The following is a 112,187-nucleotide window of genomic DNA, read 5'->3' as shown; positions in this document are numbered from 1 at the left end:
AGAAGTACGCTTCGTCGACGCTGACGGTGACCCCCTTCGGCGACCAGCCGAACACCAAGTACTTCGGCCGGGTCTCCGGTGGCGTCATGAACTTCACCAACAGCTCCGGAGCGGTCGTCACCAGCTTCCAGAAGCCCGACTCGGACAGCGTCTTCGGCTGCTACAAGCGGCTCGACGCGCCCAACGACCTGGTGCGCGGGCCGATTTCACGCACCCTGTGCGCGGGGTTCAACCGCACGACTCTGCTGACCAACCCCCAGCAGCCCGACACCTCGTCCGCGAACTTCTACACGGACGCGGTGACCAACCAGTACGCCCGCGCCATCCACGCGCAGATGGCCGACGGCAGGGCCTACGCGTTCGCGTTCGACGACGTCGGCAACCACGAGTCCCTCGTCAACGACGGCAATCCGCAGCAGGCGTACGTCACGCTGGACCCGTTCAGCTGACCGAAGCCGGGGCGCGCGAGCGGGGGCGGGTCCCGGACGGGAACCGTCCCCGTGCCCGTGCCCCTGCCCGTGTCCGTCCCCGCGCCGTCGCCCGTGCCCGCACCTCGTCGCCGCGGCCGCCGTGGTGCGGTCGGCGCCGGAGGCCTCATCGGTCGTCGTCGCCGGGATCCAGGCAGTGCACGGGGACCTGTTGGACGAGGTTGTTCACGAAGCCGCCGCGGTTCCACGGCTGGTCGAGCGGCTGGGTGTGGCCCTCGGCGTCGGTCGCCCGGGCGCTGAGGAGATGACGGCCGGGGGTCGCCGTCCAGGTGAACCGCCACGCGCGCCAGGCCCATGGGTGGGCGTTCGGCGGGTCGAGCCGGGCCGGGTGCCAGGAGTGCCCCGCGTCCGTGCTGACCTCGACGCCGGTCACGGGTGCGCGGCCCGACCAGGCCCGTCCGGTCAGGGTGACGGCGCCCGGCGGGACCACCCGCGTCCGCGACATGAAGTCGGGGAAGCCCGGCGGGGCCAGCAGGGCGCGGGGCGCGATGCGGGTGACCGGCTCGCCCTCGTCGGCGGCCTCCTGCCGCAGCCGGTAGGCCACGGTCTGCTGGAATCCCCGGAACGGCGCGTCGGCCACCGTGATGTCCCGGAGCCACTTCACGTGCGCCATGCCGTACCAGCCCGGCACCACGAGCCGTACGGGATGTCCGTGCTGCGGCGGCAGCGGGGCGCCGTTCATCGCGTAGGCCACCAGGACCTCGGGCTCCTCGCCCCGCGCCACGTCCAGCGGAAGGGCGCGCTGGTAGTCCTGCTCGACCCCGCGTTCCACTCCGTGATCGGCGCCGGTGAACACCACGTCCACCGCGTCCGGTTCGGCCCCGGCCTCGGCGAGGAGGAGGCGCAGCGGCACTCCCGTCCACTCGGCGGTGCCGACCGCCTCCACGAGCCACGGCTGGCTCACCGGCCGGGGTGTCAGCAGTGCCCGGCCGTTGCCCGCGCACTCCATGGTCACCCGCCGGGTGACCGACGGGTACGCCTTGAGGTCGTCGACGCCGAGCAGCAGCGGGCGCCGCACCCGGCCGCCGAGGGCGAGGCGCCAGGAGTCCTCTTCCGCGTAGGGGATGTCGTAGTGGGTCAGTACGTAGTGCAGTCCCGCAGGGGTGACCTCGTAGCGCAGGGCTTCCAGGGGAAGTCCGTGGTTCCGCGTCGCGAGGGCCAGTTCCTGGGCGCTGATGCCCTCGTCCGGGCCGGCGATCCGGGCGGGTGCGCTCACGTCTTCGAGGCGTTGTCCCATGGGATCCATGGTCCGCCTGCCGGGGGCGGGAGCGCCAGACGGCCCCGGTCGTCCGGGGACGGGACCTCAGGCCGGGCGCGGGCCGACGCTGCGGTCCACCAGATCGCGCCAGCCGGCCTCCAGCCGCTCCTGCGGCATGCCGCGCTGGCGGGTCAGATGGCCGATCAGCGCGGGGTCGAGGTAGCCCATCAGCGTCTGGGCGACCAGTTCGACGTCCGTCTCCGGTCCCGGGCTCGCCTGGCGCAGCAGCATGCACACGTGCATGAAGCGGACCCGGTAGGGCGCCGAGGTGAAGCGGCGGGTGACCTCGGGTTCGGCGGCGAGGTACAGGTCGAGCTGCTCGGAGGTCTGGCGCAGGGCGTGGCATCCGAAGGCGTGCAGGCGCTCCACCGGGGAGGCGCCGGGACCGAGCGGGGCCGGGCCGCTGATGAAGGCGGTCTGGAAGCGCTGCTCGGTGTGGTCGAGCAGGGCCATGAGCAGGCCGGTGCGGTCGCCGAAGCGCCGGAAGACGGTCCCCTTGCCCACCGCCGCCGCGCAGGCGACGCCCTCCATCGTGAGCTTGGCCACGCCCTGCTCCTCGACCAGCCGGGCCGCGGCCTCCAGCAGACGGGCGCGATTGCGGGCCGCGTCGGCGCGCAGCGGGGCGGCCTCGGGCGCGCTGAGCTGCATGAGGACGGGCTCGTCGGACGTTTCCGGTCGCTTCGGGAACGGCGGAAGTGGCTGGGACATGAAGCCAGCGTAACGGCATCCGGGGCCAACTGGACTGCGGTCCGCTTCAGTGGTAGACCTTAAGCGGACTTCGGTCCGTTTTATTGCGGCAATGTTTCAGCGTTTCCATCCCCCCTGGAGATATCCATGTCCGTTCGCATCCTCGCCCTCGTCGGCAGCCTGCGCGCCGGTTCCCACAACCGCCAGCTCGCCGAGGCGGCCGTCAAGCTCGCTCCGGAGGGTGCCGAGGTCGAGCTCTTCGAGGGCCTGGCCGAGATCCCCTTCTACAACGAGGACGTCGACGTCGAGGGCGGCGTGCCCGCCGCCGCCGCGCGCCTGCGCGCCGCGGCCGGCGAGGCCGACGCCTTCCTGCTGTTCTCGCCGGAGTACAACGGCACCATCCCCGCGGTCCTCAAGAACGCCATCGACTGGCTGTCCCGTCCGTACGGCGCGGGCGCCTTCACCGGCAAGCCGGTCGTCGTGGTCGGCACCGCGTACGGCCAGTTCGGCGGCGTCTGGGCGCAGGACGAGGCCCGCAAGGCCGTGGGCATCGCCGGCGGCACCGTGCTGGAGGACGTCAAGCTCTCCGTCCCCGGCTCCGTGGTCCGCTTCGCCGAGACGCACCCCGCCGACGACGCCGAGGTCGCGGCGCAGCTCTCCGAGGTCCTGGACCGTCTGCACGGCCACGTCTCGGCGCCCACCGCTGCCTGACAACTCACCTGTGGGCCGGTCCGGTTGACCCGGGCCGGCCCTCGTCATGTCGTGACTCGGTCACCGTTCGTCCCAAGATCGCCACGACCCTGGCGGAGCCCCACCCTCCGCGACAGGATGCCCGCATGAAGAGCGATCTCTTTTCCAGTGACCACATGGTGCAGCCGGCCGTCGCGGCGGGCATGACCGTCCAGAACGCCAAGTCCATCAAGTACGCCGTCCAGGGCGAGATGTTCGCCCGTCAGGGCGCGATGGTCGCCTACCGGGGCAGCCTCCAGTTCGAGCGCAAGGGCCAGGGCGTGGGCGGGATGCTCAAGCGAGCGGTCACCGGTGAGGGACTTCCGCTCATGACCGTCCGCGGGCAGGGCGAGGCCTGGTTCGCGCACGAGGCGCAGAACTGTTTCATCGTGGGCATCGAGCCCGGCGACGTCTTCACGGTCAACGGCCGCAACGTCCTGTGCTTCGACGCGTCGCTGTCGTACGAGATCAAGACCGTCAAGGGCGCGGGCATCACCGGCGGCGGTCTGTTCAACAGCGTCTTCACCGGGCACGGCAGCCTGGGGCTGATCTGCGAGGGCAACCCGCTCGTCATACCCGTCTCCCAGCAGCAGCCGGTGTTCGTCGACACGGACGCGGTCGTCGGCTGGACCGCGCACCTGCGGACCTCGCTGCACCGCTCGCAGTCGATCGGTTCGATGATCCGGGGCGGTTCGGGCGAGGCGGTGCAGCTCAAGCTGGAGGGCGAGGGCTACGTCGTCGTACGTCCCAGTGAGGCCACCCCGCAGAAGACGCAGCAGCACTGAGCAGGCGCCGCACGGCAGGAGGGGCCCCGCCGGCCGGTCGGCGGGGCCCCTCGGTTCGTCTGCCGGAGCCGGTCGTCAGTGCCGGGCGGCCGGGGTGTTGGCGGCCGTGACGTTGACGGCGGCCCAGGCCTTGCCCACCGCCTTGTACTCGGCGCTGTTCGCGCCGTACATGTCGGCGGCGGCCTTCAGCGTGGCCTTGCGCGCGTCGTGGAAGTCGGTCGTGGAGACCATGTACCGGGTGAGAGCGCGGTAGAAGACGGCGGTGGCCTTGGTGCGGCCGATCCCGGTCACCCGGGAACCGTCGTACGTCGGCGAGTCGTACGTCACGCCGTTGATCGTCTTGCGGCCGCTGCCCTCGGCGAGCAGGTAGAACGCGTGCGAGGAGACGCCGGAGCCGGCGTGCACCTCGGTGTCGTACACGGCGGGCGACCAGTAGTCGATCGACTCCTCGAGGACGTCGAGGGACGGGTGGTCGAGGCGGCGCAGGAACTTCTGGGCGAGTCCCAGCTTCTCCCCCATCAGGTAGTTCGGGGGGTTCTTCGGGTTGTTCGCCGAGAACTCGACGTTCGTGCCGAAGATGTCGGCGAGCGACTCGTTGAGGGCGCCCGCCTCGCCGTACTGGTTGCCGTCGTCGTCGACCCGGGTGGGTTCGAGGGCGGCGGTCGCGTCGACGACTCCGTGGCTCAGCTCGTGGCCGGTCACGTCGAGGACGACGAGCGGCTTCTTGAACACGCGGCCGTCGCCGTCGCCGTACGCCATGCAGCCGCAGTACGAGTCCCAGAAGGCGTTGCCGAGCTTGTTGCCGTAGTGGACCATTCCCCGGGCGCCGGCGCTGTTGTTCTTGATGCCCTTGCGGCCGAAGGTCTTCTTGTAGAAGTCCAGGGTCTGGGTGATGCCGTACTGGGCGTCGACGGCGACGGTGGTCCGGGCCGAGGTGGTGCCGTCGCCCCACTTGTTGTCGCCGTCGGTGAACGCCTTGCCCCGCGCGAAGGACTCCAGTTCCTGGCCCCTGGCGTCCCGGGTCTCGGTGTTCCACCGGGTCGGGTCCTTCAGGACGTAGCTGGTCCGCGCGGTGCGGGTGGTGGTCAGGGAGACCTTGCCCGCGAACAGGGAGGAACCGCTCCCCGTGGCCGTGGCCGGGTAGTGGCCCGCCGCGGCGATGCCCGTGAGGCCGGACAGCCCGGCGGTGGCACCCGCCGCGACACCGGTCTGCGGGCTCGCGCTCTCGCCGCGCTCGCGCAGCGTGGCCGCCAGGGAGGGCGAGATGAACTCGTCCGTGTTCGGGGTGTTGCTGCGGATCTCGCCGGTACGGGCGTCCACGACGACCGTGCTCGATCCGCCGGTCTGCGTCGTGTCGCTGTCCGAGACGATCACCTGGTAGGCGAGGGCGGCGGCGCCGTCGCGGGCGTCCACGACGAGATGGGCGGTGTCCGCGTCGCCCTTCGCGACGGCCTCGGCCTTCCGTGCCGCCTGCTCGGGCGTCAGTTCCGCCTCGACGGTGGACGGCTTCACCACGTGGTCGGCGGCCCGGGTCACGCCCAGGTACTCGCCCCGCGCGCCGAGGTGGACGACCAGGTCGCCGCCGAGCAGCGGAAGGCCCTGGTGGGTGCGGACGAAGCGGACGTGCCGCTTTCCGTCCGGGTCGGTCATCACGTCCTTGGCCTGAAGGGTGTCGCCGCGGGTGACACCGGTGGCCGAGGCGTGCGCGAACGCGGCCGCCCTGGCGGTGGCCACGGGCGACGAGGCCGAAGCCGCCGCGACGGCGGGCCCGTTCGGCGCGGCGGCGAAGGCGGGACCGGGGAGCGTGGCGGCCGTCGTCACGGCGACGGCGATCGCCACGCGGCGTATGTGGGGTCTACGCACTGAGTTCCTTCGTACAGGGGCGGCCGAACACCAACCGCCCTACGGCGCGGCGCCGTTGCGCGCCGCGGGGGCTGCCCGCTCCCGACCGGACAGATGTGCGGGGGAATGCGGGGGTTGCCCGCGCGGGCCGATCAACGTCCGCATGTGACCGATGTCGCACGCGTCCTGGCCCGGAGCGGACGGAACGGGCGTGCGGACGGGAGGGCCGAATCCCGGCCGGGGGCCGGGCGGTGAGACCCAGGCTCGGGCGGGACCGGGATCCGAGGTCGGACCGATGCCCTGGGCGGAACCGCAGCCCGAGGGCGGACCAGTGGGCCGGGTGGAAGCGAGGGCGGAGCTGAACCGACGGCCGGGTGGACCAGTGGCCGGGCAGAACCGACGGCCCGGTGGCGCCGACGGCCCGGTGGGATCGGCGGCCCGGTGGCACCGAGGGATGGGCGGAGCACTGGGCCGGGCAGAACCGAGGGCCCGGTGGCACCGACGGCCCGGTGGGAGCGACGGGCCAGGCGGATCCGGCGGTCGGGACAGGGGCGGCGGTCGGGACGGGGGCGGCGGTCGGGACGGGGGCGGGGCCGGCGACGGCTCAGACCCTGCGGTCGGCGAGCGCGGACAGCAGGGTGCGGAGTTCCGCCGCGGGCCCCTGGGCGAGCGGCAGTCCGGCGAGGAGCGCGTCCGCCGCGGCGAGCCGGCGGCGCGCCGCGCGCACCGCGGCCGCGCGGCCCCCGGCCCGCTCGACGAGGGCCGTCGCACGGCGGACTCCGGACGCGTCCAGGGAGTCCGGGGCCGAGAGGAGGTCGTCGAGTTCGCCGTACCCGGCTCCGCCGAGCGCCGCGAGCACGGGCAGCGTCTTCTTCCCCTGCCGCAGATCGCTGTGCACCGGCTTGCCGGTGACCGAGGGATCACCCCAGATGCCGAGGACGTCGTCGGCGATCTGGAACGCGACGCCGAGATGGCGTCCGGCGCGGTCCAGGACGGTCACGGTCCCGTCCGGTGCTCCGGCCAGCCGGGCGCCGAGCGCCAGGGCGCAGCCGAGCAGGGCACCGGTCTTGCGCTCCGCCATCACCTCGTACTCCCCCACCCCGACCGCCCCGGGTCCGGTCCAGGGCCGGTCGGCGAACAGCAGGTCGTCGGCCTGGCCACGCACCAGGTCGCCGAGCGCGGTGGTCAACTGCCTTACGGCGGAACCGGCTTGGGGAGTGAGAGCCATGGTCTCGACGGCCAGGGCGAACAGCGCGTCACCCGCGAGGACGGCGGGGCCGGTGCCGTACGCCTTCCACACCGCCGGGCGGCCACGGCGCAGCGCGTCACCGTCCATGATGTCGTCGTGGAGCAGCGAGAAGACGTGCACGAGCTCCACCGCGACGGCCGCAGGCACACCGGCGCCGGCCGGTCCGGAGACGGTTTCCGCCCCGAGGACAGCCAGCGCCTGTCGTACCCCTTTGCCCTGGTCATGGTCGGCGGGGGCGCCGCCGACCTCGCAGCGGCCCAGCGCGTACCGGGCCATCTCCGCCACCCAGGGGTGCAAGGTGCCGATCGCCTCCCCCAGCGCGGGGGCGACGAGTTCACGGCAGCGGCTCAGCACCTGAGCGGCGGCGGGCGGCGACGAGGGGTGCGGGGCCGCCGGGGCGGGCGCGCCGGCCGGCGCAGGGGCGGGCACCAGGTGGAGGGCCGGGGTCGTCATCACGCGGCCTCCGTCTCGCCGGTCCCGGCCGTCAATCCGAGCTCTGTCCGGGCTTGTTCGACCATCCGATGGGCGTGCCGCAGCCCGATGCCCTCCAGGGTCACGGCCAACTCGTCGAGTTCGGCGGCGGTTTCGGCCCGGTCGCGGCCGAGACGGGCGAGGGACTTGACCAGCCCGAGGCGGGACAGGGCGGTGCCGCGCGGCTCGCCCATCGTCTCGAACTCCGCGAGCGCGCCCGCGTACACGTCGCGGGCCTGCTCGTAACGCCCGGCCCGGTAGAGGACGTTGCCGCGCATCTTGTGGTTGTAGGCGAGCGCACCGGACAGCTTCATCGCACGGCAGGAGACCTCGGCCTCGCCGAGCAGACCGAGCGCGCGGTCGGTCTCCCCGTCCCGCACGGAGACGATGTCCGCGAGTCCCCGCAGCGCCCAGGCGTGGCCCCGCCGGTCCTCGGCTCCGGCGGCTATCGCGGCCGCCTCCTCGAACATCGCGTAAGCGGTGTCGTACGAGCCGGTGTTGCGGTGGATCTGGGCGATGCCCTCCAGGGCCCACACGGTGTGCCGGGCCTCGCCGCGCTTGCGGGCCTCGGCCAGCAACTGCTCGTGCAGCTCGGTCACGGCCGCGTAGTCGCCCTGGATGCGGCCGGTCTCCGCCATTCCGGCCAGCGAGTAGCCGCGCACCACGACATCCCCCGCCCGGCCGCCGAGTTCCGCGGCCAGCCGCAGCAGCCGCCACGCGAGCGGGAACGCCCCGCGCTGGCGGGCCAGGGTGCCACCGCTCCACAGCGCCCACGCCATCGCAGCGCCGTCCCCGGCCTCCCGCGCGGTGCGGTAACTCGCCTTCCACGCCCGCTCGGCGTCCGCCACCTGCCCGAGCCGGCGGTGCGCCTCGGCGACCGCGAGGCCCGACCGGGCGGCCTCCGCGCGAGCGCCGGCCCGTTCGGCGGCGCGCAGTTGCTCGGTGCCCGCCGCGAGGACGTCGGTCAGCGAGGAGTTCACCGACAGGGTGGTCAGGGCGCCCTGGTACTCCGGGGCGAAGGCTTTGCCGTACATGAGTGCCTTTCCGTCCGCCACCGTCCGTCCCGTCTCGGGCCCGGCCCGATGGCGCTGCTGTTGTCGACTCGTTCAAGGCGGTGACGTGCGGCGATCCAGCTATACACGTGGCGTATACACGGCATGTATACGCAAGGGGTATAGTGCGCCCGGTTTCCGCCCGTGAAGTGACCTTCAGGAGGGACCGCTTGCCACGCGCCCGTTGCCGATCAAGACGGCGATCGCGTCGGGAAGGTTGCCTGGCGGCGTCAAAACGCGTTGCACGGCGGTCCGGATGGCTCACAGGATGGCGACGAGCAGCGCTTCTCCGAGGAAAGCAGGCCCCTTTTGCCCACAGCGCCGATGCACGCCGACGAGACCCGGATCGGTGCCGCGCTCGTACGGCGTCTGCTGGCCGGACAGTTCCCGCGGTGGGCCCGACTGCCCCTGAAACCCGTGCGGTCGGCCGGCACCGTCAACGCCCTCTACCGTCTCGGCGACGACATGGCCGTGCGCCTCCCGCGCGTGCCGGGCGGCGCCGACGACGCCGTCAAGGAGCACGCCTGGCTCCCGCGGCTCGCGCCGATGCTCCCGTTCCCGGTCCCCGAGATCCTCGGCCTCGGCACCCCGACCGCCGACTACCCGTGGCACTGGTCCGTGCTGCGCTGGCTCGACGGCGACACCCCGGCACCCGACGCCCTGACCGACCCGCATCAACTGGGCGTCGATCTGGGGGCGTTCGTCACCGCTCTGCGCGGGATCGAGCTGCCCGGCGGGCCGGGCGCCTACCGGGGCACCCCGCTGACGGCGGTGGACGCCGAGACACGCTCGGCGATCGACGACCTCCACGGCCACATCGATACCGGGGCCGCGACGGCGGCGTGGGAGGAGGCGCTGGCGGCACCCGCCTGGACGGGCCCGCCGCGCTGGCTGCACTCGGACCTGATGCCGATGAACCTCCTGGTCCGCGGGGGCCGCCTCGCCGCCGTCCTCGACTTCGGCACCTTCGGCACCGGTGATCCGGCCTGCGACTTCATCCCGGCCTGGAACCTCCTGCCCGCCGCGGCGCGGCCCGCCTTCCGGGACGCGGCCGGCGCCGACGACCCCGGCTGGGCGCGCGGCCGTGGCTGGGCCCTGTCCATGGCACTCGTCCAACTCCCGTACTACCGCCACACGAACCCGGTGATCGCGGGCAACGCCGCGCACGTGATCCGCGAAGTACTGGCCGAGCACCGGGGGTCGTAGCCACGGGGCATCGGCGGATCACTCGACGAGGGCCTGCGTCCCGAGAACGCCGAGGAGGGCGACACGTTCGGCGTCCTCCGTCCCGGGCTCGGCGGTGTAGACCATGATCCTCAGGTCGCTGCCCGCGACGCTCAGCACATCGCAGTCCAGCGTCACGGCGCCGACCTGGGGGTGGTCGACGGTCTTGCGGGACGCGTCGTGGCGGGCGACGGCCCCGGACTCCCACAGTTCCGCGAAGCGCACGCTGTTCTCGCACAGTTCCTCGATCAACTGCCCCAGACGCCGGTCCGTCGGGTACCGGCTCGCCGTGGCGCGCAGGTCGGCGACGAGCGTCGCCTCGAAGGCGCGCCGCTCGCGCGGGGTGTGCCGCACCCGGCTGCCCGGCCCGACGAAGTTGCGCCACACACCGTTGCGTTCATTGCCGCTCCACCCGGAGGGGTCACCGAGGAGGGCCGCGTACAGCGGGTTGGCCAGCAGCAGGGTCCAGGCCGCGTCGTACACCGCCACGGGCGTCCCGCTCAGCCGGTCGAGCATCCGGTGGACGCCCGGGGTGATGTGGGCAGGCACCATGCCTCGTCCCGGCGGCACCAGTCCGGCCACCTGGAAGAGGTGCTCGCGTTCGGCCCCGGACAGGCGCAGCGCCCGGCCCAGCGCCTCGACGACCTGCTCCGAGGGATGAGCCGCCCGCCCCTGCTCGAGACGCGTGACGTAGTCGACCGAGATGCCGGCGAGCAGGGCCAGCTCCTCGCGACGCAGGCCGGCCGCGCGCCGGTTGCCGCCTCCGGGCAGGCCGACGGCCTCCGGCGTGACGCGGTCACGCCAGCGTCGTACCGTACGCCCGAACTCCGTGTTCGCCATGCCACCCACTGTGCACCCACCCGGCCGAACGCGCCTGGTACCGCCGGTCCCAGGAAGACCGGACTCCTGGCTGTCGGCCCCGATCCGCCGGAGGGTGGACGCATGACCACAACACTCATCACCGGAGCGAACAAGGGCCTCGGCTACGAGACGGCCCGCCGGCTCGTCGCGGAGGGCCACACCGTCTACCTGGGCAGCCGGGACCCGGAACGCGGACGGCGCGCGGCCGCCGAGCTCGGGGCGCGCCCGGTCGTCATCGACGTCACCGACGACGCGTCCGTGGCGGCCGCCGCCAAGACCGTCGAGGCCGAGGGCGGGCTGGACGTCCTGATCAACAACGCGGGCATCGAGGGGCGCGGCGCGGGGAACAGCGTGATCGGCGCGGCGGAGGTGACCGCCGACATGATGCGCGAGCTGTTCGAGACGAACGTCTTCGGTGTCGTCCGGGTCCTCCACGCCTTCCTGCCCCTGCTCGGGCGTTCGGCCTCCCCGGTCGTCGTCAATCTCAGCAGCGGCCTGGCCTCGCTGGCCCGGATCACCGACCCCGGCGGCCCGGCCCACGCCTACCCCGGTGTCGCCTATCCCGCGTCCAAGACCGCCGTCAACACCATCACCGTGCAGTACGCGAAGGCGTTCCCCGGGATCCGCGTCAACGCCGTGGAGCCGGGCTTCACCGCGACCGACCTCAACGGCAACACGGGGTTCCAGACCGTGGAGGAGGGCGCCGAGATCATCGTGCGCATGGCGCTGATCGGCCCGGACGGACCGACCGGCGGCTTCTTCGACGCGTCGGGCCCCGTCCCCTGGTGACCACGGACACCCAGCCGGACAATGGAACATCCATTCGATTACGGAGTACGCTGGCCTCATGGCCACGCATCTCCAGGGCTCGCTCTTCGACCAGACCGACAAACTCCGCCTCGGCCCGCTGGACGGGCTGCGGCGCACCACGCTGGGCGCGGGGGCCTGGATCGACCTGCTGCCCGGCTGGCTGAGCGGGGCCGACGAGCTCTTCGGCCACCTCGCCGCCGAGGTCTCCTGGCGGGCCGAACGGCGCCAGATGTACGAGCAGGTGGTGGACGTGCCCCGGCTGCTCGCGTACTTCCGCGCGGACGATCCGCTGCCGCACCCGGTCCTGGACGAGGCCCGGGACGCGCTCTCGGCGCACTACGCCGGGGAACTGGGCGAGGCGTTCACCACGGCGGGCCTCTGCTACTACCGGGACGGCCGGGACAGCGTGGCCTGGCACGGGGACAGGATCGGGCGGGGCGCCCGCGAGGACACGATGGTCGCCATCGTGTCCGTGGGCGCCCCGCGGGATCTCCTGCTGCGGCCGCGGGGCGGCGGGGAGACGGTCCGGCGCCCGCTCGGCCACGGCGACCTCATCGTGATGGGCGGCTCCTGCCAGCGCACCTGGGAGCACGCGATCCCCAAGACGGCGCGCGCAGCGGGGCCCCGGATCAGCGTGCAGTTCCGCCCGGACGGGGTGAACTGAGCGGCGCGGCCGCCGCCACGCCCCGCGGGTGAACCGGGCCGGGCGGCCCTTCCCGCAGTCCCACCGGACGCGCCGGAATCACCGGACCAGCCAAACCTGCCAGACCCGCCGAACTCACCAGACCGCCGGAGCCGCCGGAGCCCACCGAACCTGCCGGACCCGGACCCACCGAACTCACCGAACCGCCGGACTCACCAGACCAGCCGGACCCGCCGGACTCCCGCCGGACCCGCCGGCTCACGGCGCGAGCTGTGCCTGCACGGCGGGCGCGTACCGGTCGACGATGGCGTCGACCGAGGTGGCGCGCAGGTGCGAGCCCCGCGCGATCCCGTACATCACCCCGAGGCCGAGCAGTGTGCTCACGGCGAGCTCGGCGCGCAGGCCCGCGTCCCGCCCGCTCAGCCGCCCGGCGAGGCGTTCGCTGACCTGGGCGCGGAAGTTGGCCCGGAGTATCTCGCCCTGCTCCCCCTGGAGCGGGGCGAAGACGATCCGCAGGACGGGGTCGGCGCCGCGCTGGGTCTGGCCTTCCAGCACATGGCGGACCATGTGCCGGCCCAGCTCCTCCAGCGGGGCGTCCAGCAGGGCGTCGGCGTCGGACTCGAAGGACATGACCCGGGCGAACAGCGCGTCCTTGTTGCCGAAGTACTTGAGGATCAGCGGCGCGCTCACCCCGGCCCGGTCGGCGACCGCCTTGAGCGTGATGTCCGCGTGCGCGTGGCGCGCCAGCAGATACCGGGCCGCCCGCAGGATCGCCGCCTTGCTGGCCTCGGCGTCACGGCGGGGAGCGGGGGCGTCCGGCCGCTCCCCGGGCTCGGGGGCGGACGGGGACGCCGTGAGACCGGAGTGCGGGGTGGTCACGGTGCTCAGGCTCCTTCGAGTGCCTCGTCGCGGGACGCGCCGGTACGGCGGCCGGTTCGCGGGGTCTCGCGGGAGGCGGGGTCGGTGGGTATCGACAGCGCGGCGGCACAGGCCACCAGTGCGACGGTACCCGCCATGGCGAAGGCCAGCAGATAGCCGTGCAGGGTCGGCACCGGGGCGCCCGCGACGAGACTCGTGTGGTGGACGAGCACGGCGGCCACGGCGGCACTGCACACGGCCTGCCCGATGGTGCGCATCAGGACGTTGACGCCGTTGGCGGACGCGGTCTGCCCGGCGGGCACGGCGCGCAGGATCAGGGTGGGCAGGGCGGAGTAGGCGAAGGTCGTGCCGATCGAGCAGACCGTGGCACCCAGGATGATCGCCCACAGGTCGCGGCTGTCGGCGATCCGCAGGACGTAGCCGGAGGCGATGATCGCCGTGCCGAGGGCCAGGGTGATCCGGGGACCGCGGGCCGCCGATATGCGCGCCGAGACGGGCGACAGGAACAGCATCGTCACGCCGCCGGGCAGCAGACACAGACCGGTCGCCACGATCGAGAGGCCGAGTCCGTAACCGGTGGCCGTGGGCGCCTGCACGAGCTGCGCCGTGACCAGCGAGTTGCCGTAGAAGGAGAAGCCGGTCAGCAGGGCCGCGATGTGCGGCAGCGCGACGCGCGGCCGGGCGGCCAGTTTCAGGTCGACGAGGGGGCGTTCGGCGCGGAGCTGCTGGCGCCACCACAGCGCGAGGATCGCCGCGCAGCCGGCGAACAGGGCGAGGATCCTGGGGCTGGTCCAGCCCCAGGTGCCGCCCTGGGACACGGCGAGCAGCAGACACACCAGCCCGGCGGCCAGGCCCAAGGCGCCCACGGTGTCGAAGCGGCCCGGCTCGCGCACGGGCGACTCGCGCACCGCCCACCAGGCCAGTGCCGTCCCGAAGGCGCCGAGCGCGGTCGTCGCCCAGAACATGACGTGCCAGTTGGCGTACTGCACCACGAGAGCGGCCAGCGGCAGGCCGAGGGCGGCGCCGATGCCGACGGTGGAGCTCATCAGCGCGACGGCGGAGCCCGTGCGCTCCGGCGGCAGTTCGTCGCGCAGGATGCTGATCGACAGCGGCACGACGGCGGCGGCCGCGCCCTGCAGCGCCCGCGCCACGATCAGGACACCGATGTCCGAGGTGAGCGCGCACATCAGCGAGCCGACCGTCATCATCCCGAGGGCCATGAGCAGCACGCGCCGCTTGCCGTACATGTCGCCCGCGCGGCCGAGGACCGGGGTCAGCACCGCTCCGGCGAGCAGGGTCGCGGTCACCATCCAGGAGACCGCTCCCGCCGAGGCGCCGGTCAGCCGGGGCAGGTCGGGCAGCAGCGGGACGACGACCGTCTGCATGACGGCCATGAGGATCCCGCCGAACGCCAGGACAGGGATCGCGAGCCGCTCGCGCAGGGCCGCCATCGGCACTCCAGAAGTAGGCATGGAAAAGCGAGGTGAATGACAATTCACCTTACCGGTGAATTGTCATTCACCCCAAGTGGGATCCCCTTCTGGACGACAGGCCCTAGCGCTGCGCGCGGGCCTGCACGCCGCGGGCGACCCGGGGTCCGAGCCAGCGCTTGAAGCGGCGCAGCGCCTCCAGGCGGCCGGCCGCGCGGTCGATCCGGTAGTAGAGCTGGGGCGGGACGTACGGGAGCAGCGGCGAGTGCCGCTGCCCGAGCAGGGCGAACATCTGCGCCGGGGGAAGGCCGATGTAGCGCGGCAGGTTTTCGTACCACTGTGCGCTGTGGCGGGCCGCGCTCTGCACGGACAGGAGTTCGGACCTGCGCTCGCGTCCGTAGCGGGTGAGGGCGGTCTCGAGGTCCGCGTGCTCGCGCAGCGCTCGGGCCAGGGAGATGGCGTCCTCCAGGGCGAGGGTGGTGCCGGCGCCGATCGAGTAGTGCGTGGTGTGGGCGGCGTCGCCGAGGAGGACGAGATTGCCCCGGTGCCAGGTCCGGTTGGTCAGGGTGCGGAAGGTGAGCCACCGGGCCGCGCCGTCGGACCGCTCGCGGCCCATCAGCCGGTGCCCGTCCAGCAGGTCCGCGAAGAGCTTCTCCAGCAGCGCGAGACCCTCGGCCTCGCCGGCGCCGTCGAGCCCGAGGCCGGTCCAGGTCTCCGGGGAGCACTCGATGACCAGGGTGCTCCGGTCGTCGCCGAAGCGGTACGCGTAGCACCAGATCCAGCCGTGGTCACTCTCCACGAAGGAGAAGGTGAAGGCGTCGAAGACCTTCGTCGTGCCGAGCCAGATGTAGTGGTTGCGCCCGTGGCTGATCTCGCTGCCGAAGTGGCCGGCGTGACGCTCGCGCAGCGCGCTGTTGACCCCGTCCCCGGCGACGACGAGATCGGCTTCGGGCAGTTCGTCGGGCGCGATCTCGCTCTCGTACTCGACGCGGACCCCCAGGGAGCGGGCCCGCTCCGCGAGCAGGTCGAGCATCCGGCGGCGGCCGATGCCGAATCCCTCGTCCCCCGGAGCCACGGTCGTGCGGGCGCCGACATGGGCGACGCCGTCGCTCCAGCTCACCGAGTTCTCGCTGACGGCGAGCGCGGACGCCGGGTCGCCCTCGCGCAGTTTGTCGAGCAGACCCGCCCAGTAGGTCACACCCCAGCCGTACGTCGATCCGGCCGGGTTCTTCTCGTGGACGGTGATGTCATGGGACGGGTCCTGGAGCTTCATCAGGATCGAGAAGTACAGGCTTGCGGGTCCGCCACCGACGCACGCGATCTTCACGCGCACTCCCCTATGTTGCACAATGCGGTCGATTGGTCACGAAGCGTAGCAGGGGCATGACGCCCGCACTTCGCGCCAGATCGCGGGCGTGAGCCGCGCCACGGACGGACGGCCGCGACCGCAAGATCATCGACGCGAGCCCCTTCCGCCGGAGGATTTCCGTCGGCGGGTATGCCGCGGGCACTCCGGACAGCAAGATCATCTTTGTTCAACTCTGTATGACATATCCATGATTGTCCGGATCGCAGCCAACCGACATTCGGCGATTTCTCCCGTTGTTTGACGACCCGATAGGCATATCGGGTCATCGACACCGCAGATCACAGGAGGTCTCCGCATGCCGGAGCTCACTCGCCGCCGCGCCCTCGGCGCCGCCGCCGCACTCGCCGCGGGCGCGGGCGCCCAGGCCCTCGCCGCACCCTCGGCGTCCGCCTCACCGAAAGGCCCCGCCGCCGCACGGGAGTCCATGGGCGAGCACCACCACGGCGGCCCGGAACCCTTCGACGAGGTCTTCCGCGGACGCCGCATACAGGGCCGCCCGGTCACCGGGGGCGGACACCATCACGGCGGCGGCTTCGGCGTGTTCATCGACGGCGTGGAACTGCACGTGATGAGCAACGCCGACGGGAGCTGGATCAGCGTCGTCAGCCACTACGACCCCGTACCCACCCCGCGCGACGCGGCCCGCGCCGCCGTCGTGGAGCTGCAGGGCGCCCCGCTCGTGCCCTTCGCCGCCAACTGAACCACCCCGCAAGCAGATCGTGGAGTCCCGCACATGACCGTACGAAAGAACCAGGCGAGCCTGACCGCCGACGAGAAGCGGCGATTCGTCGACGCGCTGCTGCAGCTCAAGCGCAGCGGCACGTACGACACCTTCGTCACGACGCACAACGCCTTCATCCTCGGTGACACCGACAACGGCGAGCGGACGGGCCACCGTTCACCGTCGTTCCTGCCATGGCACCGCAGATTCCTGCTGGAGTTCGAGCGGGCCCTGCAGGCCGTCGACCCCTCGGTGGCGCTGCCCTACTGGGACTGGAGCACCGACCGCACCACGCGGGCCTCCCTGTGGGCCCCGGACTTCCTCGGCGGCACCGGGCGCAGCCTGGACGGCCGGGTGATGGACGGCCCGTTCGCCGCCTCCGCGGGCAACTGGCCGATCAACGTCCGTGTCGACACCCGCACCTACCTGCGCAGGTCGCTGGGCGCCGGGGTGCGGGAACTGCCCACCCGCGCCGAGGTGGACTCCGTGCTCGCGATGACGACGTACGACATGGCCCCCTGGAACAGCGCCTCGGACGGCTTCCGCAACCACCTCGAAGGCTGGCGGGGCGTCAACCTCCACAACCGGGTGCACGTGTGGGTGGGCGGCCAGATGGGCACCGGCGTATCGCCCAACGATCCGGTGTTCTGGCTCCATCACGCCTTCATAGACAGGCTGTGGGCCCAGTGGCAGCGCCGGCACCCGGGCTCCGGCTATCTCCCGCTCAAGGACACCCCGAACGTCGTCGACCTCGGCGAGACCATGAAGCCGTGGAACGACACCCGGCCGGCCGACCTGCTCGACCACTCCGCGTTCTACACGTTCGACACCGTCTGATCCCGGCCGCGCCCGTGACCGCCGGACCTCCTGGAGGGCCGGCTCGCACGGGCGCGCCCGTTGCCGCCGCTCGGCGCGGGGCACCGATCAGTAGGGTCGGGACATGACCCATACAACCTCCGCTTCCCACGCTCCTGTCGACCCCGCGGGACTCGCCCGCGATCCGTACACCGTGTACGCACGGCTCCGCCAGGCCGGGCCCGTTCACCGGATCACCGGGACGGACGCGCTGCCTGCCTGGCTGGTGACCCGCTATGACGACGTACGCGAGGCTCTCGCCGACCCGCGGCTGTCCTTGGACAAGCACAACGCCGCGCCCGGCGGCTACCGGGGCATGGCCTTACCCCCGGCGCTGGACGCGAACCTGCTCAACATGGACCCACCGGACCACACCCGCATCAGGCGCCTGGTGACCCGGGCCTTCACCCCGCGTCGGATCGAGCGGCTGCGCGAGCCGATCCGGCGCACCGCCGACCAGTTGCTGGACGCGGTCGCCACGGCGGAACGCGTGGACCTGATCGCCTCGTACGCCGCGCCGCTGCCGATCACCGTGATCTGCGACCTGCTCGGCATCGGCCCGGCCGACCGGCTCGACTTCCGTTCATGGACCGACACGCTCGTCGCTCCCGATCCCACACGGCCGTCCCTCGCCAAGGAAGCGGTCGGCAGCATGCTGTCGTTCCTCACCCGGCTCATCGCCGACAAGCGAGCCGCTCCGACCGACGACCTGCTCTCCGCGCTGATCGCCGTACACGACGAGGAGGACCGGCTGAGCGAGGACGAGTTGATGTCCTTGGCCTTCCTCATCCTGTTCGCCGGGTACGAGAACACCGTTCATCTCATCGGGAACGCGGTCCTGACCCTGCTCCGCCACCCCGACCAGCTCGCCGAGCTACGGGCCGATCCCACGCGCATCGGCGCGGCGGTGGAGGAACTGGCCCGGTACGACGGCCCGATGCCTCTGGCCATCCGCCGGTTCCCGACCGAGGACGTCACCATCGGCGGCGTGACCGTTCCCGCGGGCGAGACCATCCTGCTGTCCCTCGCCGCCGCTCATCGGGACCCGCACCGCTTCACCGACCCCGACCGCTTCGACATCGGCCGCGACGCCACCGGTCACCTCGCCCTCGGCCACGGCATCCACTACTGCCTCGGCGCTCCGCTGGCCCGCATGGAAACCGACATCGCGCTGTCCGCGCTCCTCGACCGCTTCCCCGACCTGGCGCTCGACGTGCCGCCGGGCGAACTGCGGTGGAGGCCCTCGATGCGATCCCGCGGCCTGCTCGGCCTTCCGGTCCGCACCGGCGCGATCAAGGATGCCACCGCGGCTCGATGACCGGGTGTGCGGCCTCGTCCTTCGAGCACAACGGCATCAGCGACAGCGGTGACGACGCGTGATGGCGTTCGGCCATGGAGTACGGTCGCGGCGCGGGCGCCTGGACGCGTTCGCGGCGCGGGAAACGGTGCCGGGTCAGGCTCCGCCCTGCGCCTCGCTCCGGCACTCCGGGTGACCCCAGCCCTGCGCGTTCTTGGCGATGGGCTCGCCCGCCGCGTAGGAACGGCCGCACACGCAACGGCCGTTGAACTTGGCCTTGATCGTGCGGCTCGACGTGGCCGGCCGGGACGCCTTGGCCGCGGGGCGGCGGCGGGCGGCGCCCGAGGCGGCCGGGGTGTCGGGGGAGGCGGGCGGCTCCGGGGACCCGAGGTCGCTGCCCGCGGGCTGCTGCACCACCGCGGCCTGGCTGGCGGCCCGGTCGGCGAAGTCGTTCAGGCGGTCGCCGTCGACCTGGTGGGCGGGAACGTAACGGAACTCCACCGAGCGGCCGGTGAGCAGTTCGTCGATCCGGGCGACGAGTTCCTGGTTGGCGACGGGCTTGCCCGCGGCCGTCTTCCAGCCCTTGCGCTTCCAGCCCGGCAGCCAGGTCGTGACGGCCTTCATCGCGTACTGGGAGTCCATCCGGATCTCCAGCGGCACATCGGCGGCCACGGCCGTCAACAGGCGTTCCAGCGCGGTCAGTTCGGCGACGTTGTTGGTCGCCGTGCCCAGCGGTCCCGCCTCCCAGCGGGCCGGGGTCTCGTCCCCGTCGGCGACGACCCAGGCCCATCCGGCGGGTCCCGGGTTTCCCTTCGAAGCCCCGTCACAGGCGGCAACAACGCGTTCAGGCATGACCCCGATCATGCCACGCCCGGGCGAGCACCCCGCGCACGGAGTGGCGCGCAGAACGACCACCCCGCCGGTCACCGGCGGGGTGGGGGCCACGGACGAGCGTCAGGACACGTCCGTCATCCCGGGCATCTCGCCCTGGGCCGCCTTCATGTCGATGACGGAGAACGAGGCGCCCTGGGGGTCGCTCAGCGCGGCGAACCGGCCGAAGGGGCTGTCCATCGGCCCGAAGCGCAGGACCGCACCGCGCGCGGTCGCCTTGGACACCGCCTCGTCGCAGTTCTCGACGGCGAAGTAGACGTTGACGTACGACGGGACCTCGGGCGGGAAGTCGTCCGTCATCCTCATCCGGCCCAGCACCGGCTTCCCGTCGACGTTGAAGACGCGGAAGTCGACGGCGTCGTCCTGAACCTGCTGGGCAGTGAAGGGGAAGACGGCCGGGAAGAACGTGTCGGACTTCTCCGGCTCACGGGTGAAGACCTCGGCCCAGGCGTACGAGCCGGGCTCGCCGATCGACTCGAAGCCCTCGTGGACGCCCGCCTGCCAGACGCCGAACACGGCCCCGCCGGGGTCCCGGGCCAGCGCCATCGTGCCGAACTCGCCGACCTGCATCGGCTCCATCAGCACCTCGCCGCCCTCGCTCCTGATCTTCTCGGCGGTCGCCGCGGCGTCGGGCGAGGCGAAGTACAGACACCAGGCGGACTGGCCCTCCTGCCCCGGCATCGGCGGCACGACGGCGGCCACCGCCTTGCCGCCGGAGTACGCCTGCGTGTAGTTCCCGTACTCGGAGGACGACTCGCCGAACGTCCAGCCGAGCACGTCCCCGTAGAAGCTCTTGGCCCCTTCGACATCGCTGAACATCGCGTCCGCCCAGCAGGGCGTTCCTTCAGGCTGTACGGCCATGACCCGACCTTCTCCTGTTCGGTGAACGATTGCGCTGTTCACGCTAGCCAGCCTTCACCGGGGCCGCGCGCCGAAGCACGGGCCCTGCACGACACTGGAGGCGGGCCGGTCCGGCCGCCGACAGGACGGGGCACGGGATGATGCGGGCGTGGGAAGTGGTCCGGCCGGGGCCGGTCGAGGGGGAGCCGCTGCGCCTGGCCGAGCGACCGGTGCCGGTGCCCGGCCCCGACGAGCTCCTGGTCCACGTGCGCGCCTGCGGGGTGTGCCGCACCGACCTGCACGTCACCGAGGGCGACCTGCCCGTGCACCGCCCCGGGGTGACACCGGGCCACGAGGTCGTCGGCGTGGTGGCGGCGACCGGCGGCGCGGTGAGCGGCTTCGACCCGGGCGACCGGGTCGGGGTCGCCTGGCTGCGCCGTACGGACGGCACCTGCGGGTACTGCCTGCGCGGGTCCGAGAACCTCTGCCCGGCGTCCGAGTACACCGGTTGGGACGCCGACGGCGGTTACGCGGAGTACACGACCGTGCCGGCCGCCTTCGCCTACCGGCTGCCCGACGGCGTGGACGACGTCGCCCTGGCCCCGCTGCTGTGCGCGGGCATCATCGGCTACCGGGCCCTGCGCCGGGCCGCGCTGCCGCCGGGCGGGCGGCTCGGCCTGTACGGCTTCGGCGGCAGCGCCCACCTCTGCGCGCAGCTCGCGCTCGCCGAGGGCGCCACCGTGCACGTACTGACCCGCGATCCGGCCGCCCGACGGCTCGCGCTCGACCTCGGGGCCGCGTCGGCCGGCGGGGCGTACGACGAGCCGCCCGAGCCCCTGGACGGCGCGATCCTCTTCGCACCGGCCGGTGAGCTGGTGCCGGTCGCCCTGCGGGCACTCGACCGGGGCGGCGTCCTGTCCGTCGCCGGCATCCATCTGAGCGACATCCCGCCGCTGCGCTACGAGAGCGACCTGTTCCAGGAGAAGGAACTGCGCAGCGTCACCGCCAACACGCGGGAGGACGGCAGGGAGTTCCTGGCACTCGCGGCCCGCCACGGCATCCGCGCGACGACGCACGCCTATCCCCTGGCGGAAGCGCCGCGGGCGCTGCGGGACCTCAAGGCGGGCCGTTTCGACGGCGCGGCGGTGCTGGTGAACGACAGCCCGCCGCGCGACTGAGCGTGCGGGCGCGACGACCGCGTGCGTGGATGGAAGCAGGGGGTGCTGCGGTGGAGGTGCGATGGCGGGCCGGGGCGATGGCGGGACGGCGGGTGCGGGGGCGCCGTCCGACGCCTCGGAGGACGCCGTCGAGTCGATCGGCACGACGCTCGACGAAGGCATGACCTGCGAGGAACTCGCCGCGTTCATGTGCCGGCACTTCTGCGAGACCGCGGCGGTGGACCTGCTGCCCAAGGACGTGGCGGCCGGCCGCCGCACCGCGGACCCGGAGCTCACCCGGGTGGCCGAGGCCGGCCGCACCCGGCTGCTCACCCCGTCGGAGGGTCCGCGCCCGCTGTCTGTCCGGGCGCTCGACGAGGGCCGTCCGATCGCCGCCTCGATCGACCTGTCCGGCCGGACGCCCCGCCAGGTCATGGCCGTCCCCCTCCTCGCGCACGGACGTCTGTACGGGGTGCTGCTCGCCGTCCGGCAGGGCGCGCCCTTCACCGGTGCCGACATCTCGGGGGCCCACCACGCGGCGCGGCTCGCGGCCGTGCACCTCGGCCACTCCCGCGAGCACGCGTCCCTGCGCGGCACGGTCCTGGACCTCCAGCGGGCGCTGCTCGCCGCACCGGGCCGGCCGCACCCGAACCTCGATCTCGCCACCCGCTATCTCCCCGCGGGCGGCGGTTCCCTGGTCGGCGGGGACTGGTTCGAGACCGTACGGCTGCACTTCGGGCGCACCCTGCTGGTCGTCGGCGACGTGATGGGGCACGGCTTGGACGCCGCGGTGGACATGAACGCGTACCGCGCGATGCTGCGCTACGTCGCCTCAACGGACCTTCCGCCCCACCGGGTGCTGCGCCGGCTGGACACCGCGGTCGCCGAGGACGGCAGCCGGCGCCCGGCCACCTGTCTGCTCGTACGGGTCGATCCCGCGCGCGGGATCGCGGTGATCGCGGGTGCCGGGCATCTGCCCCCGGTGGTGTTCGCCGGTGACGGCTCGGGCGAACTGCTGCCGCTGCCCGTGGGGCCGCCGCTGGGCACGGGGGTGGGTGGCTACCAGCAGGTGGTCCGCAGGCTGGCCCCGGACGACACCCTGGTGATGTTCACCGACGGGCTCGTCGAGCGCCGCGACGAGGACATCGACGCGTCACTGGCACGGCTGGCCGCGCTGCGGCTGCCACCGGGCGCCGGCGTCGACGACCTGCTCGACGAGGTGCTGGTCGCGCTCGACGCCCGGCACGCGGAGGACGACGTGGCGGTGCTGGCGGCCCGGATCCATCCGCGCGGCCATCCGGGCTGAGACACCCCGGCCGCCTGCACGGGTCGTCCGCCCGGCCTGACGCCTCCGGTCGGCCGGGACAGGCTCCCTGTCCCGGCCGGAGGACGGCAACGGCAGCGGCAACGGCAACGGCAGCGGCAACGGCAGCGGCAGCGGCAGCTGCAGCTGCAGCGGCCCAGGGTGCCGGTCGTGTCACTCCCCCGCGTGCGCCCGTTCCAGGGCCGCCATGTCCAGCTTGGTCATCTTGTACATCGCCTGGGCCGTACGGGCGGCCTTCTCCGTGTCCGCGTCGCCGAGCAGCTCGATCAGGCCGTCCGGGACGATCTGCCAGGACAGTCCGTACTTGTCCTTCAGCCAGCCGCAGGGACCCGGCTCGCCGCCGTCCTCGACGAACTTGTTCCAGTAGTGGTCCACCTCCTCCTGGCCGTAGCAGTGGACCTGGAACGAGATCGCCTCGTCGAACGTGAACTGCGGGCCTCCGTTGACCGCGACGAACTTCTGGCCGTTGGCCACGAACTCGACGGCCAGCACGGAACCGGGCGTCCCGGGCCCGGCCTCGGTGTAGCGGCCGACCCTGCCGAGCCGGGAGTGCTTGAACGTCGAGACGTAGTAGTGCGCGGCCTCCTCGGCCTGGCCGTCGAACCACAGACAGGTGGTGAAACCGTCGGCGGGCATGTGTACCTCCTCGGGCGGGAAATCGTCGTCACCTCTGTCGACCGATCCTCGTCCGAAAACTCATCGGCCGCGCGCGCACGACCCCACCCCCGGCCGGCCGGAGCCGCCCCTGCCCCGCGGAAAACCCGTGCCCGGCGTGCCCGGCACGGAGTTAGCATCCGCGGACATGAATCCCACCGAATCCCCCGGCGTCCATCCGTTCCGTGTCGACTTCCCGCAGCGCGACCTGGACGACCTGCACCGTCGCCTCGACGCCACCCGCTGGCCCGACGAACTGCCCGGAGTGGGCTGGGCCTACGGAGTCCCGAAGGCCTACCTCCAGGATCTCGTCCACCACTGGCGGCACGCCTACGACTGGCGTGCGGCCGAGAAGCGCCTCAACACATGGCCGCAGTTCACCACCGAGATCGACGGCGCACGCGTGCACTTCGCGCACATCCGCTCGCCGGAGCCCGGGGCGACCCCGTTGATCATGACGCACGGCTGGCCCGGGTCCATCGTCGAATTCACCGATGTCGTGGGGCCGCTGACCGATCCCCGCGCGCACGGCGGCGATCCGGCGGACGCCTTTCACCTGGTCGTGCCGAGCATCCCGGGCTTCGGGCTCTCGGGACCGACACGGGACACCGGCTGGGAGTTCACCCGGGTGGCCGCCGCGTTCGCCACGCTGATGGACCGCCTCGGCTACCGGCGCTACGGCGCGCAGGGCGGCGACTGGGGCGGGGCCGTCTCGCGCGAGCTCGGGCGGGCCCACCCCGACCGGGTGACCGGCGTCCATCTCAACCTGCTGCCCGGATCGTCCGCCGTCACCGAGCCGACCGCCGGGGAACTGGCCGCGCTGAGCCCGTACGAGCGCGAGCGCACCCTCCGCTCCTGGCGCCGCGGCCAGGAGTGGAACCGCGAGGAAGCGGGGTACGCGGCGATCCAGGCCACCCGGCCGCAGACGCTCGCGTACGCCCTCACGGACTCACCGGTCGGTCAACTCGCCTGGATCGCCGAGAAGTTCATGCGGTGGACGGACTCGCGGGAGTGCCCGGAGGACGCCGTCGACCGGGACCTCCTGCTGACCAACGTGATGCTGTACTGGCTGACCGGCACGGCGGGTTCCTCCGCCCGGATCTACTACGAGCGCGCGCACGCCGCTTATTGGGGCTCACCGCCCGAGCCGTCGACCGCACCGACGGCGCTCGCCGTCTTCCCCGAGGAGAACTTCGTCGCGCTGCGCCATGTCGCGGAGCGCGCCGACACCGTCGTCCGCTGGACCGAGTTCGACCGGGGCGGCCACTTCGCCGCGATGGAGGAGCCGGACCTGCTGGTCGGGGACATCCGGGCGTTCTTCCGCCAACTCCGCGCCGCCGGCTGAGGAGCGGCACGGGGGCGCGGCTCTGCCGACGGCGAATCTGCCACGGGCCGAGAAATCCGTTCCGGCGGTGGGACCGGGCAGAGAGTGGAGTGAGCGGCGACGCCCGCCGCGTCACGACCAGGAGGAACGAGGAACCATGACTCCGCTCATCACCGGCCGGCATCCGGCCCGCACCCAGTGGGCCGAGGAGGGCGACACCCCGGCGACCCGCTATGACGACCATCTGGCCGCGCAGTTGCTCGCCCAGCGGATCATCTTCCTGGGCACCCAGGTCGACGAGGTCTCCGCGAACCGGGTGTGCGCCCAACTGCTCCTGCTGTCCGCCGAGGACGCGCGCACCGACATCAGCCTCTACATCAACAGCCCCGGTGGTTCGGTGACCGCCGGACTCGCCATCTACGACACCATGCGGCTGATCCCCAACGACGTCTCCACGCTCGCGATGGGGTTCGCCGCGAGCATGGGGCAGTTCCTGCTCAGTGTGGGCACCCGCGGCAAGCGCTTCGCGCTGCCGAACGCGCGGATCATGATGCACCAGCCGTCCGCGGGCATCGGCGGCACCACCGCCGACATCGAGATCCAGGCGCAGAACCACGAGTTCACCAAACGGGCCATCGAACGGATCACCGCGGAGCACACCGGCCAGAACGAGGAGACGATCTCCAGGGACGGTGACCGGGACCGCTGGTTCACGGCGGAACAGGCCAGGGAGTACGGCATGGTGGACCGGGTCGTGGAGTCGCTCGACGACGTCCGCCCGGCCGCGTCACGGCGACGGATGGGGCTCTGACATGGGTACGTACACGATCCCGAACGTCGTCGAGCGGACCCCGCAGGGCGAGCGGTCGTACGACGTCTTCAGCCGGCTGCTCTCCGAGCGGATCATCTTCCTCGGCACGGAGATCGACGACGGCGTCGCCAACGTCGTCATCGCGCAACTCCTCCATCTGGAGTCGTCGAGCCCGGAGAGCGAGATCGCGATCTACATCAACTCACCCGGGGGATCGTTCACTTCGCTGATGGCCATCTACGACACGATGACCTTCGTCCAGGCGCCGATCTCGACGTTCTGCGTCGGGCAGGCGGCCTCCACGGCGGCGGTGCTGCTCGCCGGGGGCGATCCCGGGCGGCGGTTCGTGCTGGAACACGCGCGCGTGCTGCTCGGCCAGCCGGCCAGCGGCGGCCGTCAGGGCACGGTGTCGGACCTCAGTCTCCAGGCCAAGGAGATGCTGCGGATCCGCTCGCAGGTCGAGGAGGTGCTGTCCCGGCACACCCACCACGACGTCGCCACGCTGCGCGCGGACATGGATCGCGACAAGATCTTCACCGCGCGGGAAGCGGTGGAGTACGGCCTCGCGGACGAGATCCTGAGCCGCCGGCTCGCCCTGATCTGACCCCGACCCGCCCGGAACCCGGCCCTTGCCGGGCAGCAGGGCCCCGGGGGCCCGCGCCCGGGGAGGGCGCGGTGCGCGGGCCGGCGTCAGGCGGCGAGGCACATGCCGTCGTAGCGCGAGCCCGAGGACCGCGAGCCCGAGGACGGGGCCGACGCCGGGCGGCCGCGGACGGACTCGGCCCGGGTGTGCCGGGTCAGTTCCCGCTGGGCCAGCGACAGCAGCTCGGTCAGGCCGAGACCGAGGGCGCGCGCGGCCGCGGCGAGGACCTCGGAGGAGGCCTCCTTGCGGCCGCGCTCCACCTCGGAGAGGTACGGCATGGAGATCCTGGCGGCCTCGGCGACGTCCTTGAGCGTGCGTTCCTGGGCCAGTCGCTCGCGCCGCAGGACGTCACCGACGAGGTCACGCCACAACGGCTCCCTGGCCGAGGGAGCGGGAGCCGCCGGTGGCCGGCGCGGCACGAGGACCGGTGGCCGGTGCGCCCGGGCCGGGGCATCGGCCCCGGCCGGTGGCCGGGAGGGCTCCGCCGCCGCCGGACGCAGAGGGATGACGCGGGCTTCGTTCGTCACGTGGTCGCTCACCCCTTCAGCCTAGAAGCGCGGGGCCGTACGGGAAGGGAGCGGCGTTCCGCTCTCGGTGAAGCGGCCACGCGCCGAAGGGTCCACGCCGCTCCCGCTCGAAGCTCCCGGCACGGTGACGGCTTCGAGGGTCAGGAGGATCCCGCGGAGGCGTCCGCCGACTGCGACGTCAGGTCGGCGGAGGCCGAACCAGAATCCGGGGGCGGTGCCTGCGACTCGGACGCCGGAGGCTCGCTGGACGGGGGCGGTTCCTCCGAGGACGGCGCGGAGGAGGACGGTTCGGAGGAGGCCGAGGACGGGGCGGAACTCTCGGACGACGGTGAGGTCGAGGTCGACGGGGACTTGGAGCCCGAGTCACTGACCGACGGCGAGGGGCTCACCGGCGGGTGCGTCTTCTTGTCCTTCTTCACGTCGTCCCCCCGGTGCCGCTTGATCCACTCGTTGCTCTCGGGGTCGTAGATGACGAACACGTCGATGACCGTCTTCGACGGCACGACGGCCACGCTGTTCTGCGGACGGTACGACGGCCACGGGTCGCCGGTCGTCTTGATGGTGCCCTTCTGCGGTACCGGTTCGAGCAGCGGGTTGCCGCACGCGCAGCGCACCCTGGGCACACCCCGGGAGTCCACGAGGACGGCGGTGCCTGCCTGGAGGACCGCCTGATAGCTGGTGGGGGCGCCGTTGCGGTAGCCGTGGTTGGTGACACGGGTGTCCAGGCGCAGTTGTACGGGGGTCAGGGAACGCAGATAGGCGGGGACCGCGTTCGGTTGGATGCCCTCGACCGAGGCGAAGGCCTTGTTCTTCGCGGGGTCCGCCTTCAGCGCGGTGATCTGCTTCTCGACGTCGCAGCTCGACACGTTGCGGGTGCCGCCGTAGAGACCCGGCGCGCTGCCGCTGTAAGTGCCGCCCTGGGTGGCCGGTGCCGACGAGGCCGCGGCGGAGGGCGTCGCCGACTCGATGGAACTGTCGTTGGCGGTCGACTCGGTGAACGAATCGGGCCCCGACTTGCTCGCGGGCTGCGCGAACACCTCGCTGCTGGCGTTCTTGGCCCCGCCGCCGTTGTTGGTGAAGACCAGTCCGAGGATCACCGCCGCCGCCACGACACCGGTGATCAGCGCGACCCGCGGCGCCGACCGCCACCACGGCCGCTCGGGTCCTCCGCCCGGCCCACCGGGTCCGCCGGCGCCACCGCCGGGCCCCTCGGGACCCGAGCCTCCGCCGCCCCCTCCCGAACCGCCGCCCCCCGGCCCTCCGGGGCCGCCTCCCTCGCCGGACGCACCGCTCGGCGGTCCGGCGGGCGGGACGTTGACGGGCTGGGTCGGGCTCGGCTGCGCCGGGCCCGACAGCGGGCCCGAAGGCGGGCCGGTGGGGCGGCCGGAGGACGGCTGTTCGACGCTCACGAGCTCTTCTCCCGTTGGAGGGATGCAGGGACGTCAGAGGGGCATATGTACTGCTTTCCTGCACAACGAACCCATTGTGTGCCCCGGTCCGCCGGTGCCCGCAAGCCGACGCGGGCGGCTCTCCCCGAGGGGCGGACGGTGTCGGTGCTGCTTAGCGTGGCAGCGTGAGCCCCCCGACACCGTCCGCCCAGCCGACCCCCAGCAGCGGTGCGCGTCCGGCCGCCCGTCACGGCTGGCTCCAGGCCCTCCTGGCCGTTCTGGCCGGTCTGGTCCTCATGGTCGTGGTCGCCGCTCTCGGCCTGTGGGCCTCCGGCGCCAACGACCTCCCCGACAACGCCTTCCCCCGGGTGGTCGCGGCCACCCTGGTCACCGCGGTCGGCGGGACCGTCGAGTTCACCGGCGACGCGGGAGCCATCGCGGAGACGAAGGCAGGTCTCACGGTGACTCCCCTGTCCGTGACGCTGACCGGAGCGCTGGTGCTGGGGGCGGGCTTCCTGTGGCCGCTGCGCCATCGCGCCGTCGCCGGGGCGAAGGAGCTGGCCGGGTGGGCCGGACGGCTCGCCGTCCTGTGGCTGCTCGTGCTGATCGGGCTGGCGCTCGCGGCCCGCCAGAACTTCACCATCGACCTGGGGAACGGCACGATCGGCGCCATCGGCGACCTGTTCGGCGCAACGCCCGAGGTGGGTTTCAAGGCGTCCATGGCTCCGACCCTGGTCTTCGGGGTGCTGTGGCTCGCGGGCGTGTTCGTGATCGCGCTGCTGGTCTCGCGCGGCGCGCCACTCCCCGCCCGGCTGCTGCGCTTCCAGGAGTCGGTGCGGCCGGCCGCGTACGCGATGGTGGTCCTGCTGCTCGTGTGCGTCGGCCTCGGCGTGGTCATCGGACTGGTGGTGGCGGCGACCCGCGGGCATCCCGCCGAGACCTTCGCCGTGATGCTCCTGGGCCTTCCCAACGTCGTCTGGCTCGCGTTCACGATCGGCCTCGGCGCCACCTGGAACGGACGGGTGGACGGCCCCTTCGGGCTGCCCATGCCCCATGTGCTCGACGAGGTGCTGCGCACTCCGGACGTGTCCGAGCTGAACCTCGGCTCGCTCGCGGACTACGACGGCAGGATCTGGTGGCTGGTGGTCGTCGACGCCGTCCTGCTGCTCGGGGCCGCGTTCCTGATGGCGGCCCGTTCACCGGCCCGGACGCGGGCCTGGCAGCACGCCGTCCGCATGGCGGTCGCGCTGGCGCTGACCGTGCTCATGATCTGCCTGCTCGGCCGGGTCTCGGCGAACTACGGCCTGTCGATCCTCGGTCTGGGCGACATCGGCGGCGGCCTCAAGGGAGAACTCTTCCTGAAGCCCCAGGTGTGGGGTGCCCTCGGTCTGGCCCTGCTGTGGGGGCTGGTCACCGGGTTCCTGGGCGCCCTGATGGCGAAGGGCGTCCGGCGCAGGGGCGAGGTCGGCCCGGCCGGCTGACGCACACGGCCGAGCGTCGGTCGGCGACTCAGCGGCGGAACACCGGGCGGGCCCAGACCGGCGGTTGCGGCACGGGTCCCGGCCCGCCGGGCACGGCCTCGGCGTCCGTGGCCGAGGCGGTGCCGCTCCCGGTCGCGACGCCGCGCGCGGCGACCCGCAGCGCGCTGACGAAGGCCAGGCACGAGTCGTACCGGTCGTCGGGGCTCTTGGAGAGCGCCTTCGCGAGGACCGCGTCGACGGCCTCCGGGATGTCGGGGCGCACGGAGGTCAGGGCCGGCGGCTGGTCGTACTGGTGGGCCCACAGCAGCGCCATGTCGTCGTCGCGCTGGAAGGGCGGACGGCCGGCCATCGTCTCGTAGACGACACAGCCGAGGCTGTAGACGTCGCAGCGGCCGTCCACCGGTTTGCCGGAGATCTGTTCGGGCGCCACGTAGTCGAGGGTGCCGACGAACTGTCCGACGCTCGTGAACCCGGTCAGGGACAGGGACTTCTTCGTCAGTCCGAAGTCGGTGAGATAGACGTGCTCGGGGTGGTCGCTGTCGGTGCCCTGGGCGACCAGGATGTTGCCGGGCTTCACGTCCCGGTGCACCAGGCCGTGGTCGTGGGCCGCATCGAGCGCGGAGGCGACCTGGATGCCGATCCGGCCGGCCACGGTGACCGTCAGCGGGCCCTCCCGGTCGAGGAGATGACGCAGGTCGCGCCCGGCCACGTACCGCATGGCGATGTAGAGGACGCCGTCCGTCTCGCCCGCCTCGAAGACGGGCACGATGTGCGGGTGGTCGATCGCGGCGGCGACCCGTGACTCGTGGGTGAAGCGGCCGCGGAAGGTGTCGTTGCGGGCGAGTTCCGGGGCGAGCAGTTTGAGGGCGACCGTGCGGTCCAGCCGCAGGTCCTTGGCCTGGTAGACGACGGCCATCCCGCCGCGGCCGATCTCCCGCTCGATCCGGTAGCCCGCGATCTGCCGTCCGATCAGCTCGGAGGGCCGCCCCGAGAACGGACTGGTGCCCGGCCCGGACGTCTCGTCCATCAGCGGTCACCCCGCTCGTGCCGCGCGCCCCGCATCAGTCCTCGCCCTTGTCGTCGCTGTCGAAGGTGACCAGGCGGGTGGGCTCGTGTCCGCCGGGGGGTACGCCCGGTGGCCCTCCGGGAGGTCCGCCGGGGGCGGATTCCCGCACGATCCGCGTCGGCTCCGCCTGGCGCTCCCTCGCCCGGTCCGGCCGCTGCGCCCGGTCCGGCTCCTGGGCCCGGTCCGATTCCTGCGCCCGGTCCGGCACCTTCGTGTCGCCCGGCCCACCGGACGGGTCCGGTCCCCGCGCGCCATCCCGCACCTTGGTCCGGTCCGGAACGCGCGACTCGTCCTGCTCCCGCCCCCGGTCCTCCACGTCCTCCACCCGGTCCCGCTCCGGCGTCCGGTCCTGTTCCCGGGGCGGTTCCTGTTCCCGGGGCTCGTACGTCGTCTCGCGTCGCGTGCTCGACGGGGTGCGCTCGGCCGCGAACGTGCTCAGCCGGGTTCCGTCGCAGTACACCCAGCGCTCGTGCTCGCCGTCGTACAGCCACATCGACTCGCCGTCGACGATCACACCGATCCGGTTGCCCTGCGTCCGGGCGCGGAAGCTCTCGGCCTCCAGCCGCCCGGACGCCAGTTCCTCCGCCGCCCGCCGGTACTCGGTGAGCGCCTGGTCGACGCGGGCCAGCAGCGGGCGCGGATCGGCCGTGCGGGCGAGCGGGCGGGTCGCCGCCGGCGGTACCTGCGGTACGGCGATGAGCAGACGCCCGTCCACCCATGCCGACCAGCCGTTGGCGCACACGACCCGCCCCCAGTCACCGAGCCGGTCGACGAGTTCGACCGGCAGCAGCGCGTCCAGGGGCACGGTGGGCCGCGACGGGTCCGGCGACTCCCACGCGGGCAGCCCGTCCTGCGGAACGACGTGCGTCGGGCGGAATCCGGGGCTCGTCATCGGCGGCTACTTCCGCATGACCGCGGGCTCGTGCCGTCGCAGCAGCCGGGCGACCAGCCAGCCGAAGACGACGGAGAGCACGATCAGCATGCCCATGTTGAGGAGCCAGGCGCTGGTCGTGTGCCGGAACATCGGGTCGCCGGTCAGTTCGCCGGGCACGATCCGGGCGAGGCCGATGGTCCCGGCCATCGCGCCCAGGGCCCAGCGGGAGGGCACGAGCCAGGAGAGCTGTTCGAGGCCGGGCACGCCGTGCAGCTTCAGCAGGGCGCCGCAGAACACCACCTGGACGATGGCCAGCAGCACCAGCAGCGGCATCGTCACCTCCTCCTTGCGCACGACGGCGGAGACGAGGAGGCCGAGCATCATCGCGGTGAAGGACAGCAGAGCCACGGCCAGCGTGATCTCCAGCAGGGGTGGCATCAGGACGCCTTCGCCGCCCGGGGCGTTGAGATCGACGCCGAACAGGCCCACGAGGGTGAGCACGACGGCCTGGAGCACGGTGATGGTGCCGAGGACCACGACCTTGGACATCAGGTACGCCGATCTGGACAGACCGACGGCCCGTTCTCGCTGGTAGATCGTCCGTTCCTTGACGAGTTCGCGCACCGCGTTGGCCGCGCCGGTCAGGACGCCGCCGACGCACAGGATGAGCAGCGCGTTCATCGCCGTCTCCTGGGTCAGCTTGCCGCCGGCCAGCGCCCGCGCCATCGCGCCCATCACGAACGGCAGGGCGATCATGATGGCGAGGAAGGTCCGGTCGGCCCCGAGCGCGGCCGCGTAACGGCGGACCAGGGTGCGGAGCTGGGAGCCCCAGCTCTGGGCCTTCGGGGGCGGTCCGACGAGCGCTCCGGTGGCCGCGTCCGGCATCCTCGGCTGCGAGGTCGATTTGTCGATGTACTGATGATGGAACGGCGAGTCCTGGTACTCCCCCGCCCAGTCACGGTCCGTGTCGCGCTCGAAGGCCTCGAACGCCTCGGGCCACTGCCGGTAGCCGAAGAAGGCCAGGGTGTCGTCGGGCGGTCCGTAGTAGGCGACCTTGCCGCCGGGCGCCAGGACCAGGAGCCGGTCGCAGACGTCCAGGCTGAGCACGCTGTGGGTGACCACGATGACGGTACGGCCGTCGTCGGCGAGGCCGCGCAGCATGTGCATCACCGAGCGGTCCATGCCCGGGTCGAGCCCGGAGGTCGGTTCGTCCAGGAAGAGCAGGGACGGCTTGGTGAGCAGTTCCAGGGCCACACTGACGCGCTTGCGCTGGCCGCCCGACAGACTGTGGATGGGCTGGTCGACGCGCTGCTCCAGGCCCAGCTCGCCGATCACCTCGTCCACCCGCGCCAGCCGCTCGGCCTTCGCGGTGTCCTGCGGGAAGCGCAGTTCGGCGGCGTAGGTCAGGGCCCGGCGCACGGTGAGCTGGGCGTGCAGGATGTCGTCCTGCGGGACGAGGCCGATGCGCTGGCGCAGTTCGGCGTAGTCGCGGTACAGGTCACGGCCGTCGTAGAGCACCGTGCCGTGGTCGGCGGGGCGCTGCCCGGTGAGCGCGTTCAGGAGCGTGGACTTGCCCGCGCCGCTCGGACCGACGACGGCGAGCAGACATTTCTCGCCGACGGGAAAGGACACCTGGTCCAGGAGCGTCTTGCGGCCCCGGTCGACCTCGACGACGAGGTCCTGCACGTCGAGGGAGACCTCGCCGCTGTCGACGTACTCCTGGAGCTGGTCCCCGACGAGGCAGAACGCGCTGTGTCCGATGCCGACGATGTCACCCGGCGTGACCAGGGCCTGTGCGACGGGCTGTCCGTTGAGGAACGTGCCGTTGTGGCTGCCCAGGTCGACGATCTCGTACGTGCCGTCGGGCCGGGCCCGCAGTTCGGCGTGGTTCCGGGAGACGATCAGGTCGTCGATGACGAGGTCGTTGTCGGGGCCGCGGCCGATGCGCACGGTGCGGGAGGGCAGCGGCCGTACGGTGGTCGGCTGTTTGAACGTGCTGGTGGCGGCCGGCATGGAGACGGCCGAGGGGCGCTCCGCGACGGGGGGCGGGCGGCTGACGAGGACGGCGCGCGGGCCGTCGGCGGGACTTCCGAAGCGGATCACGCTGCCGGGTCCGACGCCCCATTCGTGGACGCGGCGGCCGTCGGCGTACGTGCCGTTCGTGCTGTTCTCGTCCTCGAGCGTCCAGTGATCGGCGTGGGGCCGCAGCACGGCGTGGTGCCACGAGACCCGGACGTCGTCGATCACGACGTCGCACAGCGGATCGCGCCCGACGTGGTAATCGTGGTTCGGACTCATCACCGTCGAGCCCGTCTCGGTTTCGAGGACGAGCTCGGGTGCGGTTGCCGCGACAGGCCTCTCTGCCATGCCAGAATTCTAACGATTCGCCCCCTTGTGCGCCTGATCTGCGCTCGGCGGCCGGGGCGCCCGGAGGCTCAGGCGGCGGAGATCCCCAGCACCGCGGCGGTGCGGTGCATGCGCAGCGCGTCCACCGATTCCGCGAGCAGTTCGTACTCGGTGGTGTCGTCGCTGGTGGAGACGCGGACGAGTTTGCCCGCGGCCAACTCCTCGGCGACGAGCTCCTGTTGCTCGGAGTCACCGCACCATGCCCGCAGCATCGTGGGGACGTCGGGGACGCCGTCCCCCACCGGCGCGATCGAGTTGGGCGGAAAGGCGGGGTCCTCGGGCTGCGGATCGAGCCTTTCGGCCATCCAGGCCGCACGGTCCCGCATCCACCACAGGGCCAGCGCCAGGGTCGGCGCTCGATAGGTGCCGAGGGGTACGCCGACTCGCTGACCGCCGCACATGCCGTACGCGGTGACATGGCACAGGAATTCGTCGTGCACGATCTCCCCCATTGGCGTCGCTCGTCGCCGGTCCGGCCTCACTTTCCCTGCGGCTCTTGGGCGTTGCTCCGTGCAATTGCACGGGCTTGGTTGAATTGCCCTACTGATTGAGTATCGCCACTACTGACACACTGTCACCATGTGAATCCAGCCAGTCTCTTGGCATATTCACCGCGATGGTTGGCCGAAACGGCATCGACAGCTTTCCCGGCCCCGGAACGCGCCCGGTCTCCGGCATGACCCGCGAGGTAATCGACCCCTCGGGCGGCGCCCGTCAGGGTGGGCGTAACGCGTCCCGGCGGCGGAACACCCGCCCGGGACACGGACCTTGACCATGAATACGTTCCCCGCTGGAGGCTGGTTCACCATGTCCGCGAACACCGAGCGCCACGAGACCGCCGTCACCCGCTACTTCGAGGCCTGGAACGCGAGCGGGCCGGACACCTCCGCGAAGGCGGTGGCCGCCGCCTGGGCACCGGACGGCACCTACACCGACCCGCTCGCCGACGTCCGCGGGCACGAGGAGATCGCGGCCATGATCGCCGCGGCGCACGAGCGGTTTCCCGGTTTCGTCTTCCGCCCGCTGGGCGCGGTCGACGGCCACCACGACATCGCCCGCTTCGGCTGGGAACTGGTCGCCGAGACGGACGGCTCGGCGCCCGTCGCGGGCTTCGACGTGATCGTCCTGGACGGCGAGGGCCGGATCCGGAGCGTGCACGGATTCCTGGACCGCATCCCGTCCTGACACGCGGCGAGGTCCCCGACGCGGCCGTGCGTCGGGGACCTCGAAATGCCGCCGGGGCCGCGCCCGGCCTCGTACGTCCTACGCCTTGATCACCGCGTCGATCCGGGCGAGTTCGTCGTCGGTGAAGTCCAGGTTTGCGATGGTGGCGACGCTGTCCTCGAGCTGGCGCGGGCTGCTGGCGCCGACCAGGGCCGAGGTGACCCGGCCGCCGCGCAGCACCCAGGCCAGCGCGAGCTGGGCCAGCGACTGGCCGCGCGACTTGGCGATCTCGTCGAGGGTGCGCAGGCGGCCCACGAGATCCTCGGTGACCGTGTCCGTGCTCAGGAACGGGCTGTCGCTCGCGGCCCGCGAGTCCTCCGGGATGCCGTTCAGGTACCGGCCGGTGAGCAGGCCCTGCTCCAGCGGCGAGTACGCGATGGAGCCCACCTGGAGCTCGTCGAGCGTGTCCAGCAGGCCCTCGTCCTCAGGCCGACGGTCGAGCATCGAGTAGCGGGGCTGGTGGATGAGAAGCGGGGTGCCCAGCTCGGCGAGGATCCTCGCGGCCTCACGGGTCTGCTCCGCCGAGTAGTTCGAGACGCCGACGTACAGCGCCTTGCCCTGCTGGACCGCCGAGTGCAGGGCGCCCATCGTCTCCTCGAGCGGGGTCTCCGGGTCGGGACGGTGCGAGTAGAAGATGTCGACGTGGTCCAGACCCATCCGGCCCAGGCTCTGGTCGAGCGAGGACAGCAGGTACTTGCGCGAGCCCCACTCGCCGTAGGGGCCCGGCCACATCAGATAGCCGGCCTTGGTGGAGACGACCAGCTCGTCGCGATGGTGCGCGAAGTCCGCCTTGAGGGCGTCGCCGAGGGCGGACTCGGCGGCGCCGGGCGGCGGGCCGTAGTTGTTCGCCAGGTCGAAGTGGGTGACGCCGAGGTCGAAGGCGCGGCGCAGGATCGCGCGCTGGACGTCCACGGGCCGGTCCGGGCCGAAGTTGTGCCACAGGCCGAGCGACAGCGCGGGGAGCTTCAGGCCGCTGCGGCCGGTCCGCCGGTAGGGCATGTCCGCGTAACGATCGGGGTGCGGGGTGTACAACGCGTACTCCTGTGAGGCCGGGGAAACAGGCTTCCACTCTCGCGCGCCCGGTGGGCACCGGTCCAACGGGAGGATCGGATGGCATTGAGCGATCCGGCTTCTCAATCGGTCCAGGCACCCTCCGATCGCGCCTACCCTTGCCTCTCATGGAACTGCGTCATCTTCAGCACTTCGTCGCCGTCGCCGAGGACCGGCACTTCACCCGGGCGGCGGAGCGGCTGATGGTGTCGCAGTCGGGCCTCTCCTCGTCGATCAGGGCGCTGGAGCGGGAGCTCCAGGCGCCGCTCTTCGTCCGTACGACCCGCCGTGTCACCCTCACGGAGGCCGGTCGCGCCCTGTTCGTCGAGGCGGAGCGGATCCTCGCGCAGGTGCGTTCTGCGCACGACGCCGTGGCCGCCGTGCAGGGGGTGCTGCGCGGCACGTTGTCCCTCGGCACCGAACAGTGCATCGCGGGCGTGCACTGCGCCAGGCTCCTCGCGGCGTTCCGGCGGCGCCACCCGGACGTGGAGATCCGGTTGCGCCAGGCGGGTTCCGAGGCGCTGGCGGAGGAGGTCGCAGCGGGCCGTCTCGACCTGGCCTTCGCGGTGCGGACCCGGGCCGACTCCGAGCATCTGCGGTCGGTGCCGCTGGCCAGTGAGCCGATGACGGTCCTCTGCCACCCGGAGCACCCGCTCGCCACGGCGGCCGTGGTGACGCCCGAGGAACTGGGCGAAGAGGCCTTCGTCGACTTCCACCCCGACTGGGGCCCGCGGCGCACCACCGACGCGGCGTTCGCGGAGGCGGGGGTGCAGCGGACGGTGGCCCTGGAGGTCAACGACGTCCACAGCCTCCTGGAGCTCGTCCACGAGGGCCTTGGGGTCGCCGTCGTACCGCGCCACTTCGGTCACAAGCCGGAGGCCCGCGATCTGACCGCGCTGCCCTTCAAGGGCGCTTCGGAGGGGTCGTACGAGACGGTCGCGATGCTGCCGCCGGAGGAGGCCACGAGCCCGGCCGCACGGGCCCTGATGACGCTGCTCGACGCCTCGGGGGACGGGGCCTGAGCCGGCGCCGGTCCGGTTCCCGGGAGCGGAGGCCGGGAAGGGCGGTTCCGGACGCAGGGACGGGCGCGATGCGCGATGGTGGTTCCATGCTTGCCAAGGACATCCTCATCGACGGCTTCAGCCGCATCCGGGAAGAAGTCCACGCCGCTGTCGGCGACCTCGCGCCGGAGGCCCTCAACGCCCGCCCCGCCGAGACGGCGAACTCGATCTCCTGGCTGGTCTGGCACCTCACCCGGGTCCAGGACGACCACGTCGCCGACGCTGCCGGGACGGAACAGGTGTGGCTCACCGACGACTGGGCGAAGCGCTTCGGGCTCGACCTGCCGCGGGGCGACACCGGGTACGGCCACACGTCCGCGAAGGTCGCCCGGGTCCGGGTGGAGTCGGGCGACCTGCTGCTCGGCTACTACGACGCGGTCCACGAGCGGACCCTCGACTACATCGGCGGTCTGGCCGCCCACGACTTCGAGCGCGTCGTGGACGAACGCTGGGACCCGCCGGTCACGCTCGGCGTCCGTCTGGTCAGCGTCCTGTCCGACGATCTCCAGCACGTCGGACAGGCCGCCTACGTACGCGGGCTGGTTCAGACGTCGTAACCGGGAAGGACGACGTCCTCGATCAGGGCCTTGCGCTCGTCGAAGGGGATGAACGCGCTCTTGAGGGCGTTCACCGTGACCGTGCGCAGGTCCTCCACGCCCCAGCCCGCCTCGTCGACGAGCAGCGCCATCTCCCGGGTCATCGTCGTGCCCGACACCAGGCGGTTGTCGGTGTTGAGGGTGACGCGGAAGCCCAGGTCGCGCAGGGCGGTGATGGGGTGCTCGGCGATGGACTTGGCCGCGCCGGTCTGGAGGTTGGAGGTCGGGCACATCTCCAGGGCGATGCGGCGGTCGCGCACCCAGCCGGCGAGACGGCCGAGCTTGCCGTCCACGATGTCCTCGGTGATGCGGACGCCGTGGCCGATGCGCTGGGCGCCGCAGACCTGGAGCGCCTGGTGGATGCTGGGCAGGCCGTGGGCCTCGCCGGCGTGGATGGTGAACGGGACGCTCTCGCGGCGCAGGTGCTCGAAGGCGTCGAGGTGGTCGGCCGGCGGGAAGCCGTCCTCGGCGCCCGCGATGTCGAAGCCGACGACGCCGGCGTCACGGAACGCCACCGCGAGGTCGGCGGTCTCGCGGGTCCGGTCGAACATCCGCATGCCGCACAGCAGGGTGCCGACGCGCACCGGGGTGCCCGCCGCGGCGGCCTTGGCCATGCCGGCCGCGAGGCCTTCCTGCACCGCCTCGACGACCTCGGGCAGGGTCAGGCCGCCGTTGACCATGAGCTCGGGCGCGTAGCGCACCTCGCCGTAGACGACGCCGTCCTCGGCGAGGTCGAGGACGTACTCCTCGGCCGTGCGCAGCAGGCCCTCGCGGGACTGCATGACGGCGAGGGTGTGCTCGAAGGTGGCTATGTAGCGGACGAGGTCGCCGGAGTTGGCGGCCTCGACGTACCAGGCGGCCAGTTCCTGCGGGTCCGTCGTGGGCAGGGTGTGGCCGACGGTCTCGGCGAGCTCGACCAGGGTGGCCGGGCGGAGGCCGCCGTCGAGGTGGTCGTGCAGGACCGCCTTCGGCAGGCGGCGGATGGTGTCGATGTCGATGCGGGGCGCGGTCATGAGCGGTGTTCCTCGGGAGGTCGTTCGGAGCGGGAGGGAGCGGAAGAGCGTGGGGGCGGCAGCCCGCGTGACGTGCGGGAAGCCGGGTCAGTCCGTGGGCTGGAGCAGGTCCCAGCGGTTGCCGTACAGGTCCTGGAAGACGACGACCGAGCCGTACGGCTCGTGGCGCGGCTCCTCCAGGAAGGTCACGCCGGCGGCGCGCATCCTGGCGTGGTCGCGGGCGAAGTCGTCGGTGTGGAGGAAGAAGCCGACCCGTCCGCCGGTCTGGTCGCCGATGCGGCCGCGCTGGGCCTCGTCCTTGGCCCGGGCGAGCAGCAGCCCGGTCCCGCCGCCGTCCGCGCCCGGCTCGACCACGACCCAGCGGGAGCCGTCGGGGCGCGGGGTGTCCTCGACGAGGCGGAATCCGAGGGCTTCGGTGTAGTGGCGGATGGCCTCGTCGTAGTCGTCGACGACGAGGGTGACCAGGGCGACGCGTCTCATCTGTCTCCTCGGAGCTCTCCAGGGTTATACGTAACACGTAGGGTACGACATTCGCGGTCGGGCGCCAGGCAGGGCCCGCCGCCGGGCGGTGCGGCGCCCGGCGGCGCAGGCTGAAAGGGTGCTGATCTTCGCGAGGTGATCCGCGTCGGGTGATCCGAGTCGAGTGATCCGACCGGGGTGATCCGAGCGTGGTGATCCAACCGAGGCAATCCGACCGGGGTGACCCGGGAACGATCCCGGCCGTCGTTCGTCTACAGTTATGTAGACGTAGTCAGCGAGGGAGACGGGTGCGGGGCGGGCTGTCCTGCCGTGCGCGTGCCCGCCGAGGAAAGGGGCCACGCCCATGTCCGCCGCCAGGGCCGCCGCACCCGCGCGCGAGGCCGACGCCGTTCCGGCCAAGCCGTGAAGCGCGAGGGTGTCCGTGCCGTCGCCGCGTCGGCCGCGATGGGGAGTCTGGCCGCGTTCGTGCTGCTGACGCTGGTCGTCACCACGCACGAGGGTGCTCCCCTGTTCGGCGACAGCGGGCTCGCCTCGTGGTCGCTCGAGCACCGTCCGGACGTGGCGCTCGCCATGGCACGCGGGGTGACGTACACGGGCACGGGCGCCGTCCCGTACGCGCTGGTCGTCCTGGCCGGCCTCGTCCTCGGGCGGGCCGGGCGTACGACGCGCCAACGGGTCGCGGTCGTCGCGGCGTGCGTGGGCGCCCTGGCCGCCGCGCAGGCCGTGCGGTTCGCGGTGATGTCGCTGATAGCCCGGCCCCGGCCCCCTCTGGCGAACTGGGCCACCCACGCCTCTGGCTGGTCGTTCCCGTCCGGCCACACCACGACCTCGGCCGTCGCGGGCGGCATCCTCATCCTCGCGGTGCTGGCCCGCGCCCCACAGTCCAGGAGAACGCTGGTCCCGCTCATCGGCTGCTGGGCCGTGCTGGTCGGCCTGTCCCGCGTCTACCTGGGCGTCCACTGGTTCTCCGACGTCCTGGGCGGCTGGCTGTTCGCCGTCTGCTGGCTGAGCGCGCTGGTGTACGGCGTGACGCGGTTCCTCCCCGAAACGTATGCCGCGCTGACGGCGCCCCGGGTCCGCGAGGACGCGCCGGCCTCATGAGGTCCCGCGCAGCACGGCCGGTAGGCTGCGCCCGCGCCGAGACCACTTGAGGAAGGCCATGGAGCGATCACTCTCTGCCGGTAACCGCCTGGCGAACAGCAGCCTCGGGGGCCTTCCGGGAGTCGTCGGGGTCGCGTACGTCGTGCAGGCCGAGGGTGGGGTGCCGCGGGGTCTCGCCGTGCTGGGTGTGCTCGGGTTTTCCGTGCTGGCCGTCCGTGGATACCGGCTCGGCGTGACGTATGACCACGCACGGATCACCGTTCGGGGCTACCTGCGCACACGGGTCGTCGACCGGGGAGACATCACCGGGATCACGGACTTCCCAGCCGTGAGGTGGACATCCCGCGATGGGCGCACACGGTGGACTCCGTTGACGGCCTTCGTCACGGGCGCCGGCGAAACCTCGGCGTCCCGCGTGAGGAAGGAACACGCCGTCAGGAAGCTGCGGCAGTGGGCAGTGCGAGGAGGGGGCTGAACCGTGCGTGCGAAGACCGGCGTGAAGGGCATGAACGGCGTGCGCGGCAGAACCGGCGTGGAGGGTGATCGCCACGTGACCGTGCGGCCGTGGCATGCGTTCGCGGTCGGGTCCGTGCTGGGGGTGGCCGCTCTCTTCGAGCGGGTCCGAGGCTTCGGATCAGGTCGGCAGTACGTCCTGTGCCACGCTTCGTCGGCGGTGGATCACCTCACGATCGTGGCGCTCGCCCTGGCCGGCGGGGCGCTCGTGGCAGGGGTGGTCGGCGGGGTGACGGCGATCATGATCGATGCTTCGCGGCCCAACCCGGTGTTCCTCATCGCCTGCATGGCGGCCGCGCTCGCCTGTGTCGTGGCCGCGGACACAGTGGACGCCGCGGGCGAACGGCGGGCGGCGCGTCTCGCGGCCCAGGGTTTCCATGAGGGGCAGTGCGACTACACGCCGCAGGTCTACTCGGCGACTCCCGGTTGGTTCACCTGGTGATCCGCCGCCGGTCAGCCGACGTCACTGCCGCGCTCACGGCCGACGAGCGCCCCGGCGCTCAGTCGAAGGCGATCAGCAGGCCTCCCCCGCCGCCCCTCCAGCCGATGCTCAGCGCGCCGTCGGCGATGTCGAGGATGTCGAGCTCCTCGTCGTCGTCAGAGGCGTCCGGCGCCTTCATGGACGGCAGCTTCAGGGTGTGGAGCGGACGGCCGGTGTCCGCGTCGAGGACGAGCAGCTCGGCGTGGATCCGGCGGCCCTTGTCGGCCTCCGTGAGGAACGGCCGGCGTACGACGTACACCCGGCCGTCGGCGATCTCGGGGGCCCCGTACTCCTGGCCGGCGGGCGCCCGCACCTGCCAGGCGCGGTGGCCGTCCCGGGTGTCGTAGGCCGCCAGCAGGGTGCCGCGATCCCCGGGGCGGTCCTTCGCGTCGGTGCCGACCAGTACCGTGCCGTCGTCGGCGGCCACCTCGTCCCAGCTCACGAAGGGCAGAGTGCCGCGGCGGGAGACACCTTGCCGGTCCACGTCCGACACCTGGACGTTCCGCTCGAGCTCCGGGTCCTCGGTGACGCGGGTGTGCCCGCTCCAGGCCTCCTCGACGGATTCCTCGGTGCGCTGTCGCCAAAGGACCCGGCCCGTGCGATGGTCGACGCCGAGCAGAAGGTCGTACGTGTCCCAGTCGGGTTTCACCACGTTGCACATCACCTGGACGGCGCTCAGACCCTCCGGCAGGGCGTGCACGTGAACGACGAGCACCTGGGGACACGACGTGGGCGTCCTCACCGTCCACAGGCTCCGGCCGTCGCGCTCGTCGAAGGCTCGCACGGCGCCGGGTGCCCCGGTGACGACCTGGCCACCGGCGAGCACCACGCGCCGCCAGCCTTCTTCCAGGACGTCCACGCGCCACAGCAGCTTGCCCGTACGCACATCGATGCCGACGAGCCTGCCGTCACTCTCGCCGACGACCACGGTCCGTTCCGACACCGATACGGCATTCACGAGGCCCTCCGGATCCCGGCGCTCGTAGTGCCAGTACTCCTCACCGGTCCGCAGGTTCACCGCCCTGACACCGGAATCCGTTTCCTGGACGGACAGCCCGTGCACGAGCGCCTGTTGGACCGTGGTCCCGCGTACGACGTGGGCGGGCGCGACCGGGGCACCCGAGGCGAACGCTGCCGGAAAGGGGCCACGGGCTTCGGTGAAAACGTCCCCCCACTGGTGCCCGTGCTTCAGCGGCACGACCACGACGAAGAAGACCAGTACCATGACCTCGACCAGCAACCGCACGCGAGCCCCGCGCACGTCCACGCGCCTCAGGGCGGTTCCACCCGGACCCCTCGTCAGTCCCACCCCTGGTTCTCCGAGCAAGTTCATACGTCGTCGCGCCACGACCGCCCCCACCCCCGCGGACCCTGCCGCCTGTCACGGTGACGCGGCGGCGGCTCAGGGATCTTCGCGCCCGGTCGACGGGCCGGGCAAGTGGAAGCGCCGACAAAGCCTGTTGAGACCTTGCGATCGCGCGGACGCGTGACCTGCCACGTCGCCGTCAGTCGCGGAAGCAGCCGAAGTCCTCGTCGTTCCGGTTCTCGTACGACCTGCGCGACTCCTCCTGGCCCTCGCTGAAGACGACGCGGCCCGTGGCCAGTTGGCGCGGCTCGAAGGTGAGGAAGCCCGAGACGAGATCGTCCGACGTCATGTTGGCGCGCAGCGCGTAGGTGACCGTGGGGTCCAGCTCGACGGTCAGGGGGAGCTGTGTGGTGAAGCCTTGGGGGGCGGTCCCGAGCTGGACGCGGTGCAGCGGGGTCCCGGCGGAAGCCTTGATGTGCCAGAGCAGTCGGCCCGGATCGTCGACGGTCCCGTCGCGATCCCAGCGGTACAGGGCGACCTCGGTGATGCCGTCGGGCCCGGCTCCCGGGCAATCACGCCAGCCGATCACCGGACCGGAACTCCCGCTCTCGACGAACAACGGATCGAACTCCGCGCCACAAGCACTCAACAGAAGCGCGAGAACGATGACACCGCTTGAACGCCGCCATTTCACCTTCCGGAGTGTACGAGCGAGGGGGCGTGGCGCCACCCCGGCGAACGTCTCGACCTGATACCGCCGGGCAGCGGCCCGCGTTGTCGGCTCACGGCCGCCCCCTCGCCCGCCTCCCAAGTCCGGCCGGCCCGGCACCTAAGCTTCCTTCCATGGCATACGAGCTGAACTCCCTGCTCGGTCGTCTCGTCGGCTTCCGGCTGTACTCGGTGCAGTTCGTGATGGACTACGTCCAACTGCATTTTGACGGACCGACCGACGACGCGCCTTTGCTCACCTGCGACGTGCTGCCCGCCGTCACCCTGTCCGGGCGGCGGTTCTCCCCGACGGAGACCGGCTGGGCCGACGCGCTGCTCGGACTGATCGCCCAGGACGTGACCGGCACCCACGAGTGCACGGGAATCGGGATCAAGGTCGACTTCGCGACCGGCTCCCTCCAACTGCACCCGGCCGAGAGCGAACTCGTCGGTCCGGAGATCGCCATGCTCAGCGGCTTCGCCGATCAGCGCTGGATGGTCTGGCGGCCGGGCGAGGAAGCCTTCGAAGACCTGTAGCCGTAGTGCGAATAGCCGTAGTGCGAAAGGACGCGTCCGGTGCTCCTGGCCGGGTGCGGGGCGGTCGCTATCATCACCCCATGACGTCACATGAGGCCCATGCCGCGTAGGGCCCCGGGTCGGCTTCGCGGTGGGGGGTCCGCGCGGGGTGGCCGTGCCGGGGTGAGTTCCCTGGTGGTCGGTACGTGTCCGGGGGCGCCGGTGTGTGCCGATGTGCACACGTATCTCTTTGTCGACGGGCTCGACCTGGTGACGCGGAGCTACGGGGGCGCGCTGGGCCTGCACCCCCGGCGGCTCCTTCGCCCCGGCGGGCCTCTCTACCCCTCGGACACGCCGCGCGTCGTGAAGGTGGCCGACCATGGACACGCCGACGCCGACCCCGGCGGACTCACCATCACCGTGCGGCTCCAGGGTGAGACGGTCGTCTGGTCCGAGCTGATGTACCCGGACCTCGAACTCGGGGTCGTCGAGGAGGTCCGCTTCCATCTGGCGCAGTATCTCGGTGAGATCGAGCGGGTCCACGGAGCCTGGCGATGAACATCCCGCGGGACGAGGAGCCCACTCTGGACGCCATCGATGCCGTCGACTGGTCGGCGCTGCCCAATCCGACGGGGGACCACTGGGACGATCCGCGGGGCGTCGCCGACGCGCTGCGACGGCTGGCGGTGTCCACGACGGCCAACGAGACGGGGGACGCCGCGGCGAGCCTCGCCGGCCGCGGCTTCGTCTGGGGCCACGCCGCCATGGTGTTCCCCGCGGCCCACGCGGCCACCCCGATCCTGCTGGACCTCGTCGCGAGCGGCCGGCGGCCGCGCATCAAGGACGTGGCGGTCGGGCTGCTGTCCGACGCGCTGGGCTGCGATCCACAGGCCGGCCACAGCCGCGTGGACACCGACTACGGCGCCGGCATCCCTCTCTGCTGTGCCATCGCGCAACGCATCCGCGACCGCCGCGACGTCCTGCTCGCCCACGGGCGCGGCGGCAAGCGGCTCCTTGGTGAGACGGAGCCGCACTGGCGACTGACCGTCGAGGAGGCGGAGTGCCGGCCCGACGGCGGCCGGACCGCCCTCGCCCTCCTCGACGGCGCGCCCTTCGCCACACCGGCCGAGGCCGAAGTGCACACACCGGAAGGGGGGTTGTCCGACGCGAACGTGTGGGTCGACGCCCTGACCGTGGACACTTCGGGCGCCGCCGCGGTTCAGCTGAGGGCGACACCCGCCGAGCTCCCTCCGGGCTCCGTTCTCTACCCTGCCGAATGCGGCCTGCGCGAGCACTGAACGGCACGGGTCAGGGCCGCAGGCGGGCGCGTCGACGTCATGCGGCGTCCGGGGGCAGACCGTGGATGCCGTCCTCCACCGGTGCCCCGTCCGGGATCTCCAGAGGCAGGATGCCCCAGTTCCGGGCGATGGCCATGACGTGCTGCTCGTCGGGCATGCCGGCGTGCCAGTCGTCCCAGTCGGCGTCGCTCCAGTCCTCCCGGACCTCCTCCAGCCCCCTCTGTCCGACGCCGAGTCGGCGCTCGATCTCGGTGGGCTCGCCGAACCGCAGGGGCACGTCGCCGGTGCAGCCGTCGTAGCAGTAGGCCCGGACCACTCGGCCGGCCTCCACTCTCGCCCAGGCGTGATCCTCGCCGATGCGATCCGTCCGGAAGTACTGGAAGTCGCCCAGGCTCCGGCCGAGCGACCCGAGCCAGTCCAGGATGGCGGGGCCGTCGGTGCCGCGCCGGTGGTCGAGGTGGATCCGGCCGTGGGCGAGCGTCCAGCCGTCCACGGGGGACGCCACGAACACGCCCCGCCTGTACGCCGCTTCGGTCCCCGTCTCCCAGTCCATCGCCACGCGCCCGACCAGTCCGAGCGCGTCGGCGACCGCTCCGGTGTCGGTGCCGGGCACGGCGAGCCAGGACGTCTTGTAACCCATGCCCATGGCGATCCCCTCTCACGTCTGGGGGTGGATCCTGCCGCACGGCACTGACATCCCCGTCGGACGGCGCCCCTCCCCCGGCCCCGTCGCGCCCCGCGCCCCGCGAGCCCCGCCTCGGCAACTCCCCCTCGGGCGAGGCCTCCACGCGGCTCGCGGGGCGCGGGCGCGCGTCCGGCTACGGATACACGTACGTGTTCAGCGTGTTCACCGCCGAGGCCGGGTCGCCCAGGTCGTAGCGGTCGACGGCGAGGTAGTTGGGCTTCTTGCGGGCGGCCGGCTCGCAGAAGCGGCGCGCCCGGTCGGCGAGTTTGGTGTTGTCCGTGCCGGCGGTCCCCGAGAGGGTGACGTCACGGAAGTGGTTCATGACGAAGAGCGGACGGAACCCCGACTCGGTGCGGGTGAGCGGTACGTTCGTGTCCGCGCCGTACCAGCGGCTGTAGCAGGACCAGTCGGAGGAACCGAGGCCCGAACCCATGGACCAGTAGTTCTCGACGGTCCATTCACGCTGGTACATGACACCGAAGCTGTCCCGGGTCAGTCCGGCCGACTCGTCGGAGGCACGGCTGTGGTCGGTGAAGACCAGCAGGCGCTGCCCGGCGGCGGTCAGGTCGGCGAGCCTGGGCCAGCCGTGCTCGCGCACCCCCGTCCGATCCGGCCGGTAGAGCACGTCGGACAGGCCGTTCACCCGCGCGAGTTCGGCGCGCAGGACGCCCGGGTCGACGTAGTCCTCGAGGAACACGGTGACGAACTGATCGGGGTGCTGCTTGAGGAAGTCGACCATGCGCTGGAGGTCGACCCAGAGCGCGACGGGCCTGCTGACCAGGGTGCAACTGTTGTGGCAGAGGATGGCCCCGTCGGGGGTCTGGTGCAGGTCGAGCATGAAACCACGCACACCGTCGGCGAGTTGCTGATCGATGCCGCGCTTCTGGTTCGGTACGAGGTTCACGAAGGGCGGGGCGAAGCCGCCGTCCACCCCGTTCGCGTAGGCGTTGTGGGCGGTGAGGAACGTGACCTGGTCGAGGGTGCGTTGGTCCTGGGGCGGCATCGGCCGGGTCGTGGGCGCGACCGGGGTGAGGTACCAGGACGCGAGGGCGCCCGGTGCGCCGATCGCCAGCTGGGCCGGGTAGTTGGCGCCCGCGGACTTGTCGGTCACGGTCAAGTAGCCGTTCGTCCCGGGGGCTTTGAGGGCGTACTGGTCGGTGCCGCTCGGTGTCACCTCCCAGGCGGCATCCGCGCTCGTACACGCGACGGTCCGGGCCTGGCCGCCCGAGCGGCCCAGGCAACTGCCCGCCGCGTCGGCGCTTTCGAGCACGAAGGAGGAGCCGTTCTGGCGCAGCGTCCACTGCTGGTGGTCCTCGTTGCCCTTGGGGTTGTGCTGGACGACCGCGCCCGCGCTGTCGGCGGCGTTCAGTCCGGTGACGGCACTCTGTACGTAGAAGGCGCCCGATGTGGGCACTTCGGCGGCTCCCGCGGGCGCGGGGGCGGCGACAACGGATCCCAGTACGACGGTGGCGGCGAGCAGGGAGCGTCGGCTCGGTCTCATGGCACGTGATCCCTTCCTGTGGGGAGCATGAGCATGCCATGCAAAGACCTGTCGGCGGGGTGACGACGGTACGGATCACGTCAGGGAGCGCGGCCCGGACCGGACGGGTTCCCTCGCGGCACCCGGCGAGTCCCGCGCACCCGCAGGGTGCGGTCAGCCGCCGCCGGTTCGGGTGCCGGGGTGCTCGATCCGCGAGACGAAGGCGGTGAGGTCGGCGACCACGCGCTCGGGCTGTTCCCAGTGCACGGAGTGCCCGGTCTCCGGGTAGGCGAGGAAGTCGGCGCCGTGGACGGCGTCCAGGATGGTCTGCTGGTCCTCGCGCGGCAGGAATTCGTCCTGTTCACCCCAGATGACGAGTGTGGGCACGAGGATGCCGCCGAGGGTCGCGCGGAGATCGGCGTCGAGGAGCCCGCGGGCGGTGTCCTTCCAGACGTGCGCGGGAAGCTTCAGGTTCTCCTCGACCATGGTCTCGACGAACCCCCGGGCGATCGGTCGGGCCACCGTGTCGGCCAGGAAGTCCTCGACGAAGGCGCGGGGCACCGGATCGGCCAGGTCCTCCATGGCCGCCACCAGGCCGGTCACCGCCGGCTTGTCCGCGAGGGTGCCGGGGACACCGAGCAGCACCAGACCCGCGATGCGGTCGGGGTGGCTGCCGGCGACGATCCGGGCCGGTACACCGCCGCTGGACGCCCCGACCAGGACGGCCCGGGGGATGTCGACCGCGTCCAGGAAGGCCACCAGGTCCGCGGCGAAGTCGTCGGGGGTGTAGCCCTCCGGTGGCCGGCCGGCGTCGCCGTGCCCGCGCTGTGTGGGCGCGTATCCGTGCAGGGACGCCGGAAGGCGCCTGAGGAGGGGTTCGAAGGACCACCAGGAGTCGGCCAGACCGTGCACGAACACGACCGGCGTACCACTGGGGTAGCCGGCCTCGGCGTACGGGAGGACGAGACCTTCCCGCACCTGCGCGGACTTCAGGGAGATCACGGTCACGGCACCCTGCCTCCTTCGGCCCTGCCACCGGGGCCCGGAACCCGGGAGCGCAGAGCGAGCGGCGATCACTTCCGACACTACCGAGGGGCGGCACGCGCCGCGCTGTGAACGGGCCCGCCCGCGCCGTTCGAATGAACCGGAGCACGCGCGGGCGTACGCCGGTCCGGGCGAGTGAGGACCCCCTGCCGCCGCGTCGCGGGGAACGGTTAGGGTGTCCGTCGTACCGGACACGGGGTGCCCCGTCCGAGGGCTGAGATCACACCCGTCGAACCTGAACCAGTTCATACTGGCGGAGGGATGTCTTCATGCCATTGGCGCATGTTCCCGGCGGGCTGCCCGCCGACAGCCGGCCTGCCGTCTTCGACGGACGGATGCCGGCCGCACCCGGCGACCTCCGCGTGGAGGGCCACGGCATCGAACCGGTCCCCGAGAGCAACCGGTACGGCGGGGCGGGACGCCTCTTCACCGTCTGGTTCGCGCCGAACCTGACGATGACGGGCGTGTTCACCGGCACGATCGGGATCGCGCTCGGCCTCGACTTCACCACCGCGCTCGCCGCGGTCGTCCTCGGGACCGTGCTCGGCGCGCTGCCCACCGCCTACCTCAGCACCTGGGGCGGCCTCACGGGTACGGGCCAACTCCCCCTCGCACGGCTGGCGTTCGGCCCGTCCGTGGTGCTTCCCGGCACGCTCCAGTGGCTGTCCTCGGTCGCCTGGGACGCGCTGATCGGCCTGTTCGGCGGGGACGCGCTGGCACGGCTGTGCGGCTGGCCGTTCTGGCTCGGCGTCCTGGTCATGATGGCCGCGCAGGGGGCGCTCGGTGTCCTCGGCTACGAGGCGATCCACCGCCTCCAGATCGTCATGACGTTCGTGCTCGCCGTGGCCTTCGCGGTGATCGCCTGGCGGATGCTCGACGGGGTCCACCCCGCGACGACCGGGTCCGCCACCGGCGCCGACCGTGCCGGCGCGTTCGTCCTCACCAGCACCATCGCGCTGAGCCTGTCGCTGTCCTGGGCGCCGTACGCCGGTGACTTCAGCCGCTATCTGCCGCGGACGACGTCCCGCCCGCGCATGTTCTGGTGCACCCTGCTCGGACTCGTCGCCTCCTTCGTCGCCGTGCAGGTCCTCGGACTGTGGGGTGCCTCGGTGCTGACCGACCAGACGGCGGCGGGCGTGGACGTGCTGCTGGGCGGCGGTGCCGCGGGCGCGTTCGGGCTGCTGGCCGTGGCGCTGGCCGCCGTGTGCAGCAACGCGATGAACGACTACAGCGGTTCGCTGGCCCTCCAGACCCTGGGGGTGCGGATCCCGCGACCGGTCGCGGCGGCCCTGGCCGCGGCGCTCGGCTTCCCGCTGGTGCTGTGGATGCACGCCGCCGACACGACGGCGCGTTTCCAGAACGTGCTGCTGTTCGTGGGCTGTTGGATTCCCGGGTTCGTCGCGATCGTCGTCGTCGACTGGATCGCCCGGAAGCGGGAGCGCGGAGGCGCCCCGGTGGACGTCGCCGCCGAGCTCTCCCGTCCGCGCCCGGCGTGGCCCTCGCTGGTGGCCTTCGTCGCGGCGTTCGGCGCGGCCGTGCCGTTCATGGACACGAGCCTGTACGTCGGTCCGGTGGCCGACGCACTGCACGGCGCCGATCTCTCCTACTACGTGGCGTTCCTCGTCGCCCTCGCCCTCTACGCCCCGCTGCGGCTGCGCCGCCGCGTCTGAGGGCCGCCCGTCGCTCAGCCGGTCAGGGCCCCCGTGCCCGAAGCCGTTTCCGAGAGGAACACCCCATGACCACCCCTCCCCGCGTCCTGACGATCGCCGGATCCGACTCCGGCGGAGGCGCCGGAATCCAGGCCGACCTCAAGACCATGCTCGCGCTGGGCGCCCACGGGATGAGCGTGCTCACCGCGGTGACCGCGCAGAACTCCGTGGGCGTGCAGGGGGCCTGGGAACTGTCCGAGGAAGCGGTACGGGCCCAGTACCGCAGCGTCGTCGACGACATCGGCGTCCAGGCGGTGAAGACGGGGATGCTCTCCTCGCCCGAACTCGTCACCACCGTCGCCGAGTTGCTGACCGACGTGGGCGCCCCGGTCGTCGTGGACCCGGTGAGCGTCTCCAAGCACGGTGACCGGCTGCTGGCCGACGACGCCCTGGACGCCGTACGGACCCGGCTGCTGCCGCGCGCGACCGTGGCCACCCCGAATCTCGACGAGGTCGCCCAGCTCACCGGCGTGAAGGTGGACGGCGAGCCGGACATGCGCCGGGCCGCCGACCTGCTGCTCGCGTTCGGTCCCCGCTGGGTGCTGGTGAAGGGCGGTCATCTGCCGGGCCAGGCCGTCGACCTGCTCACCGACGGAACCGCCGAGCACTGGCTGCGCGCGCCCCGCCACGACAACCGGCACACGCACGGCACGGGCTGCACGCTCGCCTCGGCCGTCGCGGTGGGACTGGCCGAGGGCCTCGACGTGCCGGAGGCGGTACGGCGGGCCAAGGCCTACGTGACCGCCGCGATCGAGGCCGGTTTCGCGCTCGGCGCCGGCATCGGACCGGTGGACCACGGATGGCGGCTGCGCCGGGACGGCTGACCTCGGCGCGCCCCGGCGCCCGGCGGCCGGCACCCGTTCCGCCGTCCCCCCACAGCTCCTGTGCCGAAAGGTGAACACCTGGGCTCCTGGCGGCGTACTGATCGGCACAGCGACAGTCGTCTGCTCGCCCGTCAGGTACGCGGACAGGCAGATCCGGATCCAAGGAGCACACCATGAAGGCGACCGCACAGATCGGCGTCACAGGGCTCGCCGTGATGGGCCGCAATCTGGCCCGCAACTTCGCCCGGAACGGCTACACCGTCGCCGTCCACAACCGCACACCCGCGCGCACCAAGGCACTGGTCGAGGAGTTCGGACACGAGGGCGCCTTCGTCGCGGCCGAGTCGGCCGAGGACTTCGTGGCGGCGCTGGAGCGCCCGCGCCGCCTCATGATCATGGTGCAGGCGGGTGCGGCCACCGACGCCGTCATCGAGGAGTTCGCGCCGCTGCTCGAGACCGGCGACATGATCATCGACGGGGGCAACGCCCACTTCTCCGACACCCGCCGGCGTGAGCAGTCGCTGCGCGAGCGCGGCATCCACTTCGTCGGCGCGGGCGTGTCCGGCGGCGAGGAGGGCGCCCTCAACGGGCCGAGCATCATGCCCGGCGGCTCCCCCGAGTCGTACGCCTCGCTGGGCCCGATGTTCGAGTCGATCAGCGCCAAGGTGGACGGCGAGCCCTGTGCCACGCACATCGGCACCGACGGCGCCGGTCACTTCGTCAAGATGGTGCACAACGGCATCGAGTACGCCGACATGCAGTTGATCGGCGAGGCCTACGACCTGCTCCGCCGCGTCGGGGGCTACACGCCGCCGCAGATAGCGGAGATCTTCCGGCGCTGGAACAAGGGCCGCCTCGACTCGTACCTCATCGAGATCACCGCCGAGGTGCTCGCGCACACGGACGCCGCCACCGGGGAGCCCTTCGTCGACATCGTGGTGGACGCCGCGGGGCAGAAGGGCACCGGCCGCTGGACCGTGCAGACCGCCCTGGACCTCGGCTCCCCGGTCACCGCCATCGCGCAGGCCACCTTCGCCCGCGCCGCCTCCAGCCAGGACGCGCTGCGCTCCGCCTACCGCGGTCTGCCCGGCGGCACCCACTGGGACCTGTCCGGGACCGAGGCCGAGCGCTTCACCAGCCAGGTCGAACACGCCCTGTACGCCTCGAAGCTGATCGCCTACGACCAGGGCTGGAAGATGATCCTGGACGCCGCCGCCGAGTACGGCTGGGACATCGACCTCGGTGAGGTGGCGAAGATCTGGCGCGGCGGCTGCATCATCCGCGCGGCGTTCCTCGACCGCATCCGCGCCGCGTACGCCGTCGACCCGGGCCTGGTGAGCCTGCTGTCCGACGCGGGGTTCGCCACCGAGATCAAGGACGCCCAGGTCCCGTGGCGCGAGGTCGTCTCCATCGCCACCCGCAGGGGCGTCCCGGTGCCCGCGTTCTCGGCGGCGCTGTCCTACTACGACACGCTGCGCGCCGACCGCCTGCCGGCCGCCCTCACCCAGGGCCAGCGCGACTTCTTCGGTGCCCACACCTACCGGCGCACCGACCGTCAGGGCAGCTTCCACACGCTGTGGGGCGAGGCGTCCCGCGGCGAGACCGAGATGCTGTGAATCCGGTCGGGAGATGACTGAGCGCGGGGCGGGCCGTGCATCCGTTGCGACGGACGCACGGCCCGCCCGGTCGTGACGGATGGACCGCCCCGCCCCGTCGTGACGGAGGTCCGGCCCCGCCCGTCATGACCGCCGGACGTCTCGACCGGCGCTCGCGCGGGTCTCGTCGGCCGCGGTCACGAGTCGCGCCATCACGGCGGGCGGCAGGGACGGGTTGGCTGCCGCCGCTTCCGCCACCTGCCGGTCGGGGTCGGCGAGCAGGTCCACGATCACCGCCGGCGGCAGGGCCGGGTGCGCGGCGGCCACGGGCCTCGCCCGGTCGTCCGCGAGGCAGGAGAGCAGGGCTTCGACCGGCGCGTTCGGGTGCCGGGCGACCTCCCGGAGGGCCTTCGGCACCGGTGGCGCCTGACGGGTCAGGTGTTCCAACAGACCCGGACTCGCACCGGGGTTGGCCGCCACCCTGGCGAGCACCCGGACTCCGTGCCGGTCGGCCATCGCCCTCAACTGTCCTTCGGAGAGGCCGGGGTGTGGCGCGACGGCCTTGACCACCTTCGCGTCGGCGTCACTTGCCAGCGCGTCGCGTATCCCGGGCGGCAGGTCACGGTGTTGGGCCGCGAGCATGCGGGCCGCCGGGTCCGGCGACCGGGCCAGGTCCGCGAGCTCGGCGGGCGTCGCGGCGGCGACACGGGGAGCGAGCGTGGCCCCGACCTTGGCGGTCCGGGCCAGTTCGGTGAGCACGTCGAACGGGACGCGGGGATGCCGCGCGAGGCCCCGGCGTACCGATACGTCGCCGTCCCGCGCCAGTACGCGGATGACGTCCTCGCCGATCGCGGGGTTCTCGGCGAGGTCACCACGGACGCCGGGCACGGGGTCCGTGGCGAGCCGGGCGCACACCTGCGGGGGCAGGTCCTCGCGGGCGGCGAGCGTCAGGCGCAGCAGCACCGAAGGGTGGTCCGCGAAGCCGGCGGCCGCTTCCGTGGGCGTGGCCGGATTGCCGAGCGCCGCGATCCGCATCCCGTGGACGGCCGACTCGTGGGAACCGTCGCAGGAGTCACCCGGACCCAGGTCGCAGTCCGTCCGGGGGCATTCCGGATCGTGGGTGAAGGGGGTCGCCTCGCGGTCGCAGACGCGGCAGTGCCGCGCGGGCGGCAGTCCTTCTCCGGTGAGGAGCGCGGCCAGTACGTCCGGGGGTGTCGCCTCGTTGCACACCACCGCGCGGCGGACCAGGGCGTGCGGATGCTCCGCGAGCCGCGCGGCCGTCTCCGGTGTGGTCCACAGCGCGAGTTCCGCGACGACGCCGGGATCCGGGTCCGCGGCGAGCCTGTCCACCACGTCGGCCGGAAGGCCCGGACAGGCCGCCAGCTTCTCCCGGCGCTCCGACATCGGGTCGCCCGCGAAAAGGCGCGCCCAGTCGGGGTTGCCGGACCCCTCGTCGAGCAGGGCGAGGGCGGTGTCCGGCCGGGTGACCGGATCGACGTCGGCGGCCGTCAGCCTCCCGGCGTGGGCGAGCGGCACGCCGCAGTCCGGGTCGCGCGCGAAGAGGGCGACCGCCTGTGCGTGGCTGAGGTCCTCCCGGCCGGCGAGGTCTCGGGCGAGGTCCCCGTCCGCGACCGCGATCAGCCGGTCGACCAGTTCGGAGGGCAGGGCCGGGTTGGCGGCGAGACCGCTCAGGACGTGGTTCACAGGGGCATCCTGCCCCGGGTCGCGGTGGATCGGCCCGGGATTTTCCCCGCGCGGAGGTCAGTGCGCGGTCAGTCCTTGGGACCTGAACTGGCCCCGGACGCGTTCGGTCAGGTCGGGTCCGGGCACGGGGATGTCCCGCAGCGGGAAGGGGATGCCCAGGGCTTCGTACTTGGCGGCGCCCAGCTTGTGGAAGGGGAGGACGTCCACGCGGTCGACGTTGCCGAGCCCGGAGAGGAACCAGGCGAGTCCCTCGATGGGCTCGGGCGCGTCGGTGTGGCCGGGGACGAGGACGTAGCGGATCCACACCGGGACGCCGAGGCGATCGAGTCGTGTGGCGAAGTCGAGTGTGGGGGCGAGTGCGCCGCCGGTGAGCTTGCGGTAGGCGTCGGCGTCGAAGGACTTGATGTCGAGGAGCACCAGATCGGTGTCCGCGAGGAGCCGGTCGGTGGCGCGGGCGCCGAGGAACCCGGAGGTGTCCAGGGCCGTGTGCAGTCCGGCCTCCCTGCAGCGGCGCAGCACCGCCGCGGTGAAGGCGGGCTGGAGGAGGGGCTCGCCGCCCGTCACGGTCACCCCTCCCCCGGCGGCGGTGACGAACGGCCGGTACTTCTCGATCTCGGCCATCACCTCGTCGACGGTGGCCTCCCGGCCGTCGCGCATGTGCCAGGTGTCGGGGTTCGCGCAGTAGAGACAGCGCAGCGGGCAGCCGCTGACGAAGAGGACGAACCGGGTCCCGGGACCGTCCACGCCGGTGGACAGGTCCCAGGAGTGGATCCGGCCCGTCGTGGCCGTCCTCACAGCGTTCCGTGGAAGGTGCGGCTGATGACGTCGAGCTGCTGTTCACGGGTCAGGCGGACGAAGTTGACGGCGTACCCGGAGACCCGGATGGTCAGCTCCGGGTACTTGTCCGGGTGCTCCATCGCGTCCTCCAGGGTCGCCCGGTCCAGGACGTTGACGTTCATGTGGAAGCCGCCGGAGGCCATGTAGCCGTCCAGAATGCCGACCAGATGGCCGGGGCGCTCGGCGGGCACGTGTCCCAGGCCCTCCGGGGTGATCGTCGTCGTCAGCGAGATGCCGTCGCGGGCGTGCTCGTAGGGCAGCTTGGCGACGGAGAGGGCGGAGGCGGCCACCCCGTGCCGGTCGCGGCCGTTCATCGGGTTCGCGCCGGGCGCGAAGGGCGCTCCCGCGCGACGGCCGTCCGGCGTGTTGCCGGTGTGCTTGCCGTAGACGACGTTCGAGGTGATCGTCAGCACGGACTGCGTGTGTTCGGCGTCCCGGTAGGTGGGGTGTTCGCGCACCTTCGTCATGAAGGAGTCCACGAGGCCGACGGCGATGGCGTCGGCGCGGTCGTCGTTGTTGCCGTACGCCGGGTACGCGCCCTCGGTCTCGTAGTCGACGGCCAGACCGCTCCCGTCGCGGATCACCCTGACCCGGGCGTACTTGACGGCGGAGAGGCTGTCGACGGCCACGGACAGTCCGGCGATGCCGCAGGCCATGAAGCGGTGCACGGGATGGTCGTGGAGCGCCATCTCGACGCGTTCGTAGGCGTACCTGTCGTGCATGTAGTGAATGACGTTGAGGGCGTTGACATAGGTCTCCGCCAGCCAGTCCAGCATGACGTCGTACGCCCGGGTCAGCTCCTCGTAGTCCAGGTACTCCCCCGACAGGGGCGGGGTCTCGGGGGCGATTCGCTCGCCGGTGATCTCGTCCCGGCCGCCGTTGACGGCGTACAGCAGCGCCTTGGCGAGGTTGACGCGGGCGCCGAAGAACTGCATCTGCCGGCCGACCGCCATCGCGGAGACGCAGCAGGCGATCGCGGTGTCGTCGCCGGTGCGGGGCCGCATCAGGTCGTCGGACTCGTACTGGACGGCACTGGTGTCGATGGAGGCCCTGGCGCAGAACTCCTTGAAGCCGGAGGGGAGTCGGGGCGACCAGAGGACGGTGAGGTTGGGCTCGGGGGCCGGTCCCAGGTTGTACAGGGTCTGCAGGAAGCGGAACGAGGTGCGGGTGACGAGCGTGCGGCCGTCCTCGCCGATGCCGCCGATGGACTCCGTGACCCAGGTCGGGTCTCCGGAGAACAGCGCGTCGTACTCGGGTGTGCGCAGGAACCGTACGATGCGCAGCTTGATCACGAAGTCGTCGATCAGTTCCTGGGCACGGGTCTCGTCTAGGACTCCGGCGTCCAGGTCGCGTTGGAGGTAGACGTCCAGGAACGTGGAGGTGCGGCCCAGGGACATCGCCGCGCCGTTCTGTTCCTTCACGGCGGCGAGATAGCCGAGGTAGAGCCACTGCACGGCCTCGTGGGCGGTGGCCGCGGGTCGTGCGACGTCGCAGCCGTACGTGGCGGCCATCCGGGTCAGTTCGCCCAGCGCCTTGATCTGCTCGGCGAGTTCCTCGCGGTCGCGGATGATGTGCTCGGTGGACGGCGCGGCGTCCAGACCGGCGCGTTCGGCGCGCTTCGCGGCGATGAGCCGGTCCGTGCCGTACAGCGCCACGCGCCGGTAGTCGCCGATGATGCGGCCCCGGCCGTACGCGTCGGGCAGGCCGGTGATGATGCCGGCCTTGCGGGCGGCGCGCATCGCGGGGGTGTACGCGTCGAAGACGCCGTCGTTGTGGGTCTTGCGGTAGGTCCCGAAGACCTTGGTGACGAACGGGTCCGGTTCGTAGCCGTACGCCTTCAGTCCGTTCTCGACCATGCGCAGACCGCCGTTGGGCATGATGGCGCGCTTCAGCGGCGCGTCGGTCTGGAGGCCGACGATCAGCTCCCGCTCGCGGTCGATGTATCCGGGGGCGTGTGAGGTGATCGTGGACGGGGTCGCGGTGTCGACGTCGAGGATTCCCCTCGCGCGCTCCTCGGGGAAGAGCGCGCCGACCGTGCCCCAGACGGCCCGGGTGCGGTCCGTCGGTCCCGTCAGGAAGGACGCGTCTCCTTCGTACGGCGTGTAGTTGGCCTGGATGAAGTCGCGCACGTCGATCCGCTCGCGCCACGACGTTCCCGCGAAGCCCTGCCATGCAGGGGCCGTCCGGCCCTCGGCCGTCATCGTTGTCGTCATCGCCGGTCTCCCTCGCACGTCGGACGGTCGGCGCCTTCCGCGCTCTCCGCACCTTCGATGGTTGTCCTCCGCGGTGGTCCCGACGAGGGCCGGAGGGTACCGGCGCGGTCGCCGAAGGGCCTTGCGACCGGGCCGTTCGGCCCCGGGGGTCAGGTGGGCAGATCGACCCCGTACAGCGTGCGCCCTCCCACGAGCTCGCGTCCGGTGACCAGTTCGGACGTGATCCGGATGAAGACGTCGTGGGGCGAGGCCACCCAGGAGTGGGGTCCGGTCCGGGTGAGGCGGTCGTGTTCGGCGGGGTCGCTCACCACCTGGGCGCGGCCCGTGACGACCACGCTCCAGCCGGAGTGCGCGGCCGCGTCCACCGCGTCGGCCTCGAACGCCACCACCACGCCGTCGATGGAGCGGGCCAGTTCCGAGTCGGCCGACGTCCGCAGCACGACGGCGGACCCCGGGTCGAGACTGAAATTGACCGGCAGGACGGCGGGCAGGGCGTCCCGCGTGTGGACCACCCTGCCGATCGGCGCGCGGCCGAGCCGGTCCAGGCACTCCTGCCGGCCGAGTTCACGGAAACCGTCTTCGGGATGCATCAGCGGAGCCACCTCTCATGCGTCGGGGCCCGCGTCAGTGGACGACGATCCGGCGGCCCGAGATCCTGTCCTCGTCGACGCGCACCCACAGGTCGCGTTCCGCGCCGCCCGCCCAGGGACGGCTGTGGGCGAGGGCGTCGAACCGCCGGACCACGTCGGCGCCGGTCACGGCACGGGCGCGTCCCTGGACGAGCACGCTCCAGCCCTGGCTGAGGGCCTCGTCGATGTGATCCACCTCGAAGGCGACGTGCGCCCCGACCGCCGCGGCGAGCACCGAACCGGGCGCCGTCCTGAAGGCGACCGCCCCGTCGACGACGCTGTAGTTGACCGGAAGGACGACCAGTCCGTCGGTCGTGTGGGCGGCGATCCTTCCGACGCCGTGCGTCGACAGCCGTGCCCGGCACTCCGCGGGGTCGAGTTCGATCAGCTCGGAGTGAGCGGCGGCCCGGCCGGGGCCCGGCGGCCGGCCGGTCCCGGCGCCGTGCAGAGCCGCGACGCTGGTGTCGAGGGCGTCCGCGATCCGGATCAGGGCGCTCGTCCCGGGGGTCGCGTTGGGCTGCTGCTCCAGATACCGGAGGTAACCCGCCGCGACCCCCGCGCGCACGGCCGTGTCCTGCCGGGTCAGGCCGAGTTCCTCCCGCCGCGCGGCGATGCGCCGCCCGACGTCTCCCGCTCCGGTCGCCGGTCGCGTGTCATCCATCATGACGCTTCGTGTCTGCTCGGACATCACCATCACTACCCTTCCGGCGGGGCCTCCCCGGCGGTAAAGGGCTCCACGAGCGCGGGTGGAGGCCTCCACGAACGGAGTGTCCCGACGAGTGGAACGTCCCGGCGGCCAGGACGGGCATCGCCTCGCCAACGGCTCGTCCAGAACGCGAATCGGGCTCGTACATCCACCCTGACCGGGGAAGATGCCGCGCGCATGGGCCGATCGGGCCCCATCTCGGGACCGGAAGACCTCTGCCACCGCTCGCGCGCACAGCGATCCCCTTGCACTGTTGGGGTGTAACGAGGAGGTGCGGTGCCATGCGCGGAGCACAGAGTGCGAGGCAGTGGTGCTGGCGCTGGCGGAGGAATCCGCTGCGTCGCCGTGACGACGTCTTCGAGGCGTGGATCGTGCTGATCGTCTGGACGGTGATGGTGCTGGGCGGCATCCTCGCCGGACTGGTGACGGCCCACGCCGCCGACGAATCCTTCACGCGGCTGCGCCACGACCGGCACGCCGTCCCGGCCGTCCTGGTCGCCGGTACGGGATCGGCGGTTCCCGCCGGGGAGAGCGCGGTCTACGACCATGTCCGGGCGACGGTCAGATGGACCGCCGCGAACGGGGCGCCGCGCGTCGGCAGTGCCCTGGTGGAATCCGGGCACAAGGCCGGATCGCACGTGGTGATCTGGCTGGACGAGCGGGGCCGGCCCACCACGGCACCGCCCACCACGAGCGCCGCGGCCACCGAGTCCACCCTGCTGGGCATCGGCGCCGCCGTGGCCCTGTGCGGTCTGGTCTTCGGCGCCGGCGGACTCGCCCGGTGGCGGCTCGACCAGGGGCGCTACAACCGCTGGGAGCGCGAGTGGGAACGGCTCGGCCCGCAGTGGGGGCACAAGACGCCCTGACGCCAGGTGTCCCGCGGTCCGTACCGCGGGACACCGAGCCGTCCGCCGTTCCGGGCCGTCAGTCGTGCGGGACGACCGCCACCGGTGCCGTGGAGTGGTGCAGCACCGCCTGGGTCACCGGACCGATGTGACCGCCCACCGGGGACTGCCGGTTCCGGCGGCCGACCACGACCAGCGCGGCGTCGCGCGAGGCCTCCACGAGATGCGGCCCCGCGCCGCCGATCACGGCCTGCCGGCGCACCTCGACCGCCGGGAACTTCTCCCGCCAGGGGGCCAGTGTCTCGGCGAGCCGGCGCTGCGCCTCGGTGAGCAGGTCCGCGTTGACGTCCGCGTCGAAGGCGCCGCCGTAGCCGTAGTACGGCGGCGGGCTCCAGCCGTGGATGACGTGCAGGCCGGTCGCCCTGTGGGCCGCCGCCCGGAAGGCGAACCCGATCACGGCGGCGTCCGGGTGCTCCAGGTCGAGGCCGAGCACGACCTCCTCGCGCCCGGGGGCGTCCTCGGCGGCCGGCGGCCCGTCGGCTCGTACGAGAACGACCGGTGTCCGGCTCCGGGCCACCACGGCCTGTGCCACGGACCCGGTCAGGAAGCCGGCGACGCCGCCGAGGCCCCGGGACCCGAGCACCAGCAGCTCGGCGCCCTCGGCGGCGGCCAGGAGCGCGGCGACCGGCTGCTCGGCGACGCGCTCCGCGGTGACGGACAGACCGGGGTGGTCCGCGGCGAGCTTGACCGCGGTCTCGTGCGGGAGACGCTCCGCCCACTCCCGCTGCGGGTCCTCCGACGGCGGCGGAACCGCGACGCCCGCCGGGAGGCCGTACACGTAGGGATGCCACAGCCAGGCGTGCACGAGGTGCAGCCGGGCGTCCGTGCGCCGGGCTTCACCGGCCGCCCACTCGGTTGCGGCGAGGCTTTCGGGCGAGCCGTCGAGACCGACGACGATGGTGCGGGACATCTGGGGACCTCCTTGGGGATGCAGGACGAGTCTCGCGTCGCGCGCGGGCCCGGAGGAGGGGCCGCTGGTCCTCGGCGGGGGCCAACCGGCCCATGTGAGAAGGGACTTCATGCTCCCGGGCAGGGACTTCATGTCCCCCGTGCGACGACGCGTCCGACCGCGGCGCCCTCATGTCGTCGCGAGGGCGCCGCGGGGGTGCCGCGGGGGTGCCGCGGGGGTGCGGTCGCGGTCACCGCAGCCAGGGGCTCCGGCTCACCACGGGAAGCCGCTCCCACAGGCGGCCCAGACCCCAGGTGGCGCCGGCGCCCGCGACGGCGAGCGCCACGAGGACGACCGCGTAGATCACGTGGTAGTCGACGAAGGGGTTGGGCGACATGCTCGGCGAGCCGTCGGACAGATGGCGGGCCGGCGGCCATTCGGCGAGCCACATGAACGCCATCATCACCGCGCCGGCGACCGCGGCGAGCCGCAGGGCGACACCGGCGACGAGGGCGACGCCGATGCCGAGCAGGCCCGCCATGAACAGCCAGTCCACCCAGGCGGCACCGGCCCAGGAGTGGAACGTCGACTCCATCGGTCCGGCGGCCACTCCGCCGAGGAATCCCCTGGTGGGTGAGCCGCCGTCGATCCAGCCCTTGCCGGACGGGGTGGCGTAGCCGAACCCGAAGGCCTTGTCGAGGAAGGCCCACAGGAAGACGAAGCCCGTCAGGAGGCGCAGACCCGCGAAGGCGTACGAACGGATCGTCGTGGCCGAGGTGTTCGCGGCCTCTCCCGACGCCTGTGCCGACCGGATCCCGCGCGGGAGAAGGTGGAACCCTGTGTGCCGGTGAGGTTGCTCGTGGACTGCCATGATGCTGATCCCTCCCAGGGGTGTTCGACGTGGGGCCCGGTCTCGGGCTCCGCTGTGATCGCCTCCGTTGCGCCTTCAATGTCCCGCGGCCGCAAGGGAGTTCGGAGGGGCCGCGAGTCCCTGACGACGGGCCGAAGGTCCCTGCCGCGCCGCACGCCCGACACGGGACCAGGTGACCGGCTCCGCCCACGGTCCGCGCCCGTGCCATGCGGTCCGCCATCGGGGCCGGACGGCCCATGGCGGCGGACGGACTGCGGGCGGAGATTCGAGAGGGAAGGGTCACGCGCCAGGAAGAGGCAGGATCATGAGCACTTCCACCACGTCCACCATGCTGCGGGCGCTGCCCGCCGATCACCGGGAGCGCCTCCTGGGGCTGGCCCGCGAGGTGTCGTTCCCCGAGGGCACCCGGCTCTTCGAAGAGGGCCGCAACGCGGACCGGTTCTGGATCGTCCGGACCGGCACGGTGGCCCTCGACCTGCGGGTCCCGGGCCGCCGCGCGGCCGTCATCGAGATGCTCGGGCACAACGAACTCGTCGGCTGGTCCTGGCTGTTCGCCCCGCACGTCTGGCATCTGGGCGCCGAGACGACGAGTCCCGTGCGCGCCTACGAGTTCGACGCCGAGGACGTCCGGGCGCTGTGCCGCGAGGATTCCGAACTGGGGATGGCCGTGACCGCGTGGGTCGGAGGGATCGTCGCCCACCGGCTCCAGTCGGCCCGGACCCGGCTGCTCGACCTGTACGCCCCCTACGGAAGCGGCAGCGCACGCTGAGAACGGGCGGCGGGCTCCGGACCTGTCCGCGACGCGGAGCGCGAGCGGACGCGGATAGGGCCGGTCGGCCCTAGTGCGGCCGGGCCGGAAGCGTGATGATCGACGTGAGGGGACTCGCGATCCGGGGTCCGTCACTGAACGAGGGGTCGTCATGGCCGAGGTGCGTACGTTCTCCGAGCGCGACCCGATCAGGGTCTTCCTGCTCGACGACCACGAGGTGGTGCGCCGTGGTCTGACCGACCTCCTGGACGCCGAGCCGGACATCTCGGTGGTCGGCGACGCGGACAGCGTGGAGCACGCCCTCGTGCGCGGCCCCGCGCTGCGCCCCGACGTGGCCGTCCTCGACGTACGCCTGCCGGACGGCGACGGGATCAGTGTCTGCCGCGAGCTGCGCAGCCAGATGCCCGAGCTGTCCTGTCTGATGCTGACGTCGTTCGACGACGAGGAGGCGCTGCTCGACGCGATCATGGCCGGGGCGTCGGGCTACGTGCTGAAGCAGATCAAGGGGTCCGACCTGATCTCGGCGGTCCGTACCGTCGCGTCCGGCCAGTCGATGCTGGACCCCACGACGACCGCCCGGCTGATGCGCAAGCTGCGGGCGGACCCGGCCGAGGAGCCGCCCGTCGCGCAGGAGCTCGCCGGCCTCTCCCCGCGCGAGCGGGACATCCTGGCGCTGATCGGGGACGGGCTCACGAACCGGGAGATCGGCAAGGAGCTCTATCTGTCGGAGAAGACGGTGAAGAACCACATCTCCCGGCTGCTGGCCAAGCTCGGCGTCCAGCGCCGCGTCCAGGCCGCGGTCCTCGCCAACCAGCTCGAACACCCGGAAGCGGCCGGCCACCACTCCGGGCGCTGAGTCCCGCCCCCGCTCACCCCCGCGCGTGCCCGGCGCCGGTCACGGTCGCCGGTCGGGCAGGGTGAGCATGCAGGACTCCCCCGGTGCCACCGTGACCGTGCGGTCCGCCAGGGTGATGTCGATCGGCGGCTCGTCCGACGCGGGCACGCTGACGTTCAGCCGCCCCGCGCTCAGGCGCAGGTGGACTCCACGGTGACCGCGGTAGCGGATCGACAGACCGTACTCGGACAGCTCGGCCAGCGGCACCGGGTCGAACCGCAGCGCCCCGCCGCGGGTCTCCAGGCCGGTCAGCCCGCGCTGGACGAGGTCGAGGGTGCCCGCCATCGCGCCCAGATGGATGCCCTCCGCCGTGGTGCCGCCCTGGAGGTCGGCGATGTCGCCCTGGAGCGCCTCGTGGATGTAGGTCCATGCCTCGACGCGCCGGGCCCGGCCCAGCACCCAGCCGTGCACCAGGCTGCTCAGCGTCGAGCCGTGGCTCGTACGCCTCAGGTAGTGGTCGACGGTGCGCCGCCAGAGGGCGTCGTCGACCTCGTGGCCGAGCCTTCGGAACAGGGCGCCCAGTTCGGCGGGCGAGAAGAGATAGCCCAGCATCAGCACGTCCGCCTGCTTCGAGGCCTGGTACCGGTTGACGCTGTCGCCCTCGGCCTCCAGGATCCGGTCGAGCCGCCGGATGTCGCCGTACCGCTTCCGGTAGCCCTCCCAGTCGAGCTCCGCGAGGTCCCCGTACCCCTCGAACTGACTGATGACCCCGGCGTGGAAGGGCACGTGCAGTCCGTTCGCCACCTCGTGCCACAGGTCGAGTTCGGCGGGGTCGAGGCCGGTCCGCTCGACCAGGTCCCGGCGCAGCAGCTCGGGCAGCTCGCCCAGCACGTCGAGCGTGCGGCAGAGCACCCAGGCGGCGGTGACGTTGGTGTACGCGTTGTCGTCGAGCCCGGGCCGGGCGGCGTCCGGGTAGGCGTCGTGGTACTCGTCGGGGCCCACTACGCCGCGGATCCGGTACCGCCCGAGGGCGCCGTCGTACTCGGCGAAGCCGGCCCAGAAGCGGGAGATCTGCACGAGCATCTCGATGCCCTTGGTGTGCAGGAACTCGGCGTCGCCGCTGGCCTCGCAGTACTGCCACACGTTGTAGGCGATCGCCGATCCGACGTGGTGCTGGAGGTGCGAGTGGTCGGGCAGCCAGCGCCCGGAACGCGGGTTCAGATGGAGTCGCTGGGTCTCCTCCCGTCCGTCGCTGCCGCTCTGCCACGGGTACATCGCGCCGGTGCGGCCGGCGTCCTGGGCCGCGCGGCAGGCCCGCTCCAGGCGGCGGTGGCGGTAGGTGAGCAGGGCGCGGGAGACCTCGGGGAAGTGGAGGTTCAGATACGGCAGCACGAACAGTTCGTCCCAGAAGACGTGCCCGCGGTAGGCCTCGCCGTGCAGGCCGCGCGCCGGGACGCCGACGTCGAGCTCGCCGGTGTGCGGGGAGAGCGTCTGGAGCAGGTGGAACTGGTGCAGGCGCAGGATCGAGCCCACGCTGTCGCGTACGTCGAGTTCGGCGGTGCGCCACAGTTGCTGCCAGGCGGTGCGGTGGGTGTCCAGGAGCGTCTCGAAGTCCGGGGCGTGCCCGACGCGGTCCACGGCCGCGTTCAGCGGGTCCTTGATCGCCAGGTCGTGGGAGGTGTGGAGGGCCACGGTCTTGTCCACGGTCACGGTCCGGCCGTCGGTGAGCGTGATCCTGAGCGACTGGGCGGCGCGTCCCGGGGTGTGCGCGTCCGTGGTGTCGGCGGGCGCGTCGGTGACGGTCCTGGCGGCCAGCCCGATGCCGGTCTCCGAGGCGGTGGTGCGGCAGCGCAGCCAGACCGTGTCCGGCTTCCCGGTCCCGGTGCCGACGTCCGTCAGGTGGCGGGAGGCGAGGGAGCGATAGCGCTCGACCCCGCTGTTGGTGACGGTCCCGTCGAGGGCCGACTCGATCTCGACGGGACCGGACCAGCCCTCGGCCGTCAGCTCCGTGCGCAGCAGGGCGAGGTGGGGATCGCCCATGTGGACCAGGCGGAGCTGGCGCACGGCGAGGTGCCGGCCCTCCTCGTCCTCGTAGCGCGAGACACGCTCCAGGGTGCCCGCGACCAGGTCGAGGCGCAGCCGGTGGTCGAGCAGGCGGTGGGTGTCGGGGGTGAGCCAGGTCCCGGTGGCGGTCCGTACGCGCAGGGGAAGCCAGTTGGGGAGGTTGACCATGTCCTCGTTCTCGACCTGCTGCCCGGCCACCTGTGAGGTCAGCCGGTTGTAGCAGCCCGCCGCGTACGTGCCCGGGTAGTGGACGGAGTCGGCCGCGCACTCGGGGGCCGCTCCCCGGGTCGCGAAGTACCCGTTGCCGAGGGTGCACAGCGATTCGCGCAGGCGTTCCTGCGCCGGGTGGTAGCCCTCGTAGTCCCAGGTGAGGTCGTCCATGCCCCCATCCTCCGGTACGGGCGGCCCGCCGTCCTCGCGGCACGCGCGCGGCGACGGCGGGCCGCTGCCGTGCCCGTCGGCCGCCGCCGCGTACCCACGGGCGGCGGCACGCTGCTCCTGGCGCGGGCCCGGCCCCCTCAGCCGGTCCAGGCCCAGTCGGCGACCTCGGGAAGATCGGTGCCGTGCTCGCGGATCCAGATGTCGTGGCGGGAGCGGGCGTCGGCCATCCTCTGGCGCAGGGCGGCGGCGCGCACGCCGAGGCCGGGGACGCGGTCGATGACGTCCATGACGAGCCGGTAGCGGTCCATGTCGTTGCGGACGACCATGTCGAAGGGGGTCGTGGTGGTGCCCATCTCCTTGTAGCCGCGCACGTGGAGGTTCGCGTGGCCGGTGCGGCGGTAGGCGAGCCGGTGGATGAGCCAGGGGTAGCCGTGGTACGCGAAGATCACCGGCTTGTCGGTGGTGAACAGTCCGTCGTACTCGAAGTCGCTCATGCCGTGCGGGTGTTCCTCGCGCGGCAGCAGCCGGGTCATGTCGACGACGTTGACGACCCGGACGGCGAGCTCGGGCAGATGGCGGCGCAGCAGGTCGGCGGCGGCCAGGATCTCCTGGGTGGGGACGTCGCCCGCGCAGGCGAGGACGACGTCGGGCTCCCGGTCGCCGTCGGCCGTTCCCGCCCAGTCCCAGATGCCGGCGCCGCGGGCGCAGTGGGCGCGGGCCTGGTCCATGGACAGCCAGTCGAAGCAGGGCTGTTTGCCGGCGACGACGACGTTCACGTAGTCGCGGCTGCGCAGGGCGTGGTCCATCACGGACAGCAGGGTGTTGGCGTCCGGCGGGAGGTACACGCGCACGACCTCGGGGCTCTTGTTGAGGACGTGGTCGACGAAGCCGGGGTCCTGGTGCGAGAAGCCGTTGTGGTCCTGGCGCCAGACGTGCGAGGTGAGCAGGTAGTTGAGGGAGGCGATCGGGGCGCGCCAGGGCAGTGCGCGCGAGGTCCGCAGCCATTTGATGTGCTGGTTGACCATGGAGTCGACGATGTGCACGAACGCCTCGTAGCAGGAGAACAGCCCGTGCCGGCCGGTGAGGAGGTAGCCCTCCAGCCAGCCCTGGCAGGTGTGCTCGGAGAGGATCTCCAGCACCCGGCCGTGCCGGTCGAGGTGTTCGTCGACGGGCAGGGTCGCCGCCTGCCAGGCCTTGCCGCTGGCGCCGTAGACGGCGTCGAGGCGGTTGGAGGCGGTCTCGTCGGGGCCTACCAGCCTGAAGTCGCGGCGCTCCGAGGTCTGGCGCATGACGTGTTCGAGGAGGTCACCGAGGACCCGGGTCGGTTCGTGCAGGGCGGCTCCGGGCTTGTCGACGGGGACGGCGAAGCGGTCCAGGGGCGGGAGCGGCAGATCGCGCAGCAGGAGGCCGCCGTTGGCGTGTGGGGTGGCGCCGAGGCGCCGGGAGCCCTCGGGCACGCAGGCCAGTACGTCGGCGGCCGGCCGGCCCTGGGCGTCGAAGAGTTCCTCGGGGCGGTACGAGCGCAGCCAGGTCTCCAACTGTCGCAGGTGTTCGCGGTTCTCGCGGACCGAGGCGAGGGGGACCTGGTGGGCGCGCCAGGTTCCTTCGACGGGCTCGCCGTCGACCTCCGCGGGGCCGGTCCAGCCCTTGGGGGTGCGCAGGACGATCATCGGCCAGTGGACGCGCTCGCCGACGCCCTGCTCGCGGGCGGTCTGCTGCATGACGGCGATGCGGTCGAGGGCGTCGTCCATCGCGGCCGCCATGGCCCGGTGCACCTGGGCGGGGTCGTCGCCGGTGACATGGATCGGTTCGTGGCCGTATCCGCGCAGCAGCTCGTCGAGTTCGGCCTCGGGGAGGCGGGAGAGCACGGTCGGGTTGGCGATCTTGTAGCCGTTGAGGTGCAGGATCGGCAGGACGGCGCCGTCGTGGACCGGGTCGAGGAACTTGTTGGAGTGCCAGGACGCGGCGAGCGGTCCCGTCTCCGCCTCGCCGTCGCCGATCACGCAGGCGACCAGCAGCCCGGGGTTGTCGAAGGCGGCTCCGTAGGCGTGGGCGAGGGAGTAGCCGAGTTCGCCGCCCTCGTGGATGGAGCCGGGCGTCTCGGGAGCGACATGGCTGGGGACTCCGCCGGGGAAGGAGAACTGCCGGAACAGTTTCTCCATGCCCTCCAGGTCCCGGGGCACAGAGGGGTACGTCTGGCTGTACGTGCCCTCCAGCCAGGAGTTCGCCAGCACGGCGGGGCCGCCGTGCCCGGGGCCCCAGACGCACAGCGCGTCCAGTCCGCGTGCCTTGATCACCCGGTTGAGGTGGGTGTGGACCAGGTTGAGGCCGGGTGAGGTGCCCCAGTGGCCGAGCAGGCGGGGCTTGATGTGCGCGGGAGTCAGGGGCTCGGTGAGCAGCGGGTTGGCCAGCAGATAGATCTGGCCCACGGCAAGGTAGTTGGCCGCCCGCCAGTGGGCGTCCAGCGTGCGCAGTTCGTCGTCGGTCAGTACCGTGCTGTCCTGGTGTTCGGCCTTGGGCATGGTGACTCCGTAGGTCATCGGGGTGGGGCGACGAGGCGGGTCATCGCGGCGCCTCACGGGAGGCGTCGTCCGGCGGAGGAGGCGGCATGGCCGGCGGGAAGACGGCGAAGGTGCCGCTCGCGGCGTACGAGCGGGAGCTGCTGCGTCTGCAGACGGAGCTGGTGAAGCTCCAGGAGTGGGTGCGGACCGAGGGTGCCCGTGTGGTGGTGGTCTTCGAGGGCCGGGACGCGGCGGGCAAGGGCGGCACGATCAAGCGGGTGGCGGAGCATCTGAACCCGCGTGTCGCGCGGATCGCGGCGCTGCCCAAGCCGACCGAGCGCGAGCGCACCCAGTGGTACTTCCAGCGGTACGTGGAGCATCTGCCGGCCGCCGGGGAGATCGTGCTGTTCGACCGGAGCTGGTACAACCGCGCCGGGGTCGAGCACGTCATGGGCTTCTGCACGAAGGAGGAGCACCAGCTCTTCCTGCGGCAGTGCCCGATCTTCGAGCGGATGCTGGTCGAGGCGGGTGTGCTGCTGCGCAAGTACTGGTTCTCGGTGAGCGACGCGGAGCAGCAGAAGCGGTTCCGGCGCCGGCTGAAGGACCCCACGCGGCGCTGGAAGCTGTCCCCCATGGATCTGGAGTCGATCACGCGCTGGGAGGCGTACTCCCGGGCGAAGGACGAGATGCTGGTGCACACGGACATCATCGAGGCGCCGTGGTTCGTGGTCGAGAGCGACGACAAGCGCCGCGCCCGGCTGAACATGATCGCCCATCTGCTGTCCACCGTCCCGTATCGCGAGGTCCCGCCGCCGGTGCTGGAGCTGCCCGAGCGGCCGCCGTCGACGGGTTACGTGCGGCCGCCGCGTGATCTGCAGACGTTCGTCCCGGACCACGCGGCGAGCCTCTGAGACGTTCGGGCGAGGAGGTCAGCCCGTTTCGCCGAAGTCGAACACGATGCGGGCCTGGACCCGGCCGTGCAGGACCTCGTCCATGGACTCGTTGACCGACGCGAGGGGCCGGGATTCGCGGATGACCCGGGTCCGGCCCGCGGCGTGCAGTTCGAACACCTCGGCCAGGTCCTGCCGGGTGCCGACGATGGAGCCGATCACCGAGGTGCCGTTGAGCACGGTCTCGAAGATCGGGACCTGGATCGTGCCGTGCGCCGGCATCGCCACCATGACGAGCTTCCCGCCGCGCCGCAGTCCGGTGTACACCGCGGCGAAGGCCTCCTCGTTGACCGCGAGCGCGAGCGCGGCGTGGGCTCCGCCGCTGCGCCGCAGCACCTCGCCCGGGTCCTCCTTGCGGGCGTCGATGACGATGTCGGCGCCGAGTTCCGCGGCGAGTTCGAGCTTGTCGTCGGTGACGTCGACGGCCGCCACGGTCGCTCCGGCGATCTTCGCGTACTGCAGGGCCAGATGGCCCAGTCCGCCCACCCCGGAGATGGCGACGAGCTGGCTGGGCCGGACGTCGGCGACCTTCAGGGCCTTGTACGTGGTGACGCCGGCGCAGGTGAGCGGGGCGGCGTCGAGCGGGGAGATGCCCTCGGGCACGGGCTGGGCGAAGTCGGCCCAGGCGAGCATCTTCTCGGCGTAGCCGCCGTCGTATCCGTAGCCGGTGTTGAGCTGCTGCTCGCACAGGGTCTCCCAGCCGGAGAGGCAGTGCTCGCAGCGTCCGCACGCCTTGCCGAGCCAGGGCACGGCCACCCGCTGCCCCACCGTGAGATGGGTCACGCCGTCGCCGAGCGCCTCGACCAGGCCGACGCCCTCGTGGCCGGGGACGAACGGCGGGCTCGGCTTGACCGGCCAGTCGCCGTTGGCCGCGTGGATGTCGGTGTGGCAGAGCCCGGAGGCCTCCAGCCGGACCCGGACCTGGCCGGGCCCCGGTTCGGGATCGGGGCGCTCCTCGATGACCAGCGGCTCACCGAACGCTCGTACGACTGCTGCTTTCATCAGGTGTCTCTCCTTGCGCGATCGGACCGCGAGCGGCGGCGGGCCGGGTGCGGCCCGTGCCGGTCACGGGTGCGGCACGACGGCCACGGGGGCGGTGGAGTGATGGAGCACGGCGTGCGTGACGGGCCCGATGTGGGCGCCGAGCGCGGCATGGCGGATCCTGCGGCCCACGACGACGAGCGAGGCCTCCCGGGAGGCGTCCACGAGGTGGTTGGCCGGCTTGCCCGACAGGGAGTCCTCGATGATCTCGACGGCCGGGTACTTCTCGCGCCAGGTCCGCAGGGCGACCGTCATGGAGGCCGCGTCCTCGGCGGCCAGCCGGGTGCTCATCTTCAGGTCCGGCGGCAGCCCGTAGGCGATGTAGGGCGGTTCGTTCCACGAGTGCACGACCCTGAGCGCGGTGTCGCGCACCAGCGCGGCCTCGAAGGCGAAGCCGATCAGCGCGTCGTCCGGGGCGCCGGTGTCGAGGCCGAGCACGACGGGCCGGAAGGGGGCGGCGGCGGAGGGGATGCCCGCCGGGTCCTGCACGTGCTCGTCGGCGGCCTGTTCGCCGGCCCGTACGAACACCACGGGCCGTTCGGCGTGGGCCGCGACGGCCAGCCCGACGGAGCCCACCATGAAGCCGCCCGCGCCGCTGAGCCCGCGGGTGCCGAGGACCAGGAGTTCGGCGTCGTCCACGGCCTTCATCAGCGCCTCGGCGGGCCGGCCGGTGAGCTGCTCCGTGGTGACCTCGACGCCCGGGTGGCGTGCCCGCACCCCTTCGGCGGCTTCGCGCGGGATCCGCTCGCTCCAGTGCTGGTGGGTCTCCGCTCCGAGCAGCGGAGCCTGGGCCACGGGGTCCGGGGCCGCTTCCCAGACGTTGACCAGTCGGACCGGCAGACCGCGCAGCCGCGCTTCGCGGGCGGCCCATTCGGCTGCGGCGAGACTCTCGGGAGAACCGTCGAGGCCCACGGTGACGGTGCGGGGCATGATGTCCACCTCCTGAATCGGGGGCCCGGTGGGGCTCCGATTCCAGGGTCGTGTCGAGGGATCGGACGGGGCAGGGGCCGCAGGTCCCCGATCCGGGCCGTTCGGCCCATGCGGGCCCGGGGCCGCGCGGTCGCGCTCCGGACGAGGTGATGGTCGACGCCCCTCGTGGCGGTGCGGTCGGCGCCCGGTCCGGCGACGGAGGGCGGCACCGGGTGCGTCGGTGGGAGACCTCGTGCACGGCCGTGTGGCGATCCCTTCGAGGATACCGAGGATGCCGGGCCGCCGCCCGGCCTCGATCACCGTCCGTGCGACGATCGATCACCGTCCCGGCGGCGAGGGTCGGTCGGGGTGCTCGCGACGACCGGTCGGGGTCCTGGCGGCCGTCGATCGGGGTCCTCGCGGCCGTCGGCCGGCGTCCGCGCGGCGATCCGCCGGGCCGTCAGGCTTCCGCGAGGGCGGCCCTGGTCCGTTCGAGACGGGCGCGTTCCGGCGCGCTGCCGGTGAGCCGGATGGCGGCGTCGTACGCCCGCAGGGCCTCGGCGTCGCGTCCCAGCCGGCGCAGCAGCTCGGCCCGTACGGCGTGGAAGGCGTGGTACCCCTCCAGGTCCAGCTCCTCCACGAGGGCGAGGGCGCGCTCCGGTCCCTCGGTCTCGGCCACGGCGACGGCACGGTTGAGGGCCACGACCGGGCTGGGCGCGAGCGCCATGAGCTGGTCGTACAGCGTCAGGATCTGGCCCCAGTCCGTCGCGGCGGCGGTCGGCGCGTCGCTGTGGACGGCGTTGACCGCGGCCTGGATCTGGTACGGCCCCGGCCGGTCCCGGCGCAGACACCGGCGCACGAGGGCCTGGCCCTCGGTGATCAGGTCCCGGTCCCACAGGGTCCGGTCCTGTTCGGCCAGGAGGACCAGGTCACCGTCAGCCGTCGTGCGGGCGGGCCGCCGGGCCTCGACGAGCAGCATCAGCGCGAGCAGGCCGAGCGCCTCGGGTTCGTCCGGCATGAGTTCGACGAGGAGGCGGCCGAGCCGCAGGGCCTCGGCGCAGAGGTCCGCGCGGCCCCCGTACCCCTCGTTGAAGACGAGGTAGACGACGGCCAGGACGCCCCGGACACGGTCGGGCAGGTCCGCGTCGCGCGGGACGCGGTAGGGGATGCCCGCGTCCCGGATCTTGGCCTTGGCGCGGACGATCCGCTGGGCCATGGTGGGTTCGGGGACGAGGAAGGCCCGCGCGATCTGCGCGGTGGTCAGACCGCCGAGCAGCCGCAGGGTGAGGGCCACCTGGGCCTGGGGGGCCAGCGCGGGATGGCAGCAGGTGAAGATCAGACGGAGCCGGTCGTCGCGCACGGGGCCCTCCTCCACGGGTTCGTCCGGGGTCCGCAGCCGGGCGGCCTCGGCCTGCCGGGCGGCGCGGGTGGACTCGCGGCGCAGCCGGTCGACGGCGCGGTTGCGGGCCGTCGTGATGATCCAGCCGGCCGGGCTCGGGGGTACGCCGGTCTCCGGCCACTTCGCCATGGCCGTGGCGAACGCGTCCTGGACCGCCTCCTCGGCGAGGTCGATGTCGCCGAGGAAGCGGATCAGGACGGCGACCGCCCGGCCGTACTCGGCGCGGAAGACGGCCTCGACGTCGTCGGCGCCGACGGGCATCAGTCCTCGGTCTCGTGCGTGAACGGGCGCACCTCGATCGGCAGAGTCGTGGCCAGGGTCGCCTTGCGTCCCCATGTCAGCGCCGCGTCCAGGTCGGGCGCCTTGATCAGGCAGATCCCGCCCAGATACTCCTTGCTCTCCACGTACGGCCCGTCGGTGACCAGGACGTCACCGTCCCGGGCCCGCAGCACGGTGGCGCTGTCCGGCCCGTGCAGTCCCCCGGCGAACACCCAGGCACCGGCCTCGCGCAGCTCCGAGTGGAACACCTCCAGCTTGTGCATGATCTCTTCCAGGACCTCCGGCACGGGCGGCTCGCCCTGCGGCTGCATCACGCTCAGCAGGTAGTACTTCATGATGTGTCCTCCTCGGTGGTCCCACTCGGTGTCTTTCCCTCTACACGAACGGGAGGGTGCCGGATCGACACACGCCACGCCGACAGCGGGAGATTTCCTCGATGACCGTCCCACCGCATCCGCTCGTCGCCGCGGCCCGGGACCTTGCGTCCCGGGTGCTGGCACCGCTGGCCGAGGAGGTGGACCTGAACGGTGTGCCCGCGAGCAGCATCGAGGCCGTGAAGCGGTCGGGGCTGCTCGGGATCGCCGCGCCCGTCGCGGACGGCGGCTCGGCGGCGCCCGCCCCGGTGGTCCGCGAGAGCGCGGAGATCCTGGCCGGGGCGTGCTGCTCGACGTGGTTCGTGCAGACACAGCACCACACGCCGGTGGCGACCCTGGCGAAGAGCGGTCTTCCGGTACGGGAGCGTCTGCTCGGTCCGCTCGCGCGCGGTGAGCTGCTCTCCGGGGTGGCGTACGCCCAGTTGCGGGCCTATCCGCGCGTCCCGGTGCGGGTGACCCGCGAGCGCGGCGGCTGGCGCTTCGACGGGACGGTCCCGTGGTACACCGGCTGGGGGCTGAACGACGTCATGCTGCTGGCCGGGGTGACCGCCGACGACGAGGCGCTGTTCGCGTTCACCGAGGCGCGCGAACAGCGGGGACTGCGTCCCTCCCCTCCGATGCGGCTCGCCGCGCTCACCGCGTCCCGGACGGTCTCGCTGGAGCTGGACGGGCTGTGGCTGCCCGACGACGCGGTGGCGCTGCGCACTCCGTACGAGTCCTGGGCGGTCACCGACCGGCCCAAGAACACCAATGCCTCACCGGCCGTCTTCGGGATCACCGCGACGGCGATCGGCCTGCTGGAGGACGATCCCTCGGCGAAGGACACGGCGGCCGCGCTGCGGACGCGTCTCGACGAGGTCCGGCGGCGGGCGTACGAGCTCGCCGACCACCCGGTGCCGACGGAGCGGATCGAGGAGCGGCTGGAGTGCAAGACACGGGCGTACGACGTGATGCGGGCGGCCACGACGGCGGCGGTCGTGGCCGGGGGCGGGCGGGCGATGGATCTGCGCAGCCCGGCCCAACGGCTCGCGCGTGAGGGGATGTTCCTGCTCGTGCAGGGGCAGACGGCCCAAGTGCGCGCCGCGCACCTGGGGTCGCTGGGTTCGCCCGGGCGGACCGGTCCGCTCAGCCGCTGAACGGCACCTGCGCCACCGGTGCGGGCGGGGCCGCGAACGGATGCCGCCACAGTCCGCGCGCGGCGAGCCGGGGCAGGACGCCTTCGCCGAACCAGTACGCCTCCTCCAGGTGCGGGTAGCCGGAGAGCACGAACTCGTCGATGCCGAGGGCGTGATACTCCCCGATCCGGTCGGCGACCTCCTCGTGGCTGCCGACCAGAGCGGTGCCCGCTCCGCCGCGCACCAGTCCGATGCCGGCCCACAGGTTGGGGTGGATCTCCAGTCCGTCCCGGCCGCCGCCGTGCAGCGCGAGCATCCGCCGCTGGCCCTCGGACTCGCTGCGGGCGAGCCCCTCCTGCACGGACCGGACCGTCGCCGGGTCGAAGCCGTCGAGGAGCCGGCGGGCCTCCGCCCAGGACTGCTCGGCGGTGTCGCGGGTGATGACGTGCAGGCGGATGCCGAACCGTACGGTCCGGCCCTCCTTCGCCGCGAGCCCGCGGATCCAGGCGATCTTCTCGGCGACCTGGGCGGGCGGTTCGCCCCAGGTGAGGTAGACGTCCGCGTGGCGGGCGGCGACCTCGCCCGCGACGGGTGAGGAGCCGCCGAAGTAGATCTCGGGGACGGGGTCGGGGACCCGGGCGAGCCGGGCGTCCTCGACCCGGAGGTGCTCGCCGGAGAGGTCGACGGTCCCGCCGTCCCACAAGTCCCGGACGATCTCCAGGAATTCGCCGGTACGGCGGTAGCGGGCGTCCTTGTCGAGGAAGTCGCCGTACGCACGCTGCTCGTGGCTCTCGCCGCCCGTGACCACGTTGAGCAGGAGCCGTCCGCCGGTCTGCCGCTGGAAGGTGGAGGCCATCTGCGCGGCGAGCGTGGGCGAGACGAAGCCCGGCCGGAAGGCCACGAGGAACTTCAGCCGCTCCGTACGCTGGCTGACCATCGCGGTCGTCAGCCACGCGTCCTCGCACCAGGCGCCCGTGGGGGTGAGGGCACCGACGAACCCCAGGTCCTCGGCGGCGCGGGCGATCTGGCTCAGATAGGCGACCGTCGGCGGCCGGTCCCGCCCTGTCGCGGTGGCGGGGGTGCCGTGCCCGCCGCCGACGACATCGCGGCTGTCGCCGTTGGTGGGCAGGAACCAGTGGAAGGTGAGGGACACGGCGGCGTTCTCCGATCGTTTGGACCTGCGGGGTCCGGGCGGGGCCGGCGTCGGCCGGGGCCGGCCGCCGGGAGATCTCGGCCGGGGGCGTCAGCCCGTCGCGGCGAGCAGGGGCGTGCGGCCGAGGGCCGCGGAGAACTGGTCCACCACCTGGGCCAGTGCCTCGGCGCTGCCCGGCGCCACGGTGACGCTGCCGTCCTGGCCCGTGACGATGTCCTTGTCGAGGGTGAACCAGCCCTGCACGATGTGGGCCGCTCCCATGGAGTTGAGGACCGGACGGAGTGCGTAGTCCAGGGCGAGCACGTGGGCCGTGCTGCCTCCGGTCACCAGGGGCAGCACGGTCTTCCCGGTCAGGGCGTACTGCGGGAGCAGGTCGAGCAGAGCCTTCAGGACGCCGGAGTAGGCGGCCTTGTAGACGGGGGTGCCGATGACCACTCCGTCGGCGCGGGCGAACAGTTCGGTCGCCTCGACTATGGCCGGGTGCTGGAAGTCCGCGCCGAGCAACGCCTCCGCGGGGATCGTGCGGACGTCGAGGGGGATCACCTCGTGGCCGTGCGCGGCGAGCCGGGTGTCGAGGTGACGCAGGAGCTTGGCGGTGCGGGAGGAGACCGAGGGGCTGCCGGATACGGACAGGACGGTGGCCATGAGTCCTCTTTCGTGGACGGGTTCCGGTGGACGGGTTCCGGGTGGGTGCCGTGAGCGGGCTCGCGGGTGGATTCCGTGTCCCGGGTTCCGGGTGAGTGGGCGTGACCGGCGTTCCGGGGCAGGCGGACCGCCGGTCGGCGGTGAGCGAACGGGGACGACGGGCCAGGCTCGCACTCCACGCGCGCGGCCCGCTGGAAAGGCGCCTGAGTCCTGACGGACTCCCCGCCCCCGAGCGTCGGTCGGGCCTCCGGGCGCCGCACGGACCGCGGCGCGGTCTGCGGGGCCCGGCGGTCCGGGACGTGTCGGGGCTCGGGAACTCAGCCCGGATCAGAGGGAGTTCGGGTGCCGGAGCAGGAGCCGGGGAGGAGGGCGCACACCGGACCACGGCCGGAGGAAGTCACCGTGGGCGGACGGACCCGCGCGAAGGAGACCCGGAGTCGGGGGTCGTCAGACTTCGCGGCGACAGAAGGCGCTGCAGACACGCGCGAGGTCGACGTGGCGTCGCCGCGTGAGGTCCAGTCGCATCGTCATACGGAGATCGTCGCAGCCCAGGGCGAGGGCAGTCAAGGAACGGCGGTCCGGTCTCGCATCCCGGACGGTGAAGTGCACCGGCGCTCCCCGGACATGGGCCAGGCCACCCTCGCCCCGGCGGCGGGCGTGAGCCGCGCTCGCCGGTGCGCTCCTCGCCGTTCCGGGTTCTCAGCCGCGTACCGGCATGATCCCGTGCCTCCGGCGCGGCTTGGGGGCGTCCAGCATCGTGACGCCGTTGTAGCGGCGGCCCCGCGCGAAGAGCACCGGAGCGGCGACGAACGTGACGAAGACCGAGACGACGCTGACGGGGAACAAGGTCGGGAGCGACTGCCCCTCGGGGAGCGTGCGGCCGCCCTCGTGGACGGCGTAGCCCGCCGCCGCGAGGAGGACGATGACGCTCAGCGCGGCCAGGACCAGCAGGACGGCGCCGGTCCGCCGCGTACGGGCCTCGGTGCGGACCTCGGCCAGCAGGGAGGCGTCGCAGACCGGGCAGATCAGTTCCACGCTCTGTTTGCCGGACGCCGGCCGGCGCACCCGGTACAGGCTGTCCTTCCAGGTGATCCTGCGCGTCCGGGTGAGGAACCCGGTCGTCGTGTCGCTGAGGATGTGGCGCACCGCGACTTCCACCGTGCCAGGTATGGGTCGGTTCATGTCCCGTCAGCCCCCCGTTCGCACGCGTCCCGGTCCGGACGTGCGGCCACCACAGTGTCGGATTCGCGGCGGCGGAGATCAACAGCCCCCGGCAGGCTTTGCCCCGACTATGCCTTCCGGGTGAACGAGCCTCCGGTGAGCGGGAGTTGCCGCGGACTCAGCCCGATCGGCAGGCCGAGGAAACCCGCCTGACGTCACGTCGGGACCGCAGGGCCCGCTCGCCTTCGTACGCTTGAACCGGTGTTTGCCGGGCAAGCGGATTCCACGGGACTCGTCGCTCCGGGTCCGACGTCCGAGCTGGAGGTGTCTGCCGCCATGGGCACAAAGGTGCTGGAACGATTTCCCGCCGGCGCTCCGCGTGGGTCCTGGACCGCGGAGGAGTACGCCGCCCGACGCCGGACCGAGGGTCTGAAGGCGACGGTCGTGATGGACCTGACCTCGGACGCCTTCCTCGTGGTCGTTCCGGTCGGCGACGAGGACTGAGCTGGACCACGACCGACGGTGCCCCCGCGCGAACCGCGCGGGGGCACCGTCGTCGAAGCTGAACCGATGGAATCGGCCGGGCCGCCACAGCCCGTCGGGCCGGACACGGTCCGTTCCCACCCAGTCCGTTCCCACCCGGTCCCTCACACCTCGACGGGCTCGTCCCCTCGGACCCCGGGCGCGGGCGTCGGCTCGGGAGCGTCATCGGGTTCGCGGCTCAGCGCCCCGGGCCACCATGCCCGGCGGCCGATGTCGCGGACCAGGGCGGGCACCAGCAGGGAGCGGACGACCAGGGTGTCGAGCAGGACGCCGAACGCGACGATGAAGGCGATCTGCACCAGGAAGGCCAGCGGGATCACCGACAGCGCGGCGAAGGTCGCGGCCAGCACCACGCCCGCCGAGGTGATCACCCCGCCGGTGGCGACGAGGCCGCGCAGCACACCCTGGCGCACCCCGTGGCGCAACGACTCCTCGCGGACCCGGGACATCAGGAAGATGTTGTAGTCGACGCCGAGGGCCACCAGGAACACGAAGCCGTACAGCGGCACGGAGGCGTCGGTGCCCGTGAAGCCGAACCCGTGCCGGAACACCAGCGCCGAGATGCCCAGCGTGGCGACGAAGTTGAGCGCCACCGTGGCCACCAGGAGCACCGGCATGAGCAGCGAGCGGAGCAGGACGGTCAGTATCACCAGGATGATGGCGAGGACCACCGGAACGATGAGCGCGCGGTCGCGTTCGGCGGTCTGCCGGGTGTCGTACTGCTGGGCCGCGTAGCCCCCGACGAGCGCGTCGGCGCCCGGCACGGCGTGCACCGCCGTGCGCAGCCGGGCGACCGTGGCCTTGGCCGCGTCGCTGTCCGCGGCCGACCGCAGCGTGACGTCGACACGGACCCGGCCGTCGACGATCCGGGGCGCTCCCCCGCCGGGCCGCCCGGACTCCGTCACCGCGGCGGCCGACGCGACACCGTCCGTCGCGCGGGCCGCGGAGGTGACCCGGTCGACGCGGTCGGCGTTCGCGATGATCACGGCGGGGTTGCCCGAACCGCCGGGGAAGTGCCGTCCGAGGGTCGCCTGCGCGGCGACCGAGGGCGCGTCGTTGACGAAGGTCTCGGCGAGCGGGATGCCTTTCGCGGTGAGGGTGGGAGCGAAGGCCGCGCAGACCAGGAGCCCGGCCAGGGCCGTCGCCCAGACCTTGCGGGGCGCGCGGTCGACCAGCGCCGCGACCCGGTTCCAGATGCCGTCGCCGGTGCTCACCCCGGCCGCCGGACTGGGCTTGGCGGGCCAGTAGGCGGCGCGGCCGAGGAGCACCAGGACGGCGGGCAGGAAGGTGAGCGAGCTCAGCGCGGCGCAGGCCACGCCGATGGCGCCCACGGGACCGAGCGACCGGTTGTTCGTCAGATCGCTGAGCAGCAGCGCCAGCAGCCCGAGGGCCACGGTTCCCGCGCTCGCGACGATCGCGCCCCAGGACTGCCGCAGTGCCGCCCGGACCGCGGTGAACCGGTCCGCGCTCTGGGCCAGTTCCTCGCGGAAGCGGGCACTGAACAGGAGCGCGTAGTCGGTCGCGGCGCCGATCACGAGGATCGAGAGGATGCCCTGCACCTGGCCGTCGACGCGTACGACGTCGTGGTCGGCGAGGACGTAGACGACGGCGCAGGCCAGGCCGAGCGCGAACACCGAGCCGAGGATGATGAGGAAGGGCAGCAGCACACTGCGGTAGACGAGCAGCAGGATCACGAGGACGGTCGCCAGGGCCACCCCGAGGAGCAGTCCGTCGATCCCGGCGAAAGCTCCCCCGAGGTCGGCCTGGCTGGCCGCGGGTCCGGCGATCCACGCGGTCGTGCCGGGGACGCCGTCGGCGGCGGTGCGGATCCGGTCGACGGCGTCGGGAAGCCGCTTGCCGAGGTCGGGCCGGAGCTGGACGACACCCTCCAGCGCCTTGCCGTCGTCCGAGGGCAGGGCCGGGGACGGCCGGCCGACCACACCGGGGGTGCCGGCGAGGGCGGCGAGCGCGCGGGTCGCGGCGGACTGCCGGGCCGTGGCCGTGGAGGCGTCGCCGTCCACGGTCCACACGACGATCGCGGGCAGCGTCCCGTCCCGCTGGAAGGCGCGCTGCTGCGCGACCACCTTCGTGGACTCGGCGCTGCGCGGCAGGAACGCGGCCTGGTCGTTGGTGGAGACCTCGCCGAGCCGGCCGGCGTAGGGGCCGAGGGTGCCTCCGATGCCGAGCCAGGCGACGAGCAGGACGACGGGGATCAGCCACAGGGCTCGTCGCGGGGTGAGGGACATCGCTCTCCAGATTTCGCCGTCAGGTGTCTCGATGAATGACAATCTCAATCATTGAGATATCTCGCGGCCAGATCGTAGACCATGCCCGTGCTTCCGGCCCCGGGGGCCGTTCGGATGCGGCGCATCGCCTCCGGACGCGTGCGTCCGGAGGCGGTCTCAGCGGCCGGGTGAGCGTACGGCCGAGAGCTGTTCGTTCATCGCCGCCAGGAAGCGGAGGACCACGGCCAGCTCGTCCTCGCTGAAACCGGACCGCACGCTCGCCGTGACGTCGGCGAGCGGCCGGAAGTGGGCGCGTGCGGCGGACCTGGCGTCGGGATCGTAGTGAAGGTGGACCACCCTGCGGTCGGGGCTCTCCCGGACGCGCCGGATGTGACCCGCGCGTTCGAGCCGGTCCAGACACGCGGTGACCGCACCCGAGGTGAGTCCGAGGTGCTCGCGCAGCCGGCCGGGGGTGAGCGGCTCGGGGGCGTCCAGGATCGCCGCGAGCGCCAGGACGTCCGTCGCGTGCAGACCGTGCTCACCGGCGAAGCCGTGGACCAGCCGGTTGATCTCGCCGTTGAGCCGGCGCAGCTCGACCGCGAAGGAGTGAAGATCCGTCGCCCCGGCCCGGCTCCGGCCCGTGTCGGGTTCCGGATCGTCCGTCCGGTCGTCACGGTCGTCTCGTCTGGCCACGTGATCAGCCTATAGAAGTCCCGACGCCTCCCCCGTTCGGGCGTCCGGCACCCGGCGGCCGCCCCGTCCGGCGCATCCGCGGGCGGTGCCCGCGTGGAAGGGATCAGGGAGCGAGGCGGTCCCCGAGGGGGCCCGGGCGGCTACCGACGGAGGACCCATGAGCGACGAGGAGACCGGCACCGGCCCCAGGTGTCTGGTGACCGGTGCCACCGGCTACATCGGCGGACGGCTGGTGCCCGAACTGCTGGCCGAGGGGTACCGGGTGCGCTGTCTGGCCCGCTCACCGGCCAAGCTGCGCGACTATCCCTGGGCGGGCGAGGCGGAGGTGGTGCGCGGCGACGTCACGGACGCCGACTCGGTCGCCGACGCGATGCGCGGCTGCGAGGTCGCGTACTACCTCGTGCACGCGCTCGGTACGGGCCACGACTTCGAGGAGACGGACCGCAGGGCGGCCCGGATCTTCGGCGAACAGGCCCGTGCGGCGGGCGTCCGGCGCATCGTCTACCTGGGCGGCCTCACGCCCGCGGGCGTTCCGGAGGCGGAGCTTTCGCCGCACCTGAGGTCCCGGGCCGAGGTGGGGCGCATCCTGCTGGCGTCGGGCGTGCCGACCACCGTGCTGCGCGCCGCGGTCATCATCGGCTCCGGCTCGGCCTCCTTCGAGATGCTGCGCTATCTCACCGAGCGGCTGCCGGTGATGGTGACACCGAGCTGGGTGCACACCCGCATCCAGCCGATGGGCGTACGCGACGTCCTGCGCACCCTGGTCGGCTGCGCCGGGATGCCCGCGGAGGTCAACCGGGCCTTCGACATCGGCGGTCCCGACGTCCTCACGTACCTGGAGATGATGCGGCGGTACGCGGTCGTCGCCGGGCTGCCTCGCAGGCTGATCTTCCCGGTGCCGGTCCTCACGCCCCGGCTGTCCAGCCACTGGGTCGGACTGGTCACGCCGGTGCCCGCGTCGATCGCGCGCCCGCTCACGGAGTCGCTGCGCCACGAGGTCGTGTGCCGCGAGCACGACATCGCCCGGTACGTTCCCGACCCCCCGGGGCGGCCGATCGGCTTCGACGCGGCGGTGACCCTGGCGCTCCAGCGGGTGCGCGACGCCCAGGTGACGACCCGGTGGTCGTCCGCGTCGTATCCCGGGACGGCCAGCGATCCGCTGCCCACCGACCCCGACTGGGCGGGCGGCAGCCTCTACACGGACGAACGCGAACTGACCGTGGACGCCTCGCCGAAGAACCTGTGGCGGGTGATCGAGGGCATCGGCGGCGACAACGGCTGGTACTCCTTCCCGCTGGCGTGGGCGGTGCGCGGCTGGATGGACCGGATGGTCGGCGGGGTGGGGCTGCGGCGCGGACGCCGGGACGCCAGCCGGCTGCGGGTGGGCGACTCCCTGGACTTCTGGCGGGTGGAGGAGATCGAGCCGGGCCGGCTGCTGCGGCTTCGGGCCGAGATGAGACTGCCCGGGCTCGCCTGGCTGGAGATGTACGCCGACGCGACGGACGGCGGACGCACGCGCTACCGGCAGCGGGCCCTGTTCCACCCGCACGGGCTGCTGGGGCACGTGTACTGGTGGAGCGTCTCGCCGTTCCACGCCGTGGTGTTCGGCGGCATGGCCCGGAACATCGCCCGGGCCGCCAGGGACACCCCCGAGGACGCGGCCGCCCCGGCACTCGTCCCCTGACCCACGACGATCCGGTGTCCCGCCGTGCTGTGCCACGTCCCGCCCGCCCTACCGCGCCCTGTCCCGCCCGGCCGCACCGCGGCCCGCCCGGCTGTGCCGCGGCACGCGTGCGGTGCCGTGTCGCGCCACGATTTCCCGTCCGGCCCTCCCCCGCCACGGCCCGCGCCGCGGCCCGCCTGGCTGTCGCGGGCCCGCGGTGGGGTGCCATGGGGCACATTTCCCCGTCCGGCCCCGCTCTGCCGCGCCTGTCGCCGGACCCGTCGTCGGGAGGGGTGGCGCGGCTCCACAGGAACCGCGCGGAGCGCATCCGCGGCGGTCCCCCGGGCCGAAGCAGACGACGTCGTCACCCCGCCGAGCACCACCCCGGAGCCACCCCATGACCGTCTCGATCGTGCTGTTCACCTCCGACCTGCGCCTGCACGACCATCCGCCGCTGCGGGCCGCCCTCGACGGTTCGGACGCGGTGGTGCCCCTCTTCGTCCGCGACGACGCCGTCGCGGACGCCGGGTTCACCGCCCCCAACCGGATGGCGTTCCTCGCCGACTGTCTGACGGACCTGGACGCCGGGCTCCGCGACCGCGGCGGGCGTCTGGTGGTGCGCTCCGGCGACGTGGCGGCCGAGGTGGCCAAGGCGGCCGCCGAGAGCGACGCCGAAGCGGTGCACATCGCGGCGGGGGTCAGCGCGTACGCGCATCGCAGGGAGGAGCGGCTGCGCGCCGCGCTGGAGGCGGACGGACGCCGTCTGCACGTCCACGACGCGGTCGTCACCGCGCTCGCCCCCGGCGCCGTGACCCCGGCGGCCTCCGACCACTTCGCCGTCTTCACGCCGTACCACCGGCAGTGGGCGCGGCAGCCGTTGCGGGACCCGCTCCCGGCTCCCCGGACCGTCCGGGTGCCGGACGGGGTCGGTTCCGAGGCGGTCCCCTCCCGCTCGGACGTCTCCGGGGTGTCCGCGGGGCTGGCCCGGGGCGGCGAGACGGAGGCGAGGAAGCTGCTGACGGCCTGGCTGCGCGACGGGATCGCGGCGTACGAGGACCGCCACGACGACCTGCCCGGCGACGCGACCTCCCGGCTCTCCCCCCATCTGCACTTCGGCACGCTGTCGGCGGCCGAGCTGGTGCACCGGGCGCGCGGCGCGGGCGGTCCGGGTGCCGAGGCGTTCGTCCGGCAGGTCGCCTGGCGCGACTTCCACCACCAGGTCCTGGCCGCGCGGCCCAAGGCGTCCACCGCCGACTACCGCTCCCGGCAGGACCGTTGGCGCTCGGAGGCGGAGGCGAGGGACGACATCGAGGCGTGGCGGGAGGGCCGGACCGGCTATCCGGTGGTGGACGCGGCGATGCGGCAACTGCGCCACGAGGGCTGGATGCACAACCGGGGGCGCCTGCTCACGGCGAGCTTCCTGGTCAAGACGCTCTACGTGGACTGGCGGGTCGGGGCCCGGCACTTCCTGGACCTGCTGGTGGACGGCGATGTCGCCAACAACCAGCTCAACTGGCAGTGGATGGCGGGAACGGGCACCGACAGCCGGCCCAACCGCGTCCTGAATCCGCTGACCCAGGCCAGGCGTTACGACCCGGACGGGGTATATGTCCGGCGCTGGGTGCCCGAGTTGGACGGGATCGCCGGGCGTGCCGTGCACGAACCGTGGAAGCTCCAGGGGCTGGACCGGGCCGCGTGCGACTACCCGGACCCGATCGTCGACCTGTCCGAGGGGCTGGCCCGCTTCAAGAAGGCCCGTGGCCTGGACTGACGGCAACGCCGGGCCGGGTGCGGGAACGAGCGGATCCGAATATAAACTGCCGAGGATTTTACCTGTTGTAGAGATTCCTCATCGGTGCGCCGCCGTACTGATGGTCGTCCGAACCACTCGTACCGGATCCGTGCGCACCGGATCCATCGCGCGGCCACCCCGGAGCCGACAGCCCCGGAAGCGCCGCACCCGCCCCCAGGAGGCTGTTCAATGCGCATTACACGGAACGTGGGAACCCTCTTCGTGACCGGTGCGTTGACGCTGACCCTGGCCGCCCTCGCCTATCCGGCCATGCTCGGGATCCAGACCACGTCCGCCGCGCCGGTCCGCGTCATCGCCAATCCGTCCTCGGGGCCGCTGACCGAGGCCGACCGCGACTTCGTCGTCAAGGTGCGCGCGGCGGGACTGTGGGAGTACCCGGTCGGGCAACTGGCCCTGCAGAAGGGCACCACCCCGGCGGTCCGCACGGCGGGTGAGCACCTGATCTCGGGCCACGCCGGCCTCGACGCCACGAGCCGCAAGGTCGCCAAGGAACTCGGCATCACACTGCCCAACAAGCCCTCCCCGCAGCAGCAGGGGTTCGTGGCGACCCTGCGCGGGGACTCCGGCACGAAGTTCGACACCGACTTCGCCAACATCCTGCGCGTCACGCACGGACAGATCTTCTCGACCGTGGCGAAGATCCGCGCCACGACGGAGAACACGCTCGTGCGGCAGCTCGCCGACCAGGCCAACGACACCGTCCTGGACCACATCACCGTGATGGAGAAGACCGGCCTGGTCAACTTCGACCAGGTGATCATCCAGGAGACCACCATCCCGAAGGTGCCCGCGGTGAACCTGACGCCTCCCCCGCCGCAGCCCGGCGAGCCGGAGGTCGTCCTGACGCCGCCGGCGGGCGGGGTGTCCCAGCCCGCGGGCGGGGCGTCGCTTCCCGCCGGAGGGGCCGCGCTGCCCTCGCCGACGCCGACCGTGGGCTGAACGACGAGGATCGCGTGAACTGCGGTCGCCCGAGCGAGAGTTCGCGAAGGCGGCCGCTTTTGCGGTCTCAGCCCTCGGCCAGGCTCACCAGCGAGGTGAGGGCCTCCCTGAGTCCCGGCGGCCGGAGCATGCCCGGTTCCGGGCGTCCGGCCCAGCCGGGCCCGCCGAGGAGCACGGCCGGTTGAGCGCGGGCGCCCTTGACCCCCCAGGTGGTGGACGCGATGTGCCGGGCCAGGGGGCGGTCGGCGGTGGAGCGGGTCTGCGACCACAGCACGACGGCGACCGGTCCCAGCCGCCGCACCGCCGCGGTCAGCGCCTCCGGAGGTACGGCGGGGCCGAACATCCGCGTGGGCAGGCCCTGTTCGACGAGCCCGGCGTGCAACGCCTCCAGCGGGAGACAGTGTTGCTCGCCCGGCACGCAGGCCAGCACGATCGGTCCCGTGCCCGTGACCGGCGTCCTGGGCTCCGCCGGTCCCGAAGCCCGGTGCAGCACCCGGGAGATGTGCCACGACAGCAGGTGCTCGACCTCCACGTAGCGGTCCCCGGCGGACTCCCACTTGCGGCCCACCGCGTGCAGGGTCGGCACCATCACCTCCTCCCAGCCGACGACCACGCCGTGCCGCTCCACGAGGGCGGTCAACTGGTCGTCCACGGAAGGCGCGTCGAGACGCACGGCGGCGCGCGCGAGACCCTTGCACTCCTGCCGGGGGTCCCCCAGAGGCTCCGGTCCGGCCGCTCCCGCCGGGGGTTCCGGCCCCTCGGCCACGCTCACGCCCTCGGGCTCCAGGGGATCGGACCAGCCCTTCGCCGCCCTGGCGGCCTCGGCGGGCGGCACTCCGGCCGAGGTCAGCCGGCACATCTCCTCGAGCATGGCGACGTCCTGGGGTGTCCAGCGGCGATGCCGGCCGCCGGAACGGACCGCGGGGCCCATTCCGTACCTGCGGTCCCAGGAACGCAGCGTGGTGGGTGACACTCCCAGGCGGCGGGCCAGCGCACCGGTGGTGACACCGGCTTCGGCGGATCCCGCGCCCGGTTCCCGCCCCTGATCAGACCGGCCATCACCCATACGGCGACTATACGACGCAGAAACGATGCGAGTTGTCGCCTCTGTCCCACGGTTCACACAATCGGTTTCACGGGGCCCCACACAGGGAGTTCCCGGAGCTAGGAGCCGTGGCCATGAGCGCAGATCCGATCGCCGAGCAGCCGACCGCCGAGCCCGGGGACGCGATCACGGACGCGGAACTGGCCCGTGGGATCGTCGACGGGGACGAGGCCTCCCTGGCCACCGCGTACCGGCGCTGGGCACCCCTCGTCCAGGCCCTCGCCCGGCGTTCGCTGGGCGACCCGCGCGAGGCCGAGGACGTCACCCAGCAGGTGTTCCTCGCCGTGTGGCGGGGCGCCGGCGGGTATCGGCCCGAGCGCGGCCCGGTGGCGGCGTGGCTCGTGGGGATCACCCGGCGCAAGATCGCCGACGCGCTGTCCGCGCGGACCCGGCGCACCGAACTGGTGGGGGCGGCCGGCGCCCTGCTGGCCCTCGCCGACGACTCCCGGAGCCGGCCCGAGGCCTCGCTCGACCGTGTCGTCGTCCGGCACGAGCTGGCCAAGCTCCCGACGCCGCAGCGCCGGGTCCTGCACCTCGCGTTCTACGAGGACCTCACCCAGACCCAGATCGCCCGGCGCACCGGCTGGCCGCTGGGCACCGTCAAGAGCCACTCCCGACGCGGCATGCACCAGCTCCGCGACTGCCTCCGCCCGGTGGCCGGGGTCTGACTCCCGGTGCCCGCGGCCTGACTCCCGGTGCCCGCGGTCTGACTCACGGTGGCCGCGGCCCGAGCACGGGCGGTCGGCCGCCCCCTCCGATCCGTCGCCCTTTCCGCTCCGTCGTCGTTTTCCGGCCGGCGGGCCAATCCGCCGACCCACCGGCTTCGGATCACATCCGAAATGTTCGAAGCGTCTTGGAGGACCACACTGTGAAGGAAGCCGTGGAGATCGGGCGCAACCCGTCCGCGGGGCCGGACCTGCCGGATCTCATGGCCCGGGTCGCCCGAGGTGACCAGGATGCGTTCGCCTCGCTCTACGACGTGGTGGCGGGCCCCGTCCTCGGCATCGTGCGCCGGGTCCTGCGTGACCGGGCGCAGTCGGAGGAGGTCGCCCAGGAGGTGCTGGTGGAGGTGTGGCGGACCGCCGCCCGCTACCGCCCCGAGAAGGGCTCGGTGATGAACTGGGTCCTGACCCTCACCCATCAGCGGGCCGTGGACCGGGTGCGCTCGGTCGAGGCCTCGACGGCGCGGGAGCACAAGGCCGCCCTCCTCGACCGGACGCCCGAGTTCGACGAGGTGACCGAGCAGGTCGAGGCGCGGCTGGAACGTGAGCAGGTACGGCGCTGCATGCGCACGCTGACCGAACTCCAGCGTCAGTCGGTGACACTGGCCTACTACCGCGGGCTGACCTACCGGGAGGTGGCGGAGCTGCTGGCGACTCCCCTCGGCACGGTCAAGACCCGGCTGCGCGACGGGCTGATCCGACTGCGTGACTGTCTGGGGGTGACGGCGTGAGCACGGCTGACCTGCACACACTGACCGGCGCGTACGCTCTGCACGCGCTGGCCGACGACGAACGCGAGCGTTTCGAGCGGCACGCCGCGGACTGCGCCGACTGCGCGCAGGAGGTCCGCGAGCTGACCGCCACGGCCGCCCGCCTGGGCCTGGCCGTCACCGATTCGCCGGGCCCGGCCCTCAAGGACCAGGTCATGCGGCGGATCACCACGGTCCGCCAGGAGCCGCCGCGCACCCTCCCCGCTCCGCGGGCCGCCGGCATCCGCCGGTTCCGGCCCGGGCACTGGGCGCTGGCCGCGGCACTGGCCGCGGTGGCGGCGCTGGGCGGTACGGCGGCCTGGCAGCACGAGCGCGCGCAGGACGCCCAGGAGCAGGCCCGTCAGGCCGAACGGCGGGCGGACCAGGTGGCCGCGGTGCTCACGGCCCCCGACGCGTCGTCCCGTACGGGGAAGCTGGCGGACGGGGCGAGCGGCACGGTCGTCGTGTCCCGGAGCCGGGACCGGGCCGTGTTCATCTCCTCGAAGATGGCGAAGCCGCCCGGGGGCAAGGTCTACCAGCTCTGGTTCGACGACGCGGGCACCATGCGGTCCGCCGGGCTGATGGACCCGGGCCGCACCAGCGAGGCCGTTCTGATGAAGGGCTCCGTCGACGGCGCGTCCGGCATGGGGATCACCGTGGAACCGGCCGGCGGCTCGGCCAGGCCGACGTCCGCGCCGGTGGCCCTGCTGGGGCTGCCCGTCTGAGTGTTCGTCCCCTCGGTTCGGGGGAGGGGACGAACACCCGGCACCTGACCGGCCAGGCGGCACCTCGGCCGCCGGGCCGGTCAGTGGCGGTTCCGTGGCGGCAGCGGGAAGAAGCCACTGGTGCGCGCCGCGTACTCGGCGAATCCCGGGCGGCTCGCCATGTGGCGCTCCAGCATCGGTTTCCCGCTGCCGTTGATCAGCAGGTAGCTCATCACCAGCGGTGACACGAGGGCCACGGCGGCCGACTGCGGGCTGTCGCAGGCCAGCAGGAACAGGCCCCACCAGACGCAGAAGTCACCGAAGTAGTTGGGGTGGCGGGTCCAGCTCCACAGGCCGCGGTCCATGAGGCGGCCGCGGTTCGCCGGGTCGGCCTTGAAGCGGGCGAGCTGGGCGTCGCCGACCGACTCGAAGAACAGACCGACGGCCCACAGCGCGGTGCCGGCCCAGGCGAAGCCCGTCAGCGGCCCCGGGATGTACTGCGCGGCCTGGACGGGCAGCGACACCAGCCAGACCAGCGCGCCCTGCAGGAGGTACACCATCCGCAGGGCGTAGAGGTCACGGCTGCCGGGCGCCTTGGCGAGCATGGCTTCGTAGCGTGGATCCTCGCCGTGTCCCCGTCCGCGCCGCGCGATGTGAACGGCCAGCCGCAGTCCCCACACCGAGGTGAGGACGGTGACGAGCACGCGGCGGGCCTCGTCACCCTCACCGGCGGACGCCAGGAAGGTGACGAGGGCCACCGCGGTGAAGCCGATCCCCCAGGCCACGTCCACGATCCGGTGCAGGCCCCGGCGGACGCCGACGGCGAAGGTGACCAGCATGACGGCGAGGGCCGCGCCGGCCGCCAAAGCGAGGTTCTGGGCGAACGCCGCCCAGGGGAAACCCGTCATGGCCCGGTGTCCTCCTTCGCGTCCCGGGCTCCCGCGGCCTGCGGCGTGCCCTTCGTGAACAGGTACTGCTGGACGTCCAGATAGCCGGAGCGGAACCCTGCTTCGGAGTAGGCGAGATAGAAGGTCCACATCCGGCGGAAGGTCTCGTCGAACCCGAGCGCGGCGACCTCGTCGGCCCGCTCGGTGAACCGCTCGCGCCACAGCCGCAGGGTCTCGGCGTAGTGCGCGCCGAAGGCGTCCCTGCGCGTGGTGCGCAGGGAGGTGTGGGCGCGGGTCACCTCGTCCACCGCCTCCACGGAGGGCAGCAGCCCGCCGGGGAAGACGTACTTCTGGATCCAGGTGAAGGTGTCGCGGGAGGCGAGCAGGCGGTCGTGCGGCATGGTGATCGCCTGGAGCGCGACGCGGCCGCCGGGTGCGAGCCGTTCGTCGAGGGTGGCGAAGTAGACCGGCCAGAACTCCTCGCCGACCGCCTCGACCATCTCGACGCTGACCACGGCGTCGTACGTGCCGGTGGCCTCGCGGTAGTCGCACAGCTCGATGCTCACCCGGTCCTCGGCTCCCGCCTCGCGCACCCGTTCACGGGCCAGGGCCTGTTGTTCGCGGGAGAGGGTGAGGGAGGTGACGTGGGTGCCGCGCGCGGCGGCACGGATCGCCAGCTCGCCCCAGCCGGTGCCGATCTCCAGGAGCCTGGTGCCGGGTCCCGCCTCGACGAGGTCGAGGAGCCGGTCGATCTTGCGGTGCTGGGCGTCGGCCAGCAGGGACCAGGAGGCGGGGAAGCCGCGGAAGAGGGCCGAGGAGTAGCTGAGGGTGTCGTCCAGGAACAGCGCGAACAGGTCGTTGGACAGGTCGTAGTGGCGGCTGATGTTGTCGCGGGCGCCCGTGGGGGTGTTGCGCTGGACGTCCGGCCGGCGCAGCGCCCAGAGGCCGCGCAGTCGCTGGAGCGGGGCGGGGATCAGCCGGGCCGCGTTCCCGGCGAGGACGGTGAGCGCGGCGACCAGGTCGGGCGCGTCCCACTCCCCCGCCATGTAGGACTCGCCGAAGCCGACGAGGCCGTGGGTGCCGATGCGGGCGTAAAAGGCGTCGGGGTCGTGGATCTCGACGACCGGGCCGCCGAGGCCGGCCCGGGTTCCGTCGGCGAACCGCGCCTGGAGCGGCAGTCGTTCGAGGGCACGGCGCACCACGGCGCGGGTGACGGCCGTGCGGGCCCGCGACGACGGCGGCCGGGTCACCACGTCCGTCCAGCGCAGCGGGTCGGTGTCCTGTCGGGGCGTCTCGACGGGGCAGGACTCGGCTGTCCTCATTTCACGTTCTCCTGGGCTCGTTGCGGGGTGCGGGGCTGGACGGGCAGTCCGCGCAGATACAGGCGGATGCCGTGCAGGCGGATGGCGGCGGACACGGCGAGGGTGGACCAGGGGTGGCGCAGTGCCTGGCGCAGCAGCGCGCCGGCACTCGCGGTCTGCCGTGTCCCGCGTACGGTGGCGGTGAAGGGCCGGGTGCCCACGCGTTCCAGATGGACGGTCAGGTCGAGCCTGTCGCCGGGCTCGGGCAGCCGCATCCGGTAGGCGCCGTCGACGGGGAAGAACGGCGAGACGTAGAACTCCTTGCGGGTCCGGGCCGTATCGCCGTCGTCGGGGCGCAGCAGGTAGGAGTGGCGTTCGCCGTAGGTGTTGTGGACCTCGGCGACGACGCAGCGGGCGGTGCCGTCGGGGTCGTGGCACCAGTACAGGGTCAGCGGGTTGAAGACATGGCCGAGGACGCGTGCGTGGGTGAGCATGAGCACGGGTCCGCCGCGCAGGTCGACGCCGTGCGCGGCGAGGAACCGGTCGAGGCCCGCGCGGATGCTGGGCTGGTCGCCGTCGAAGTGGTCCCGGGGGTCGAAGCGGGCCAACGGGCGCAGCGGGTAGGGCAGTTCGGGCGGCCGGTCGGGGTCGGTGAGCCACATGTACGTGCGGTGGCGGAGCGCGTACCGGGTGGGTGCGGTCCGTACGTGCGCGACCGTGCAGGGGTAGAGGGCGGGGGTGTGGGTCACCAGGTCACCCCCAGCGCCTCGGCCGCCTCGACGCCGGACCGGCAGCCGTCCTCGTGGAAGCCCCAGCCGTGGTAGGCGCCGGCGTACGCGGTCACCGGGCTGTTGAGGGACGGGAGTCGGCGCTGGGCGGCGACGGACTCGGGTGTGTAGACGGGGTGTTCGTACTCCATGCGGGCCAGGACCCGGGCCGGGTCGACCCGGTCCTCGCCGCCGAGGGTGACGACGAACGTCTCGGGCGCGTCCAGCCGTTGCAGCCGGTTCATGTCGTAGCTGACCCGGACCCGGTCCGCGTCGGTGTCGCAGTCGGGCATCAGGTAGTTCCAGGAGGCCCGTGCCCCGCGGGCGCTGGGCAGGAGCGCGGTGTCGGTGTGCAGGAGGGTGGTGTTGCGGGAGTAGCGGAACGCCCCGAGCACCTCGCGCTCCAGCGGGGTGGGGTCGGCGAGCAGCCGCAGCGCCTGGTCCGGATGCGTCGCGATCACGACGGATCCGTACGAGGTGGTGGTGCCGTCCTCGGTGGTGATGTCCACTCCGTCGGCGTGGCGGCGTACGGCCCGGACGGGGGTGGAGCTGTGCACCGCGTCGAGTTCCTTGGCCAGCCGGTCGACGTAGGAGCGCGACCCTCCGGTGACCGTGCGCCACAGGGGCGAGCCGCCCACCGAGAGCATGCCGTGGTGGTCCATGAACCGGAACAGATAGACGGCGGGGTACTGACGGGCCGTGGCGGCGTCGCAGGACCACACGGCGGAGACGAGCGGGGTCATGAAGTGCCGGGTGAAGTACGGGGAGAAGCCCTGCCGGGTGATGAACTCGCCCAGAGTGAGGGTGTCTTCGCCGCCCTGGGCCAGCAGGCGGCGGGCGGCCCGGTGGAAGGCCGGCACTTCGGTGAGCATCCGCAGGTAGGGGCCGTGCAGCGCGCTGCGCGGCCGGGCGAGGAGTCCCGCGGGGCCGCGGGCGCCGGCGTACTGGAGGCCGCATCCCTCGCACCGGACCGACATGCTCATCTCGGACTCCTGGGTGGCGACGCCGAGTTCGGCGAACAGCCGCAGGAGATGGGGGTAGGTGCGGTGGTTGTGCACGATGAAGCCCGAGTCGACGCGGTGCAGGCGTCCGTCGGACGAGGTCAGGTCGTGGGTGTGGGCGTGCCCGCCGAGGCGGTCGTCCGCTTCGTAGAGGGCGACGGGCCGCTCGCGGCCGATCACGTAGGCGGCGGTGAGCCCGGCCACTCCCCCGCCGATCACCGCCGTACGCCTGAGTGCCCTCAGCCGTTCCTCGCCGGGGTGCCCGGCGCCGCCGTCCCGTGCGTCCTCGGACCCATGCCTCGCCCTCATCGGTTTCCTCCCGCCCGGCTCCCGATCGGCCGATCGGAGCTCTCGGAGGTATTCCGGAGCAGGGGGCCGAACGGATTGGCCGGGGGGCGATCTTCTTCGGCACCGGCCGGGGGAACGACGGGAGCGTCCGGTGCCGGGTCACCGCGGCGTGCGAGGAGTCCGCGCCGCGGCGCCCTTCGTCACCTGGAGTGACGGTCAGTTGACGTGCCGTTCGTGTCCTTCCCAGTACGGTTCGCGCAGCTTGTACTTCTGGAGCTTGCCGGTGGCGGTCCGGGCCAGGGCGTCCCGGAACTCGACCGAGGTCGGCGCCTTGTACCCGGCGAGGCGCTCCTTGCAGTACCGGATCAGCTCGTCCTCCGTGGCCTCGGTGTCCGGGGCGAGGACCACCAGGGCCTTGACGGTCTCGCCCCACTTCTCGTGCGGCACGCCGATGACCGCGACCTCGGCGACCGACGGATGGCTGAAGAGGGTGTCCTCCACCTCGATCGAGGACACGTTCTCACCGCCCGTGATGATCACGTCCTTCTTGCGGTCACTGATCGTCAGATAGCCGTCCTCGCCGATGGTTCCGCCGTCGCCGGTGTGGAACCAGCCGTCGGCGAGGGCCCGTTCGGTCTCCGCGGGCTGCTCCCAGTAGCCCGCCAGCACGACGTTGGAGCGCGCGAGGATCTCGCCGTCGGCGGCGGTGCGCAGGCTCACGCCGAGCGCGGGGGCGCCCGCGCGGACCAGTTTCTCGGCGCGGGCCTGCGGGTCGAGGTCGTCCCATTCGGCGCGGGTGCGGTTGACGGTGAGCAGGGGTGAGGTCTCGGTGAGGCCGTAGATCTGGATGAACTCCCAGCCCAGCGAGGACTCGACGCGTGCGACGGTCCTGGTGGGCGGCGGCGCGCCGGCGACGATGATACGGACCCGGTCGCGCCCGGGGATCTCGCCCTCCCAGGACTCGGCGGCGGCCAGCACGGCGTTGACGACGGCCGGGGCGGCGCACATCACCGTCACGCCGTGCTCGGCGACCCGGCGCAGGATCTCCGCGCCGTCGACCTTGCGCAGCGCGATCTGCCGGACGCCGAGGCCCGCCATCGCGAAGGGCATCCCCCAGCCGTTCGCGTGGAACATGGGCAGGGTGTGCAGATACACGTCGCGGTCGGTGATGCCCGCGTGCAGGGCGAAGGTGGTGGCGTTGACCCAGATGTTGCGGTGGGTGATCTGCACTCCCTTGGGCCGGGCCGTCGTGCCGCTGGTGTAGTTGATCGTCGCGGTGGCGTTCTCGTCCGCCTCCCAGGGGCGGGGGTCGGTGCCGAAGCGGTACAGCTCCGTGTCCGCGGCGGCGCCGAGCGTGAAGCGGTGCTTGCAGGCGACCCCGGCGAAGCGGTCGGCCAGTTCGGGGTCGACGAGCAGGACGCTCGCGCCGGAGTGCTCGACGATGTAGCCGACCTCGTCGGCCGTCAGACGGAAGTTGACCGGTACGAGGACGCGGCCGTGGCCGCTGACCCCGAAGAAGGACGTGAGCAGCCGGGCGCTGTTGGGCGAGACGACCGCCACGCGCGCGCCGTGCGGGACACCCAGCGCGTCGAGCCCGGCGGCCTGGGCCGCGGCCAGCTCGCCGACGCGCCGGTAGGTCAGCCCCTCCCAGGACTCGGCGGGCTGGTCGGGTTCGTCGACGACGCCGAGTCTGTCGCCGTACACGGTGACGGCGCGGTCCAGGAAATCAAGTGCTCCGAAGGGGACGATCATCACGGCCTCCCGAAGATCGGACGATGCCCCCTTTCTATCCTGACCCGGCCCCGGCGCATCCGGTGAAACCCCTACGGATACGCACGGTGATGTCCGGATCCTTGTGCGTGTCCTGGCATCCTTGGCCTCCGCGTGCCCGGCACGTCACGATCGTCGGATGGACAGCCGACCCACGTTCGACTTTCCCCGCCCCCTGCGCATCGGCGGGCTGGGGCTGCATCTGCGCGAGTGGTCCGACGACGACGCGGCGGACCTCGTCGCGCTCTACGACGATCCCGAGATCGACCGGTGGACGCCGGTCGCCTCCCCCTTCGACACCGAGGCGGCGCTCGCCTACCTCGCGGCGGCCGAGCAGAAGGCGGCCGAGAGGCGGGGGATGCAACTCGCCATCACGACGGACGGTCGGCGGCCCCGGGGCGAGATCCTGCTGTTCCCCGGTACGGCCGACGACCGCGACGTCGAGCTGGCCTACGGCGTGGGGGCCGCCCACCGGGGCAGAGGGCTCGCGACCCGCGCGGTCCGGCTCGTCGTGGACTTCGCCCACCGGCGCGTCGGCGGCCGGCGCGTCGTGCTGTGCATCGAAGGCGGGAACACCGCGAGCCAGGCGGTCGCCGAGGCGACGGGTTTCGTCCTCACCGCCGACCCGCCCCTGGTCCGTACGACGAAGGGGCGGAACGTCGTCCTGTGGACCTGGAGCCACGTCGAGGACAGCGGCCCGCACCTCGGATGAGGCGGCTCCAGGGGGTCCCGGGCACCGCGGGACCGCCCCGGGACCGCCCCGGGACCGCACGGCGCGGGCGTCCGGCGACCGCGGATGCCGGACGCCCCGTCGCGCCGAGTGTCAGGCCCCCGCCGGCTCCGCCTCCGTGGCCGGTGCCGTCAGGTACTCCTCGGTGACCTCCTTCGGGCCGAACGGCCACACCTTCTCCAGCCGGGCCCAGACGACGAACGCGACCAGGCCGAGGGCGAGCCAGGCGAGCGACCACTCGATGGGATGGCGGCCCGGGGAGTTCTTGTCCGCGTATCCGTAGATGGTGAGCCACCCCACGAGGGCGAGGAGGCTCGGCACCGGGTAGAGCCACATCCGGTACGGGCGGCGCAGCCCCGGCTGCCTCCTGCGCAGCACCGACAGGGCGACGATCTGGGCCAGCGCCTGGACGATCACCATGACCGTGGTCAGGAGCTGGATGAGGGTCGCGAGGTCGGTGTGGCGGCCGATCAGGAAACCGATCGCGGTGATGACGCCCATGGTGGCCAGACCCAGCATCGGGAAGCGGTGCCTGGGGTGCAGCTTGGCGTAGGGGCGGAAGAACACCCGCTCGCGGGCGGCGTCGTAGGGCACCCGCGAGCCGCCGAGCAGCCCGGTGAAGACCGAGGCGAACGCCGTGATCAGGATGAGGACGGTGACGGTGTCGGCGGCGCCCTTGCCCCAGGTCTCCTCCATGACCGCCGAGGCCACCGAGGTGGAGGCGATGTCGCCGGGGTCCGTCATCCGCTGCCAGTCGATGACACCGAGCGTGCCGATCTGGAGGAGCAGGTAGATCGCCATGATGCCGAGGATCGAGTAGATGATCGAGCGGGGCAGGGTGCGGCCGGGCTCCTTGATCTCGGCGCCCATGTACGCCGTGGTGTTGTAGCCGAGGTAGTCGTAGATGCCGATGGTCAGGCCCGCGGCGAAGCCGACCCAGAAGTGGCTCGTGGACAGCGCGAACGCGTGCGCCGGGTAGGTGAAGGCGCGCGCGGCGCTGAAGTCGGTGGCGGCGGCGACGATCACGAGGAGGACCGAGGTGATCATCACGCCCCACATGACGGCGGTGATCCGCGCGATGTGCTCGATCCCGCGCCACAGCAGGACGACGACGAGGGCGACCATGCCCAGTCCGACGAGATCGCCGGTGGTCCGGCTCATGTCGGGCGCCAGATAGCCGAGGTACTGGACGAAGCCGACCACGCCGGTGGACATGATCAGCGGGATGAAGAGCATCGCCGTCCACACGAACAGGAAGGGCATCAGGCGTCCGGTGCGGTACTGGAAGGCCTGGCGCAGGTAGACGTAACTGCCGCCGGAACCGGGCATGGCGGCGCCGAGTTCGGCCCACACGAGCCCGTCGGCGAGCGCCAGCAGGGCGCCCGCGACGAATCCGATGACGGCCTGCGGACCGCCGAACGCGGCGACCATCAGCGGGATCGTCACGAACGGCCCGATGCCGCACATCTGGCTCATGTTGATGGCGGTGGCCTGGAACATGCCGACGCGGCGTACGAAACCGCCGGGGGATGGCGGGGTACCGGACACGGATCCTCCTCAGGACGGGACGCGGGGAGAGGGCTACGGGGGGAGGTGCGGGGAGGGAGGCGCGGAGAGGCGTGCGGGTGACGGTCGGCCTGGAGGCGGCCGACGGGATCGGGGGCGACGGGTGGGCGAACGGCGCCGGACTCTCCTCGGCTCGCCCGGCGGGGCCGACTGGGCGATAAAGTTAAGGAGCCTTACTAAGCGCGTCAAGGGGGCGTGGCCCATGAGTGAGAATGGTGCGATGCCCGCCAGCGACGCCGCAGAGCACCCCGAACAGCCCTGGAACCGCCGCAGGCTGCGCAGTACGAACGAGCGGCTGCTCCTCGACCGGCTGCGCTCCGGCGGTGCCGCCTCGCGCGCCCAGCTCGCCCGCGAGACGGGGCTGTCCAAGCCGACGGTCTCCAGCGCGCTCGCGGCACTGGAGGAGGCGGGACTCGTCCGCGAGGCCGGCACGCTGGCGCCCGAGCGCGGCCGGATCGCCGTCCTGTACGCCCCCGATCCCGCCGCCGGGTACGCGCTCGGCATCGACATCGGCCGGAGCTGGCTGCGCGTGGCGGTCGCCGATCTCGACGGCGCGGTGGTCGCGCGCGCCGACGTGCGCAACCGCGCCCGCAGTTCGGGAGCCATGGCCGACCTCGTGGTGTCGACGGCCCGTCAGGTCGTGGCCAACTCCGGTGTCGGCGCGCACGAGGTGGCGCACGCGGTGGTGGGCACCCCGGGCGTGTACGACGAGAAGCAGCGCCGGGTGCGGTACGCGATGCATCTGCCCGGGTGGGGCCGGGCGGGTCTGTTCGACCGGATGCGCGAGGAGTTGGGCATCCCGCTGGAGGTGCACAACGACGCCAACCTCGCGGCGCTCGGCGAGTACACCTACGGGGTCGGCGCCGGCAGCCGGCTGTTCGCGTACATCATGATCGGCACCGGGCTCGGCATGGGCGTCGTCAGCGAGGGGCGGCTGTTCACGGGGGCGCACGGCGGGGCCGGCGAGATCGGCTTCTTGCCCTGGCCGGGCCGGCACAAGCCCGAGACCCTGGAGGACGCGGTGTCCGGCGAGGCGGTCGTGGAGGCCGCGCGGCACTTCGGCATGACCGGACAGCTCACCGCCAAGGCCGTCTTCGACGCGGCGCGCGAGGGGCACGGCCCGGCGGTCGAGGCGGTCCGGCTGGAGGGCGAGCGGATCGCGCACACGGTGGCCGCCGCGACGGCGGTGCTCGATCCCGACCTGGTCGTCCTGGGCGGCGGGGTCGGCCACAGCGTCGACCTGCTGCTGCGGCCCGTCCGCGAGACGCTCCGGACGCTCACACCGCTGCGCCCGAGGATCGCGCCCGGCCGTCTGGGCGAGGACGCGGTCCTGCTCGGCGCGGTGGCCACGGCTCTGGGGACGGCACGCGATGTGGTGTTCGAGCGCAGGTCGGCCTCCTGAACCGGGAGGGCGTGTGCCGCACCGCGTCGGCCGGGCCGTGCGTCGCGGGGCCGGTGCGGGTCGGCGAGGCCCGCGCGGACGGTGACGGCGGCGCGAAGGCCGACGACGGCGCGACGGGTGACGCCGACGCGACAGGTGACGACGGCGCGAAGGCTGCCACTCGTGCGGCCGGTGACGCCCACGCAGTCGGTGACACCCGTGCAGTCGGTGACGCCGGTGCGAACACCCAGCCGGTCACGCACGTCCGGCCGGTGATTGACACGGATTGCTCACCGGCCTAGCTTGTGGACCCAGTTAGTAAAGTTTCCTAACTTGCAGTGCCGAAGCGCGGATGCTCCCCCCACCCCCCAAGGAGATCACCGTGTTCCACCGCCCTGCCTCCCGGCCGCGCCTCGCCACGGCCGCCGTCGCCCTGGGCCTGTTGTGCACCCTCTCCGCGAGCGCCTGGGCCGACGGGCCCGGTGCCGCGACTACCGCCACGCCCCGCCTCCCGGTCACGGCGGTGGCCTCCGCGCCGGGCAGCGCCACGGCGCTCGCGGGATACGCGATCCGGTCCGGCGCCGAGGTCCGGGATCCGGCGTCGGCCGTCTCCCGTCCCGGCTACCGGGCGAGCGGCTGGTACCCGGCGGGCCCGCGTTCCACGGTCCTCGCGGCGCTGCTCGCGAACGGAAGGTACGCGGACCCGTTCTACTCGACGAACCTGCGGAACATCCCGAAGTCCGACTTCACCGTTCCCTGGTGGTACCGCTCGGACTTCACCGTCAGCGACACGTCCCGGCGCACCCAGCTCGACTTCAGCGGGGTGGTCTCGGCGGCGGACGTCTACGTCAACGGCCACCGGGTGGCCGACGCCGACCGGGTCAAGGGTGCCTACACGCACCACGAACTGGACATCACCTCCCTGGTCCGCCGCGGCACCAACACCGTCGCCTTCTACATCCGGCCCAACGACCCCGACAAGAACCTGACGATGGGCTGGATCGACTGGCTCCAGCCGCCGCCGGACCAGAACATGGGGATCGTCCGGGACGTCCTCGTCCGCCGCGGCGGCCCGGTCGCGCTGCGCGACGCGCATGTACTGACCCGCCTCGACGTCCCCTCGCTCCGGACCGCCGATCTCACGGTCAGGGCGCGGGCCCGCAACGAGACCGGCTCGGCCGTGACCGCCACGGTGTCCGGCCGCGTCGGCTCCGTGTCCTTCTCGAAGACGGTCCCGCTCGCGCCGCACCAGACCCGGGCCGTCACCTTCTCACCGTCCGAGGTCCCCGGACTGCGCCTGAGGTCACCGAAGGTGTGGTGGCCCGCGGGCATGGGCGGCCAGCCGCTGTACGGGCTCGATCTGACCGCCTCCGTCGCGGGCACCGTCTCGGACACCGCCCACGAGACCTTCGGCGTCCGCGACGTGAAGGCGCCCCTGAACACCGACGGCGCCCGGCAGTACCGCGTCAACGGCCGGAGGCTGCTCATCAAGGGCGGCGGCTGGTCGCCGGACGAGTTCCTGCGCTGGGACCGCGGATACGTCGAGGACCGGCTGAGGTACGTGCTCGACCTGGGCCTCAACACCGTACGCCTGGAAGGGCACATCGAGCCCGACGAGTTCTTCGATCTCGCCGACCGCTACGGCATCCTCACCCTGCCGGGCTGGGAGTGCTGCGACAAGTGGGAGGGGCAGGTCAACGGCGACGAGCGGGGCGACAGGTGGACCGACGCCGACTACCCCGTCGCCCGGGCGTCGATGGCCGCCGAGGCCGCCCGGCTGCGCGACCACCCGAGCGTCGTCTCCTTCCTCATCGGCAGCGACTTCGCGCCGGACGCCAGGATCGAGAAGACCTACCTCGACGCGCTGAAGGCGGCCGACTGGCCGACCCCGGTGGTCGCCGCCGCGTCCGACAACTCCTCCCCCGTGTCCGGCCGTTCGGGTATGAAGATGACCGGGCCCTACGACTGGGTCCCGCCGGGCTACTGGTACGCCAAGCGCGAGGGCGGCGCCACCGGATTCAACTCCGAGACCGGGGCCGGCCCCGACATCCCCACCCTCGACACCCTGCGCCGCATGATGTCGCCCGCCGAACTGGACACCCTCTGGAAGGACCCGGACGCCAGGCAGTACCACCGCTCGCCGTCCCCGGTGTTCGGCACGCTCAAGATCTACGACGCCGCCCTGGCCGGCCGCTACGGCGCCCCGACCGGACTCACCGACTATGTGCGCAAGGCGCAGCTCGCCCAGTACGAGGCCGTACGGGCGCAGTTCGAGGCCTACGGACGCAACGCGACCGACGCGACGAAGCCCTCGACCGGGGTCGTGCACTGGATGCTCAACAGTGGATGGACCTCGCTGCACTGGCAGTTGATGGACCGTTATCTCGACCAGGGCGGAGCCTACTTCGGCGCGAAGAAGGCCGACGAGGCCCTGCACGTGCAGTACTCGTACGACGACCGGTCCGTCGTCGTCGTGAACAACCGGCACAGGCCGGTGTCCGGTCTCAGCGCGCGCGTCACGCTCTTCGACCCGGACGGCACACAGCGGTACGACCGCACGGCGAGCGGTCTCACCGTGCACGGTGACGGGGCGCACGTCAGGGCCCTGACGGTTCCTCCCTCGGTGAGGGGTCTCGCGACGACCTATCTGGCGCGCCTGGTCCTGCGCGACGCCGGGGGCCGGGAGATCGGCCGGAACGTGTACTGGCTGTCGACGCGGCCGGACACGCTCGACTGGGCGAACACCGACTGGTACCACACCCCGACGACGGGCTACGCGGACCTGAGGGGGCTCAACTCGATGGCGCGGGTACCGGTCTCGGCGACGGCCGCGACCTCGGCCGCCGCGAACGGCATCTCCACGACGACGGTCACGCTGCGGAACACCGGGGCCGGAAAGACCCCGTCGCTGCTGACCGACGCACACCTGGTGGACTCCACCGGCAAGCCGGTCCTGCCCGTTCGATGGTCCGACAACCAGGTCAGCCTGTGGCCCGGAGAGTCCACGACACTCACCGCCACGTACCGGACGGCCGATCTGCACGGCTCGGCACCCCGCGTGCGGGTCACGGGGTGGAACGCGTCGGAGACCACCGTTCCGGCGGCCGGTACTGGAGCGAGTCGACACGGAGAGTAGGAGCAGAGTGGAGCGTTTCGCACCTTGTGCCCGATTCAGGCATATGCCAACAGCATGTCGCTGACGCATAGGTCACTGAGGGTGACATAGCGTGTCGGGCGTCGCGCCGGACGGGACCGGCGCGCGTCGGACCCATCGACCACCCGCGAGGAGCGAGCGTGAGACTTCGTTTTGGCATGCCCCGGGGAAAGGTGCTCGCGGTCACCGCACTGACCGCGATCCTCACATCGACCGTCCAGGCGTCGGTCCCCGCCGCCGCCGACGGAAGCCGGGCACAGTCGGAGCATTGGGGCGTGATCACACGAAATACCATCGGCTCCCCCGTCGCCGCCCTGCGGACGGGCCCCTACGGATCGTTCGGCGTGACGGGCTCCTCCGCCAGGCCGCCCTACGGGAAGGGCAGCCTCGGAATCGAGGTGGCGGACAGCTCCACCTCGCTGACCCCTCCCGCCGAGAAGGTGGACTTCGGTAACGAGGTCGACTTCTTCGGCGATCCGGTACTGGGCCTGAACAAAGTCGGGTTCCACGTCTTCCAGACCGGCGAGAACGTCGACTACGGCGGCACGAAGAACATGCCGAACATCAGGTTCGAGATCAATCCGAACGTGAGCGCGCACCCGACCGACACCTACTCCACGCTCGTGTGGGTACCGGACGCCGCCCCGGTGACGAACCGCTGGAGTGGCTACATCGACGCCACCACGACCGGCTACTGGTTCCTCACGGGCGGCGAGACCGCCTGCGACCAGGCCGCGCAATGCACCTTCACGCAGCTCAAGGCCTCCCTGAACGACGGCGGCGCGGTGCCGACCATCTACTCAGCCGCCGTGGGCAAGGGCCGCGACCACATGTGGATCGGCGCCGTCGACGGGCTGCGGATCAATCAGTACGTCTACGACTTCGAGGCCGACGGCGTCAAGGTGCGCCGCGTCGTCTGACCCGGCGGGCACCCGAACGCTGACGCACGAGGGGCGGACCCGGTCCTGGGCCCGCCCCTCGTCTTGCCGGAGGTTCAGCTCACGTTGAGCGCGGTGTCGTCGAGGACGAACGACGTCTGGAGGGTGGAGCCCTCGACGCCGGTGAACTTGATCGTGACCGTCTGCCCGGCGTAGGTGGAGCCCAGGCTGAACGTGCGCTGCGTGTACCCGGACGCGGCGTTCAGGTTCGAGTACGTGGCCAGGGTCGACAGCACGGTGCCGCTGCTGTTCACGACCTGGGCCTTGAGGGTGTCGTACGCCGTGGTGGTGGTCGTCTCGGCCGTGTCCACGTGCAGATAGAAGCTCAGGGTGGCCGTGCAGCCCGAGGGGATGGTCACGGACTGGGACAGCGTGTCGGTGTTGGCCGAGCCGTAGCCGTTGAGCCACGCCTTGTACGAGCCGGTGCGGGCCGCCTCGCCGGAGCTGTTGGTGATGACGCCGCTGGTGGCGGTCCAGGAGGTGGCGCCGGACTCGAAGCCGGGGTTGGCGAGCAGTTGGGCGGCCGTGCAGGTGCCGCCACCGCCGCCGCCACCACCGCCGCTGGTCGTGCCGGCCAGCCAGTCGGTGGCGTTCAGAGCGAGGGCCGCGTTGGTGGCGCCGGTGTCGTTCCACCCGTCGTACAGCGTGTTGCCGGACTGGCCGGTGCCGTCGTCGATGGGGGAACTGTCGCCCCAGAAGGCGACCTTGCCGCTGCCGAAGGTGCTGGTCGCGAAGAACGCGCCGGTGTTCCCGGAGTAGCCGGTGCGGTAGACCAGGCCCTTGACGGCCGAGTTGTCCGCCGGCTTGAGCGTGGCCGTGGTCCCGTCCGCGATCAGGCTCTTGGTGACGGTGCCGAACGAGCCGTGCAGGACCGCGTTGGTGCTGTCGCTGATGGCGGTCGGGTAGTCGGAGCCGACGTCCAGCGTGTCGATCGAGAAGCCGAACGGGTCGGTGCTGTCGACGCTGTTGTTGGTCATCAGGTCGTTGAAGATCTCGACCGCGTCGTAGCCGTCGCTGTTGCGGTCGGCACCGGTGTGGTCGGAGATCATGAAGAGGCCGCCGCCGTTCTTGACGAACGTCATGATCGCGGTCTTCTCGGCCGTGGTGAACAGCGTGTTGGGCTCGGGCAGGACCAGCTCGTCGAAGTTCGACAGGTCGGTCGCGGCCGTGCCGCCGTAGGTGAGGCTGGAGCCCGAAGGCAGCGTCTTCAGGCTGTAGTTGCCGGTCTTCTGCAGCGCCACGCCCCAGGAGGACAGGGCACCGGTCCAGGACGTCTCCGAGGTGGGGCTGGAGTTCTGGCCGAGCGGGTCGGGCTGGCTGGTGGAGATGATCCAGTCGGCGTTGCCCGCGGTCTCGGCGTGGCCGTTGTCGAACAGGACGCGGTGGGGGGTGGCCGCGTGGGCGGGAACAGCGGTGGCCGCCTGGAGCGCGGCACCCGTGACGAGCAGTCCGAACAGGCCCAGGGCGGTGGTGAGTCTGTGGCGGGACTTCCTGAATCCGAGCATCCGACGAACCTCCGTGATGAGGGGGGAGAGGCGGTGCGGGCGCCAAGTCTGCGCGCGTAGAACGGAAGTTGACTGTCTCCCGTTCAACAGATTATTGAACGGTACATGTCCAAACGCGAGTTGCCCAGGGGGCGGGCGGGGTGCGCCGCAGGCCCTTCGACGACCTCTCCACGGGCGCCGGCCCGGCCGCGGACTGGCCGGGCCGGATGCGGGCAGAACATAACTGCGGGGGACCGACCAGGAGGGGCTCAGATGGAGATCTCTGGCGTCATCAGTGCCGTCGTCATCGGCATCGTCATCGGTGTACTGGGCCGGCTCGTCGTGCCCGGCCGCCAGCGCATCGGCATCCTGTGGACCATCGTGGTCGGCATCGTGGCCGCGTTCATCGGGTCGGGGATCGCCGCCGCGTTCGACGTCGCCGACACCAAGGGCGTCGACTGGATCGAGTGGCTCATCCAGATAGGCCTCGCCGCGATCGGTGTCGCGGCCCTGGACCGGTCGAGGGCGCGCCGCTGAGCGAGCGGCTCGCGGGGACGCGGGGCGGGCGGGGCGGGGTGCCGGCCAGCCGCGGGCCGGGCGTCGCGGCGCCCTGCCTCCCCCTGGGCGCCTCTCGGGGAATTGCGTTGCGGGGCGGACGCGCGCGCGGCTACCGTCTGCGGGCTTCGCCTGCCCGCGCCCGCCCGCGCCCCCACGCCACGGAGACACCTTGCCGCCACGCATCACACCGTTGACCGATCCGGACGCCTCCCCGTCGGGCCGCCGTCTGGCCTGGCTCGCCTCGGACACCGAAGGGGTCCCGGTGGGCTCGGCGTTCCTCGGGCTGTCCGGCGGCAAGGGCCGGGACCATCGCGCCGAGCTGGAGATCGCGGTGCACCCCGCGGAGCGCCGCACCGGAGTGGGCGGCGCCCTGCTGACCGCCGCTCTAGCGGCCGCGCGGGAGGACGGACGCCGGTCGCTGGTCGCCCGGGTCACGGCCGGTTCGCCCGGCGAACCCTTTCTCGCGGCCCACGGGTTCCGCCCGGTGCTGGCCCTGACGTTCGCCCGCCTCGCGCTGCCGGACCTCGACCTCGCGGCGGTGACGGAGATCGCCGAACGCCCGCACCCCGGCTACGCGTTGACGAGCTGGGAAGGCGTCGTGCCGGCCGAGCTGGCGCACACCTTCGCCGACTCCCGGCGGGCCATGGACGACATGCCGATGGAGGGCAGCGACCACGGCTTCGACGTCTGGGACGTGGAGCGGGTCGTGGCCGTCGCCGAGGCCGTTCTCGCACGGGGCGAGGCGCTGCACACGGTGGCCGTGGTGGACCGCTCGGACGGCTCCGTCGCCGGTTTCTCCGAACTCGTCGTACCGGGCGACGGACGCGGCGACGCCCAGCACTACGGCACGGGAGTCCTGCCGGAGCACCGCGGCCACGGCCTCGGGCTGTGGATGAAGGCGGAGTCGATCCGCGCGGCCCGGCTGCGGTACCCGGAACTCTCCGGCCTGCTCACGGACACCGCCGACAGCAACGCGTACATGATCGGCATCAACGACGCGCTGGGCTATCGGCCCACCCACCGGGAACTGGAGTACCGGCTGGACCTCTGAGGAGCCGGGACCGGGCCCGCGTCAGCCCGCGTACACGTACGGGGTGGTCGTGGTCAGCGGCTGGAAGCCCAGGCGGGTGAGGATCGGACGGCTCCGGCTGGAGGCGTCGACCTGGACGTAGCGGTAGCCGCGCTCGGCGGCGACACGGGCGCGGTGGGAGACGAGGGCGCGGTAGATGCCCCGGCCCCGCCAGGCCTCGACGGTGCCACCGCCCCACAGCCCGGCGAACCGGGCCCCCGGCACGAGTTCCATGCGGGCCGCGCTCACCGGGACGTCGCCGATGAGCGCCACGACGGCGACGACCGTGTTCGCGTCACCGGTGAGCTGGGCGAGCAGTTGGTGGCGCAGCAGGGTGGCGTCGCCGCCGAAGGCCTGTTCGTGCACGTCGGCGACGAGGGCCACACCCGCGCGGTCGGTGACCGGCAACAGCCGTACGCCCTCGGGTGGTTGCACGTCGAGGGCCAGATCGCTCAGCTCGGCGACCATCAGCGTCTCCTCGGGCTGGGCGGTGAAACCCGCCGCCCGCAGCCGCTGCCCCAGGTCCAGCGGCCGGTCGTGCCCGTAGACCTTCCACTCGAAGCCGCCCCCGAGGCCGGAGAAGAAGCGCACCTGTTCGGCGATGGCCGCGTCGGCGCTCGCCGCGTCGAGGTCGGACCAGACCACCCCGTTCCAGCCCTTGTCCGCGCCGAACTGGCGCACCACCTTGCCGGCGCGCTCGACCCGGGCGCCCGGCGCGTCGGGCCGCGCGCCTTCCCGCATGTCCCGGTCGAACAGCGCCAGTACCGCCGCGTGATCCATGGGGTCACTCCAGCATCCCGGGACGAACGGGGCAACGGGAATAAGTGTCCACAGGCCACCGGACGGGCCCCGTTCGGCCCTCTCCCCCGGCCGGTCGGAACCCGGGACGGTCCGGAACCCGGCACGGTCCGGAGCCGGGCACGGTCGGCTCACGCCGCCGGGACGCGAGGGCGTCCGGGCGGGCCCTTCCTCAGGCCCCGCCCGGACGCCGGCCGCGTGCCGCTCCGGTCAGCCGGTGACGGTCAGTTCCTGCGGGCGGACGCTGTCCGGGGATGCCGTCCGGACGCGGCTCAGACCGGTGAGGCTGACGAACACCAGGGAGAAGGCGCCCGCGAGGGCGAAGGCGGTGAACCCCGCGGTGGTCGAGCCGGTGGCGAGGAGCTGACCGCCCAGCCAGGGGCCGAAGACGGCGCCGAAGCGGCCCATGCCCGAGGTCCAGCCGACGGCCGTGGCACGGTTGTCGTCCTCGGAGCGGTGGGCCACCGTCGCGTAGATCATCGCCTGGGCGCTGAAGAGGAACAGGCCGGTCAGGAAGACGACGGTGTACGTGAGGGGCAGCGGCATCTTGACGCTGAGGGAGTAGATGCCGACGGCGGTGGCGCCGAACCAGATCGCCGAGATGACCGAGCCGCCGAACCGGTCGGTCAGGCGGCCGCCGATCAGCATGCCGACGATGCCGCCGAGGTTGATGACGATGACGAAGCCGATGGAGGAGCCGAGGTTGTAGCCGTTGGCCTTCATCAGCGAGGGCAGCCACTGCGAGACGCCGTAGACGAGGAGGAGTCCACCGAAGGAGGCGATCCAGAAGAGCAGCGTCTGGAGCCACCGGCCGCCGCGGAAGAGGGCGGCGACGGCGCCGAAGCGGTCGGCGACGGCCTGGCGCTCCTCGGCACGGGCGGCGAGGTCGACGCCGTAGCGGTCGGCGAGCGCCCGGGCCTCGTCGGTGCGGCCCTTGGCCTGGAGGAAGGCCATCGACTCGGGCAGGTACGCGGCCGCCAGCGGAACGCCGATGAACAGCGGTATCACGCAGATCCAGAAGGAGATCCGCCAGTCGCCCGTCCCGAGCGCCACGAATCCGGCGACGATGCCGCCCGCCTGGTGAGCGGTCATCAGCGAGCCCACGATCAGGGCGCGGCGGCCGCGGGGCGCGTACTCGGTGACCATGGTGATCGCGCTCGGCAGCAGGCCGCCCAGACCGAGGCCGGCCAGGAAGCGGCCGAGGCTGAACACGCCCAGGCTCCCGGCGGAGGCGCAGACCGCGGAGGCCAGCGAGAACACGGCGGTCGAGGCGATGATCGTCTTCTTGCGGCCGACCCAGTCGCTGACGGTGCCCGAGCACAGGGCGCCGATCAGCATGCCGAAGGTGGCCCAGGAGCCGACGTCGCCGGCCTTGCCGGGGTCGATGCCGAGCGCCTTCGTCTCCAGCATGTGCGGCAGCACGGACCCGTAGATGAACATGTCGAGGCCGTCGAAGAGGACGACCAGCCAGCAGAGGCCGACGACCAGCGCGGCCAGTCTGCTGCCGCCGCGAGCGGGCAGGGCGAGGGAGGAGGACATCGTTGTTTCCTCTCGTCCAGGAGGTGGGGGCCCTGGAAGGGGGTCGTGGGTGCGGGCCGACGCGGCTCGTGCGGCCGACCCGGTGATGCGACAGACGCTAAGGAGTGAACTCCGAGAGTGTCAACGCTTTTGTCAACAATCCAGGAAACGATCCGGCCACCTCGGGTGACCTTCGCCCGGGCGACTGACGGGCAGGTGAAAGCACGCGCGGGCGGCACACGATCGGTGCCGCCCGCGCGCGGGTACCGGCTGGAATGCTTCGCTCGGCCGTTCGATCCCGGCAGGTCGTCCCGGAGACGGTCAGCCGACGGGCGGTGTGCCGTGGGTGTGGAAGGACTCGATGGTCTTCAGACCCCAGGCCTGGCCCTTCTTCCGCTCGTCCTCGGTCCAGGTGATCAGCGGCCAGTCGGGCGCGAGGACGAGGCGGGTGAGCGGGTTGCACAACTCGACACGGTTGCCGCCGGGTTCGTAGACGTACAGGAAGAACGTCTGCTGGATGGCGTGCTTGTGCGGGCCCGTCTCGATGAACACACCGGTGTCAATGGCGAGATCGGCGGCGCGCAGGATGTCCTCGCGGGTGTCCGTGGCGAACGCGATGTGGTGCAGGCGCCCGCTCGACCCCGTCCAGTCCTCCGTGTAGACGACGTCGTACGACTTGTTGCTGAAGGTCAGCCACTGGGCGGCGATCCGCCCGCTGTCGAGCCGGATCTGCTCGGTGGGCCGGGCCCCGAGGACGTCGCGGACGAAGTCCCCGTTCGCGGCGACGTCGGAGGCGAGGTAGTTCACGTGGTCCAGGCGCCGTACGCCGACCCCGTGGCCGGGTTTGGCCTGCGGCTGGTTCTTCAGTCCCGGCCTCAGGTGCTCCGGCGCCCGGTACCACTCGCTCTCCCAGTACAGGGCGAGTTCGTGGCCGTCGGGATCGGTGGTGACGTAGAGCGGGCCGATCCCGGGCTCGTCGTTCACCCAGCGGCCCTCGCGGCCTGCACTCTCGCTCTCCTTGACCCGGCGCTGGAGGGCCTCCTCGCTGGAAGCGCGCAGGGCGGTGCGGCGGATGCCCGAGGTCGTGTGGGCGGTGAGGGTCAGACTGTGGTGTTCGTAGTCGTCCCAGGTCCGCAGATGGACGGAGTCTCCGGAGCTGCCGTTCTCGGTCAGGCCGAGGTACTCCGTGAAGAAGCGGACGCTGGCGTCCAGGTCGGGGGTGAGCAGTTCGACGTGCCCGAGGTGGGCGATGTCGCCGAGCGGCGGGGCCATGGGGGCTCCTCAGGGTTGATGTGCGGCTCCGGCCGGCCGGGGGAAGACCGTGCCGTCGAAGATCTTGCGGGCGGTGCGGACGACGGCGGTGCGCCGGGCCACGGGCGGGCCGCCGCCGGGGCCGTGGTCGACCCCGGCCTCGATGTCGAGGAATCCCGTGGGGTGCTCGATACGCAGCCGGTCGCCCCGATCGGGCAGGCGCGCCACGGCGTGTCCCACGCCGCCCTCCACGCGCAGCCCGGCGGCGACGCTCGCCGCGCCGAGGACGCCGATGGAGGTGTGGCAGCGCACCGGGATGAACGTGCGGGTCGTGACGGCTCCCCCCGCGCGGGGCGGCGCGAGCAGGGTCAGCTTGGGAACGGTGGCGTTCGCGACGTCACCGAGCCCCATCACCTTGCCCGCCTCCAGCCGGATCTCCCGGAGCCGGCCGGCCAGGACCCGGTCCCCCTCCAGGTCCTCGGGCGTCTCGTACCCGGTGACGCCCAGCGAGGACGCGGCGATCAGCACGGTCGGCATGCCGTTGTCGACACACGTCACGGGAGTGTCGGCGACGAGGTCCCGGGCACGGCCGGTGGGCAGCAACGGGGCGCTCCCCCGCGGGAATTCGATCACCACGGGCGCCGCGGTCCCCGGCACGCCGGAGATCTCGGCGTCGCCGTCGTAGACCACGCGGCCGTCCACGGTGGGGAAGGTCGCGACCGCGAGATCCCCGGAGTTGACCATGCGGATCCGTACCGACGTACGCCCCTCCCCCGGCTCGACCAGTCCGCGTTCGACGGCGAACGGGCCGATCCCGGCGAGGATGTTGCCGCAGTTCTGACGGTCCGACACCTCCGTCCTGTCCACGGCGACTTGGAGGAACAGATAGTCGACGTCCGCGGCCGGGTCGGCGGAGACCGAGACCACCGCCACCTTGCTGGTCAGCGGGTGGGCGCCGCCCAGGCCGTCGATCTGGCGCGGGTCGGGGCTGCCCATCACGCGCAGCAGCAGGCCGTCGCGTTCGGCGGGGTTCGCGGGCAGGTCCCCGGCGAGGAAGTAGGCACCCTTGGACGTGCCCCCGCGCAGAAGCATGCAGCGCACCTCCTCCGGGCCCCTCACGGCACGGCCCCGTCCGGGAAGCGGGGCCCGCTCACGGCGCGGCTCCGTCCCGTACGTGGTCTTCGTACGACGTGTAGGTCACGCCGAGGCGTACGAGCGTCTCGCGCAACCCGTAGCGGTCCAGGCCGAGTTCGCCGTCGAGGAAGGCGGCGCGGGCCAGCGCCTCCTTGCGCTCGCGGGCCGCGGAGGCCTCGGCGACCTCACGGGCTTCCTCGCGCGGCACGCACACCACGCCGTCGTCGTCGGCGAGGATCACGTCGCCGGGCCGGACGATCTGGCCGCCGATGGCCACCGGCACGTTCACGGAGCCGCCGGTCGCCTTCACGGTTCCCTGCGGGCTGACGGCGGCGGACCAGGCGGCGAAGCCCATCTCGCGCAGTTCGGCGGTGTCCCGGATGCCGGCGTTGATGACCAGACCGCGCACCCCGCGCCGGTGGAGGGCGGTGGCGAACAGTTCGCCGAACATGCCGTCGGTGGAGGGGGAGGTGGTGGTGACGACCAGGATGTCGCCCTCGCCGCACTGCTCGACGGCGGCGTGGATCATGAGGTTGTCGCCGGGCCAGGACAGCACGGTGACCGCGGTGCCCGCGACGCGGACGCCCTGCTGGATCGGCCGCAGCCCGGTGCCGAGGAGTCCGGCGCGGCCCATCGCCTCGTGCACGGTGGCGGTGCCGTACCCCGCGATCGCCTCGACGTCCTTCGCGTCCGCCCGCGGCGGGCCGGTGACGATCACGCCGCTCATGCCAGTTCCTTCGCGATCTGCGGGTAGGGACGCATGAACGCCTCGGCCATGGTCTTGTGGGCCAGGCCCAGGTTGGGGCCGGCGTTGCGCTTGAGCTGGACCCCGCGGCGTACGGCGAGGTCGGTGTAGTAGTCCCACAGGTGCTGCTGGGCGCCGAGGCATTCCATCGCCTTGCGCTTGGTCTCCCACACCTCGGTGATGTCGAGGAGGACTTCGGGCCGGAAGCCGCTCATCTCGGGCTGGTGGGGCTCGAAGTAGAAGACGGGCGGGGCGCCGATGATCTCCCCCTCGCCGGGGTAGCCGATGGCCTGGGCGAGAACGCGGGCCTCCAGCGCCATGCGGTGGGCGGCGGGGTGGTCGCCGTTGTACGGGTCCTCGGCCGGGTGGGTGAGCACGACGTCGGGCTGGGTCTCGCGGTAGACCGTCACCAGCCGGTCGGTGAGCTCGGCCGTGACGGTCAGCGGGTAGTCGCCCGCGTCGAAGAAGCGGACCGCGGCGCCGAGCGTGGCGGCCGCCTTCTCCGCCTCCTCTCGGCGTATCGCCTTGATCTCGTCGAGCTTCTTGCCCTCGCGCCAGGCCTTCGCGGACTCACCGCGCTCGCCGAACGTCAGACACGCGATGGTGACCTTCTCCCCGCGGGACGCGGCCAGGGCGATGGCGCCCCCCGCCCGCCACACGAAGTCCCCGGCGTGCGCGGTGACGACCAGCGTCGATCGTGATGGGCGCTCCCCGTCACCGGGCGGGGCCGACGGGTCGGGGGCGGCGGGCGCGTAGCCGTGCGTCATTGAGCAATCTCCTTGGTGGACAGGTGGGCGCCCGCCTCGGCTGTCCGTCGCACCGCGCGTCGCCGCGCGGTGCGTCAGTCGCGCAGCGCTTCGATCACGCTGCCGAGGTGAGCGCGGACGGCCGCTTCGGCCGCCTGCGGGTCCCGGGCCGCGATCGCCTCGATCATGGCCAGGTGTTCACTCAGGGACTGCTGGGCCCGACCCGGGCGAAGCGCCAACTGGAAGCGGTGGCGCACCAGTTGGGCGTTGAGTCGTTCCAGGAGTTCGACGGCCGTCCGCTGGCCGGAGAACTCCCTGATCCGGGCGTGCACTTCGTGGTTGAGCTCGGAATAGGTGACCGGTTCCCCGTCGCCGACCGCCTTGACCATCGCGGCGCCCAGATCGGCCAGCTCGGCGAGCTGGTCGTCGGTCGCCAGGACGGCCGCCTTGGCGGCGCAGAGCCCTTCGAGGGCCATACGGCACTCGGTGATGGCGACCGCTTCCTCCACGGTCACCACCCGGACGCGCGATCCGCGGTTGCGGATCCGTTCGACCAGTCCCTCCGATTCCAGCTCGATCAGCGCCGCGCGTGCGCTGGCCCGGGTGACACCGAACTGCTCGGCGAGTTCGTTCTCCACCAGCCGCTGGGCCGGTGCCATCTCTCCGCGCAGAATCGCCTGCCGCAGCTCCGCCAACGCGTGCTGTTTGGCCTGCTCGCCGGTGCCTGGACGGGCTTCCTTCTGCATTGCGCCCTCCCTGAGTGAGTGCCTGTCGAACGTAAATCTAGACCAACAAGATTGTCAACAATTTTGTTCGGCATGTTGCCGACCGTGTCACGGCGGAACCCGCGGGTCCGCCGACAGCGGAGCGGCCCGGTGCCGCGGCGGACTGTTCG

104 protein-coding genes and 1 riboswitch (1 of these 105 running past the window's edge) are annotated in these 112,187 nt (G+C 72.4%); of the genes, 45 read left to right on the top strand and 59 right to left on the bottom strand.

The annotated features are described in order from the left end of the window. Positions 1-449, top strand: partial view of a glycoside hydrolase family 64 protein gene (locus ACFRIC_RS35920; RefSeq protein WP_382795038.1) — the final stretch only. 748 nt of this gene lie to the left of the window's left edge; 449 of the gene's 1,197 nt are visible here — the last part of the coding sequence; the start codon falls outside the window, past its left edge; its stop codon occupies positions 447-449. A 145-nt stretch (positions 450-594) separates the two neighbouring features. On the opposite strand, the gene ACFRIC_RS35915 is transcribed toward ACFRIC_RS35920, so the two are convergent. After that, a complete protein-coding gene (locus ACFRIC_RS35915; protein ID WP_382795035.1) occupies positions 595-1,725 on the bottom strand; it encodes a sulfite oxidase in 1,131 nt (376 codons plus the stop codon). 66 nt (positions 1,726-1,791) lie between these two features. After that, a complete protein-coding gene (locus ACFRIC_RS35910) occupies positions 1,792-2,454 on the bottom strand; it encodes a TetR/AcrR family transcriptional regulator (protein WP_382795032.1) in 663 nt (220 codons plus the stop codon). A 126-nt stretch (positions 2,455-2,580) separates the two neighbouring features. Between ACFRIC_RS35910 and ACFRIC_RS35905 the strand changes: the two genes are divergently transcribed. Continuing rightward, the gene (locus tag ACFRIC_RS35905) at positions 2,581-3,144 is read left to right on the top strand and encodes an NAD(P)H-dependent oxidoreductase (protein ID WP_382795030.1); all 564 of its coding nucleotides are present in this window, start codon (positions 2,581-2,583) and stop codon (positions 3,142-3,144) included. A 125-nt stretch (positions 3,145-3,269) separates the two neighbouring features. Next, positions 3,270-3,947, top strand: a complete 678-nt coding sequence (locus ACFRIC_RS35900) for an AIM24 family protein (protein ID WP_355776017.1) — start codon at positions 3,270-3,272, stop codon at positions 3,945-3,947. Between the two features lie 75 nt (positions 3,948-4,022). On the opposite strand, the gene ACFRIC_RS35895 is transcribed toward ACFRIC_RS35900, so the two are convergent. From ACFRIC_RS35895 to ACFRIC_RS35885, 3 genes are all read right to left on the bottom strand, one after another. Continuing rightward, the gene (locus tag ACFRIC_RS35895) at positions 4,023-5,810 is read right to left on the bottom strand and encodes a M4 family metallopeptidase (RefSeq protein ID WP_382795027.1); all 1,788 of its coding nucleotides are present in this window, start codon (positions 5,808-5,810) and stop codon (positions 4,023-4,025) included. Positions 5,811-6,393: 583 nt separating this feature from the next. Next, positions 6,394-7,491: a polyprenyl synthetase family protein gene (locus ACFRIC_RS35890; protein WP_382795024.1), complete on the bottom strand. Its 1,098-nt coding sequence runs from the start codon at positions 7,489-7,491 to the stop codon at positions 6,394-6,396. After that, a complete protein-coding gene (locus ACFRIC_RS35885; RefSeq protein WP_382795021.1) occupies positions 7,491-8,543 on the bottom strand; it encodes a tetratricopeptide repeat protein in 1,053 nt (350 codons plus the stop codon). The genes ACFRIC_RS35890 and ACFRIC_RS35885 overlap by 1 nt, the downstream gene beginning before the upstream one ends. A 342-nt stretch (positions 8,544-8,885) precedes the next feature. Here ACFRIC_RS35885 and ACFRIC_RS35880 point away from each other — a divergent pair, with 342 nt between their 5' ends. Then, positions 8,886-9,767: an aminoglycoside phosphotransferase family protein gene (locus ACFRIC_RS35880; protein WP_382795118.1), complete on the top strand. Its 882-nt coding sequence runs from the start codon at positions 8,886-8,888 to the stop codon at positions 9,765-9,767. An 18-nt stretch (positions 9,768-9,785) separates the two neighbouring features. Here the strand turns inward: ACFRIC_RS35880 and ACFRIC_RS35875 are convergent, their stop codons facing one another. Next, positions 9,786-10,625, bottom strand: coding sequence for a helix-turn-helix transcriptional regulator (locus tag ACFRIC_RS35875; RefSeq protein ID WP_382795018.1), 840 nt, complete (start codon positions 10,623-10,625; stop codon positions 9,786-9,788). Between the two features lie 102 nt (positions 10,626-10,727). Between ACFRIC_RS35875 and ACFRIC_RS35870 the strand changes: the two genes are divergently transcribed. Further along, the gene (locus ACFRIC_RS35870) at positions 10,728-11,435 is read left to right on the top strand and encodes an SDR family oxidoreductase (RefSeq protein ID WP_382795015.1); all 708 of its coding nucleotides are present in this window, start codon (positions 10,728-10,730) and stop codon (positions 11,433-11,435) included. Between the two features lie 58 nt (positions 11,436-11,493). Then, entirely contained in the window at positions 11,494-12,120 is a 627-nt protein-coding gene (locus ACFRIC_RS35865) for an alpha-ketoglutarate-dependent dioxygenase AlkB (RefSeq protein ID WP_382795012.1), read from the top strand. 237 nt (positions 12,121-12,357) lie between these two features. Here the strand turns inward: ACFRIC_RS35865 and ACFRIC_RS35860 are convergent, their stop codons facing one another. From ACFRIC_RS35860 to ACFRIC_RS35850, 3 genes are all read right to left on the bottom strand, one after another. Then, complete coding sequence (locus tag ACFRIC_RS35860; RefSeq protein WP_382795116.1) at positions 12,358-12,987, bottom strand: TetR family transcriptional regulator; 630 nt, start codon at positions 12,985-12,987, stop codon at positions 12,358-12,360. Then, positions 12,984-14,450: an MFS transporter gene (locus ACFRIC_RS35855; RefSeq protein WP_382795008.1), complete on the bottom strand. Its 1,467-nt coding sequence runs from the start codon at positions 14,448-14,450 to the stop codon at positions 12,984-12,986. Before ACFRIC_RS35855 ends, ACFRIC_RS35860 begins: the two co-directional genes overlap by 4 nt. An 82-nt stretch (positions 14,451-14,532) precedes the next feature. Further along, entirely contained in the window at positions 14,533-15,735 is a 1,203-nt protein-coding gene (locus ACFRIC_RS35850; protein WP_382795005.1) for an FAD-dependent monooxygenase, read from the bottom strand. 337 nt (positions 15,736-16,072) lie between these two features. Here ACFRIC_RS35850 and ACFRIC_RS35845 point away from each other — a divergent pair, with 337 nt between their 5' ends. From ACFRIC_RS35845 to ACFRIC_RS35835, 3 genes are all read left to right on the top strand, one after another. Further along, a complete protein-coding gene (locus ACFRIC_RS35845; protein WP_382795003.1) occupies positions 16,073-16,477 on the top strand; it encodes a tyrosinase cofactor in 405 nt (134 codons plus the stop codon). Between the two features lie 33 nt (positions 16,478-16,510). Further along, on the top strand, positions 16,511-17,335 hold the full coding sequence (locus ACFRIC_RS35840) for a tyrosinase family protein (protein WP_382795000.1): 825 nt from the start codon (positions 16,511-16,513) through the stop codon (positions 17,333-17,335). Between the two features lie 103 nt (positions 17,336-17,438). After that, positions 17,439-18,671, top strand: a complete 1,233-nt coding sequence (locus ACFRIC_RS35835) for a cytochrome P450 (RefSeq protein ID WP_382794998.1) — start codon at positions 17,439-17,441, stop codon at positions 18,669-18,671. 135 nt (positions 18,672-18,806) lie between these two features. Here the strand turns inward: ACFRIC_RS35835 and ACFRIC_RS35830 are convergent, their stop codons facing one another. Beyond that, positions 18,807-19,514, bottom strand: a complete 708-nt coding sequence (locus tag ACFRIC_RS35830) for a ribonuclease H (RefSeq protein ID WP_382794995.1) — start codon at positions 19,512-19,514, stop codon at positions 18,807-18,809. A 90-nt stretch (positions 19,515-19,604) separates the two neighbouring features. Continuing rightward, a complete protein-coding gene (locus ACFRIC_RS35825) occupies positions 19,605-20,402 on the bottom strand; it encodes a VOC family protein (RefSeq protein WP_382794993.1) in 798 nt (265 codons plus the stop codon). A gap of 140 nt (positions 20,403-20,542) precedes the next feature. Here ACFRIC_RS35825 and ACFRIC_RS35820 point away from each other — a divergent pair, with 140 nt between their 5' ends. Then, entirely contained in the window at positions 20,543-21,559 is a 1,017-nt protein-coding gene (locus ACFRIC_RS35820) for a zinc-binding alcohol dehydrogenase family protein (RefSeq protein WP_382795113.1), read from the top strand. Between the two features lie 61 nt (positions 21,560-21,620). After that, complete coding sequence (locus ACFRIC_RS35815) at positions 21,621-22,844, top strand: PP2C family protein-serine/threonine phosphatase (RefSeq protein WP_382794990.1); 1,224 nt, start codon at positions 21,621-21,623, stop codon at positions 22,842-22,844. A 171-nt stretch (positions 22,845-23,015) separates the two neighbouring features. Here the strand turns inward: ACFRIC_RS35815 and ACFRIC_RS35810 are convergent, their stop codons facing one another. Further along, positions 23,016-23,498, bottom strand: a complete 483-nt coding sequence (locus tag ACFRIC_RS35810; protein ID WP_382794987.1) for a VOC family protein — start codon at positions 23,496-23,498, stop codon at positions 23,016-23,018. Between the two features lie 166 nt (positions 23,499-23,664). Between ACFRIC_RS35810 and ACFRIC_RS35805 the strand changes: the two genes are divergently transcribed. The 3 genes from ACFRIC_RS35805 (at position 23,665) to ACFRIC_RS35795 (ending at position 26,255) form a co-directional block, all read left to right on the top strand. Beyond that, positions 23,665-24,861: an epoxide hydrolase family protein gene (locus ACFRIC_RS35805; protein ID WP_382794984.1), complete on the top strand. Its 1,197-nt coding sequence runs from the start codon at positions 23,665-23,667 to the stop codon at positions 24,859-24,861. A 136-nt stretch (positions 24,862-24,997) separates the two neighbouring features. Further along, a complete protein-coding gene (locus ACFRIC_RS35800) occupies positions 24,998-25,651 on the top strand; it encodes an ATP-dependent Clp protease proteolytic subunit (protein WP_382794982.1) in 654 nt (217 codons plus the stop codon). Position 25,652: 1 nt separating this feature from the next. Further along, a complete protein-coding gene (locus ACFRIC_RS35795) occupies positions 25,653-26,255 on the top strand; it encodes a ClpP family protease (protein WP_382794979.1) in 603 nt (200 codons plus the stop codon). A gap of 86 nt (positions 26,256-26,341) precedes the next feature. Here ACFRIC_RS35795 and ACFRIC_RS35790 read toward each other — a convergent pair whose 3' ends face one another. Together ACFRIC_RS35790 and ACFRIC_RS35785 are read right to left on the bottom strand one after the other, a co-directional pair. Further along, the gene (locus ACFRIC_RS35790) at positions 26,342-26,833 is read right to left on the bottom strand and encodes a helix-turn-helix domain-containing protein (RefSeq protein ID WP_382794977.1); all 492 of its coding nucleotides are present in this window, start codon (positions 26,831-26,833) and stop codon (positions 26,342-26,344) included. Positions 26,834-26,961: 128 nt separating this feature from the next. Then, positions 26,962-28,230, bottom strand: coding sequence for a DUF6777 domain-containing protein (locus ACFRIC_RS35785; RefSeq protein WP_382794974.1), 1,269 nt, complete (start codon positions 28,228-28,230; stop codon positions 26,962-26,964). Positions 28,231-28,394: 164 nt separating this feature from the next. Here ACFRIC_RS35785 and ACFRIC_RS35780 point away from each other — a divergent pair, with 164 nt between their 5' ends. Continuing rightward, positions 28,395-29,690 carry a streptophobe family protein gene (locus ACFRIC_RS35780; RefSeq protein ID WP_382794972.1) on the top strand — a complete coding sequence of 432 codons (1,296 nt, stop codon included), beginning with the start codon at positions 28,395-28,397 and terminating at the stop codon, positions 29,688-29,690. Positions 29,691-29,718: 28 nt separating this feature from the next. Here the strand turns inward: ACFRIC_RS35780 and ACFRIC_RS35775 are convergent, their stop codons facing one another. From ACFRIC_RS35775 to ACFRIC_RS35760, 4 genes are all read right to left on the bottom strand, one after another. Beyond that, positions 29,719-30,717, bottom strand: a complete 999-nt coding sequence (locus ACFRIC_RS35775) for a serine/threonine-protein kinase (RefSeq protein WP_382794971.1) — start codon at positions 30,715-30,717, stop codon at positions 29,719-29,721. A gap of 34 nt (positions 30,718-30,751) precedes the next feature. Further along, entirely contained in the window at positions 30,752-31,648 is an 897-nt protein-coding gene (locus tag ACFRIC_RS35770) for a hypothetical protein (RefSeq protein WP_382794968.1), read from the bottom strand. Positions 31,649-31,654: 6 nt separating this feature from the next. Then, the gene (locus ACFRIC_RS35765) at positions 31,655-33,997 is read right to left on the bottom strand and encodes an FHA domain-containing protein (protein ID WP_382794965.1); all 2,343 of its coding nucleotides are present in this window, start codon (positions 33,995-33,997) and stop codon (positions 31,655-31,657) included. A gap of 68 nt (positions 33,998-34,065) precedes the next feature. Continuing rightward, complete coding sequence (locus ACFRIC_RS35760; protein ID WP_382794962.1) at positions 34,066-34,476, bottom strand: hypothetical protein; 411 nt, start codon at positions 34,474-34,476, stop codon at positions 34,066-34,068. A 367-nt stretch (positions 34,477-34,843) separates the two neighbouring features. Here ACFRIC_RS35760 and ACFRIC_RS35755 point away from each other — a divergent pair, with 367 nt between their 5' ends. Further along, on the top strand, positions 34,844-35,221 hold the full coding sequence (locus ACFRIC_RS35755) for a nuclear transport factor 2 family protein (RefSeq protein ID WP_382795110.1): 378 nt from the start codon (positions 34,844-34,846) through the stop codon (positions 35,219-35,221). Between the two features lie 78 nt (positions 35,222-35,299). Here ACFRIC_RS35755 and mgrA read toward each other — a convergent pair whose 3' ends face one another. Beyond that, positions 35,300-36,292: an L-glyceraldehyde 3-phosphate reductase gene (gene mgrA / locus ACFRIC_RS35750; RefSeq protein WP_382794959.1), complete on the bottom strand. Its 993-nt coding sequence runs from the start codon at positions 36,290-36,292 to the stop codon at positions 35,300-35,302. 146 nt (positions 36,293-36,438) lie between these two features. Here mgrA and ACFRIC_RS35745 point away from each other — a divergent pair, with 146 nt between their 5' ends. Next, positions 36,439-37,332: a LysR family transcriptional regulator gene (locus ACFRIC_RS35745; protein WP_382794956.1), complete on the top strand. Its 894-nt coding sequence runs from the start codon at positions 36,439-36,441 to the stop codon at positions 37,330-37,332. Between the two features lie 86 nt (positions 37,333-37,418). After that, positions 37,419-37,928 (top strand): DUF664 domain-containing protein, encoded by a 510-nt coding sequence (locus tag ACFRIC_RS35740; protein ID WP_382794954.1) that lies wholly within the window; start codon positions 37,419-37,421, stop codon positions 37,926-37,928. On the opposite strand, the gene ACFRIC_RS35735 is transcribed toward ACFRIC_RS35740, so the two are convergent. Both ACFRIC_RS35735 and ACFRIC_RS35730 read right to left on the bottom strand, forming a co-directional pair. Beyond that, positions 37,916-38,980 (bottom strand): adenosine deaminase, encoded by a 1,065-nt coding sequence (locus ACFRIC_RS35735; protein ID WP_382794952.1) that lies wholly within the window; start codon positions 38,978-38,980, stop codon positions 37,916-37,918. The two genes, ACFRIC_RS35740 and ACFRIC_RS35735, sit on opposite strands and share 13 nt — an antisense overlap. Positions 38,981-39,067: 87 nt before the next feature. Next, positions 39,068-39,460 carry a VOC family protein gene (locus ACFRIC_RS35730; protein WP_382794950.1) on the bottom strand — a complete coding sequence of 131 codons (393 nt, stop codon included), beginning with the start codon at positions 39,458-39,460 and terminating at the stop codon, positions 39,068-39,070. A 402-nt stretch (positions 39,461-39,862) separates the two neighbouring features. Here ACFRIC_RS35730 and ACFRIC_RS35725 point away from each other — a divergent pair, with 402 nt between their 5' ends. The 3 genes from ACFRIC_RS35725 to ACFRIC_RS35715 are packed head-to-tail and all read left to right on the top strand — an operon-like array spanning position 39,863 to position 41,516. Then, complete coding sequence (locus ACFRIC_RS35725) at positions 39,863-40,561, top strand: phosphatase PAP2 family protein (RefSeq protein WP_382794947.1); 699 nt, start codon at positions 39,863-39,865, stop codon at positions 40,559-40,561. A 58-nt stretch (positions 40,562-40,619) separates the two neighbouring features. Beyond that, complete coding sequence (locus tag ACFRIC_RS35720; protein ID WP_382794945.1) at positions 40,620-41,036, top strand: hypothetical protein; 417 nt, start codon at positions 40,620-40,622, stop codon at positions 41,034-41,036. Positions 41,037-41,039: 3 nt separating this feature from the next. After that, the gene (locus tag ACFRIC_RS35715; protein WP_382794942.1) at positions 41,040-41,516 is read left to right on the top strand and encodes a hypothetical protein; all 477 of its coding nucleotides are present in this window, start codon (positions 41,040-41,042) and stop codon (positions 41,514-41,516) included. A gap of 58 nt (positions 41,517-41,574) precedes the next feature. On the opposite strand, the gene ACFRIC_RS35710 is transcribed toward ACFRIC_RS35715, so the two are convergent. Both ACFRIC_RS35710 and ACFRIC_RS35705 read right to left on the bottom strand, forming a co-directional pair. After that, the gene (locus tag ACFRIC_RS35710; RefSeq protein ID WP_382794940.1) at positions 41,575-42,816 is read right to left on the bottom strand and encodes a PQQ-binding-like beta-propeller repeat protein; all 1,242 of its coding nucleotides are present in this window, start codon (positions 42,814-42,816) and stop codon (positions 41,575-41,577) included. A 244-nt stretch (positions 42,817-43,060) separates the two neighbouring features. Further along, entirely contained in the window at positions 43,061-43,450 is a 390-nt protein-coding gene (locus ACFRIC_RS35705; protein ID WP_382794937.1) for a hypothetical protein, read from the bottom strand. 254 nt (positions 43,451-43,704) lie between these two features. On the opposite strand from ACFRIC_RS35705, the gene ACFRIC_RS35700 reads away from it, so the two are divergent. The 3 genes from ACFRIC_RS35700 (at position 43,705) to ACFRIC_RS35690 (ending at position 45,383) form a co-directional block, all read left to right on the top strand. Further along, positions 43,705-44,106: a hypothetical protein gene (locus ACFRIC_RS35700; protein WP_382794934.1), complete on the top strand. Its 402-nt coding sequence runs from the start codon at positions 43,705-43,707 to the stop codon at positions 44,104-44,106. Positions 44,107-44,319: 213 nt separating this feature from the next. Then, complete coding sequence (locus ACFRIC_RS35695; protein ID WP_382794931.1) at positions 44,320-44,643, top strand: hypothetical protein; 324 nt, start codon at positions 44,320-44,322, stop codon at positions 44,641-44,643. Beyond that, entirely contained in the window at positions 44,640-45,383 is a 744-nt protein-coding gene (locus tag ACFRIC_RS35690) for a hypothetical protein (protein WP_382794928.1), read from the top strand. Before ACFRIC_RS35695 ends, ACFRIC_RS35690 begins: the two co-directional genes overlap by 4 nt. A gap of 37 nt (positions 45,384-45,420) precedes the next feature. Here ACFRIC_RS35690 and ACFRIC_RS35685 read toward each other — a convergent pair whose 3' ends face one another. The 3 genes from ACFRIC_RS35685 to ACFRIC_RS35675 form a co-directional block, all read right to left on the bottom strand. Beyond that, entirely contained in the window at positions 45,421-46,029 is a 609-nt protein-coding gene (locus tag ACFRIC_RS35685; protein ID WP_382794925.1) for a hypothetical protein, read from the bottom strand. A 172-nt stretch (positions 46,030-46,201) separates the two neighbouring features. Next, positions 46,202-47,569: an RICIN domain-containing protein gene (locus ACFRIC_RS35680; protein WP_382794922.1), complete on the bottom strand. Its 1,368-nt coding sequence runs from the start codon at positions 47,567-47,569 to the stop codon at positions 46,202-46,204. A 153-nt stretch (positions 47,570-47,722) separates the two neighbouring features. Further along, positions 47,723-48,556 carry an alpha/beta fold hydrolase gene (locus tag ACFRIC_RS35675; RefSeq protein WP_382794920.1) on the bottom strand — a complete coding sequence of 278 codons (834 nt, stop codon included), beginning with the start codon at positions 48,554-48,556 and terminating at the stop codon, positions 47,723-47,725. Positions 48,557-48,776: 220 nt separating this feature from the next. Next, positions 48,777-48,871, top strand: a riboswitch (TPP riboswitch). On the opposite strand from ACFRIC_RS35675, the gene ACFRIC_RS35670 reads away from it, so the two are divergent. The 3 genes from ACFRIC_RS35670 (at position 48,862) to gndA (ending at position 52,741) form a co-directional block, all read left to right on the top strand. Next, positions 48,862-50,262: a purine-cytosine permease family protein gene (locus ACFRIC_RS35670; RefSeq protein WP_382794917.1), complete on the top strand. Its 1,401-nt coding sequence runs from the start codon at positions 48,862-48,864 to the stop codon at positions 50,260-50,262. (Overlaps the previous riboswitch by 10 nt.) Before the next feature lie 65 nt (positions 50,263-50,327). Further along, the gene (gene thiD, locus ACFRIC_RS35665) at positions 50,328-51,125 is read left to right on the top strand and encodes a bifunctional hydroxymethylpyrimidine kinase/phosphomethylpyrimidine kinase (RefSeq protein WP_382794912.1); all 798 of its coding nucleotides are present in this window, start codon (positions 50,328-50,330) and stop codon (positions 51,123-51,125) included. 173 nt (positions 51,126-51,298) lie between these two features. Then, on the top strand, positions 51,299-52,741 hold the full coding sequence (gndA, locus tag ACFRIC_RS35660) for an NADP-dependent phosphogluconate dehydrogenase (protein ID WP_382794909.1): 1,443 nt from the start codon (positions 51,299-51,301) through the stop codon (positions 52,739-52,741). Positions 52,742-52,864: 123 nt separating this feature from the next. Here gndA and ACFRIC_RS35655 read toward each other — a convergent pair whose 3' ends face one another. The 5 genes from ACFRIC_RS35655 to ACFRIC_RS35635 form a co-directional block, all read right to left on the bottom strand. Further along, the gene (locus ACFRIC_RS35655) at positions 52,865-54,424 is read right to left on the bottom strand and encodes a hypothetical protein (RefSeq protein WP_382794906.1); all 1,560 of its coding nucleotides are present in this window, start codon (positions 54,422-54,424) and stop codon (positions 52,865-52,867) included. A 57-nt stretch (positions 54,425-54,481) separates the two neighbouring features. Further along, positions 54,482-55,219 carry a pyruvate formate-lyase-activating protein gene (gene pflA / locus ACFRIC_RS35650; RefSeq protein ID WP_382794904.1) on the bottom strand — a complete coding sequence of 246 codons (738 nt, stop codon included), beginning with the start codon at positions 55,217-55,219 and terminating at the stop codon, positions 54,482-54,484. After that, positions 55,216-57,474 (bottom strand): formate C-acetyltransferase, encoded by a 2,259-nt coding sequence (pflB, locus tag ACFRIC_RS35645; RefSeq protein WP_382794901.1) that lies wholly within the window; start codon positions 57,472-57,474, stop codon positions 55,216-55,218. Before pflB ends, pflA begins: the two co-directional genes overlap by 4 nt. A gap of 149 nt (positions 57,475-57,623) precedes the next feature. Next, positions 57,624-58,064 carry a pyridoxamine 5'-phosphate oxidase family protein gene (locus ACFRIC_RS35640; protein ID WP_382794898.1) on the bottom strand — a complete coding sequence of 147 codons (441 nt, stop codon included), beginning with the start codon at positions 58,062-58,064 and terminating at the stop codon, positions 57,624-57,626. Between the two features lie 34 nt (positions 58,065-58,098). Then, entirely contained in the window at positions 58,099-58,767 is a 669-nt protein-coding gene (locus tag ACFRIC_RS35635; RefSeq protein ID WP_382794895.1) for a helix-turn-helix domain-containing protein, read from the bottom strand. A gap of 323 nt (positions 58,768-59,090) precedes the next feature. Here ACFRIC_RS35635 and ACFRIC_RS35630 point away from each other — a divergent pair, with 323 nt between their 5' ends. Next, complete coding sequence (locus ACFRIC_RS35630) at positions 59,091-59,675, top strand: hypothetical protein (RefSeq protein ID WP_382794891.1); 585 nt, start codon at positions 59,091-59,093, stop codon at positions 59,673-59,675. A gap of 58 nt (positions 59,676-59,733) precedes the next feature. On the opposite strand, the gene ACFRIC_RS35625 is transcribed toward ACFRIC_RS35630, so the two are convergent. Both ACFRIC_RS35625 and ACFRIC_RS35620 read right to left on the bottom strand, forming a co-directional pair. Beyond that, complete coding sequence (locus tag ACFRIC_RS35625) at positions 59,734-60,624, bottom strand: universal stress protein (RefSeq protein WP_382794889.1); 891 nt, start codon at positions 60,622-60,624, stop codon at positions 59,734-59,736. 229 nt (positions 60,625-60,853) lie between these two features. Continuing rightward, positions 60,854-61,474 carry a hypothetical protein gene (locus ACFRIC_RS35620; RefSeq protein ID WP_382794886.1) on the bottom strand — a complete coding sequence of 207 codons (621 nt, stop codon included), beginning with the start codon at positions 61,472-61,474 and terminating at the stop codon, positions 60,854-60,856. A 304-nt stretch (positions 61,475-61,778) separates the two neighbouring features. On the opposite strand from ACFRIC_RS35620, the gene ACFRIC_RS35615 reads away from it, so the two are divergent. Beyond that, positions 61,779-62,243: a Crp/Fnr family transcriptional regulator gene (locus tag ACFRIC_RS35615; RefSeq protein WP_382794883.1), complete on the top strand. Its 465-nt coding sequence runs from the start codon at positions 61,779-61,781 to the stop codon at positions 62,241-62,243. 151 nt (positions 62,244-62,394) lie between these two features. Further along, the gene (locus ACFRIC_RS35610) at positions 62,395-63,099 is read left to right on the top strand and encodes a response regulator (protein ID WP_382794880.1); all 705 of its coding nucleotides are present in this window, start codon (positions 62,395-62,397) and stop codon (positions 63,097-63,099) included. A gap of 39 nt (positions 63,100-63,138) precedes the next feature. Here ACFRIC_RS35610 and ACFRIC_RS35605 read toward each other — a convergent pair whose 3' ends face one another. Together ACFRIC_RS35605 and ACFRIC_RS35600 are read right to left on the bottom strand one after the other, a co-directional pair. Further along, positions 63,139-65,523 (bottom strand): glycoside hydrolase family 65 protein, encoded by a 2,385-nt coding sequence (locus ACFRIC_RS35605; RefSeq protein WP_382794877.1) that lies wholly within the window; start codon positions 65,521-65,523, stop codon positions 63,139-63,141. 137 nt (positions 65,524-65,660) lie between these two features. Beyond that, complete coding sequence (locus ACFRIC_RS35600) at positions 65,661-68,045, bottom strand: phosphoketolase (protein ID WP_382794874.1); 2,385 nt, start codon at positions 68,043-68,045, stop codon at positions 65,661-65,663. A gap of 86 nt (positions 68,046-68,131) precedes the next feature. Between ACFRIC_RS35600 and ppk2 the strand changes: the two genes are divergently transcribed. Further along, entirely contained in the window at positions 68,132-68,935 is an 804-nt protein-coding gene (gene ppk2, locus ACFRIC_RS35595) for a polyphosphate kinase 2 (protein ID WP_382794871.1), read from the top strand. Positions 68,936-68,953: 18 nt separating this feature from the next. On the opposite strand, the gene ACFRIC_RS35590 is transcribed toward ppk2, so the two are convergent. The 4 genes from ACFRIC_RS35590 to ACFRIC_RS35575 all read right to left on the bottom strand — a co-directional run bounded on the left by ACFRIC_RS35590 (position 68,954) and on the right by ACFRIC_RS35575 (position 72,937). Further along, a complete protein-coding gene (locus ACFRIC_RS35590; protein WP_382794868.1) occupies positions 68,954-69,976 on the bottom strand; it encodes a zinc-dependent alcohol dehydrogenase in 1,023 nt (340 codons plus the stop codon). 63 nt (positions 69,977-70,039) lie between these two features. Continuing rightward, on the bottom strand, positions 70,040-70,945 hold the full coding sequence (locus tag ACFRIC_RS35585) for a universal stress protein (protein ID WP_382794865.1): 906 nt from the start codon (positions 70,943-70,945) through the stop codon (positions 70,040-70,042). Positions 70,946-71,384: 439 nt separating this feature from the next. Further along, positions 71,385-72,584, bottom strand: a complete 1,200-nt coding sequence (locus ACFRIC_RS35580) for an RNA polymerase sigma factor (protein ID WP_382794863.1) — start codon at positions 72,582-72,584, stop codon at positions 71,385-71,387. Beyond that, complete coding sequence (locus ACFRIC_RS35575) at positions 72,584-72,937, bottom strand: YciI family protein (protein ID WP_382794860.1); 354 nt, start codon at positions 72,935-72,937, stop codon at positions 72,584-72,586. Before ACFRIC_RS35575 ends, ACFRIC_RS35580 begins: the two co-directional genes overlap by 1 nt. 101 nt (positions 72,938-73,038) lie before the next feature. Here ACFRIC_RS35575 and ACFRIC_RS35570 point away from each other — a divergent pair, with 101 nt between their 5' ends. After that, complete coding sequence (locus tag ACFRIC_RS35570; RefSeq protein ID WP_382794857.1) at positions 73,039-74,112, top strand: acyl-CoA dehydrogenase family protein; 1,074 nt, start codon at positions 73,039-73,041, stop codon at positions 74,110-74,112. Here ACFRIC_RS35570 and ACFRIC_RS35565 read toward each other — a convergent pair. The 3 genes from ACFRIC_RS35565 to ACFRIC_RS35555 form a co-directional block, all read right to left on the bottom strand. Next, the gene (locus ACFRIC_RS35565; protein WP_382794854.1) at positions 74,102-75,244 is read right to left on the bottom strand and encodes an LLM class flavin-dependent oxidoreductase; all 1,143 of its coding nucleotides are present in this window, start codon (positions 75,242-75,244) and stop codon (positions 74,102-74,104) included. The two genes, ACFRIC_RS35570 and ACFRIC_RS35565, sit on opposite strands and share 11 nt — an antisense overlap. Positions 75,245-75,334: 90 nt before the next feature. Beyond that, positions 75,335-75,889 carry an NADPH-dependent FMN reductase gene (gene ssuE / locus ACFRIC_RS35560; RefSeq protein WP_382794851.1) on the bottom strand — a complete coding sequence of 185 codons (555 nt, stop codon included), beginning with the start codon at positions 75,887-75,889 and terminating at the stop codon, positions 75,335-75,337. Between the two features lie 699 nt (positions 75,890-76,588). Further along, a complete protein-coding gene (locus ACFRIC_RS35555; RefSeq protein ID WP_382794848.1) occupies positions 76,589-77,071 on the bottom strand; it encodes a hypothetical protein in 483 nt (160 codons plus the stop codon). A 315-nt stretch (positions 77,072-77,386) separates the two neighbouring features. Here ACFRIC_RS35555 and ACFRIC_RS35550 point away from each other — a divergent pair, with 315 nt between their 5' ends. Continuing rightward, on the top strand, positions 77,387-77,554 hold the full coding sequence (locus ACFRIC_RS35550) for a hypothetical protein (RefSeq protein WP_382794845.1): 168 nt from the start codon (positions 77,387-77,389) through the stop codon (positions 77,552-77,554). Positions 77,555-77,697: 143 nt separating this feature from the next. On the opposite strand, the gene ACFRIC_RS35545 is transcribed toward ACFRIC_RS35550, so the two are convergent. Beyond that, on the bottom strand, positions 77,698-79,839 hold the full coding sequence (locus tag ACFRIC_RS35545; RefSeq protein ID WP_382794842.1) for an MMPL family transporter: 2,142 nt from the start codon (positions 79,837-79,839) through the stop codon (positions 77,698-77,700). Positions 79,840-79,995: 156 nt separating this feature from the next. Then, positions 79,996-80,511 carry a MarR family winged helix-turn-helix transcriptional regulator gene (locus ACFRIC_RS35540; protein WP_382794840.1) on the bottom strand — a complete coding sequence of 172 codons (516 nt, stop codon included), beginning with the start codon at positions 80,509-80,511 and terminating at the stop codon, positions 79,996-79,998. A gap of 157 nt (positions 80,512-80,668) precedes the next feature. Between ACFRIC_RS35540 and ACFRIC_RS35535 the strand changes: the two genes are divergently transcribed. The 3 genes from ACFRIC_RS35535 to ACFRIC_RS35525 all read left to right on the top strand — a co-directional run bounded on the left by ACFRIC_RS35535 (position 80,669) and on the right by ACFRIC_RS35525 (position 84,926). Next, positions 80,669-82,195: an SDR family oxidoreductase gene (locus ACFRIC_RS35535; RefSeq protein ID WP_382794837.1), complete on the top strand. Its 1,527-nt coding sequence runs from the start codon at positions 80,669-80,671 to the stop codon at positions 82,193-82,195. A 376-nt stretch (positions 82,196-82,571) separates the two neighbouring features. Next, positions 82,572-83,945 (top strand): cryptochrome/photolyase family protein, encoded by a 1,374-nt coding sequence (locus tag ACFRIC_RS35530; protein WP_382794834.1) that lies wholly within the window; start codon positions 82,572-82,574, stop codon positions 83,943-83,945. A gap of 210 nt (positions 83,946-84,155) precedes the next feature. Beyond that, positions 84,156-84,926, top strand: coding sequence for a DUF4142 domain-containing protein (locus ACFRIC_RS35525; RefSeq protein ID WP_382794832.1), 771 nt, complete (start codon positions 84,156-84,158; stop codon positions 84,924-84,926). A 67-nt stretch (positions 84,927-84,993) separates the two neighbouring features. On the opposite strand, the gene ACFRIC_RS35520 is transcribed toward ACFRIC_RS35525, so the two are convergent. Continuing rightward, positions 84,994-85,992 (bottom strand): MerR family transcriptional regulator, encoded by a 999-nt coding sequence (locus tag ACFRIC_RS35520; RefSeq protein WP_382794829.1) that lies wholly within the window; start codon positions 85,990-85,992, stop codon positions 84,994-84,996. A gap of 113 nt (positions 85,993-86,105) precedes the next feature. Between ACFRIC_RS35520 and ACFRIC_RS35515 the strand changes: the two genes are divergently transcribed. The 3 genes from ACFRIC_RS35515 to ACFRIC_RS35505 all read left to right on the top strand — a co-directional run bounded on the left by ACFRIC_RS35515 (position 86,106) and on the right by ACFRIC_RS35505 (position 88,227). Next, positions 86,106-86,699: a sigma-70 family RNA polymerase sigma factor gene (locus ACFRIC_RS35515; protein WP_382794826.1), complete on the top strand. Its 594-nt coding sequence runs from the start codon at positions 86,106-86,108 to the stop codon at positions 86,697-86,699. A gap of 200 nt (positions 86,700-86,899) precedes the next feature. Continuing rightward, positions 86,900-87,484 (top strand): sigma-70 family RNA polymerase sigma factor, encoded by a 585-nt coding sequence (locus ACFRIC_RS35510; RefSeq protein WP_355775278.1) that lies wholly within the window; start codon positions 86,900-86,902, stop codon positions 87,482-87,484. Further along, positions 87,481-88,227, top strand: a complete 747-nt coding sequence (locus ACFRIC_RS35505) for an anti-sigma factor domain-containing protein (RefSeq protein ID WP_382794822.1) — start codon at positions 87,481-87,483, stop codon at positions 88,225-88,227. Before ACFRIC_RS35510 ends, ACFRIC_RS35505 begins: the two co-directional genes overlap by 4 nt. An 80-nt stretch (positions 88,228-88,307) precedes the next feature. Here the strand turns inward: ACFRIC_RS35505 and ACFRIC_RS35500 are convergent, their stop codons facing one another. From ACFRIC_RS35500 to ACFRIC_RS35480, 5 genes are all read right to left on the bottom strand, one after another. Beyond that, complete coding sequence (locus tag ACFRIC_RS35500) at positions 88,308-89,114, bottom strand: DUF1295 domain-containing protein (RefSeq protein ID WP_382794818.1); 807 nt, start codon at positions 89,112-89,114, stop codon at positions 88,308-88,310. Next, entirely contained in the window at positions 89,111-90,415 is a 1,305-nt protein-coding gene (locus tag ACFRIC_RS35495; RefSeq protein ID WP_382794816.1) for a class I SAM-dependent methyltransferase, read from the bottom strand. Before ACFRIC_RS35495 ends, ACFRIC_RS35500 begins: the two co-directional genes overlap by 4 nt. After that, positions 90,412-91,143: a DUF1365 domain-containing protein gene (locus ACFRIC_RS35490; protein ID WP_382794813.1), complete on the bottom strand. Its 732-nt coding sequence runs from the start codon at positions 91,141-91,143 to the stop codon at positions 90,412-90,414. Before ACFRIC_RS35490 ends, ACFRIC_RS35495 begins: the two co-directional genes overlap by 4 nt. Continuing rightward, the gene (locus ACFRIC_RS35485) at positions 91,140-92,471 is read right to left on the bottom strand and encodes an NAD(P)/FAD-dependent oxidoreductase (protein WP_382794810.1); all 1,332 of its coding nucleotides are present in this window, start codon (positions 92,469-92,471) and stop codon (positions 91,140-91,142) included. The genes ACFRIC_RS35490 and ACFRIC_RS35485 overlap by 4 nt, the downstream gene beginning before the upstream one ends. 195 nt (positions 92,472-92,666) lie before the next feature. After that, positions 92,667-94,202, bottom strand: coding sequence for an AMP-binding protein (locus tag ACFRIC_RS35480; RefSeq protein WP_382794808.1), 1,536 nt, complete (start codon positions 94,200-94,202; stop codon positions 92,667-92,669). Between the two features lie 157 nt (positions 94,203-94,359). Between ACFRIC_RS35480 and ACFRIC_RS35475 the strand changes: the two genes are divergently transcribed. After that, positions 94,360-94,932, top strand: a complete 573-nt coding sequence (locus ACFRIC_RS35475) for a GNAT family N-acetyltransferase (RefSeq protein ID WP_382794804.1) — start codon at positions 94,360-94,362, stop codon at positions 94,930-94,932. Positions 94,933-95,043: 111 nt separating this feature from the next. On the opposite strand, the gene ACFRIC_RS35470 is transcribed toward ACFRIC_RS35475, so the two are convergent. Continuing rightward, on the bottom strand, positions 95,044-96,498 hold the full coding sequence (locus ACFRIC_RS35470) for an APC family permease (protein WP_382794801.1): 1,455 nt from the start codon (positions 96,496-96,498) through the stop codon (positions 95,044-95,046). A 220-nt stretch (positions 96,499-96,718) separates the two neighbouring features. Here ACFRIC_RS35470 and ACFRIC_RS35465 point away from each other — a divergent pair, with 220 nt between their 5' ends. The 3 genes from ACFRIC_RS35465 (at position 96,719) to ACFRIC_RS35455 (ending at position 101,971) form a co-directional block, all read left to right on the top strand. After that, a complete protein-coding gene (locus ACFRIC_RS35465; protein ID WP_382794799.1) occupies positions 96,719-97,918 on the top strand; it encodes an ROK family protein in 1,200 nt (399 codons plus the stop codon). Between the two features lie 361 nt (positions 97,919-98,279). After that, positions 98,280-101,033 carry a sugar-binding domain-containing protein gene (locus tag ACFRIC_RS35460; protein ID WP_382794797.1) on the top strand — a complete coding sequence of 918 codons (2,754 nt, stop codon included), beginning with the start codon at positions 98,280-98,282 and terminating at the stop codon, positions 101,031-101,033. Between the two features lie 293 nt (positions 101,034-101,326). Next, positions 101,327-101,971, top strand: coding sequence for a hypothetical protein (locus ACFRIC_RS35455; protein ID WP_382794794.1), 645 nt, complete (start codon positions 101,327-101,329; stop codon positions 101,969-101,971). Positions 101,972-102,045: 74 nt separating this feature from the next. Here ACFRIC_RS35455 and ACFRIC_RS35450 read toward each other — a convergent pair whose 3' ends face one another. Further along, a complete protein-coding gene (locus ACFRIC_RS35450; protein ID WP_382794792.1) occupies positions 102,046-103,494 on the bottom strand; it encodes a hydrolase in 1,449 nt (482 codons plus the stop codon). A 252-nt stretch (positions 103,495-103,746) separates the two neighbouring features. Between ACFRIC_RS35450 and ACFRIC_RS35445 the strand changes: the two genes are divergently transcribed. Together ACFRIC_RS35445 and ACFRIC_RS35440 are read left to right on the top strand one after the other, a co-directional pair. Continuing rightward, positions 103,747-104,010, top strand: a complete 264-nt coding sequence (locus ACFRIC_RS35445) for a GlsB/YeaQ/YmgE family stress response membrane protein (protein WP_382794790.1) — start codon at positions 103,747-103,749, stop codon at positions 104,008-104,010. A 190-nt stretch (positions 104,011-104,200) separates the two neighbouring features. Next, a complete protein-coding gene (locus ACFRIC_RS35440) occupies positions 104,201-105,082 on the top strand; it encodes a GNAT family N-acetyltransferase (protein WP_382794787.1) in 882 nt (293 codons plus the stop codon). A 21-nt stretch (positions 105,083-105,103) separates the two neighbouring features. Here ACFRIC_RS35440 and ACFRIC_RS35435 read toward each other — a convergent pair whose 3' ends face one another. From ACFRIC_RS35435 to ACFRIC_RS35405, 7 genes are all read right to left on the bottom strand, one after another. Beyond that, a complete protein-coding gene (locus ACFRIC_RS35435; protein ID WP_382794784.1) occupies positions 105,104-105,880 on the bottom strand; it encodes a GNAT family N-acetyltransferase in 777 nt (258 codons plus the stop codon). Between the two features lie 228 nt (positions 105,881-106,108). Continuing rightward, positions 106,109-107,437, bottom strand: coding sequence for an MFS transporter (locus tag ACFRIC_RS35430; protein ID WP_382794781.1), 1,329 nt, complete (start codon positions 107,435-107,437; stop codon positions 106,109-106,111). A gap of 300 nt (positions 107,438-107,737) precedes the next feature. Next, a complete protein-coding gene (locus ACFRIC_RS35425) occupies positions 107,738-108,688 on the bottom strand; it encodes a catechol 2,3-dioxygenase (protein WP_382794778.1) in 951 nt (316 codons plus the stop codon). 9 nt (positions 108,689-108,697) lie between these two features. Further along, entirely contained in the window at positions 108,698-109,759 is a 1,062-nt protein-coding gene (locus tag ACFRIC_RS35420) for a 4-oxalomesaconate tautomerase (protein ID WP_382794775.1), read from the bottom strand. Between the two features lie 58 nt (positions 109,760-109,817). Then, the gene (locus ACFRIC_RS35415) at positions 109,818-110,528 is read right to left on the bottom strand and encodes a 4-carboxy-4-hydroxy-2-oxoadipate aldolase/oxaloacetate decarboxylase (RefSeq protein ID WP_382794772.1); all 711 of its coding nucleotides are present in this window, start codon (positions 110,526-110,528) and stop codon (positions 109,818-109,820) included. Further along, entirely contained in the window at positions 110,525-111,313 is a 789-nt protein-coding gene (locus tag ACFRIC_RS35410) for a PIG-L deacetylase family protein (RefSeq protein WP_382794769.1), read from the bottom strand. The genes ACFRIC_RS35415 and ACFRIC_RS35410 overlap by 4 nt, the downstream gene beginning before the upstream one ends. A gap of 74 nt (positions 111,314-111,387) precedes the next feature. Beyond that, a complete protein-coding gene (locus tag ACFRIC_RS35405; RefSeq protein WP_382794766.1) occupies positions 111,388-112,038 on the bottom strand; it encodes a GntR family transcriptional regulator in 651 nt (216 codons plus the stop codon). Positions 112,039-112,187 lie beyond the last annotated feature (149 nt).

The organism is Streptomyces sp. NPDC056738, assembly GCF_042790435.1.
Classification (GTDB): domain Bacteria; phylum Actinomycetota; class Actinomycetes; order Streptomycetales; family Streptomycetaceae; genus Streptomyces.
This window is presented reverse-complemented; position numbering and strand designations above follow the sequence as displayed.

Bases quoted from the DNA above. Each gene is read 5' to 3' on its own strand.
- ACFRIC_RS35415 (WP_382794772.1), bottom strand. From the start codon at position 110,528: ATGAGCGGCGTGATCGTCACCGGCCCGCCGCGGGCGGACGCGAAGGAC.
- ACFRIC_RS35680 (WP_382794922.1), bottom strand. From the start codon at position 47,569: ATGAGACCGAGCCGACGCTCCCTGCTCGCCGCCACCGTCGTACTGGGA.
- ACFRIC_RS35615 (WP_382794883.1), top strand. From the start codon at position 61,779: ATGAGCACTTCCACCACGTCCACCATGCTGCGGGCGCTGCCCGCCGAT.
- thiD (WP_382794912.1), top strand. From the start codon at position 50,328: ATGACCACCCCTCCCCGCGTCCTGACGATCGCCGGATCCGACTCCGGC.
- ACFRIC_RS35545 (WP_382794842.1), bottom strand. From the start codon at position 79,839: ATGTCCCTCACCCCGCGACGAGCCCTGTGGCTGATCCCCGTCGTCCTG.
- ACFRIC_RS35575 (WP_382794860.1), bottom strand. From the start codon at position 72,937: ATGAAGTACTACCTGCTGAGCGTGATGCAGCCGCAGGGCGAGCCGCCC.
- ACFRIC_RS35600 (WP_382794874.1), bottom strand. From the start codon at position 68,045: ATGCCCAAGGCCGAACACCAGGACAGCACGGTACTGACCGACGACGAA.
- ACFRIC_RS35550 (WP_382794845.1), top strand. From the start codon at position 77,387: ATGGGCACAAAGGTGCTGGAACGATTTCCCGCCGGCGCTCCGCGTGGG.
- ACFRIC_RS35765 (WP_382794965.1), bottom strand. From the start codon at position 33,997: ATGGCAGAGAGGCCTGTCGCGGCAACCGCACCCGAGCTCGTCCTCGAA.
- ACFRIC_RS35620 (WP_382794886.1), bottom strand. From the start codon at position 61,474: ATGGCAGTCCACGAGCAACCTCACCGGCACACAGGGTTCCACCTTCTC.
- ACFRIC_RS35530 (WP_382794834.1), top strand. From the start codon at position 82,572: ATGACCGTCTCGATCGTGCTGTTCACCTCCGACCTGCGCCTGCACGAC.
- ACFRIC_RS35450 (WP_382794792.1), bottom strand. From the start codon at position 103,494: ATGCTCGGATTCAGGAAGTCCCGCCACAGACTCACCACCGCCCTGGGC.
- ssuE (WP_382794851.1), bottom strand. From the start codon at position 75,889: ATGGCCACCGTCCTGTCCGTATCCGGCAGCCCCTCGGTCTCCTCCCGC.
- ACFRIC_RS35880 (WP_382795118.1), top strand. From the start codon at position 8,886: ATGCACGCCGACGAGACCCGGATCGGTGCCGCGCTCGTACGGCGTCTG.
- ACFRIC_RS35720 (WP_382794945.1), top strand. From the start codon at position 40,620: ATGGAGCGATCACTCTCTGCCGGTAACCGCCTGGCGAACAGCAGCCTC.
- ACFRIC_RS35420 (WP_382794775.1), bottom strand. From the start codon at position 109,759: ATGCTTCTGCGCGGGGGCACGTCCAAGGGTGCCTACTTCCTCGCCGGG.
- pflB (WP_382794901.1), bottom strand. From the start codon at position 57,474: ATGACGACAACGATGACGGCCGAGGGCCGGACGGCCCCTGCATGGCAG.
- ppk2 (WP_382794871.1), top strand. From the start codon at position 68,132: ATGGCCGGCGGGAAGACGGCGAAGGTGCCGCTCGCGGCGTACGAGCGG.
- ACFRIC_RS35590 (WP_382794868.1), bottom strand. From the start codon at position 69,976: ATGAAAGCAGCAGTCGTACGAGCGTTCGGTGAGCCGCTGGTCATCGAG.
- ACFRIC_RS35580 (WP_382794863.1), bottom strand. From the start codon at position 72,584: ATGCCCGTCGGCGCCGACGACGTCGAGGCCGTCTTCCGCGCCGAGTAC.
- ACFRIC_RS35475 (WP_382794804.1), top strand. From the start codon at position 94,360: ATGGACAGCCGACCCACGTTCGACTTTCCCCGCCCCCTGCGCATCGGC.
- ACFRIC_RS35465 (WP_382794799.1), top strand. From the start codon at position 96,719: ATGAGTGAGAATGGTGCGATGCCCGCCAGCGACGCCGCAGAGCACCCC.
- ACFRIC_RS35555 (WP_382794848.1), bottom strand. From the start codon at position 77,071: ATGAACCGACCCATACCTGGCACGGTGGAAGTCGCGGTGCGCCACATC.
- ACFRIC_RS35890 (WP_382795024.1), bottom strand. From the start codon at position 7,491: ATGACGACCCCGGCCCTCCACCTGGTGCCCGCCCCTGCGCCGGCCGGC.
- ACFRIC_RS35635 (WP_382794895.1), bottom strand. From the start codon at position 58,767: ATGATGGATGACACGCGACCGGCGACCGGAGCGGGAGACGTCGGGCGG.
- ACFRIC_RS35835 (WP_382794998.1), top strand. From the start codon at position 17,439: ATGACCCATACAACCTCCGCTTCCCACGCTCCTGTCGACCCCGCGGGA.
- ACFRIC_RS35885 (WP_382795021.1), bottom strand. From the start codon at position 8,543: ATGTACGGCAAAGCCTTCGCCCCGGAGTACCAGGGCGCCCTGACCACC.
- ACFRIC_RS35770 (WP_382794968.1), bottom strand. From the start codon at position 31,648: ATGACGAGCCCCGGATTCCGCCCGACGCACGTCGTTCCGCAGGACGGG.
- ACFRIC_RS35830 (WP_382794995.1), bottom strand. From the start codon at position 19,514: ATGATCGGGGTCATGCCTGAACGCGTTGTTGCCGCCTGTGACGGGGCT.
- ACFRIC_RS35500 (WP_382794818.1), bottom strand. From the start codon at position 89,114: ATGACGGGTTTCCCCTGGGCGGCGTTCGCCCAGAACCTCGCTTTGGCG.
- ACFRIC_RS35745 (WP_382794956.1), top strand. From the start codon at position 36,439: ATGGAACTGCGTCATCTTCAGCACTTCGTCGCCGTCGCCGAGGACCGG.
- ACFRIC_RS35740 (WP_382794954.1), top strand. From the start codon at position 37,419: ATGCTTGCCAAGGACATCCTCATCGACGGCTTCAGCCGCATCCGGGAA.
- ACFRIC_RS35685 (WP_382794925.1), bottom strand. From the start codon at position 46,029: ATGGGCATGGGTTACAAGACGTCCTGGCTCGCCGTGCCCGGCACCGAC.
- ACFRIC_RS35410 (WP_382794769.1), bottom strand. From the start codon at position 111,313: ATGACGCACGGCTACGCGCCCGCCGCCCCCGACCCGTCGGCCCCGCCC.
- ACFRIC_RS35810 (WP_382794987.1), bottom strand. From the start codon at position 23,498: ATGCCCGCCGACGGTTTCACCACCTGTCTGTGGTTCGACGGCCAGGCC.
- ACFRIC_RS35775 (WP_382794971.1), bottom strand. From the start codon at position 30,717: ATGGACGAGACGTCCGGGCCGGGCACCAGTCCGTTCTCGGGGCGGCCC.
- ACFRIC_RS35755 (WP_382795110.1), top strand. From the start codon at position 34,844: ATGTCCGCGAACACCGAGCGCCACGAGACCGCCGTCACCCGCTACTTC.
- ACFRIC_RS35690 (WP_382794928.1), top strand. From the start codon at position 44,640: ATGAACATCCCGCGGGACGAGGAGCCCACTCTGGACGCCATCGATGCC.
- ACFRIC_RS35820 (WP_382795113.1), top strand. From the start codon at position 20,543: ATGCGGGCGTGGGAAGTGGTCCGGCCGGGGCCGGTCGAGGGGGAGCCG.
- ACFRIC_RS35855 (WP_382795008.1), bottom strand. From the start codon at position 14,450: ATGCCTACTTCTGGAGTGCCGATGGCGGCCCTGCGCGAGCGGCTCGCG.
- ACFRIC_RS35445 (WP_382794790.1), top strand. From the start codon at position 103,747: ATGGAGATCTCTGGCGTCATCAGTGCCGTCGTCATCGGCATCGTCATC.
- ACFRIC_RS35670 (WP_382794917.1), top strand. From the start codon at position 48,862: ATGCCATTGGCGCATGTTCCCGGCGGGCTGCCCGCCGACAGCCGGCCT.
- ACFRIC_RS35865 (WP_382795012.1), top strand. From the start codon at position 11,494: ATGGCCACGCATCTCCAGGGCTCGCTCTTCGACCAGACCGACAAACTC.
- ACFRIC_RS35700 (WP_382794934.1), top strand. From the start codon at position 43,705: ATGGCATACGAGCTGAACTCCCTGCTCGGTCGTCTCGTCGGCTTCCGG.
- ACFRIC_RS35535 (WP_382794837.1), top strand. From the start codon at position 80,669: ATGAGCGACGAGGAGACCGGCACCGGCCCCAGGTGTCTGGTGACCGGT.
- ACFRIC_RS35570 (WP_382794857.1), top strand. From the start codon at position 73,039: ATGACCGTCCCACCGCATCCGCTCGTCGCCGCGGCCCGGGACCTTGCG.
- ACFRIC_RS35800 (WP_382794982.1), top strand. From the start codon at position 24,998: ATGACTCCGCTCATCACCGGCCGGCATCCGGCCCGCACCCAGTGGGCC.
- ACFRIC_RS35795 (WP_382794979.1), top strand. From the start codon at position 25,653: ATGGGTACGTACACGATCCCGAACGTCGTCGAGCGGACCCCGCAGGGC.
- ACFRIC_RS35805 (WP_382794984.1), top strand. From the start codon at position 23,665: ATGAATCCCACCGAATCCCCCGGCGTCCATCCGTTCCGTGTCGACTTC.
- ACFRIC_RS35845 (WP_382795003.1), top strand. From the start codon at position 16,073: ATGCCGGAGCTCACTCGCCGCCGCGCCCTCGGCGCCGCCGCCGCACTC.
- ACFRIC_RS35515 (WP_382794826.1), top strand. From the start codon at position 86,106: ATGAGCGCAGATCCGATCGCCGAGCAGCCGACCGCCGAGCCCGGGGAC.
- ACFRIC_RS35610 (WP_382794880.1), top strand. From the start codon at position 62,395: ATGGCCGAGGTGCGTACGTTCTCCGAGCGCGACCCGATCAGGGTCTTC.
- ACFRIC_RS35585 (WP_382794865.1), bottom strand. From the start codon at position 70,945: ATGCCCCGCACCGTCACCGTGGGCCTCGACGGTTCTCCCGAGAGTCTC.
- gndA (WP_382794909.1), top strand. From the start codon at position 51,299: ATGAAGGCGACCGCACAGATCGGCGTCACAGGGCTCGCCGTGATGGGC.
- ACFRIC_RS35625 (WP_382794889.1), bottom strand. From the start codon at position 60,624: ATGTCCCGCACCATCGTCGTCGGTCTCGACGGCTCGCCCGAAAGCCTC.
- ACFRIC_RS35840 (WP_382795000.1), top strand. From the start codon at position 16,511: ATGACCGTACGAAAGAACCAGGCGAGCCTGACCGCCGACGAGAAGCGG.
- ACFRIC_RS35825 (WP_382794993.1), bottom strand. From the start codon at position 20,402: ATGGCCGTACAGCCTGAAGGAACGCCCTGCTGGGCGGACGCGATGTTC.
- ACFRIC_RS35525 (WP_382794832.1), top strand. From the start codon at position 84,156: ATGCGCATTACACGGAACGTGGGAACCCTCTTCGTGACCGGTGCGTTG.
- ACFRIC_RS35520 (WP_382794829.1), bottom strand. From the start codon at position 85,992: ATGGGTGATGGCCGGTCTGATCAGGGGCGGGAACCGGGCGCGGGATCC.
- ACFRIC_RS35640 (WP_382794898.1), bottom strand. From the start codon at position 58,064: ATGCATCCCGAAGACGGTTTCCGTGAACTCGGCCGGCAGGAGTGCCTG.
- ACFRIC_RS35735 (WP_382794952.1), bottom strand. From the start codon at position 38,980: ATGACCGCGCCCCGCATCGACATCGACACCATCCGCCGCCTGCCGAAG.
- ACFRIC_RS35905 (WP_382795030.1), top strand. From the start codon at position 2,581: ATGTCCGTTCGCATCCTCGCCCTCGTCGGCAGCCTGCGCGCCGGTTCC.
- ACFRIC_RS35425 (WP_382794778.1), bottom strand. From the start codon at position 108,688: ATGGCCCCGCCGCTCGGCGACATCGCCCACCTCGGGCACGTCGAACTG.
- ACFRIC_RS35815 (WP_382794990.1), top strand. From the start codon at position 21,621: ATGGCGGGCCGGGGCGATGGCGGGACGGCGGGTGCGGGGGCGCCGTCC.
- ACFRIC_RS35480 (WP_382794808.1), bottom strand. From the start codon at position 94,202: ATGATCGTCCCCTTCGGAGCACTTGATTTCCTGGACCGCGCCGTCACC.
- ACFRIC_RS35495 (WP_382794816.1), bottom strand. From the start codon at position 90,415: ATGAGGACAGCCGAGTCCTGCCCCGTCGAGACGCCCCGACAGGACACC.
- ACFRIC_RS35875 (WP_382795018.1), bottom strand. From the start codon at position 10,625: ATGGCGAACACGGAGTTCGGGCGTACGGTACGACGCTGGCGTGACCGC.
- ACFRIC_RS35485 (WP_382794810.1), bottom strand. From the start codon at position 92,471: ATGAGGGCGAGGCATGGGTCCGAGGACGCACGGGACGGCGGCGCCGGG.
- ACFRIC_RS35430 (WP_382794781.1), bottom strand. From the start codon at position 107,437: ATGTCCTCCTCCCTCGCCCTGCCCGCTCGCGGCGGCAGCAGACTGGCC.
- ACFRIC_RS35730 (WP_382794950.1), bottom strand. From the start codon at position 39,460: ATGAGACGCGTCGCCCTGGTCACCCTCGTCGTCGACGACTACGACGAG.
- ACFRIC_RS35435 (WP_382794784.1), bottom strand. From the start codon at position 105,880: ATGGATCACGCGGCGGTACTGGCGCTGTTCGACCGGGACATGCGGGAA.
- ACFRIC_RS35910 (WP_382795032.1), bottom strand. From the start codon at position 2,454: ATGTCCCAGCCACTTCCGCCGTTCCCGAAGCGACCGGAAACGTCCGAC.
- ACFRIC_RS35915 (WP_382795035.1), bottom strand. From the start codon at position 1,725: ATGGGACAACGCCTCGAAGACGTGAGCGCACCCGCCCGGATCGCCGGC.
- ACFRIC_RS35900 (WP_355776017.1), top strand. From the start codon at position 3,270: ATGAAGAGCGATCTCTTTTCCAGTGACCACATGGTGCAGCCGGCCGTC.
- ACFRIC_RS35870 (WP_382795015.1), top strand. From the start codon at position 10,728: ATGACCACAACACTCATCACCGGAGCGAACAAGGGCCTCGGCTACGAG.
- ACFRIC_RS35605 (WP_382794877.1), bottom strand. From the start codon at position 65,523: ATGGACGACCTCACCTGGGACTACGAGGGCTACCACCCGGCGCAGGAA.
- ACFRIC_RS35630 (WP_382794891.1), top strand. From the start codon at position 59,091: ATGCGCGGAGCACAGAGTGCGAGGCAGTGGTGCTGGCGCTGGCGGAGG.
- ACFRIC_RS35405 (WP_382794766.1), bottom strand. From the start codon at position 112,038: ATGCAGAAGGAAGCCCGTCCAGGCACCGGCGAGCAGGCCAAACAGCAC.